We start from the raw sequence: 114263 nt of genomic DNA on the forward strand, positions 1-114263 counted from the left end.
TATCAGCAACTCGCCGATCTGCTGATCGGCATCGAAGAAACGATGTACGCCGACAGAGAGGCGGCGCCCGGCGGCTGGCGCGGTACGCGGCGGTTCCGCGTGGCCCGCAAGGTGCGCGAGAGCGACGAGATCACGTCGTTCCATCTGCGCCCCGACGACGGCGGTGAATTGCTCGCGTTCGAGCCGGGCCAGTACATCGGCGTGCGGCTCGTGATAGACGGCGTTGAAGTGCGCCGCAACTATTCGCTGTCGGCCATGGCCGATGGCCGCGAGTACCGCATCAGCGTCAAGCGCGAGCCGAATGGCAAGGTGTCGAATTACCTGCACGAGCAGATCGCCGAAAACGATACGCTGGACCTGTTCGCGCCGGCCGGCGATTTCACGCTTCAACCCGGCGACAAACCGCTCGTGCTGATCAGCGGCGGCGTTGGCATCACTCCGACGCTGGCGATGCTGCAGGCCGCGCTCGGCAGCGGACGTCCGGTGCATTTCATCCATGCCGCGCGACACGGTGGCGTGCATGCGTTCCGCGACACGATCGATCAACTCGCCGCGCGTCATCCGCAACTGAAGCGCTTCTACTGCTATGAGCAGCGCCGCGCGCAGGACGCCGACGCGCACGGGATCGGCTATCTCGACGAGGCGCGGCTCGATCGCTGGCTGCCCACAACGCGCGACATCGATGTCTATTTTCTTGGCCCGATCGCCTTCATGAAGGCCATGAAGCAGCATCTCAAGGCGGTCGGCGTGCCCGAGTCGCAAAGCCGCTACGAGTTCTTCGGTCCGGCTGCGGCGCTCGAATAATCGAATAACAAGCCTCTTCGCGAAAGACCGATTCGGGAGCGGGACCCCTCGCTCCCGAAGTGCGTTAACCCCCGCCGCCCAACCCGCGCGCGCTGCGCTGGTCACCTGAAAATCGCCGGAACCGGCTATTTGCCGCAGCCGACGCACCGCCTACTCTGTGCCCTGCCGCGTGAGGCGTACCGAACCGGGCGCCACCACGGCCAAGCAACACTGTGTTCCAGGAACCTGGGGTTGCACCCGAGGCCAAAGTCGATTACATTTCTAACTACGATATCGTGAGTCGGAGTTAAGGAAATGTCACACATCAGCACAGGTGTCGAGTATGGGTTGCATTGCCTGCTCTATCTCAGCGATCCCGCCGCTGGCGTGAGCGACGCCAGCGCGAAAGATCTCGCGGAGCTTCAGGGTGTGCCGGTGGAGTACGTCGCCAAGCTGTTCACCAAGCTCTCGCGGGCCGGCATTGTTGCCGCGACCGAGGGCGTACGGGGTGGTTTCCGGCTAGCGCGGCCGGCGGCCGAGATCAGCGTGCTCGACGTCGTGAATGCAATCGACGGCAACAAGGCGCTGTTCGATTGCCGTGAAATCCGCGCGAATTGCGCGGTGTTCGGCGATAAGCCGCCGGCATGGGCCACGCGCGGCGTGTGTTCGATCCATGCCGTGATGCTGGACGCCGAAAAGCGCATGACCGAATCCCTCGCCGCGCATTCGTTAGCCGATCTGGCAACGCGCACGGTCGAAAAAGCGCCCGCCACCTACGGGCATCAGGTCGTCAAGTGGCTCGGGCACCGCTCGTCCACACGCCGCAGCGAGAGCGGCAATCCTCATCGAAATTCCCATCAAGGAGAGAAGTCATGAAAGTCCTGCACGTCGACGCGAGCGCCAAGCGCGAACGTTCCAACTCACGCGCGTTGAGCCGCTATTTCATCGAACGCTTGCGCAGTGAAGGCGTGGAGTTCGACATCGATTATCTGGACGTCACGGTCGATACGCCCGCGCACGTCACCGAAGCGTTCGCGATTGCCACCTACACGCCGGAGCACGAGCGCACACCGGCCATGAAGGCAACGTTGGCTGCTTCGGACGCGTTGTGCCAGCGCCTGCTCGATGCCGACGCACTGATTTTCGCCATGCCGATGTACAACTGGTCGATGCCGTCCGCGTTCAAGGCCTATATCGACAACGTCACGCGCACCGGGCTCACGTACGTGAATACCGCGGACGGTCGGATCGAAGGGCAACTCCAGCGGCAGAAAACCATCTTCATCACGAGTCGCGGTGCGGATCTGCGCGCCGCCCGGTTCTCGTCGATGGACGCGCTCACACCGGCATTGAAAGCCGCGTTCGGATTTATCGGCGTAGCGAACCCCACCTTCGTCGATGCGCAGCCGCTGCAGTTCTCGGATCAGCAAGCTCGCATCGAAGCGCTCGAACGCGCGCATCGCGAGCTGGACGCCGTCGCCGCGCAATGGGCGAATGAGCTGTCGCCGGTCGAAGCTGACGAAGCGTCGCTGACCGCGTAATCGCAGTCGAATAACTTCCCTTACTGACGTATTGGGCGATTCGTCATCCGAATCGTCGGGAAGCGTGTTGCCGTTAAATCGGTTATTGAAATCATCCAGGCAGGAAATCCGTCATGAATCTCCGATCACTCATCACGGCGACGACGTTCGCCGTTCTCTCGGTCGCCACCGCTTCGCAAACCGTCTACGCCGCGGAAGCCTCGGCCCCCGCCGCTGCCACTGCTGCTTCCGCTGCGCCGCGCGAAACCATCGCGCCGGCCTTCGTCGAACCGATCGCCAACGTGCCGGGCAAGACAATGACCGCGTTGATCGTGGACTATGCGCCCGGCGGCAAGACGCCCGCGCATCGGCATGGACAGGCGTTCGTGGTCGGCTATGTGCTGTCCGGCGCGATCCGCAGCCAGGTCAACGGCGGCGAGACGCACGTTTATCACGCCGGTGAACACTGGACCGAAAAGCCGGGCGCCCATCACACCGTCAGCGAGAACGCGAGCGACACCGAACCCGCCAAGCTGCTCGCTATTTTCGTCGCGGACAGCAAGGACAAGGATCTGGTGACGGTGGACAAGAAGTAATCAGGAAGAAGCCATACGGAATATGGCTGCCGGGAGGATTGTCAGCGCGCGCGTGCGCACTGGCAATCACCGGGCGCTGCTGAACAGGCGGCGTTGTTACGCGGTTAGCCTCGCGCCCGGTCGATCGCGGCGAGCGCGACTTCCCGCGCCAGATCCGCATAGAGTTCGGCCCACTTGCCGAGCAGACTCGGATCGTTGATCAGAAACAGCGGATGCTCGGCCCATGCGCTGACCTGCGGGCCTTTCCACGCCAGCTCGAAGATCCGCATGTCTTCATCGTCGCTAACGCCGATGTCGACCAGTTCGCGAAACGAAGCGAGATTGCTGAGCGTCACCTCCGGGACCTCGAGGCGATGAATCGCGGCCAGCGCGGCGGCCGCGCGCGCTCGCGCGTCGTCGCGGCTGTCGGCGCTCAGAAACACGACGCTATCGTCGCGATCATGGCTGAACACGGCCCGATACAGGGAGGTCTTGCAGAGGTGACTGAGTTCCGTACCCATGGTGGCTCGCGCTCCTGTAAGGATTTTGTTATCTGGAGCCGCCAACTGGGCGACGCTTTTTTGCGCGGCGCGTCGCCGCTGCCGATTGCGATATCGGTCGCTGCCCCAGTACACATACACGCCGCATACGGCGAGGCAAGCCAGTGCGAGAACCCCGACTCCCCCAAGTACCGCCAGATCGGTGTACGCCATGTCAGGCTCCCTTGAGTCTCGCGGCCCCTGTACCGGCGCTGCCCTGAATCTTGCGGGCAAACCCGCATAAGAACCGGGAACGCGCGGCGTCGAATAGGTCTGCTCTCATCGTTGGCATGGCCATGATTTTTATGAGCGAGGGGACGTTAAGACGAGTATCGGACTGGCGTCGCCGATGAGCAATTGAGCACACGTCTCTATTGACCAATCGGTGCGGCTATAGGAGTCTATTGGGCTGGACGGGCTTTTTCGTGGTTCGGCTAAAACCGTGGCGATGCCCAGTGGCGCAGCCGCTGCAAACTGCGTGCACTGAACCTGCGCTGAGTTCAATAACCGGCGGCGTCACAGCCGCAGCCGCCGGTCAATCCACCGCTTACGACACCGCCCCCACCTTCCTCGGCTGCGTCAACATCGCAGGCTGCAAAATCTCATCGAGTTGCGCCTGACTCAACAGCCCTTTCTCGACCACGATCTCCGCCACGCTGCGACCGGAAGCGAGCGCTTCCTGCGCGACTTCCGTCGCATGCGTATAGCCGATGTACGGGTTGAGCGCGGTCACGATTCCGATCGAGTTCTCAACGATGGCACGCAACCGGTCGCGATTGGCGGTGATCCCGTCGACGCATCGGGACGCCAGCGTCAAGCACCCTGCCCGCAGATGCGCCACGCTTTTGAACAGACTGTGCGCGATGATCGGTTCGAACGCGTTGAGCTGAAGCTGCCCGGCCTCCGCCGCAAAACTCACGGTCACGTCGTTGCCGATCACCTCGAACGCGATCTGGTTGACCACTTCCGGAATCACCGGATTGACCTTGCCCGGCATGATGCTGGAGCCCGCCTGCACCGGCGGCAGATTGATTTCCCCCAACCCCGCGCGCGGACCGCTCGACAGAAGCCGCAGATCATTGCAGGTCTTCGACAGTTTCACGGCAACCCGCTTCAGCACGCCGGACAATTGCACGAACGAACCGACGTCCTGAGTCGCCTCCACCAGATTCGGCGACGTGGTGAGCGCAATGCCCGTCACGCTGCTCAAATGAGTACAGACGAGCCCCGCGTACTGCGGGTGGGTATTGATGCCCGTACCAATCGCCGTCGCGCCCAGGTTGATCTCGCAGATCAGTTTCGAGGCTTCCCTGAGGCGTTCCTCGTCTTCACCGAGCATCACGGCGAAGGTGCTGAACTCCTGCCCTAACGTCATCGGCACGGCGTCCTGCAATTGCGTCCGCCCCATCTTCAGATCGCTTCTGAACTCTTCCGCCTTGCGTTCGAACGACGCCCGCAGCACGCCCATCGCGTCGATCAGTTGCATGATGCCCGCATAGGTGGCGATCTTCAGCGCCGTGGGGTACACGTCGTTGGTGCTTTGACCGAGGTTGAGGTCCTCATTGGGATGAAGAACGCCGTACTCGCCTCGCTGATGCCCGAGGTGTTCGAGCGCGAGATTGGCGATGACTTCATTCGCGTTCATGTTGGTGGACGTGCCGGCGCCGCCCTGAATGACGTCCACCACAAAGTGCTCATGCGCAACCCCGGAGCGGACCTGTCTGCACGCTTGAACGATGGCCGACATCTTGAGCTCGCTGAGCAGCCCAAGATCGTAATTCGCGAGTGCAGCCGCCTCCTTGACACTCGCCAGCGCATTGATGAGATTCGGATACACCGAAATAGGAATACCGGTGATCGGGAAGTTCTCCAATGCGCGCAACGTATGCACGCCGTAATAGGCCGACGCGGGCACGGCGAGGTCGCCGAGAAGATCGTGTTCGATACGTTCGTTGGCTGTGAGCATGAATTCCTCGATAGTTGGACATGACAGGCGTAGTGCGTCGCCCGGCCCTCGTGCAGGTCACGAGGCCGGGAGAAGAGGTGAAGAGGTGTTGAGGTCGATTAGACGCAGAGTGTTTCCGCTGTAACGGCAGCGCCGGTGGCAGCGGCCGTGGCGTAAGCAACGCATTGCCGGGCCAGCACGTCGGTGGGATCCACAAGGTGGACCGACTTGCCATTCGTCGCCACGTAATCCGATTGTGGAAGCAGAAGCGGCAATTCGGTGCAACCGAGAATGACAACCTCCACGCCTTGCGCGATGAGTCCATCGATCGCGGCGGCGATATCGAGCTGGCACTGTCCACTCGTGAAGCCCGCCTTCACGCCCTCTTCGCCGTAAATGGCGTCCATCACGCGAGCCTGCAAAGCCGGGCCCGGCAGGACCTGCTGCAAGCCTTGCGACATCAGCGCCTTTTCATAGACGCCGCTTTCCACGGTCCCCGAAGTCGCCAGCACGCCGACCGAACGCAACGACGGAAAGTGCTCGCGCAGATAGCGGACCGTCACCGTCAGCATGTTCACGATCGGTATGCTGAGATAAGGCTGGATACGTTCGACGAACGCATGCGCGGTGTTACACGGAATCGCGATGAGATCCGCGTCGCCCGCTTCGAGCTTCTTGCAGGTCGCGTAAAGGGAGATGGTCGGATCGGGACCATCGCCAATCAGACTCTCCGTGCGATCCGGAATCTGCGGGTTCTGTTCGACCAGTAGTTTGATGTGATCCTGATCCCGTTTGGCGGGCGTATTGCGCACGATCTTGTGAATGAAGTCCACCGTCGCCGCCGGACCCACGCCGCCCACCACGCCCACCTTGAACAAGGTTTCCGGCGACGAGTACTGCCCCGACACCACGTACTGCGCGTACGCCAGATTCGAGTCGAGCAGCGGCACCGGCAACGGCCCGATCTCTCCGGCAACCAGTGCGATTTCCGTCAGCCCCGGAACGATGATCGTCGCGCCCTGCGCGATCAGGTCCTCGCATGCTTCGCGTAACAGCGTCGCCGGCCGGCCATTCAGGTTCCCGCTCTTCACCCCCTCCGCGCCGTACACCGCCTCGGTGACGAGATCCAGGCCGTTCCGCGGGCGCGGATAGACCACCTCGAATTCGGGCGACGCAAAATACCGCTCGAACAGCCCTTTGCGACGCGTGTAGTCCGAGGCAAGCACGCCGATGCGACGCACCGACGGAAAGCGCCGTCGAACGTGACTCCGTACGGCCTCGACCATATCGACGATCTGCAGCGGCGAGTTGGCCCGCAGTTCATCGATAAAGGTGTGACTGAGAAAGCAAGGCAGCACGACCGTCGTCACGCCCTGCTTCTCGAAACGGCTGATCAGATCGAAGATGTACAGCTTGCGCTCCGTCGTCGCCTCCGTTCCCGCACCGGAGGTTCGGAACGGGTGCTGCTCGAAGAACACGTCGAAGTGTTCGGCGTCGCTCGTGGCGGGCGTCGATTTGACGAGTTTGAAAAATACATCCGCGCTGGCGAGCGGTCCGAGTCCGCCCACCACGCCAAACTTACGCGCGCTCTTTACCGGCCCTTCGGTCATTTGGCCTCACCTTGCAATTGCACGAAAGCCGGTTCATCCGCGACAGTCACCGTCCCCCGCTTGAGCGCGCGTTTGTTTTCCCACTTCGCAATCACCGCCGTCGCGATGCTGTTGCCGATCACGTTGGTGGCGGTTCGGCCCATATCGAGGATCTGGTCGATCGCGAGGATCAGCACGACACCGGAAGGCGGCAGGTGGAACATCGGCGCCACCGCCGCAACAACCACCACGGAACCGCGCGCCACGCCCGCCATGCCCTTGCTGCTCACCATCAGCACCAGCAGCATCATGATCTGCGTGCCCAGCGGCATATCCATGCCGAAAGCCTGCGCGATGAAAATCGCCGCGAACGCCTGGTACATCATCGAACCGTCGAGATTGAACGCGTAGCCGAGCGGCAGCGTGAAGCCGACCACCTTCTTATCGACGCCGAATTCCTCCAGCTTTTCCGTCGGCCGCGGGTACGCCGCTTCGCTACTCGCGGTCGAGAACGCGAGCATGGCGGGTTCGCGAATCGCCTTCAGTAACGCCCAGATCTGCTTGCCGAGAAAGACATAGCCGACCGCCACGAGCAGCGTCCACAGCAGGACGAGGCCCACGTAGAAGCTGCCGATCAGCTTGCCGTAAGTCGTCAACACATCCAGCCCATGCACGGTGATCGCCGAGGCCAGCGCGCCGAACACGCCGATCGGCGCGAGGCGCATCACGTAGTCGGTCAGCTTCAGCATGGCGGGCACGAGCGCGTCGACGCCGGCCACCAGCGGCGCGACACGCGGGTCGCTCCTGATCACGCTCAGCACCACGCCGAACAGCACGGAGAACACGAGGATCTGCAGAATGTCGTTGCGCGCCATCGCGTCGATGATGCTGGTCGGAAACGCGTGAGTAACGAAATCCTTGAAGTTCAGACCGGCGGTATTCAGCCCGGTGCTGACGTCGGCGCTGGTCTGCACCAGATTGAGCCCCGCGCCGGGTTGAAAGACATTCGCCAGCACCAGACCGAGCGCGAGCGACAGCAGCGACGCGCACAGGAACCATCCCACCGAGCGGAAGCCGATGCGGCGCACGTCGCTGGTTCCCGCCATGCCCGCGAGTCCGGAGACGAGCGTCGCGAACACCAGCGGCGCGATGATCATCTTCACGAGCCGAAGAAAGATGTCGGTGATGATCGAGAAGTAGCCGGCAACGGCCTTTGCTTCGGCGGCATTCGCCACCGAGCGGTGACAGATGTACCCGACGACAACGCCGAGCACCATGCCGACAAAGATATAGAGAGTGAGGCGATTCTTCATGTGAATCCGTCCAGGGGTAGCGCCGGTGAGCGAGTCGCACACCACGCGCAGGAAAGGCAGAAACCGTGCTGTGTTAGCCGGTCTCTGTGTCTGAACGGATATTAGGGAACCTCAAAAAAACGTCGATGCTAGTACTGCATGCGCCTATGCTGATTTCGCATAACCCGTGAAAACCCTATCACGAAGGCTGGCTGGTCGCGCGAATATGCCCCCACAGCGTCTCCAGAAACTCGCTGCGATTCGACGCGTCGCGGTAAACGCGCAGTTCGACTTCGAGATGCCATTCGGCGCGCCCGGCGGGAACCAGCTCGCCGGATTCGAGTTCGGCCGTGATCGAACTTTTCGGCAGCCACGCGAGGCCCTCGCCTTCCATGACGAGTTTCTTCAACACTTCGGCCATGTCCGATTCGTAATGCAGTTGCAGCACCGGCGCCGCGCTTGCGCGACCGAGAAGCAGCGCGAGGCAGCGGCCGACGTAACTGGTTTCCGTGTACGAGATGAGCGGCAGCGGACGGTTCGCGGTTCCCGGCAAGCGGAATGCGGGCGCGAGGCGCTCGTTGGGCCGGCACACCGGCATGAAGGTATCGACGCCGACCGTCAGATGCTGATAACGCACCGGGTCGAGATGCAGCGGCAACTCGGGATGGTGATACGCAAACATCAGCTCGCAGTTGCCGTTGACGAGCATCAGAATGGAGTCGTGCACGTTCGTCGGAATCACCCGCGCGCGCACCTCGCCGACATGCGCGGTCAACGCCTTCAGCCAGGCGGGCAGAAAGCTCAGCGCGATGGTGTGGCCGGCTGCAATCTGCAGGCCTTTGCCGGCCATTCTCTGCTCGGTGCGGATAATCGCGCGGGTGTCGAAAAGCTTCTCGAGGATGTCTTCGGCGGCTTCGCGGAACAGACGGCCCGCCGGCGTGAGCGACGGCGGAAAACTGCTGCGGTCGATCAGATCGGCGCCCACCCATTGTTCAAGTGACTGAATGCGCCGGCTGAAGCCGGACTGCGTGACGCTCCGAAATTCCGCTGCCCGGGAGAAGCTTTGATATCGGGCAAGCGCAATGAAGTCTTCGATCCACTTGATTTCCATGTCGGTTCCGCGTGTGTTGCAGTGACAAGCCAGCAGCGCTTCGAGAGAGCCGGGATTCTACGCGCGCGGACAACTTGCCGCGCGCGCCGCGATCCACGGGTCGATCTAATTCTGCGCAGTTCAGCGCCGCTTGTCGTACTTCTTCAGGCGATGGTCGCGCTCGATGCCGCTGTCGGTGCAAACATCACGCCGCCGGTACGGCCGCTCCCACCTGCTGATAGACCGCCGTTTCGAAACCGATCAGCGTCTCGATCACCGGCATGTCGAAGAACGGCAGCAACTGTGTCATCAGCACCGCGCCGATGCCCTTCGCGCGATCGATCCAGTAGAACGAATTGAACACGCCGGCCCAGTCGCCGCTGCCGTTGCTGCGCATGCCCGGCAGATCGGTGAGCGTCAGGTGGAAGCCCAGCCCCCAACTCTGCGGCCACGGCGCGCCGGGCGTGTCGTTCGACAGTTCGGGCATCGTGGATTTCATCAACTCGGGCAACGTGATTTGCCCGATATGGTTTTGCAACGCCATCCGCACGGTCGCCGGTTCGAGGATGCCGGCGCCGTCGTTGAGCCATGCCTGCACGAAGCGGCCGTAGTCCTGCACGGTGCCATACGAGCCATGGCCGGCGGCGTCCCATTCGGAAACGGGCGGAAGATCGATCGTTGCGGGCGCAAGTGTGCCGCTGGCCTGGCGCTGCATCACGCGCAGCAGTCTGCCGCGCTGATCCGCGTTCGGTTCGAAGGTCGAGTCGTTCATACCCAGCGGCTCATACACGTGCTGCCTGATATAGCTGCCCAGACTCTGCCCCGCCAGTTTCTCGACGACGAGTCCGAGCCAGTCGGTGTTGGTGCCGTATTCCCAGACCGTGCCGGGATCGTTGACGAGCGGCGCGGAGAAACTCTGCTTCTGTCCCGACAGCGGGTGAGGCACACCCGTCACCTCGTGATAGCGCATCAGCTTTTCGCTGAGGAAGAAGTAGCCGAGACCGGCGGTGTGTGTCATCAGTTGGCGCACGGTGGCTTTGCTGGCGGGCGCGCGCAACCGCGGCGTGTCGCCGTCGAAGCCGTCCAATACCTGCAACTCGCCGAACGCCGGCAGAATCGATTCGACGGTGGCGTCGAGATTCAGCAGCCCCTTCTCCACGAACTGCAGCGCCGCCGTGGTGGCCACGGCCTTCGTCATCGACGCGTTGCGGAACATCGTATGCTCGCTTGCCTCGCCGGCCGCGTGATGAAACAGCGGGCCGTTACGGTCGACGACCACGGCCGCGATGCCGTGAATGCCGCCGGTCGAAACCGCGTTGTCAAGCAACGTCTTGATGGCCGAACCGTCGAATGTCATGGTTGTCTCCTGCGTTCGTGATGGGAAGCCCGTGGACGGAATGGTTTCCGGCACGGGGCGTCCATTTTGCGCCAGGAAGACGAAGGCTGCTGCGAGGGCTACAGAAAACACTGAATCGGCCGTTATCGCAAAGATATCCTTTCGAATAAGCCCCTCGTTTCCCGCGCCCTATGGAGAAAGCAACCACGCATAAAGTTCTGCCGCTTCTGGCATCGCTCGCGTTGCTTGCCCATTCGGGTCTCGCCAACACGGCCGGGACCACGCCCGACTCGCCCAGTGCGCCCCTCAACGAGCGCATCCTGACAGTGCCCATCGACACGTCGCCACCGGTGCGCCTAAAGGTCACCGTGTACATGCCATCGCGCGGCGGCCCTTTCCCGCTCGCGCTCATCAATCACGGTGCGTCGCACGATCCGGCGAACGCGCCGCGCATTGCCGATAACTTCATCCCCTACTACTTTCTCTCGCGCGGCTACGCGGTCGCCATGCCGATGATGCGCGGCTACGCGGGCTCCGAAGGCACCATGCGTCCGCACGGTTGCGATCTCGTGGCGACCGGCATGGACGCAGCGCGCGACATTCGCGAAGTACTCGACTCCGTGAAGCAGCAACCGGGCGTGGATGCTTCGCGGATCGTCATGGTCGGCAAAAGCATGGGCGGATGGAACACGCTGGTGTTTGGCGCGCAGAACCCGCCCGATGTAAAAGGACTCGTCAGCTTTGCGGGCGGCCTCAAGGAATCCGATTGCCACGCGCCGGACGCGAGCCTGATCAGCGGCGCCGGCCAGCTCGGCGCTCACACGAAACTGCACTCGATCTGGTTCTTCGGCGACAACGATCAACCCTTCGCCACCTCGACCTGGCGCGACATGTTTCGACAATACACGGCGGCGGGCGCGCCCGCGGAACTCGTCGACTACGGCGTGTTCCAGAAGGATGCGCATGCCATGACCGCGTCGGCGGCGGGCTTACCTCTGTGGGTGAAGAAAGCCGACGCGTTCCTCACCGGCATCGGCATGCCCGGTCGCGAGGTCAACCCGGAGTACCTGCCGAATCAGGCCTACACGACGAGCGCGTATGCCGATCTCAATGACGTCGGCGCACTGCCCTATCTGGACGCGAAACAACGGGAGACGCTGTATCGCGGTTTTCTGGCGGCGCCGCTGCCGCGTGCGATCGCAATCGGGACGACTGATGCGGTCTGGTCATCGGGCGGTTTCGATGCCGCCGCGAGCGCCATGCAGCACTGTTCTGAACGCACGCACTATTGCCAGTTGTACGCGGTCGACAATAAGGTCGTCTGGCCTCGGCTCGAATCGGAACCGCCGAGCACGCACTTTGCGGCGCTGACAGATGCATCGGCGATTCCATATCTGAATGCTCAAGGACGCAAGGCCTATGGCGCGTTTCTGACGAGTCGCCGGCCACGAGCGTTCGCGATTGCACCCGATGGCGCGTGGGGCGTGGCTTCAGGTTTGGATCCGATGAACGATGCGCTCGTTGCGTGCGCAAACGGTCATAGCGGTTGCCGGCTTTACGCGGTGGATGGGGATGTTGTGTGGGCAGCGAAGACGGCTGGCGGCGCGCTGGGGAAATAAACCCAGCGCACCGAACGCGCGTCGGCGCGTCGAATCGTGAAGCCAACTGGGTGGCACAGGTTTCTATGCCACCAGTCAGTTTCTGAACTTGATCTTGAATGCCGCGCGACCGCAACTGCGACCACAACCGCAAGCAATCACGCAGATAGCGTCTGCGTGTAGTCCGGCATATTGGGCATGTTCATCGACAGATCGAGGTTCATGTCAGGCAACTGGGACGTGCCATCGGACACCATCTGATCGAGACCGCCTTGCGCTGCCCACTGGAAGTTGCCCACGCCGGACTTGCCGTCCGCGCCGGACACGTCGTGCGTTTCGATCTGCTGGTAGACGTCCGGATTCTGCAGCATGTACGACGCCGCCGCGGACACGTCCGACGGCGTGCCGGCGGGCGGATTATTGGCCAACTGGTAGAGCTTGTTGGGATCGAGCGACTTGATCCCGTTCTGGCTCATATAGCTCGACAGCGTGCCCGCCGCGTCTTGCGCGCCCATCATTGCGCCCTGCGTCGACGTTGAATCCATCGAGTCGGTCGTGCTCGACGACGGCTCGCTGTCGAGACCGCCCTGCGCCGCCCACTCGAAATTGCCCACGCCCGAAATGCCGTCCGCGCCGGACACGTCGTGCGTTTCGATCTGCTGATAGACATCCGGATTCTGCAGCATGTACGACGCCGCCGACGACACCTCGGGCGGCGTGCCGGCCGGCGGATTATTCGCGAGCTGATACAGCTTGTTCGGATCGAGCGACGAGATGCCGTTCTGATTCATATAGCTCGCGAGCGTGCCGGCCGCGTCCTGCCCGGTCTGGTTTTGACCGAGCGACGACGAACTCTGCTGCAGCGCCTGATTGATCATCTGATCGACCTGCTGCTCGAGTTGCTTGATATTCTGATCCTCCGACGAGAACGAACTGTCGGTGCTGGGCATGGAGAAGCTGGAAACGGTGTCGTTGGCGATTGCGGTCATGGCGTCCTCTGCAAGGGAAGATCGACCGCCATCGGTGAAGCGGATGCGAAACACACACAGCGGCGGTCCGGGGTCGTCTAATGCTAGGGGGTCGCATCGAGACCATGGCGTGCCATCCGAAAAGCGCGCTGGAAATGCGAAGCGACGATCACGTCGCAACGCGCCGCGCATCTGTGCGTCACTGCACCTGGGCGGCACCGCGCGCGGCCTGGCCTTCGCAATAGGCGAGGTACTTGTCGTAGGCTTGCTGCGGCGGCGTTTTGGCGTAGCGTCCGTACAGACGTTCGACAAAGGTCGCCAGTTCCGCTTCCGCGTAGACCTGTCGTTCGATCGGCATCGCCGCCGCCACCGCTTGCGTCTTGCGCAATTCGTCCTGTTTGCTGATGCCCGCGTCACGGTCCTGCGCGATCAGCTTGGCGTTGTTCGCGCGCATCGCGCAGATCTGCGTCATCGCCGCCGGGGCTTGTGGTTGTGTTTGCACCTGTGTTTGCGCTTGCGCGGTCAGCGGATTCAGCGACGCGGCCGACGCCAGCAGCGCCGCCGCGCACGAGCGGTGGGCCCACATCAGAAAGCGCGCGCGACGCGAGCCGCTTCGGGTTGCATCGTTCATCCAGTCCCCGCAGTGTTCGTGAGTTTCGATTGGGAAACCGTATCGTCGCGCAGCATCGCAGCGACGGTGGCATCCGCGGCATCGGCGGCGAAGCGGCTGATGGACAGCACATGATCCAGCGCCCACACGCAGTGATACCAGCCGATTGGAATCACCAGCAGGTCGCCGGGTTCCAGCACGAGATCGACGCCTCGCGCCTGGGCAAAACGCGGGAAGCGCGTCAGATCAGGCGACGCCACGTCGACACGGCACGGGCGATACGTGTTGAACGAATCGAACGCGTAGAGGGCGGCTTCCTGAGCCGGCGCGTAAAGACGCACGCGTTTGCGGCCGTGAATCTGGGCCAGAAACGAGTTCGCCAGATCGCAGTGCAAACGCGTCACCAGCGCCGCCCCGCTGGCTCGGCCAAACCAGAGCTGACCCGCGCCGAATAGACGCGCCGGCAAGCGTGGCAACGCAAAGCGCGCTTCCCATGCCGCTGGCAGCAGGCAGCCTTCCGTGTAAGTCGCGGCGCCGGGTTCGGCCACGCACTGCTCGGCGATTCTGTCGATGAAGCCGGCCACGGTCTGCGCCGCGCCGCTCGATGGGTCCGGGCGCAGCACCGTCGAGCCTTCGTGGCGGCGCCAGTCGTCGAGGGTCCACGCGACTTCCGGCCAGTCGATCATGTCGCGCAGAACGAGTGGAACCGAGGCGTCGAGCGCGTCGGCAAGCGCTGTGCAGAGGTCGTTGTGATTGCAACCTTGCATGCTCATCACGCGCACCGTCGTGAGGGCGGCAGGCGCGCGTTGCCTGGCCCGCTCGAGCGCCGCGCGGCCCGCTGTTGAAGGACGCTTGAGCAATTGCAGCCAGTACGCCGCGAGCCGCGCGGAGCCGTCGATTCGCACGCCGCCGAGAGCGAGGGAGGTGGCGCTGCGCGGATCGAAACCAGTTGGGTCGTCGAGCATCGCGCTTAGTAGCGCGTGGTTTAGGGTGATGCGCGCTGCGGCGGGGTATGCGCCGCTAGAGGGGGGCGGAACAGGAACAGGAACAGGAACTGGAACTGGAGTCGCGGTCGCGGTCGGAGTCGGAGTCGGAGCCGGCATCGACGTAGGCGTCAGAGTCGGCGTCGGCATCGGCATCGACTCAATCGAAGGGCCAAGCAGAAAGCGCCGCGAAACCTCGGCGCAATCGCTGACGATCAGATCGACCGCTAACGCCTGCGGCGGCGCGACATAGTGCTCCGCGAGCCGCGCTTCCAGCAGCGCACTCAACGCCGCGTGCGCGTCACGGCTCACCATGGCTTACGCCAGTAGACCGCTTGCCCGTTGACACGCGTCAACGGCGCATCGATCCCATGCGCGGCGCGATATTCATCGACGGCACGCGCGCAACCGGTCGGCAAGCCATAGTCATCGACGATCACGAAGCCGCCCGGCGACAAACGCGAATACAGGGCGTCGAGCGCCACACGAGTCGACTCGTACCAGTCGCCGTCAAGCCGCATCAGCGCCAGCCGCTCGATCGGGGCAGCGGGCAGCGTGTCGGCGAACCACCCCGGCAGGAAGCGCACGCGGCGGTCGAGCAGTCCGGCTCGGGCGAACGACTCGCGCACGCTGGCCAGATCGCTGCGCAGTCCGCCGACCGCGCCCATCAGGTGATGCCAGATGGCCTCGCGCAGATCGACCGCGGGGTCCGGCGTCGGCAGTCCCGCGAAGGAGTCGGCCACCCACACGCTACGGCCTCGGTCGCCGAACGCGTTCAGCACGGCGCGCAACAGAATCGTCACACCGCCGCGCCACACGCCGGTTTCGATGAAGTCGCCCGGCACCTGTTCGTCGATCGTCACGCGCGCCAGCTCGACGACGTTGTCGAGCAACACGGAATCGCACATGGTCAGACGGCGCGACGCGTGATGCATGTGATTCAGCGCATCGGCCATGCGCGACGGGTCGACGCCAGCGACCTCGGCCGCCGTGCGATGCAGCGGCCCAAGCCAGTCGGCGAAGATGCGATCCGCTTCGGCTAGCCGTTCGCGACAATCGGCGGCGGTGATGGGGGCGTCGGGCGTGGCGGGCGTGGCGGGCGTGGCGGGCGTGGCGGGCGTGGCGGGCGTGTCGTGCGTGTCGGACGTGTCGTGCGTGTCGTGCGTGTCGTGCGTGGCGGCAGGTGCGGGCGTATCGGTGTGCACGTCGGTGTGCGCCTTGGTATCCGCCGCGCCGCCGATGTAGCGGCGGATCATCGCCAGATAGGGGTACGCCCGGTCTTGGTCCGCGAGCGGCACGAGAGGCATCGGCTCGGCGTCGAGCCACGAGACACGGGGCAAGCCTGGGAAGTTCGAAAGAGTCGATTCCATCGCGGGTTCGGGTGGCGCTCGGGCCGTTGGTCAGAAGAGAGGCGAAACCGTTGGTGTCACGCTACGTTGAGCGTGGCGGCAAGCCCGAGTCAGTATCGACCGCCATCCGAACGCGTTTGGCCGAAGCGCGAATCGCTGCATGCTCAGGCGAACCACTGCGCCTCGCTGCCTCGCTGTCTCGCTTTCTCGCTGTCTCGCTGTCTCGCTGTCCCGCTGTCCCGCTGTCCCGCTCCTTCGCTCCTTCGCTCCTTCGCTCCTTCGCTCCTTCGCTCCTTCGCTCCTTCGCTGTGCAGGTGACTTGCCCGATCCCGTCGCGTGCGGTTTTCGATCCAGTCTTTCGTGTCGGCGCCCACGACACCTTACAGGATCAGGTGTGATGCCAGCATCGCTCGCCTTCCCTTTCCGCCAATGACTGGTTTCCCGCCCCGCCCCGCACTATTCCCGCCATTCGCGGCTTTCGCCCGACTCGCGCCTTTGTCGCGCCCGACGCTGACCTGTCTCACGGCAGGCTGCCTGCTCGCGCTCGCCGCCTGCGCGACGACGTCCAGAACGCCGCCGACCGCCAACGAGTCCCTCCCTCTCGATCTACGCGCCGGCCAGAACGAAGTGCTCCAGGAAGTGATGACCACCCACGGCGATGAAACCTACGTCTGCCGACGCATCAAGTCCGACGTGCCCGCCGCCGGCGCCGCGTTGCAGCCCGGCATCGCCCGCGACGGCACGCAACTGCTGTGGGATCCGCTGGGATCCGAAGCCTTGCTGGTCGACGCACGCGGCCAAAGCGTGGGCACCATCGCACCGGGCCGTTACTTCCTCGCGTACGACGGCAGCTACGTGATCGGCAAAGTGGCCGGCGAAAGCCAGGTCGGCGCGAACGCGCTGACCTGGGTGCGTTACACCGCGCGCTTCGTCGCGGCGCGACGCCCCGGCGAGGGCCGGCTGGCCGACATCAGTTCGATCCAGCGCATCGACACTTCGGGTGGCCTGCCGCCTCTGCCCGCGTGCGAACTGGAAGGCGCTCATCTGCTGGTGCCTTACGGCGCGACCTATATGTTCTATCGCGCCAAAGGGCTCGCGCCGGTCGCCTTGTCGGCGAGTCAGCCACTGCATTGATACCCCGGAGTCGATCATGCAATTCGGTTTGTTCTTGACGCTGCCCGCGCCCGAACCCAGGCCCGCCGCCGAGCTCTACCAGCGCGCGCTCGACATGGCTGAAGCCGCCGATACGCTCGGCTTCAGCCATCTGTGGCTCGCCGAGCATCACTTCACGAACTATTCGCACTCGTCGCGCCCGCTGATGCTGCTCTCGCATATCGCCGCGCGCACGCGTCATCTGCGTCTCGGGCCGGCGATCGTTCCGGTGCCGCTGCATCATCCACTGGTGATCGCGGAAGAGCTCGCGACACTCGACGTGCTGAGCGGCGGCCGTGTCGAAGCCGGTCTCGGCAGCGGTTATCAGCGCTATCAATACGAGCGCTTCCAGCTCACCAAAGGCGCAAGCACGGCACGCGACGACGAAGCGATCGACGTGCTCCTGAAAGCATTGCGCGAACCCGTGTTCTCGCATCACGGCGAGCACTTCCACATTCCCCGCACCGGGCTCGTACCGCAGCCGCTGCAACGCGCGATACCGCTGTGGCTCGTGGTCAATTCGAGCCGGCGGGCGTCGGTCGAACAAGCCGTGAAGCGGCGCGCCAATCTCTTCACCGGCGTGCTCGAACCGATTTCGAAGTTGACGGATGTACGGCGTCACTATCCGGATCTCGCCGCTGCGCTGTCGATGGTGCGTATCGGCACGCAGCGGCCTGCGTTCGTCGCTGAGAACGAAGCGCAGGCGCGCGAGGCCGTCGAGCATGCGCGCTGGAACGGACGCGCGACGCTGCGTCTGCGTCACGATTGGGGCGACGTCGTGGACGGCATCGTGCCGGCGGAGCCTCTGCCCGACGAGCCCTCGGACGACGCGTTGCGCAACGATTTTCTGGTGATCGGCACGGCGGACGAATGCATTCATCAACTGCGTCGGATTCAAGCCGGGCTCGGTTGTGACTACTTCAGCGCGAGCTTCTGGTTCGGCTCGATGCCGCATGACATGGCGATGGAATCCATGCGTCGTTTTGCTCGGGACGTGATGCCGGCATTCGCGCGCGAAACGGCGGCGGATGCATGCGAGGAGGGCTCACCGCCTCCGCAGTGGGAGTCAACGCTGGCGTGGTGAATTTGGCCGTGGTGCGTGGTGCGTGCTGCGTGGTGCGTGCTGCGTGGTGCGTGCTGCGTGGTGCGTGCTGAGTGGCAAATGGCAAGCGACAAGCGACAAGCAGTGAGCAGCACTAGCTGCACCACGCCCGGCCTCAAGCGATCGAGCGCCGGCATGTCCAGCGCTCGACCTGCAACGAACGCTCAAACCGCCGGTGGGTCCTTCGGCTTGACGGCTTCGAAGTGACCGCCCTGATCCCAGATCATCACCTCGCGCACGTTTGCAGCTTGCTGATCCGCGCCGATGTGATCCAGGTGCGTTCTACCCGCCACCTGCGTGACGCCCACCACATGCAGCGGCTGCTGTGTCTGCGGGTCGCCGTTGATCATCGCCACCAGACGCTTACCCGCAGCGCCGGTGAAAGTCATCGGTTGGCCGTTCAGGATGTGTCCTTCGCCCACCAGTTTCTGCCGGTATTCGTTCACCCGCTGCGTGTGAGGCTGGCTGTAGTCGCCGGTCGCATGCTGCACCATGGAAATGAGCAGACAGTTATTCATGTCGCCGTTGTTTTTCACGACGCTGAAGCCGCTCTTCTCGAGGCTCGCTTGCGTTGGAGCGAAATCGGTGGCGGCCATGGTCGCTTGCTGTTCGTACTCCCACTGCTGATTGCTGTAGACCGCCTTTATGTCGGCGGGCAATCTGTTCCATGGCGTGATCGCGGGCGCGCTCTGCGGCAGTGCCTTGAGCGCACTCAGCGCGTCGTTGATCCGGTCGTCGTGTGCCTCGCGCGCCGGCGCTAAGGGCGCGACCAGCGCGGCAGCGGAGCTTGACGATGATGCGGCGCTTGAAGCGCTTGACGCGCTCGAAGCGGCCACGGTGTTCAACTTGGGCGTGGGCGTTTGCGGCGTGGTCAACGACGGCGACGACGGCGAATTGAGCGGCTGCGACACGCTCGCGCTGACCGACGGCTTCAGCGGCTTCGGCATCGGCGGCGTAATCGTCGACGCCGACAGCGTGTTCGGCGGCGACATGCTCGCGGTGATCGGCGGCGAAACCAGCGGCGTATTCGGCTGCAAACCGCTCGTAGTGATCGACGACGCAATAGGCGACGTGTTCGACTGCGATATGCTCGCGGTGATCGGCGGCGTAACCAGCGGCGTGTTCGGCTGCAAACCGCTCGTAGTGATCGAAGGCGCAATAGGCGACGTATTCGGCAGCGACACGCTCGCGGTAATCGGCGGCGTAGCCAGCGGTGTGTTCGGCTGCAAACCGCTCGTAGTGATCGAAGGCGCAATAGGCGACGTAACCACCGGCGTATTCGGCGGCAGCCCACTCGCCGTCACCGACGGCCTAACCTGCGGACTAGCCATCGGCATCGGCCTCGGTCCCGGCAACCGACTCGACGAACCCGAAGCCAAAGCCGCCATCGGCTGCATCTCGATCGCGCCCGTGGCGTTAAGGTCGAGACCGGAACCCCGGACATTTTGCAGCGGCCTGAAACCGGACGCCGGCGGGCTCACCGCCGGCGTCGGAGCCGGCTTCCCGCCGTGCAACGTGAATGTGCGTTTCGACTGACTGTCGTAGCAAAGCACGGCAGCAACCGGCGCGGCCGCGTTGCCATTGCCGCCAACGCGTTGATGCGGCTGCGCGCCGGTAGCATCCACGAGTTTGACCGCCGCGCCCGGCTTGCCATAGACCTGAGCCGCGACCTGTGCGATCACGTCCGCATGCTGCGCCACATCGATGGGCAGCAGCGGCGACGCGCTGGCACCCGGCGCCGTACCCGCACCCGCACCCTGACTCTGACTCTGACGCAACGTCTGAATCACTTGCGCGCGCGCCTTCATCACCTGCCTGTTCATCTCGCTCGACGACGCATCGCTCTTACCCGAGAAATTCTGATGCAACGCGTACAACATCGAATCGAGACCCGGCGTACCCGGGTTGTCGATCACATCGACGCCAGCCTCTTCGAAATGGTTGCGCCACTGCAACGGCTCGGCCGCATCCGAAGGCTGAAGCTGAACCCGTTCGACGGCGTCCGCCGCGCGATTGCGGCCCGCCTGATCGAGCGTGACCGTAGAGAAACGCCGCCGCACGTTTTCGCCGAACAGATGACCTTCGAGCCACTTGCACGCGTCCTTGCGACTCATACCCTGGAGGCCCGCAATATCCTTTTCGGTGAAGCGGAAATCGCGCAGCATGTTCCTCGCCGCGACCGCGCCCTCGCCGCCTTCGCGCCACCCCGCCACGAACTGGCGAACCGCGAACGGCGGATTGTCCTGCGCGAAACGTGTTTTCAGATGCTCCGCGACCGCTGCGGGCGTTTTGCCCTGATAGCCGGCCTTATCGAAACCGAGATCGCCCGGGGCGTGTCCCGCCGACAGTTGTTCGGACAGCGTGCCGATTCCGGCGGCCGGATCGTAAGCCGCTTCATCGAGGAAATGCGTCTTGAGCGCGGCAAACGACTCGTCCGGATTCGAGTCGTCGTCGATCGCGCGCAAGGCGTCGGAGTTATGGGTCTGCGCCTCGGCATCGATCATTTGCCGTGCCTGATTGCGATGAAAATGCGAGGCGACGCCGCCGCGCTCGTCGGCCAGCACACGCAGCGCGACCAGCACATTGTTCTCCGGGTTTTTAGACGCCAGAAACTCGCGGGCGCCCGCATGATTGCCGGACCGTTCAAGCCCGTCGAGCTTCTTGATGTCCGCGTCGCCGAGTTTCAGTTCGTTGCGCAGGAACATGTCGCGATGCTGCAGACGCTGCGTCGACCCCGCGCCTGATTCGATCCGTTCGCGCACCCGAGGCAGCGCGCGCATCAGCGCTTCCTCGCGCATCTTTGCGTCGATCGGCCGGGCGTTCTTCTGCGTGATATAGCTGACGATCCCCCGGCGGCCCGCATAGATCAGATATACCGGACTCAGCACCGCGCGCGACGCGCTCACCTGGCCTGCGGTCGCCGCGGCAACCGGATTCACTGCCAACTCGGCCACGCCCGCTGCCATGTTGACCGCGCCGTAGGCGACCTGCACCTTCGCGTGCCGCTTTTCCTCTTTCAGATTGTCGAGGTTGAGAGCCTGGTAAGCCGACAGATGCTGCTTCAGCATCTCCGGCGGCGCGACCGTCTGCGGTGTCGTGCCGCTCGGCTTCAAGGGCACGACTTTCGCGTTGTAGCGCGTCTTGAGCTCCTGCATCCGCTCGATCGTCGCACCACCGATGAAGTGCTTCGCCAGCGCCTGGCGAATATCGCCGCGCTGATATTTCGTCGTGGGCAAGGTGGCGTCGCTTTTCCAGAAACGCCATGAGCCGAAGTGCAGCGTGTCGCGCACGCGCGAGCGATCGGTCTCGGAGAGTCCTTTGTAGCGTTCGAGAAACGCATCCGGATCGCCCGAGCGGGCAATCGCCGTCAGCGCGTTCTTGTCGAACTCGCTCTTCTGCACCCCGTGCGCCGCGAAGTGCGGGTCCAGCTTGCCCAGATCGGGACCGGCCCGCTTGCCGCGCGACTCTTCACGGATCGTCGCCAGATGCGTGAACAGCGAATCGGTGCGGCCCGGCCTCACATCGGCGGCGATGAAGGTGTCGATCACGTCTTCGCGAATCGCGCGCCGCGTGCTCGCCGTATTCAGATTGGTCTTGCGGTTGAAGTTGAGGACGTTGAGCTTGATCCGCTCGCCGGGGAAATGCAGCATCTGGTTCAGCCGCGTCTGTCCGCCGCCGCCCACCGACGCGAAATTCTGCGTGAACTTCGTGACCTCGGCGTCGCTGCGTTGCCGCAGGATCGAATAGACGTTCGGGTCGATCCTGCCTCGCGCGTGCAGATCGTCGAGCGCTTGCAGGCCGGGGCTCGTCGCATCCTCACGCGCGCTCGCCGGATGATCGAGCGCGGTACTGAACGCGTGGGTGCGCTGCACCTTGCGGTCGACCGCCCGGCTTTGCAGCGCGCCGGCCGCCGTGTACATCGCGCCGGAAGCGATGGCGAGCGCGCCGTCCGCATACACCGGCCCCGGCGCCTTGCCGTACAGCGAGGTGCCCGGATGCGTGACCGATTCCATGCGGCTGGTCATGTTCAGCGCGCCCAGCCCGACATCGCGAAACGCGCCGGGCGCGGCGCGCTGGAGATTGCCTTTGTCCTGAGCCAGCACCCGCCGTGCTTCGTCGCCGTCGAGCGTGCCCTTTTCCGTCGTCTTGACCTTGTTCGCGCTGTTCGCGACCTTGAAAGCCTTGTTCGCGGTGCTGACGGTGGTAGCGACGATGTCGAGTGCCTGAGGCACGGCGCCCAGCGAGCCCGCGACTTCGGCGAGCGTTTTGGTTCCGTCGGAGGCGTGGCCGGCGGCGCTCGCCAGGCCGCCGCCGGACGACGCCGCGTTGTTCACGCCCCACCCCAGATAGCCGCCGGACGCCGTGGTGCCGAGCGGCGATTCGATGGCCGCGATGCCTTGGCCGGTCTTTTTGGTCGTCTTCGACAGCTTTGCCTTCAGCTTGCCGAGCGTCGACAACTGGGCGCTGCCTTGCTGCGTCGGCGTGGGCGTCGTCGATGCAGGGGTCGGGTGGGAGGGATCGGTGGACGGGTGCTCGCCGTTGGCCGGGTCCGGCACATGTCCAGCACGGGGCGAACTTGGAATGGACGGTGTCGACATGCTGCTCTCCGTGGCGATCGGGCTCGATTCGTCAGTACAGCGGAAATCGATGTGTCGACCCAACGCAAAACGGAACTGCCGAACGGCCAGGCGAAGTTTTTGTCAGCCTGATGACGGTTGTGGGAAGTTTTGATGCGGTACGGGTGGGTGTGGTGTGGATGGGTGTGGCGCGGATGACTGGACTGGACTGGACTGGACCGGACCGGACTGGACTGGACTGGACCGGACTGGACTGGACCGGACCGGACCGCGTCGCGTCATGGCATGGCACGTAACGGCATGTCATGTCATGGCACGGCAATGCGCGTGCATCTGTGCACTCGCGCGATCAGCGTTCAGCCTTCGAGTGCAACGCGCAGCCTGTCGCCCATCGCGTCGATACGGACGCGTTGCGACGTTGCATAGTCCGCGTAAGCCGCGATCAGCGCGGTGCGCACCTCATCGCGGCACAGCGATCCGATCGCCGTCAGTGTGGCTTGCGCGCCGTCCGCGTCGTCACAAGCCGCGCTCCATTGCGGGCATCCCACTTCGCCAAGCAAACGCTCGATGCGCGTGTCCATTGACAATCCGAACACCGGCACACCGTGCGATATCGCGAGCACGGCCGCGTGATAGCGCGTCGTCACGACGCAGGCGGCATGCGCGACCGCTGCGGCCACTTCGTCGAGCGTCCGCGGGCCACGCGTGACGAGCTCGATCTCGAACGGCAGCCGCGCGGCCAGATCGACGCAGGCGCTGTGGTCGAGTTGCTCCATGCCCACCAGCACCGGCGTATAACCCTGCTCCCGCAAGCCGATGGCGATCTGCGCGAAGCGATCGAGATACGCGTGATAAGCCTCGGCACGCGCCGCGTCCCAACTGTGGAAATGCAGCGGCCCGTAACGCAGCGGCGATGTTTCGCCGCGCGCGTCGAGCTCACGAGCACGTGCGGCATCGGCACGCACCGGCCACCAGAACGGATTGTTCGGACACAGCGCGACGCGTCGCGCGGCGGGCGATGCGGCGCTTGCTTCAGGCCGCGCCCGATAAGTCCATGCCGTATCGGCGCCGGCCTGCGCGAGCACGCCGAGCGACGCGAGTTGTTGTCGCGCCGCGTCGTTGCGGCAGATAATCTCGCCGCCATCGGCGTTACGTTCGACGAAGCGCGTCAGCGCGGCGCTCATCGTGCCGCTGTCCACGCCATAGGCAATCGCCGGCCGCCCGTGAGCGTGCGCGAGCGCGAGGCCGCCGATCAGTACGCCCGCTAGCGAATCCGAAAATTTCGACGTGTAAGTCGAGCCTTCGACATTCAGCACGAGGTCGGCTTCGCGCACGGCGGCATCGAGCGCATCGGGCAGATAAGGCAGCGCCGGGGTGAGGCGCGGCGTGTCGGCCAGCAGCGGATGATCGAAGCAGTCGCCGAGCGCGAACAGCGTGATCTGCGGCACGCGCGGCGCGAGCACGCGGCGTAGCTGCGCGATCGTTTCGATCGTGCGCAGATCGGCGCCGGTGTTGCCTGCGCCGGTATAGCCGAGCAGCAGCACGCGCGGTGCGGTGTTTGGGGCACTTGGCGAACTTGACGCGCCTGGCGCACTCGACGTACTTGCTGCGCTTGGCACACCCGGCACACCCGGCGAGCTTGACGCTCCTGACACACTCGGCGCGCCTAGTCCCTCGCCCGACGCGCGCGGGCCGCCACGTGCCGACGCACGTCGCGCCGCACCGATACGTTGCTGCAGATCGTCGAGAAAAACTTCATCCGGCGCGCTCGCGCTCGCATACCGGTTCAAGGCCGCGAGCGAACGCTCCAACGGACTGGCCACCACGTCCCAATCCATCATGCCGCCCCCAACGTTTGCGCAAGCTGATTCATCTGCATCGCGCCGGAGTACGGTTCGACGGCGATTTCCACGATCGTCACACCGGCGTGCTCTTTGGCATCGGCGAGGGCCGCGTCCAGTTCGGCGTGCGTGCCGACCCGTCGATGCGCCAGCCCGAATCCTTGCGCGAGTGCGCCGAGGTCGAGCCGATAGGGATTGCGGATCGTGCGCCGATAAGCCGGCGCTTGCGCGATGGGCAGGAAATCGAAGATCGCGCCGCCGCCGTTGTCGACCACGCAGACGCAGGCGGGCGTCTGCACACGCTGCGCGCTGGCCAACGCGGACAGATCGTGGACCAACGCCTGATCGCCGAGCAGCAGCAGTCCCGTGTCGCCACGCGAGAGCGCCTCGCCGATGAACGTCGACAGTGTGCCGTCGATACCGCTCACCCCGCGATTGACATAGATGTCCTGACGCGCGGCGCGCACGTCGTAACCGATGTCGGCATGGCGCATCGACATCGAATTGCCGAGATGGACGAACGCGAAACCCGGCGCAGCCAGCACGCGATGCACCGCCGACACTTCGCCCCATTCGAGCGACGCGACGCATGCGCGTCGCTCGCGCGCGCCGTAGCTGGCGACGCTGGCCCAGCGGTCACGCCACGAGAAGGCAACGGGCGCGGCGGGTTCGTTGGGGCGAGTGTTTGCTTCGATGTTTGCTTCCGCGCACGCATGCAAATCCATCCGGCCACGCACCGCTTCGCGCAGCGCTCGCCCCATCTCCAGCAAAGCGCTAACCGAAGGCGCCACCACCACATCGCGCGGATCGAGCGCCTGATGCAGATAGTCATACGCCACACGGCACGGCGCGATCTTGATGGTGGGCACGTCGGCCTGCGTTTCGAGGTAGGCATGCAGCACCGGCATCACCGGCGCGAGGCCGAAGCGCACGATCAATTCCGCACGCGTGTTTGCAAGTCGCGCAGCACCGCCGAATACATCGAAGGCGTTGACGATCAGCGCGCCCGGCGCGCCGCGTGCCGCCGTCTGAGGCGCCAGCGCGGACGGCCCCGAACGCAGTCCGCTGCCGGCATCGGCGAGTACCGGAAAACCGCTCGATGCCGCCAGCGCGAAAATCGCTTCGAGCGGCACACCAGGTTCGGGTCCGACGACGATCAAGCCGTCGAGACCTTCAGTGAGCGGCCGATCGCCGCGCTTCGCCAGCACGCGAGACATAACACGCGCAACGACCTGTTCAAGCTCGTGCGCGTGCTCTTTCGCGTGATCGCTCGGGCGCTCGTTCGCCTGCTCGTTCGCCTGCTCGTTGGTGCCGTGATCGTTGGTGCCGTGCTCGTACGAGCCGTGCTCGCTCCCGTGCTCAAGCACTCGTTCAACCACATGCTCATTCATGTGCTCGCCCGCACTTGCGGCGTGCGCGTCCAACGCCTGAACTTCAGCCACGCCAGCAACATCGCGCTGCGTCACCATCCCGCGTACGACACCGGCCACGTCACCGGCCCCTCGCACCGCACGAACCGTTTCGCCCGACACCGGCTGCGTCTCGACCGCATCGTAGACACCCGCCAGCGGCACATTCACATGCACCGGCCCACGCGTCGGCCGCCGGGCGGGCGGATGCGCATCGGCGCGCGACAAGCCATCGCCGATGTCATCCACACCCTCGACCATCGCCGCAAGCGCCGCCGCTACCCTGCCCCTCGCCTGCTCCACCGCGTGCGGCGAATCGACAGGATCGTCCAGATCCGCCTGGGCGCGCACGAACGCGCGCGTCGCGCCGAGATGATCGGCCATCTGCCCAAAGCCCGTCCCGCGCAAAGCCCGCGGACGATCGCAGGTCAGCACCACGAGCGGCACATCGGCGGCGTCCGCTTCGGTCAGCGCCGGCAACACATTCGCGACCGCCGAGCCGGAAGTCGTGACGATCGCCACCGGCGACCCGCTCGCCTTCGCGAGCCCAAGCGCGACGAACCCGCCGCTGCGCTCGTCGGTGCAGACCATCTCGACGGCGATATGCGGATGCGCATCGACCGCGAGACACATTGCACTGGCACGTCCACCGGGGCACAACACAGCATGACGCACGCCGGCCGCGCTCAGCATCTCGACGATGCATTCCACCCAGACCGCGTTGAGCGATTCGTCATCCGCAGCAGCATCGTCGCGAAGCGCTTCGCCGCGCAGCGTCGCCTCATCGAAAACGGCCGCCATCACGCGAGCGCTCGCGAAGCATCCGCCACCGGCGTGATCGCGATCGTGCGCGCGGGCGCTTCGCCCGCCGCCCGCTCCGCCGCGATCAGCCGCTCCATCACGCGCCGCGCGCGAATCGCGCCGGCATCGATGGGCAGCAGCGCCGGTTGCATCGCCCAGAAGTCGTTATCGCCGAGATTCTTCTGCTGCGCTTCGAGCATCGGCAGGTCTTCGCACTCGAACGGCTTCATCAACCCGTCGACGGCATAGCGCACCAGTTCGTGCGCGGCCTCGCCCATCTCGTTGGGCAAACCGAACGCGAAGAAGTAATGCGTCGTGCGCTCCGTCTCCGGCGTCAGCCAATGCGCCGACGGCGCGATCAGCCCCGCTTCGCGCGGCATGCCCGCGGCGGTCACGCCGACCACGATCGACAGCAGTCCCGGCGGCGTCCAGCGCACATCCATCCAGCGGTCCACCCGCGTCCCCGCCGGAATCCCGAAGCCTTGCGCGACGAACGGCTGCAGCGCTTCGTCGTACGCGCTACGGCGCACCCAGACAATGTCGCCGAGGTTGCCCGACTGCACGTCGCCGCGCGCGATCGCCTCGCTGCCCAGCGTATCGGGATGCAGAAACTGGAAGTGGCTCAGATCGAGCAGGTTGTCTGCGCTCAGTTGATAGTGCGCGCGCGTGTGCAGATAACCATCGTGGGTGACGTGCGTGACGGGATCGACGAACGGAAACGACGGCAACAGCGACTCGTCGGCGCGCAACGGGTCGCCGGGCCAGAACCAGATGGCGCCGTAACGTTCGAGCGTGGGATACGTGCGCACCTTCGCGCCGGCCGGCACCCGGCCGTCGCCGTGCGGATTGTGCACGCACTGCCCGCTCGCCCCGAAGCGCAGACCGTGATAGGGACATTCAAGCGCGCCGTCGACGACCCGGCCTTGCGACAGCGGCGCGAAGCGATGCGCACAGCGATCGTCGAGCGCGATCGGGCGTTGTTCGGCATCGCGATACAACACCACGGGCCGGCTCAGCAGCGTGCGCGAAAACGGCGTGCCGGGACAAACCTCGTGGGAGAACGCGGCGACATACCAGGCATTGGACAGAAAGGACATGGACGCACTCGCAATGGAATCGGCATAGAAAAAAATAGCGTGGCGCCGGTTTCCGGCCGCCTCATGCGAGTCTAAGTAGCCGGCCGTCCCACAGTTTCAAAAAAACTCATGCCAATCCGAAGCTATGGGCATAAAACGCAGTCGCGCGATTCTCAACAAAAGTAAATAGGCCTTGCAACGCTGAAAGGTGCTGCGAACCTTGCTTCGCGTGCGATTCCGGCCGATTTGAGTCTCTTTTACCGGCCTCATTCATATTGAGTGAAATTGATACCGCAAACCGGTTCAGCCTTTCATCTCCACTCAACGTGCGCGATCTCCAACCTTATTAGCCGGCATAAAGCGATTCGAAACCCTTTGTCCGAATTTCATGCACTTTCTCTACTTCTTACAGCGAAACAATTCGTTACAGCCCTGATATTTTAAGGGCCGTAATTTTCGGGGCACGCCAGATGGTTTGGGAAGCAACCTTAAGCATCAGTCCCGGGAGGGCATGTTGAAATTCGCCGTGATGACCACCAGCAGCAGTCTGTTCAATCTGATTTGCCAATGCTTTCACGACGAGGCAATCGAATGCTGCCGTTTCCTCGATGACGTCGCGCTATCCCGGGCGATCTATCGCGAGGACTATCACGCCATTCTTGTCGACGCCGCCACGGGGATCGACGCAACGCGCGCCGTGTTCGCACGTCGCGCCTGCTACGGCGACCGCCGCGCGCCGTTGATCGTGATCGGCGCGTTTGCCGATCGCGACAGCATCGAGCGGGCCTTCGAGATCGGCGCCGACGACGTCGTGCTCTCGCCGATCGACCGCGGCGAGCTCGAAGCACGCACCTACCAGGCGCTACGCCGCTTCCAGTCGCCTACACCGGTGCAATCCGAAGACTGGGTCGAACTCGGACCGTACCGGCTCGACCGGCGCACGGGCACGGTGCTGGTCGACGATCAGGAAATCCGCCTGACGGTGCGCGAATTCGCGATTGCGTGGCTGCTGTTCTCGCGGGCCGGCGAGTATGTGAGCCGCCGGCAGATTGCCGGCGCGATCTGGAGCAGCACGGAAGATATCGTCGGACGCACGCTCGAACAGCACATCTACAAGCTGCGCAAGAAGCTGGCGTTGAATGGCGCATCCGGTGTGCAGCTCCGCACGATGTATGCGCACGGTTATCGCGTCGAGTTGTGCGACGGCCGGGCCGAGAGCGACGCGATCGCGACAGATCTGACGCGGACCACAAAGGCCACGCAATCCACACGAGCCGCGCGCACCGCGGATGCGATTGTCGCGATCACCCAGGCTGTGGATAGCGCACGCGAAGAAATCGCCGACGACTGCGCAACAGAGACGACACGCCCGGTGCGGACGCTAGACATCCACGCAAAAGACAGCGAGACGGCGCGCAACGCGCAGCCGTGGGGCCAGTATGCCGCCATGTGGCACAGCGGTACGACGCACGTCGTGCATCGGCTGGCGGGCTTTACGGCGGCCGGCGCGGAGGCTTCGGACGGCGACGCATCGGTCGCGCTGACCTCGTTCTCGATTCCCGCCGCGCTGCTAGGCGGCAACGCACGCCGTCGCTAAGCAGCGGCTAAAAAGGGGCAAGCGCGGCCGTCACCGCCTTGCCCCTGTCCTGCATCAATCCAGACCAAACCCAGCCGCCTACAGATCCAGCACTCGCGGCGACAACAGGAAGACCCGCTCCATATGCGAGCGCTCGTCATTGTTGTAACGGAACAGCGCACCGATCAGCGGAATCTTCGACAAACCCGGCACACCGGTCATCCCGTTCGAGTTGTTGTCCACGCTATAACCCGCGATCAACAGACTCTCCCCCTGACCGACAAACGCCTGCGTATTGATCTCGCTGCTGGTGATCACCGGAATGTTGTCGACCTGCTGCCCCGTAAGCTGACCGTCCTCGATATGCACTTCGAGCTTGATGCGCGTCTGCCCGTCTTCCTGCACGACCATCGGCAACACGCGCAGCGACACACCCGTCGACACGCTGTACAGATCCGCCGACGTATAACCGGACACGCGCACGAAGAACTTGGTCTTGTTGTCCATGACCGCTTCGACGTTGTCGAGCGTCGCGACTTTCGGCGACGCGTCGATCTTCGCCTTCGAGCTGCTCTGCATCGCATTGACGCGCGCCATCAGATAACGCCCCGCATCGCCCAGCACGGCGGTGATCGACGCGCCCACCGGCGTGGCCGAGACGACCGTGGTGCCGTCGGCGAGCGTCGAGGTGCCGAAGTTCGGGTTGATCGAACCGTTCGCGTAGCTGTTCTGCTGATACGTGCCGCTGCCGGTCTGAAAGTCGAGATGGCTGTTATGCGCCCGCCAGTCCACGCCGATCTGCTTGAGCAGGTCGTCGTCGATTTCGATGATGTGCGCCTCGATCTCGATCAGCTTGGGCCGCGTGTCGAGCTGCTCGATCAGCGACGCGTACTGGTCGATACGCTGCGGCGTATCGCGGATCAGCACCGAGTTGGTGGTGGGATCGGGTTGCATGATCGGCAGCGTCAGATCGCCGCCGCTCGGCTGGCTCATCCCCGAGGAGCCCGGCGTATTCGCGTAGCCCACGGCGCCGCCGCTGCCGTAATTGGACGGCTGCGCATTGCCGACCAGACCGCCGAGCGCGGAGCCGTCGCCGCCTGCCATGTTGGGCGGCAACGGCGGATTGTTCACCTGACCGCCGCCGTTGTTGCCGCCGTTGACGTCCGCCATCGGCGGCACGCGCTGCAGGTTCGGCGATACCGAGGTCTGCGACTGGCCACCGCTGCCGCCCTTCTCCTGCTTCGCGTGATACATGTTCGACAGCACCGTCGCCACGCCCGGCACCGTGATCGTGTTGCCGTCGATCTGCACCTTGTGGTCGGCGGCCCACGCATGCTTCAGTTTGAACACGCGAATCACCGAGCCGGTGCGGCGGCTGGCGTTCTCGTCCAGCCGCTTCGCGATCTCGCCCACCATCTGCACATATTGCGGCGGACCGTTGACGATCGCCGTCCCCGCGCTTTCGTCATAGAGCACCGGGAAACGCGGGTCGTCGACGCTCATGGTGTGCAACGCGGCGCGCAGATCGCTGGCGGACGCGTGATCGAGTTTGATCACCTGATGCGTGACGTCGTTGGCGCTGCTGATCGACAGCACGCTGCCGTCATAGAACCAGACGAAGCCGAAGGTCGACGCAAGCGTATCGAGAAAGCGTTGCGGCGACATATCGAAACGCCCCGTCACCGCGCCCTGCACGTTGCCCGCAATCGATGCGGCCACGCCCTGGCTTGCGGTGAAATCGCGCAGCACGTCTTTCAGATCCTTGCCTTCGACGGCAATGTGTACGGTCGTGCCGCGCCAGCGCACCGGCGCAGCGCTCGCGGGTTGCAGCGCGCCCAACGTAAGGGACGCCGCGAGCCACGCGGCGCAGAACAGCGTCTTCGATTTCATGGAGTCGACTGTGTGAAGGTGAAGGAAAAAAGATGAAGGCCCGCTCGCACTGCCGCGGTCAGCCGCAGTGCGCCGTTGCAGCCGTAGCCGCGCTATCGTTCGAGCGTCTCGGACGGGGCTTCGTGAAACTGTTTGCGATAGCCGTTGACAAGTGTCGAGCGGTTTTGCACGCCCCATTTGCTGGCCGCGCCGAGCACGCCGCGCTCGCTCGAATACGACCGGTCGGTGAGTTCCGCACGGATCCGTTCCATGCGCTGACGGCGGATCAATTCGGTCGGCGACAGTCCGAGGAAATTCTTGAAGGCGCTTTGCAGCGCGCGCTCGGTCACGCCGATTTCGGCGGCCACTTCGCGCACCGACAGATCGCGTCGGTCGAGGTTGTCCAGCACGTAGACGTAGGCGCGGCGATACTTGGCCGGCAGACGCGCGCCGACGTCGTCCAGTTGCGGCGAGGCTTTCGCGCTGCGCTGCAGGAACGGCGCGCGCACCTGCGAGTCTTCGCGCAAACATTGCATTGCGACCAGCGCGTAGCGGCTGTAAAGCTGCAGCGATTCCTGCGCGCGTCCTTCGGCCTGACGCGTTTTCGCGCTGCAGTAGAGGTATTCGAGCTGACGGTGGCCGGTCGTGCCGTTACGGCCGACCTGATGCAGCGGTTCGAGAATCGAGCAGGCCAGATGCGGCGCCGCGCCGGCCAGTGTCGCCAGGGCGATTTCGAGGCGCAGCGTGCGTTGATAGTCGGCGAGTCCCTGCTCGCGCGACCATTGCAAATGCCGCTGCAATTCGCCGATCGCATCACGATCCGCGCAGGCGGCCAGCCGCAACTGCTGCAGGTAGTCGATCCGCGCACGCAGCAACGGCGAGCGCACGCCGAACACGGCGCGCGCGAGACCGTCGACGCTCGCATCCGTGCCCTGACCGGGGCGCGGCGCACGTTCGCTCGACAAACCGGAGTGCCAGTAGACATGATCGCGCAGCGCCGTTGCGCCCCGCACTTCCGCCTGCACGGCGAAGTCGAAACGCAGCGTGGTGAGCAGCGCGTGCCAATGGCCCTGCGTATCGTCGAGATCGCGCTCCACCCGTTCGATCAGATCGTCGAGCGCGTCGGCGGCTTCGCTGGTGCGGCCCAGTTCATAGAACACGCAGACCATCCCGAAGTGGGCCTCCACCGCACGCGCCGGCTCGATTTCGGGTTCGTCGGCGACACGCGAAAAACACGCGAGCGCCGTGCCCAGCCGATGACGGAAAAATGCCTGCCACGCGGCATTCCGGCAGGACGCGGTACGGATCGCATGCTTCGACGAGCGAATCAGTTTCTGTGCGCGGCGGTAGTTCTCTTCCGCCTCGACTTCGATACCCAGCATCAGCTGCAGGTCGGCGTGCAATTGCAGCGCGTGCGGCGCGAAATCGGCGTTGCCGGCTTCGTCGGTCCAGCGGCTCGCGAGCTGGCTCGCGGCGTTCAGTTTGCCATCGAGCAAGGTGTCCAGGAAACGGCTGGCCGGCGCGGTGTCAGCACACGGTGTCGGTGTCGCGAGCGCGGAGACCACAGGGAAATAAAGCATCGAAAGCATGGACGACTCCTCTGAGTGCGGGAACGCGTCGCAGGCGGCAAGCGCGTTGCGTCGGGTGGAGTCAATGTAGCCAGGCGGATCGAGCAAAATTTCAATTAATCTGACATTCCCGGCGTGTTTGAGAAGGTTTGAGTTTTGCCGCGATCTCGCTGCGATGCAGCGATTTATGCGGTACGTCATGCAACATTCTCAACGCAAGCTCAAGGATGGTTCGTCGGCGCAGCGGTATCCGGCGTGTGCGGTGTTGGCGATGCATCAGGGGTTTTCGTCGAATCAGAGAGCACGCGAAACTCCGCAGCGAGACCGCGCAAGGTGACCTGGTCGCGCACCTGATCGACGAAGACGCCCACGAACAACGCCAGCATCAGCACCGTGACCGCGCCCTTGACCGGCTGACTGAGCGTCATCAGATCGAGCTTCGAGGCGGACTTCGCGGCAAAGCCAAAAGCGAAGTCGATCAGCAGCAGAATGAACATCATCGGCGCCGCGAGTTTGGCGACGGTTTGCATCAGCGAGTCGGTCTGCGCGAGTACGAACGATTCGAGAATGTTCGACACGTTCGGCGCCGCCGAGACGATCGGCCACCAGTGATACGACTCGTACAGCGTGCCGAGCAGAAAGGTCATGCCGCCGAGCGCCCAGAACGCTACCGACGCAATCTGCCCGAGCAGCGTGGCGGTCGGCGTGGATTGTTCCTGGCGCGTGGGGTTGGTGATCTGCACGTTGTTGTAGCCCGTCAGATCGTCGATATACGTGCCCGCGCCTTCCGCGACCCAGAACACGATTGAAGCCGCAAAGCCGATCACCAGTCCGATCAGCGCCTCGCGCAAGCCGACTTCGAGCAGCATCACGCCGTGCAGCGATTGCATGAACGCGACGGGCTGACCATAGGCCACATAAGAGCTGAACAGCAGCACGACCGCATTGCGCACCACGCCTTGCAGCAGACCGTCGGCGGTCGGCGGAAAGATGAACATCACGATAAACAACCGCAGCGAGCACACGCCGATCAGCGTGATATAGCCGACCAGCAGCGCGCCGAGTTGTGGCAGCGCGGAGGCAATGTCGTTCATGCGTGCGCCCCACGTGCGTTAAAGCGTCGGGCGAGCGCGGTTTCTTCGGCCTCTTCGTCGCTCGCGTCGCTCTCGGCGTTGTCCTGCGCGCGGCGAATCTCACGAATGCGCTCGCCGCACAGATCGATGCGGCCTTGATTCAACGCGATCTCGCGTTGCGTCTGCGCAATCGCGGCAAGATTCGCCTGCACGGCGGCTTCCGCCTGCGCGAGTTCCGCGTCGAGCAGACGCAAGCGGTCGTTCACCACGCCGAGATACAAGCGGCAATTATTGAGGTCGTCGAACGAGAACGGCTCGGTGCCCGTCATCATGCCGTCCACGCGATGCTCGTAAAAGCGCAGCACGCCGGTTTCGTGCGCGAGCTGTTCCTGCTTCGCGTCGCGCGCGGCTTCGAGTGGCGCCTGGGCATGACGCTGCGCTGAGAGCGTCGCCCGCAAGGTCTCGTCGAGACGGCGACGCCGCGTGCACGATCGCTCCAGCGCGACAATGCGCCGCTGCTGCATGCCTTTCGATGCGCTCATCGGCCGAACCCGCTCAGGTCGTAGAGCTGCGCCTCGGTGTCCTGCGGCGCCGCGTAATCGCCGGTGCGCTGCGACAGGAACGCCTTGATCGCGTCGGCCTTGGCAATCGCCTCATCGGCCAGCGCGTTCATGCCCGGCTGGTATTCGCCGATCTGCAACAGCATCTCGACTTCGCGATGCTTCGCCATCAATTCGCGGATCCGCGCGGCCGCCTGCACGTAATCGTCCGGCACGACCTGGGGCATCACACGCGACAAACTGCCGAGCACGTCGATGGCCGGATACTGATTCTTCGCCGCGATCTCACGCGACAGGATCATGTGGCCGTCGAGAATCCCGCGCACTTCTTCGGCGATCGGATCGCTGCCGCTGTCGTCTTCGGCGAGCACGGTGTAGAGCGCCGTGATCGAACCGGTTTCGCCCATCCCCGCGCGTTCCAGCAGGCGCGGCAGTTCGGCGAAGATCGACGGCGGAAAGCCGCGCCGCGCGGGCGGCTCGCCGGCGGCGAGACCGATCTCGCGGCCGGCGCGCGCGAAGCGCGTCAGCGAGTCCATCATCAGCAGCACGCGCTGGCCGCGGTCGCGAAAGTATTCGGCAATCGCGGTCGCGACATAGGCCGCTTTTGCGCGCTCCATCGACGAGCGGTCCGAGGTGGCGCACACCACCACCGAACGCGCCATGCCCTCCGGCCCGAGAATCAACTCGACGAACTCGCGCACTTCGCGGCCGCGTTCGCCGATCAGCGCGATCACGTTGACATCGCACGAAGCACCGCGCGCGAACATGCCCAGCAAGGTACTTTTGCCGACGCCGGCCGGCGCGAAAATCCCCATCCGCTGCCCTTCGGCCAGCGTCATCATGGCGTCGACCACGCGCACGCCGGTGGGCAACGGCGCGTCGATCATGCGACGGCTCATCGGCTCGGGCGGCGCGGCGAAAATCGGCCGCAGCGTGTCGGACTCAATCGGCGGGCCGCCGTCCACGGGTTCGCCGAGGCTGTCGATCACGCGGCCGAGCAGCATGTCGCCCACTTTGACGGAGAGCGGGCGGCCGAGGCCGATTACCTGGGTCGAACGCGAAATGTTTTCGAGCCGCGAGAACGGCGACAACAGCGCGACGTCGCGGGTAAAACCGATCACCTCGGCAAGCTGCAGCAAGGTGCCGTTCGCCGCGCGCAACTCGCACAGTTCACCGAGCGACAGATCGAGCCCAGCGACCTTGATCAGCGTGCCGATCACTTCGAGCACTTTGCCGGTCCGCGTCACGCCCGGCTCGGCCAGAATCTCGCGCTCGATCTCGTCGGTGAGCCGGTCGAAATCGACCGTGCCCGTCAGCCACGGCGTGCTCATGCGGCGTCCTCGTCAATGCGCGCGTCGGCCACGCTGTCGGGCGGCGGCGCTTCACCTTGCGCGTCGGCCACTTCCACCGAGCGCTTCAATGCACGCGACACCGCGCTGCGCATGGCGCGCAATTGCGTGTCGAGACTGGCGTCGACGGTGCCGAAGTCGGATTCGCAAACGCAACTGCCGGGTTCGAGCCGTTTATCGGCGATCACCGACAGCGGAATCGGCTGGCCGAGATCGCGCCAGCGCGAGGCAAGCCGGTCGAAGGTCGCTTTGGCTTCGGTGTAGTCGTCGGGGTGCACGGCCACGCGAAGATAGGTCGCGCCTTCCACGATGCGATCGACCGTGGCGAGCGCCCGCTCAAACAACGCTTCGTGACGCTCCACCCGCACGATCTGCTCGACCGCCGACGCAACGATCTGCGCCAGCCGCTCGCGCATGCGAATCTGCAACTGGCTCTGCGCATCGGCCACGTCGGCGAGGCGCTGCATCCAGTCGGCCAGCGCACGATCGCAACCGTCGCGATAGCCCTGCTCGCTGGCGGTGTCGTAGTCGCGCTGTGCCTGCGCCGCGATCTCGGCGGCCTGCGCATGCCCGGCGTCAACGATGCGTGCGGCTTCGTCGTGCGCGTCGGCCAGCAAGGCCTCGCGCTCGACGGCGAGCGCGGCATAGGCTGCGTCGATCGAGACCAGTTCACCGAAGGTCGCGCGCGGAATGACATCCGTCGACGCGCCGACGCGCGCGACCCATCGCTCGGCATCGTTCTCGCCAAAAGCGGAGCGCGCGTGCTTCAACCAAATAGCCATGCAAACTCCGGTAGCAGATCGGACAGACGCGCGAAGAGGCGCGCCGAGCCGGGGCATCGAGCGCCGCGGGCACGGCGGCGAGCCAGGCCGGCGCGGGCAGCACGCGCGGCAACGCGAGCCGCAGTAACGGGAACGGCAGGCGGTTGGCTTCGCCGACCACATGCCCCGCTTGCCCGGTGTACCCCGCCTGCCCCGCGTACATTCCCTGCGTGTCATGCATGCCTTGTACTGCACTCGCGCTGCCCAGATCGCGCAATAACAACGCGCAGCCTTCGACGGCGAGCGCGTTCGCATCCAGCGCGGTCAGCGGCGGCATCGCCGCGCGCGTGGCGAGACGCGCGATATCGGGCGCGTCGGCCAGATGCGCGTCCTGCGTGAGACGGTCGACGCCGACGCCGGTCCACTCCGCCAGCAGCGAGCGTGTGCGTTTGTCGATCAGACGGCGTGCTTCCGCGCGCCGGAACGACAATGCGCGCATGCACAGCACCTGCAACGCGTGCCGCACCGGCAACACGTCGAGCAGCACGGCGTTCGGTTGAGCCGCGCCGGAGGCCGACGGCTTGAGCGCGGTGTGCGTCAGCGCGGCGAATGAAGGGGGTTTAACGCCCGCGGCATCGGCGAGCGCCAGCGAACAGGTTTCGACGGCCGCTGCACCGGCGCGCTCGAGCGCGCCGCGCCAGGCTTCCAGTTGCGTAACGTCAGCGCCGAGCAACGCGGCGCTCCACGACGGATCGGCCCAACGGGCCACGCTGGCAAGGTTACGGCGGTACGCACCGAGCGCCGCGGCCATGCGTTGAAAAGGCAGATCGGTCGGCGCATTCATCGTAGCCGCGTCGCCCGCTCAGTTCGCGGGTCGCAAGCGGCGCAGACGCGCCAGCAATCCGCCCAACCGGCCGCTCGCCGCACCCTCGCCACCGGCCGCGTCGGCACCCGGCCGCCCGGCCAGCACGCCACGACGCGCCAGCACCAGCAGCGCGGTGGCAGCCAGCACCACGGCGCCCGTCAGCACGCCCAGCAGCCATGCCGGCATGCCGTTGCTCTGCGGCTGTTGCGAGTATTCGACCGGGTCGGCCGCGACGGCGGTGACGCTGACCTGATCGTAGGTGAGGCCCTCGACGCTGTGCATCACCAGCGTCTTGATCTGCGGCACCAGGGCGCCGATATCGGAATCGCGCCGGTACTTGATGAACACCGCCGCCGACGAAGGCTTGATGGTCTGCGCGAGCGGATCGTTGTTCGGCAGCACGATCTGCACGCGCGCGACCAGCACGCCGTCAATCTTCGAGAGCGTGGACGACAACTCCTGCGACGTGCCGTAGATGAAGCGCACGCGCTCCTCGGTCGGCGTCGAGACGAGGCCGTCCTTCTTGAACAGCGCGCCGAGGTCGTCGAACTTGCTGTGCGGCAAACCGCGTGCGCGCAACGCCTCCATGGCACGCACCATCTGCGTATCGTCGACGTCGAGCGACCAGGTCTTGCCCGCGTCCGAGGTGTCCTTGGACGCATCCACGCCGCGTTCGAGCAGCGCCACCACCATCTCGTTGACGTCCTGTTCGGACAGATTGCCGTACAGCTCCTTCTTGCAGCCGCTGAGCGCGATGCACAGCGCGAGCACGCAGAGCAACGGCGCGGCGCGGCGGCTGGCTCGCGCAGTGGGCAATCGGTCGAACATGGTGGCGGCGTCCGTGGCAGCGTTACTGGTTCTTCATCAGCGTTTCGATCGCCGACTTCGACGAATCCACCACGCCCATCTTCGCTTCCAGATCGAGCTGCGTGCTGGCGAGTTCGAGCGTCATGCGAATGGTGCCGGCGCTCATCTCGTTCATCGTCATGGTCGGCGCCTGCTGCGCCAGTTGCAGCGCGTCGTTGACGGTGTGTTGCAGCTCGGCGTCCTGGCTCGCGACCAGCTTCGAGGCGACCGCGGTGCCGTCCTGCTGCGGCGTGGCGGGCGCGCTCATTGGCCCCTTCTGCATCAGCGACTGGAACTTGTCGGCCAGTTCGGGCGAAGTCTGCGCGGCGGGCGCGGCCGCGCCTTGCGACATCTGATCGAGCGACGCCTGCAAGGCGGTCGTGGTGGCATTGACGGTCATGTGCGACTCCGCGATCAGGCGCGCAGGAAGGACTGGTTCGCGTAGTCGAGCGGCGCGGGCGTGGCCGCCACCGCGGCATGCGCGACCGGCTCCGCAGTGCCGACGGCTGGCGTGGCTTCGGCGCCTTCAGCGGTCTCGGCGTCGAACTCCGCCAGCGCCTCGCACGATTTCGGCGTGACGAACTGGCCGCCCGCGCGCTTGACCTTCATCGCGTTGAGCAGATCCTCGCGGGCTTCGAGCGCGCGCACCAGCGACTGCGTATCGCGGGTCGGATTGTCGGCCATGGCTTCGGCCGCGCACTGCTTCCAGTCGGGGTCGCCCTTGGCGGACAGGCAGAACGCGAGCAGCGCCTTGGCGTAGCCGAAGCGCGGCGCGTTTTCGCCGACCTGGCGCAGCACGTGAATGGCGTCGTCCCAGTGGCCGCGCACCATATGCAGGATGCCGTCGAGCGTATCGATTTCGGCGACGCGCGGACGCAGCACGCGCAGCGCGTCGAGCACGAGTTCAATGTCGTACGGATCGGCCGACACTTTCGGGAAGTGGCTAAGCAAGGCGGTCGAGACGGTTTCGATCAGGCCGCCGACGACATCGGGGCTGCAGTTCAGGTAATCCGGCGTGCTGACGGTCATGGCGATGGGCTCCTGACGGAAGCGTTGAAATCGACCCTGCGGGTTGCAGCAGGTCGGGAAGGATGACGCAAACATAGCAACCGCCGCGCGGCCGGCAACGCCCGGATGCGAAGTCGCCGCACCGGATGCGAAGCCGCGCGGGTGCTTCGCGCTGCGTGCGGCCGCTTCGCCTCGCCCGGCGCGCGTGGCCGGCGCGAGCGCTATCGTCAGGCGGGGTCTCAAGCGCCCTCCCACGGCACGCGCAGCGTCCGCCCACTGCCCTCTCCCATCGCGACCGAGCCGACATGAGCGACGAAAAAACCGAAGAGCCAACCCAGAAAAAGCTGCGGGACGCGCGCAAGGAAGGACAGGTGTCCCGCAGCAGCGATCTGACCGATTCGATCTCGATGTCGGCGGTCGTGCTGTTGCTGATGGCGGGCGCGAGCCACTTCAGCGACGCGATGCGTGAAGCGGTGCTGATCGCCACGGGTTTCGTCGACGGCGATCATTCGCTGACCAATATGCAGACCCAGTTGTACACGCTCGGCGGCCTTGCGCTCTCGGCGATCGTGCCGTGCGTGTGTATCGCGGCGCTCGCCGCGATTGCCGGTTCGATCGGCCAGGTCGGCATGCAGATCGCCACCAAGCCGATCACGCCCGACCTGAAAGCCGTCAGTCCGATGGGGGGCCTCAAGAAGATCTTCTCGGTGCGCACGCTGATCGAGTGCGCGAAGATGATCGTCAAGGCGGCGATCGTGTTCTGCGTGATGTGGCAGACCATCAAATGGCTGTTTCCGCTGATCGTCGGCTCGCTTTATCAGCCACTGCCGGGACTGGTGCGGATGTTCTGGGCGTTGCTGATCAAGCTGTTCATGATGGCCGCGGCGGTGTTCGTGCTGGTCGGCGCCGCGGACGTCAAGCTGCAGAGCTTCATGTTCCTCAAGAAGATGAAGATGTCGAAAGACGAGGTCAAACGCGAGCACAAGAATCAGGAGGGCGATCCGCGCATCAAGGGGGAACGGCGGCGCCTTGCGCGTGAGATTCTGAACTCGCCGCCGCAGTCGAAAGTGGGCATGGCCAACATGATGGTGGTCAATCCCACGCACTACTCGGTCGCCGTGCGCTACGCCCCCGACGAGCATCCGCTGCCGCGCGTGATCGCCAAGGGCATGGACGAAAGCGCGGCCGCATTGCGCCGTGCGGCGCGCGATGCGGGCGTGCCGATCATCGGCAATCCGCCGGTGGCGCGCGCGCTGTACAAGGTCGGTCTCGATGAGCCGATTCCCGAAGAACTGTTCGAGACCGTCGCGGCGATTCTGCGCTGGGTCGAATCGATCGGCGCGCAGCGCTCGGCAGGCATGCCGGCGTTCGACGACGACACCGCGTCGTCCGCTTCCTCGCACGACGCCACCGCCCCGCCGCCCGCCCTCCACTGACGAGACCCACCATGCTGAAGACACTGAAACTTCCTGCCGGCGGCGAGATTGGCATCGTCGCCCTGATCGTCGCGATCATTTCGCTGATGATCCTGCCGCTGCCGCCGACGCTGATCGACATTCTGCTCGGCGTGAACATCGCGATCAGCGTGACCTTGCTGATGGTGACGCTGTACGTGCCCGACGTGGTGTCGCTGTCGGCGTTCCCCTCGCTGCTGCTGTTCACGACGCTCTACCGGCTGTCGCTGAACATCGCGTCGACCAAGTCGATTCTGTTGCATGCCGAAGCGGGGCACATCATTGAGAGTTTCGGCGAGCTGGTGGTGGGCGGCAATCTGGTGGTCGGGCTGGTGGTGTTCGTGATTATCACCACGGTGCAGTTCATCGTGATCGCCAAGGGTTCGGAGCGGGTCGCGGAAGTCGGCGCGCGCTTCACGCTCGACGCGCTGCCCGGCAAGCAGATGAGTATCGACGCCGACCTGCGCGCCAATCTGCTGAGCGCCGAAGAAGCCCGCCGCAAGCGCGCGACCCTCGCCGTGGAAAGTCAGTTGCACGGCGGCATGGACGGCGCGATGAAGTTCGTCAAGGGCGACGCGATCGCCGGCCTGATCATCACGATGATCAATATCGTCGCGGGGATCGCGGTGGGCGTGGCGTATCACAACATGAGCGCGGGCGAAGCGGCGAACCGCTTTTCGATTCTGTCCGTGGGCGATGCGATGGTGTCGCAGATTCCGTCGCTGTTGCTCTCGGTCGCGGCCGGCGTGATGATCACGCGCGTTGCCGACGAGCGGCAGGCGAAACCCGCTTCGCTCGGCGATGAAATCGGCCGCCAGCTCGGCTCCAGTTCGCGCGCGCTGTATTTCGCGGCGGTGCTGCTGCTCGGCTTTGCGGCGGTGCCGGGCTTCCCCGCCGCGCTGTTCCTGCTGCTGGCCGGCTCGCTGGCGTTCACCGCGTGGCGGCTGGACGCGAAGAAGCCGCAGCAAAGCAGCCACGAACGCGAGTCACTGCACGCCATGCAACGCTCGGGTTCGAAGATCGACGTGCCGGTCATTCTGGCGCGCGCGCCGCAATTCACCTGCCCGCTCGGCGTGCGGATCGCCCCCGACCTCGTGGCCCGGCTCACCATGCCGGCGCTCGACAAGTCGTTCGAAAGCGAACGCGCGCGGCTGCAGGAAGAACTCGGGCTGCCGTTTCCCGGCATCACCATGTGGACCTATGCGGCGCTGCCGGCGTCCACCTGTCAGATTCTCGTGCACGACGTGCCGCAACGGACTATCGAACTGCCCGCCGGCAAGGTGATGTTGCCCGAAGCGAGCCGACTCGCGCATTCCGCCGCCGCCGTCACGCTGACGGCCGAGGAAAGCGCGGCGCTGGACGCGCTCGTCGCGCAAGCCGAAGCCGGTCCGCCGATCGATCCGAGCGGTGCGCCGACGCGCTGGCTCGAAGAGCGCGCGGTGCCGCCGAAAACGCCGGTATGGCGCGCGGAACAGGCCATCGCGCATGCGTGCGTCGCACTCATGCGTCGCCACGCGCCGCTGTTTCTCGGCATCCAGGAAGTGCAGTGGATGCTCGACCAGCTCGCGACCGACTATCCGGGTCTGGTCGCCGAAGTGCAGAAGGTCCTGCCGCCGCAACGGATCGCCGACGTGCTGCGGCGCTTGCTCGAAGAACAGATTTCGATCCGCAACGTCCGCACGATCATGGAAAGCCTGATCACCTGGGGACCGAAAGAAAAAGACATGCTGATGCTGACCGAGTACGTACGCGGCGATCTCTCGCGCTTTCTCGCGCATCGGGCGGCGAGCGGCGAGCGGACCTTGTCGGCGGTGCTGTTCGACATGCCAGTCGAGCAGCATATTCGTCAGTCGATCAAGCAGACGCCCACCGGCAATTTCCTCGCGTTGCCGCCGGATGAAGCCACCTTGCTGATCGACAAGATCCAGTCGTTCGTGGGCGCGACGCCGCGCGAGGGCGTGGCGTTGGTGACGTCGATGGATATTCGCCGTTACGTGCGGCGCATGATCGAGGCGCGCCTGAGCTGGCTCGCGGTGTATTCGTACCAGGAACTCGGTGAACACGTCGAGCTGCGGCCGCTCGGCCGCGTGTCGATCTGAGGCCGCGGCAATGACGCATATCGTGTCGCGCCACGTGCGCGTGATTCCAGGCGAGCAGGACAACGGCCCACCCGACGACGACGCGGCTACGCGCTCAGCGTCGCGCGGTCGCGGTTTCGACTACGCGTCGCTGCTTGGGCGCCGGCGTGCCGTGCTGCGACTGAATCATCAGGCCGATTCGGGCACCGATACCGGCGCCGGCTCGCAGAACGATCACCCTGCGGACGATGCCGAAGCCGCCGGGCATGCATCGGCCCCAGCCGCGCCGCGCCCGTTCTTTTCTCACGAAGACGGTAACGGTCCGCAAGCGGCTGAAGACTCTGCGGGTTCCAGTGCGAATGGCATAGAGGGCGCTGGCAATACGCTCCAAACCGAACGCCTCGCGATCGGCTCGCGCGTCGAAGACGCCGCGCAGCCCGTGGTCTCCGCCGTCTATCGGCAGCAGCAGCGCTTCGTGCAATTGCTCGGCTCGCTGGCGCGCGAGATCGGCGCGTTCTGCGGCGATCCGTCGATTGCCGAAGCGGGCAACTGGGAAGTGCAACTGCCGCTCGATCAGAAACTGCTGCCGCAGACCACGCTATATCTGACGCTTTCGCGTTTCAGTCTGCAGCTTCGGTTCGACACGACGGATACCGTCTCGAGGCAATTACTCTTGGAACACAGCGCACTGCTCGAGCGAGAACTCGACACCTTGCTGCGCGCGTGGGGTGAAGCCCGCGACATCGAACTCACGGTCTGGTGACAGATTCTCTGCGTATGATCTATCCGCTCGACGAGCCGACGACCGAAGACGAAGCCATCTCCGATCCGCACGCGGCCGGTGAGCGTGCGCGCACGACGGAATCGGCAGGGTTGTCGGGCGCGGCGGTGCGTGGTGAGGCACGGCTAACGGCGAGTGCTACACCCGTGGTCGCGGCGACAGCCACGGCGGCGGTCTCGGCGAACGCTGCCGATTCCAATTCCGCTTCCGGCGAGACGCACGACGCGCCGATCGCGCCGCTGACCATGCCAGCTATCACACGCGCCGCTGCACGGGTTACGCGAACCGTCTGCGATACGCGTCTGGCCGGTCATCTGCGCACGACGCTCGGTATCACAGAATGGCAAGCGTCGCCGACCGACACGCGCAGCTTCGATGCCTCGTACGTGGACGCCGGTGTCGTCGACCTGACGCTCGCTTCGCCTGACGGCGGCGCACCGGTCAGCCTGCATCTGGCGCTCGATCTGCATGCCTATCCGGCGCTGTCGATCGCCGCGTGGCCGGACAGCGACGCGCTGAGCGCGAAGCCACCCGCCGATGCCGCTTTGCGCCAGGCCGTGGCGGGCGTCGTGCTGGAGCCATTGCTCGTGCGACTCAATAGCGCCGGTTTCAAGGACGCACGCGTCGCCGATGTGCGCCGCGGACGTCTCGACACTACGCGTCCGTTGCGCGAGCACATGGCCGGGACTCATGCCGCCCAGCCCGTCGCCGCACCGGTAATCGCGCTGTCGTTCGTGCTCGCCGGGCGCCACTATCAGGCCGCGCTGCGCGCGCCCACCGCGTGCTACGACCTGCTCGACCGACTACTGCATAGCAACGCTGCGGCGCAGGCTTCGAGCACCGCTAGCGTCTCCGCCGTCACCGCCAACACCGATCCGCGCACCGCCTTCGCGTCAGACGATCAGCCGCCTTATCCCGCCGTCGATCTCGACGTGCCGGGCAGCCTGATCCTCGGCGTCAAGCGCCTGCCGGTTGACACGCTGCATGCGCTCGAACCCGGCGACGTGCTGTTGCGCGCCACCTTTCCCTCGCTCGATGCGGCGCAGTCCGGCACATCGCACAACCTTTCTGCGCCCCGCGCGCGGCTGCGTGCCGTCGCCGCGTGGGGAACCCCCGGGCTCACCCGTGTGTGCGCCGCTGTGGAAATCGACGGGCAATCGCTCGTCATCGTCAAGGAGCCGAACATGTCAGAAGAGCTGGACCCGGCGAGCGCCGACGCCGGGCTCGCCATCGACGACCCCGCCGATCCGATCCGGATCGGTGAGCTCGAGCTGCCCGTGCAGTTCGAGATCGATACGGTGGCACTACCGCTCGCCCAGTTGTCGGCGCTCGGCCCAGGTTATGTGCTCGAACTGCCCGTCCCTGCGGCAGACGCCCAATTGCGGCTCGTCGCGCATGGCCAGACCATCGGCTATGGCGAGCTGGTGACGGTCGGCGAGCATCTCGGTATCCGCATCATTCGCATGGCACATAGGCATGGTCCAATTCAGTGATATCACCGGGCTGCTGCTGGTCGTCGTTGCGATCAGCCTGCTGCCTTTCGTTGCAATGGTTGTCACCTCTTACGCGAAGATCGTCGTCGTGCTGGGGCTGTTGCGCAATGCGCTCGGCGTGCAGCAGGTGCCGCCGAACATGGTGCTCAACGGCATTGCGATTCTCGTCTCCATCTACGTGATGGCGCCGATCGGCATGCTCGCCGCGAAAACGCTCGAAGGCCAGCAACTCGCGACGCAGCCGTCGCAAGCGCTGATCCAGGCGTTCGGCGCGGCGCGCGAGCCGTTCCGCGCGTTTCTCGTCAAGCACACCAACGAGCGCGAGAAGCGTTTCTTCCTGCGCTCCGCCTCCGTGGTGTGGCCGAAGGAAGAAGCCGCGCAGATCAAGGAAGACGATCTGATCGTGCTCGCGCCCGCCTTCACGCTGACGGAAATGACCGACGCGTTCAAGATCGGCTTTCTGCTGTACATCGCGTTTATCGTGATCGATCTGATCATCGCGAACGTGCTGCTCGCGATGGGCCTGAACCAGGTCACGCCGACCAACGTCGCGATTCCGTTCAAGCTGCTGCTGTTCGTGGTGATGGACGGCTGGTCGACGCTGATTCACGGCCTCGTGATGTCCTACAAATAGCGCGGACCCGTCTTCGGAGATCAAGATGGAAATCGATTCGCTGATCCGCTTCACGACCGAAGGCATGTTGCTGTGCCTGACCGTGTCGCTGCCGGCGGTGATCGTCGCGGCCGTGGTCGGCCTCGGCGTGTCGTTCCTGCAGGCGATCACGTCGATGCAGGATCAAACCTTGTCGCACGCGGTCAAGCTGATCGCGGTGACGGTGGTGATCGTGGTCGCCGCGCCGCTTTCGTGCGCGGCGATTCTGCACTTCGCCAACGAAATGATGCAGGCCGCCGTGCCGCTGTGAAGCGGTCCGCGCGGCCCACCCTGTCCATCCGAGCAGGCCAATTTGCGAGGCGATCGATATGAGCCGCATCTCTCATCAGGGTAACGACGCGGCTGCGGCGCACGCGCAGCACACTGCGGACGCGCAGCAGAAATCGGCCAATGCGCAAGGCGCGCGCAACGGCGCGCAGTTCGCGGCGCTGTATCGCGGCACCACCAATTTCACGTATGGGTCGGACGCGCAGCGCGGACCTTCGGTCAGTTCGGTGCGCGCGAAACGCATGGCCGATCAGTTGGCGCGCAAGCGTCGCGCGTCCAAAAAACAGCGCAGCAATGGCGCCGGTCTCGACGACGACGGCCCGGACGACGCCGAAGCGAATCACGCTGAAGGCCACAAGGTGAACCGCGACGGCGGTGGACGCGGCGGCGGCGGTGGCCATTCGCAAGGCGATCACGGCGACGAGCACGGCACCGGCACGGCGCCCGCGATCAAGGCGCGCGGCGATCGCGGCGCGGTGCCTCCGCCGCCGTCCGGCCGGCTCGACGCGGTCGCCGCACAGTACGCGCAGCCGGGTCAGGAAGGCGCACGCGCCGCCGCGGTGCGCGACGCTTGGCGCGGCGACATGCTGAGCCTGCGCGAGCAACTCGCCGCGAATCCGCAGATGCCGCTCGACGCGCGCGTGCTTGAACAGTCGATCGATCTGCTCGGTGTGCAGCAACGCATCGGCGGTATTTCGGCGGCGCTGCCGGGGGCGAATTCCGGCGTGGCCGCATTGCGCGAGCATGCGGGCGGAGCGGGCGCGCAGGGGGTGACGCGGCTGCCGCCGCCTGAGCGCGTGCAGCGCTTCAACCTGCTGTTTCCGTTGTTGTGGCTGCATGCGGATAAACCTGCCACGGCGACGCAACGCGGACGGTCGATCGATACGTTGTGCGGGCTGCGCGGTGGTGTGCTTGGGCGGACGATTGGCGGGGCGGCGGGTGCCGCTGGTGCTTCGGGTGCAGCCGGTGCCTCTGGTGCAGCCGGTGCCTCTGGTGCAGCCGGTGCCTCTGGTTCATCCAGCACATCCGGCGCGCCGGGCGCAGCCGACCGGTCCGCCACCGACAGCAACGCATCCAGCATTGCCCCGCCGTCCCCGCGCCGCGCCTTTCCAGGCGGCCGCCGCTAGCCGTTTGCGGCGCGGCTTCGCATCCCATGCGGCGCCTTCGCATCCTCCCGGCGGCACGCCACATCGCGCGGCTACATTAAAGACGATCGAGCCGGCCGAGCCGCGCAACCCGCGCGCTCCTCCGGCGTCCCTCCCACCCACCCTGTGCGAGCACGATGAAACTGCTGCGGATACTGACGGGCGTTCACGCGGGAGCGCAGTTGCAGCTCACGCCGGGCACGCATCGCGTCGGCGCCGACGACGATGCCGACATCCGCCTCACCGACTGGCGCGGCGCGGATGCGCTGCTGCACGTCGACGCGAGCGGCGTGGTCAGCGCGCAGCGCGTCACCGTCTCTGAAGCGCAGTTGGCAACGACTGCGGACGGCCAGGCCACCGCGCCGCTTGCGGGCGAGGAAGTAGTGCTGCTGGTGGACTTCGTGCCGATGCAATTCGACGACATGATCCTCTGCATCGGCGCGGACGACGCGGCATGGCCATCCGATCTCGACCTGCTGTCGATGTTGCTGGCGCGTCCCGCCGAAGCGCGTTTCGCGGCCGAACGCAAGAAGCGACGCCGTTACGTGGGCGCCGTGGCGGCGTGCTTCGTGCTCGGTATCGTGATCGTCGCGGGCTCGCTGCTGACCACCACGCAGATGAGCCGCGCCGCCCTGCCGCGCAATGCCGACGACCGCGCGCAACGCGTTAGCGAGGCGCTGGCCGCGGCCCATCTGAGCGGCCTGCAGGCGCACGCGGTCGGCAGCACGGTGGTGGTCACCGGCATGGTCACGAGCCCCGCCGACGACGACGCCGTGCGCACCCTGCTGGCGCGCATCGCGCCGAGCGGCATGGCGCGCAACTACGACGTCGCGCAGAACGACGCGCGCAGCATCGAGGATTCATTGGGCGTGGCGGGCGCGCATGTCCGCTATCTCGGCGACGGCAACTTCGCGATCACCGGCGCCGTCAGCAGCCGCGCCGATCTCGACGCCGCGCTCGCGCGAGTGCGCGCCGATCTGGATCCGAACGTGAAAAACATCGTGGTGCAGGTGGCGGAAAACGGCAACGTCGTCGCGGGCAGCGCGGCGCCCGCGTCGTATTCCGAAATGATTTCCTCCGACGACGTCCGCTACGCGCAGACACCGGACGGCGTCAAACATATTTACGCCGTCGACCCGCCCGCGTCGGATAGCGAGGCGAATGTGGGCGGTGCGGCGACGGCGAATGTCAATGTGAATGCGAGCGCGAATGCCAACGCCAACGCGAGCGTCAATAAAAGCGCCAATGCCAACGCGGCGCTGAACGGCAAGGCCAACCCGAACAACACCGCCAACGTCGCGAACACAACAAACACCACCAACACCGCAATCGTCGACAACGATACCGTCACCCGCAGCGCGGCCGGCGTCGTGCCGCTGCCGAACCCCGCGACATTGCCATCGGCTCAACCCCACGGTCCGGCAAGCTGACCCTGAGGTGACCCCTCAACCGCCCTTGCCCCGTTCAATCAGGAGATCGACATGTACGAGCAGCTCGAAGCCCACGCCAGCGAATTCAACGATTTGCAGAAGACCCTCGCCGATCCGGCCGGCGCGCCGACCGTGGACGCGATTCGCCAGTCGCTCGAAGCGACCGCGCAGCGGATCAGCGACACGCAGGGCGCCACCGACCTCGATCGCAACAATCTGGCCAAGCTGTATCGCGGCTTTCTCGCTGCGTCGCGCGTGATCGCGCGGCTGCAGGAAAAACAGGCCGGCGCGCACGCCTGACACGGCGGCGCAATGGCTCACCGACTCACCGACGCACCGGTACAGCAGCGGCCGGCGCGACGGGCAACGCGCTTGTCGCGGCGGCATGGCTCTCCTGAGCAGCCGACGCGACGGCAGGTCTCGATGTAGGCCACTCCCACTCTTTATCCCTAGTCACTGGAGGTTCTTATGTCCGTAGGAAGCGCAGGCGGAATGATGGCTGGTCTCACGCAGGAAATGGACCAGATGACGATGCAGTCCGCCCAACTGCAAGTTGAGCAGAGCATGTATTCATCGGTGGCGAACATTGCGAAGAGCGGTGCGAGCAACGTCAAGGATGCGTCGCGCGGCAGTTAAGCGTCGCTGACGCGGGCCGCTCGCCGACGGCGGCGGTTCGCATGCGGCCGGTCCCGTTTCTGTTTTTGCTTACGACGGGCGCCGGCTGTGTCTTTTGCGCGTTTGTGTCTTTTGCGCGTTTGTGTTTTTTCGCCTTTGCGTTTTTTCGCTTTTTTGCCGGCGCCGCGACGCGGTTTGCCGGGGCATCCGGTTGAGCCGCGCGCGCAACCGCCAAGCAGGATACGAGGATGAGCAGCGAGCGTTACACCAGCCTGATCACGGATCTGTGCGCGGTCGTCGGTCTCGGCGACGCGGACCATGTGCTGCGCTCACGCTCGATCGAAGTTGAAGGCTTCGACGTGCGGCTCGATTATTTCGAGCGCGACCTCGACGCGATGTACGCAAACTTCCATTTCGGCACGGTCACCGCCGGGCGCACGCTCGTCGTATTCCGGCTGATGCTTGAAGCTAACCTGCTGATCTATGCGCAGGACCAGGCGCAACTGGGACTCGACACGGACACCGGCGGCGTCGTGCTGGTGCTACGGCTACCGTTCTCCGACGACCTCGACGGCAACGCGCTCGCCGATCTGCTCGCGCACTACGCGGAACACGGCCGCTACTGGCGGCAAAACATCGTGGAATCGAGCGACGAGATGTTCGAGGGAATCGCGTCGGGGGAGTTTTTCTGGCTGCGGGCTTAGTGTTCTGAGTGCGGGCCTGGCGTTCTTGCTGCAGCCCGGCTGTTCCGGCTGCGGGCCTGGCGGCACGCGCAGCGGACCCTGACGCGCACGTCAGCCCTTCGACGCCTCTTCGATATTGCGTGCGCCCTGCTTCATCAACTCCGCGATCTGGTTGACCGCCGCCTGCTCCAGTTGCATCACGCCACCGAGCACGTTCAAACCCGCCTCTGCCATCCCCGTGACGCCGTTCGCCGTATTAGCCGCGCCTTGCGAAAACGCGCCCAGACGGCCGGCGCGCCCTTGCATCCCGGCCGCGAGTTTCTGCGGCATAGCGGCCGCGGCGGAGGTGGCAGCCGTCGCCGCCGAAGACACCTTGGCCGCGAACGACGCGCGCGTGCCCTTGCCCGCCGCCGCCGCCGTTGCGCTACCGCCGTTGCCGGTCAGCGCGTTCAGCTTGGCATCCGCTTGCGGACCGGCGTGCGGCGCACCGCCGGCCGCCTGTCCACTGTCTGCCGCGGGCGATGGCGAAGTATGGGATTCGGTGAGCGGCAGCGCGCCACTGGAACGTCCGATCGAGGGGGAATTCGGCATGGTGCGGGCTCCTGGTGTAAATGTGCGCCGCACGAGCGAAGCACAGGACAACGGCATCGAAGAACGGGCGTCCTGATCGACCTTACAACCCGCATGCGAAACCTGCCGGCGCGATGCGAACCCGTGTGCGCGGATGCGAAGCGCAACGCGGCATCAGCCATCGACCATCGACCCTCGCCGAGCCGACGCGGCACGCGGCGTTGGCGCTCGGTTAGCGCTCGGTTAGCGCTCGGTTAGCGCTCGGTCGGCGCTCGGTTAGCGCTCGGTCGGCGCTCAGTTGGCGCTCAGTTGGCGCGCTCCTGGCAATCCCAGCGCCTCCACCACCAACCCGTGTTCGCACGTCTTTACACCGGTTCGCGGCCGGTCGTGCGAGGGTCATACGGCAACGGCACACTGCGGGGACTCGTCGCTCAATCGGAGTCCGACTCATGCGCCTCACCCCACTCGACAGTATCGACACCCCGCTTCTGCGGCTGCGCCCATTGACCCTCGCGGACGCCCCCGCCCTGTTCGACCAGATGCTCGGCGACGCCGACACGATGCGCGACCTCCCCGTGTTACGCCAGAGCGGCGTGAGCCAGACGGAGGGTTTCATCGCCGAGGCGCTGCGCGGCTGGGACGACGGCAGCCTGATTCGCTACACACTCGAATGCAAGGAGACCGGCCGGCTGACCGCGCTGATCGAATTGAAACCGACGCTGCCGCGCGTGGAAATCGGCGTGATCATCAGCCGTCATGGCGGCGCGCGGCGACGCCGGGCCGGCGTGCTGGCGCTGCAGGAATTGATCGACTGGCTGATCGAACAGCCCGGCGTGTACCGCGTATTCGCGTGCTGCGCCGTGGACGGCGCGGCGCACAGTTCGATGGAGCGACTCGGCTTCGCCAGGGAAGCGCGGCTGACCAATCACGAACCTCGCCCGAATCGCGGCCTTGTCGCGGCCGACAGTTATCTGTTCGCGCTGACGCGGCCGGCGCCCGTGCCGCCGGAACCCGCTAGCGAAGGCGTCGCGTGGCTCCGCAACACCATGCAATGGAGTCTCGAGGATGCCTGACACGGTTGGACCGGTCGAACGATCGCCGCGAATTCGAAGAAGTGTTCGCAATACAGGCAATTGTTCACTTCTCAGGCGATAATACAAAGGTCTGACGAATGGCCGCATCGCGGTAATTCGTTACGCATGCCTTGCGAGTACCCCTCGCCGGTGGACCGAAACACTACTACGCCGGAGACCCATCATGTCGCTACCGCGGCTCACTGGTCAGGTCATCGCTTTTTCGCGATTCTGGCTCGCACGCGACGTGGGCCTGCTGATATCCGACGGCGCCGTCATCGAACTCGGCGCCCGTCCGTTCGCCATGCTGGCGGCCCTGCTTGAGGCCCGCGGCCGCGTGGTGTCAACCGTTGAGTTGCGCGAACTCGTCTGGCCGGGCAGCACGATCGACGCGAACACCGTGCAGGCGCAAATTTCCGCGATTCGCCGCGCTCTCGACGACGCCCGCGATCTGATCGTCACCGTGGCCGGTCGCGGTTATCGCTTCGCGGGTGAAATCCGCGTGCTCGACACGCCCGACGCCGGACTCGATCTCGCGGCGGCGAATGCAGGCAGCATTGCGGCGTCCCTCGCGAATTCGTTTGCGGCGAGCGAAGCGGCCGGCCCTTCGGCCACGGCAACGCTCGCGTCGAGCTCGGCTTCCACGTATGGCGCGACGTTCGGTGCGGCTGGGTCGGGCTTCTCGTCCGGCTTCTCCTATGGTGCTCAATTCGGCGCGCGATTCGGTGCGCGATTCGGTGCACCGCTCGGCACACCACTCGGCGCGCGCTCCGCATCGGCCCCCGCCGCCGCGTGGGACGCGCCTCTGGCGTCGCGCCTCGCCACCGCGTCCGCCACGCCGTCCACGCCAGCTTTCCCCGCGCTGATGCCAACCAGCGCGAGCGCTTCGCTTCGTTCGCAGAGCATCGATCCGTCGCCGTTCATCGGCCGTCATGCCGAACTGTCGGAATTGCTCGCGCTGGTGCCCACGCGCCGCATCGTGACGCTGACGGGCGCCTCCGGCGTCGGTAAAACGCGTCTGGCCATCGAAGCCGCGAGCCACCTCGGGCCGCAATTTCCCGACGGCGATTTCTGTGCGGCACTCGCTTCGCTCGCACAACCCGACCGCGTGGCCAACGCGATCGGTGCGGCCCTCGGCCTGGAGCCCGCCGGCGACCTGACCACCTCGGCCAATCTGGCCGCGCAGATCGGCGAGCGCCGCCTGCTGCTGATCGTGGATCACTGCGATCATCTGAGCGAAGCGGCGGCGGCCCTGATCGATACGCTGGTCGCCAACACCACGGGCTTGCATGTGATTGCAACCTGCGAGTCGCCGCTTTTCATCGGCGGCGAAGCGACGGTGCCGGTGGCCGCGTTGCGCGTGCCGCCCGAACAGACCGACGAGACGCCCGCCACGCTCGCCACTCTCGACTACGACGCGCTGCGGCTCCTCTTCACCCGGCTCGCGCACTGTCTGAAAGCGGCGGCATCGCACGCGCCGCTGGCCGACGTCAGCCAGCTCGCGCCGACCACCTTCGCGGCCGCCGCGCTGATTTGCCGGCGCGTCGACGGCGTGCCGTTCGCGCTCGAACTGGCGGCGGCGACCATCGCCGGCCAGGTGCGCAGCGGCATGCCGCCGGAAGATGCCATCGTGGCGTTCGCGCGCGAACTCGACACCGTCATGACCCATCGCAGCGGTGGCCGACGCATCGTGCTGCCGCGCGCGGCGATCGTCCACGTCATGCTCGATCTGTCGTACGCCGCGCTCGAAGCGCCGACTCGCACGATGCTGCGCCGGCTCGGCATTTTCGCCACGGCGTTTTCGCACGACGCCGCCTACGAAATGCTCAGCGCGTTCGGCAGCGATTACGGTCTCGAACCGCCCGAAGGACACCAGCTGGAACACCAGCTTCATACGTTGATGGACGCGGGGCTGGTCAATGCGGTCGATTGCGACGGCACGTTGCGGCTGCGCCTGCCGCCCGCCGTGCGCCGTTTCGCGCTCGACGCGCTGGAGCGCAATCGCGAAAGCGCCGAGGCCGGCCTGCATCATGCGCAGTTCGTCGCTCGCGACATGGCGCGCCGGTTCGGCGCGGGCGTCGCGATGGCCACCGCGCACAGCCGCTACGATATCGACGCGCTGCGCGCCGCGCTGGAGTGGGCCGTCTCCGTCGACAAGGTCGAGTTGTGCACCGAGTTGCTCGACAACACCGCGCCGATCTGGGCCGCGCTCGCGCTCGTCGACGAATACATCGGCTGGGTGCGTGCGGTGCTGGCGCGGGTGGACAGCGTGTCGATGCGGCGCATCCGCGACGAGATGCGGCTGCGCGCCGTGCTCGCGCGGGCGCTGACGCTCAAACGCAGCGCGTCGGCGGAGATCGTCGAGAGCTGGCAGCGCACCTACGACCTCGCCAACATCTGCGCCGATACGCCGTACCGGCTGCGCGCGCTGTTCTGCCTCGTGATGTGCGCGCTCGACGTCGGCGAGATCAAGCATTGCCGGTGGCTGTCCGGCCAGTTCAGCGAGATTGCGCCCATCGCGCACAGTCCGGTGGTGAGCATCAACGCGCGGCGCATCGAGGGCATCGTCACGGCGTATGGCGGCGACTTCGACACCGCGCTCCGCCTGCTCGCGCCGGTGGTCGGACTCAATGACGACGCCGACGGCGTCGATGAAGAGATGAGCCGCGAGGCCAATGCCGTCGCCACCAGTTATGGGCTGTCGCTGCATCTGGTGGCCCGGGCAATTCATGCCGTCACGCTGTGGCTGGTCGGCGAACCGCAGACGGCCGCCCCGCTGCGCGTCACGATCCGCGACCCCGCCGACGAGAGCGAGCCGCTCGCGTGTTGCATCGCGCTCAGCCTCGCCTGCGCGCTCGCCGCGCTCGACGACGACATCGCGCTGACCGAGTCCTGCGCCGCGGCACTCGTGACGCGGGCGCGCGCGGCGGGCGTCAAACGCTGGCTGCGCGTCGGACTCGATTTCCAGCTCTGGCTCGACGCCCGGCGCGGCGATGAAGAAGCGGCGCTGCGGCTGATCGGCGGCGCGGCGAAACGCATTGCGCGCGAACGCGTGCAGGTGCCCGACATCGCGTTCATCGCCACGCTGTTGCCGCGTATCGCGCTGCATGGCGCGCCCGAGTTCGCGGCGACGCTCGGCGCGACGTTGCGCGACGCCGTGACCCGCAGCGAGCGAACCGGCGAGCTTTGGTATGTGCCCGAGCTGTTGCGTCTGGAGGCCATGGTGCGTCTGCGTAGCGGCGACGATCCGGGCACCGTGCGGCCGCTGCTCGAACGCGCGCTGCAACGCGCGCGGCAGCACGGCGCGCAGCGGCTCGCGCTGCGTATCAGCGTCGATCTCGAAGCGCTGGAAGCCTCGGCTGGTGTGGGGCTGCTTCGCGTGCGGTGACGTTGCTTCGCTCGCTGCCTGGGGTGTCATCTGCGCTCTAGACCAGCGTTGGTCTCGAAGCGCTTGAGGCTTTGGCCGGCGTGAGGTGCTTCGCGTGCGGTGACGTCGCTTCGCCCTCTGCCTGGGGGTGTCATACGTGCTGCATACCGTGGGTTCAACTGCCGCTCGTTGAACGCCACTCGCCATGTCCGACATTCATGCCGTACCGCCGCGCGTGCCCCGCACGCCCGAAACCGAAGCAGCCGAAGCGACCGCAGCGCCGGTTCATCGGCCCGGCGAAGCGCCTGTCGCGACGCCCGCCGGCGCGCCGCAAGCGCGGCCACTGGTCGACGATACGCTGCTGGGCCGGCTCGGCAATACGCTATCGCGAACCGGTGCGCGGTTACGGGCAAGCAAGTTCGATGTCAGCACCGCCCTGTCGCAAGCGAGCCGGCACGGCAAGCCGTTCGCGCCGGCGGACTTCACGGCTAACGGCGAGCGGTATCCGGCTAAACCGGTGGCGGGGTCGAGCGCGGCGGCAACACCGTTGGCTAAGAGCGAACGGCAGAGCCGTCAGGCGCTTGGGAAGACGGCGCGTGCTTCGGGTGGCTCGGGTGGCTCGGGTGGTTCGGGTGCTTCGGCGGCGGCTTCTTCGGGTGCTTTGGCTTCTTCGTCTTCGGCTGCTTCGGCTTCATCCATCGCGGCGGCCGCGCACGGCGCTACGCCTGCCGCCGCACACGAGCAACCCGCATCGACGATCCCGCTCGACGCCATGGCCAGCGAAGCCGCGTTGCGCGAGTACGTCGGCCATCAGCTCCCCGCGCCTGCGAACGATCTGCTCGCGCAGGCCACGCTGTCGCATCGCCTGAGCGCATTAGGCGGCCCCGACGCCGCGTTGCCGGCGAGTCGCGGCGCGCTCGTCGCCCAAGCCTTGCACGGCGCGACGATCGGCGACTCGCGCAGCGCCAACGACGTGCTCGACGCGCTCGACCACCTCGACTTCGCGCAGATGCACACCGCCCGCTCGAGCACACCGGCCGAAGCCGGCGCATGGCAGGTCGCGCGCACGCTGGCGCGCACCGATGCCGGTTTCGAAGCGCTCAACCAGTTGCGTCATGGCGGCCAGCCGCCGCCCGGCACCGCGTCGACCCAGCTCGCGCAACGCATGATGCTGCAAGCCGCCGACGCGCTCGATCCGCCACTCCACGGCGCGGGGCCCGCGCAGGATCCGGCGCCCGCGGCGGTCGCCGCACGCGCCGCGCCGGCAGCGGGCACGCCCGTCAGCGATGCCCCGCTCGCCTGGCAAGCCTACGACGCGGCCGCGACACTGACCACGCAAGGGCGCGGCGCGTTGAACGCCGATCAGAAAGGCGCGTTCTTCGCATGGCGTCAGAACTTCCGCGAGGACGGACGCGGCAGCGATTTGTCGCAGGCACGCGAGCGTCTGAACAAGTTCTCGGCGAAGACGATCGACCGCGTCGGCGAAAACCGCTGGAAGAGTTTCTTCCCTCGCCTCGTCGGCAAACGCAGTTCGCCGCTGTCGGCGCTGCGCTTCGGCACGCAAGGCGTGCCGCGCAAGACCGTCGGTGCCGAACAGGCCAAACTCGAAGACGGCATGCGCCAGGCGTTGGCGCCGTTGTGCGAGCGCCCGGAAATGCGCGCCGCGGCGGCGTTGTCGCACGCGCGTCCGGAGCAGTCGATCGCCGAACTCGCCGCGCTGCATGTCTGGCTAGAAGCTGGCGGCTTTCCGAACGGCCGGCTCGACGCCGGCCAGTTGCATCAGGTCACCGAACGCGCGCAGCAGTTGTGCGCGGAACTGCAGCCGCGCGATGTCGGTTCGCCAGCCACGCTCGACCGCCTGCGCGCCGAGACCACGCGTTGGGCCAACACCGACCCGCACACGCTCGCGCGCAGCAAGCCGTTCAAATCGATCGCGAAACAGCCGTTCAATCTGGAACGGCTCGCGTCATGGGGCAAGGTCGCCAAGGTCCCCGCCGATTCGCCGTTCTGGACCCAGGTGTCGTCGCTGAAGGATCGGGCGCGGCCGCCTACCCCGACCGCCGATGCGGAGAGCGCCGGCGCGGTCCGGCAAACGCTCAAGGACGTCGCGCACGATCTGCAATCGAGTTCGCGGCTGCGTCTGACCGACGGCAACCGCATCGGCGTCAGCACGCGCGGGTTGTCGGCGAATCTCAGCAAAGTCTTGCATGCGGGCGCCGTGCCGATTGCGCCGCGCCTCGATCTGCGCGCGTCGAAAACGCGTGAAGCCGTGGTCGAATTGAGTCGCGGCACGCATGGCGTCGAGATGTTCGTCGGCACCGCCAAAACGCAGGTGCGGCATGCGGGCGTCGGCTTGCTGGTCGGCTATGACGTCGACGTCGGCCTGACCCAGATGCGCGCGGGACTGACCACCCAGGCCGTGCTGCATTCGCAGGAGTTGTCCGAGCCGAGCGGCGTGTCGCTGCGCGTGGCACGGCGCGTCAATCAGAACGGCACCGGCTATGACGACGGCGCGATGCGCGAGAAACTCGAAGGCGTTATCGATCACGTTTTCGACGAGACGACCCAGACGCACGGGGCGAATTCGGGCGGCGCGCGCGGCACCTGGAACCGACTCGCCGAGCACTATTTCGACGATCCCGACGTGTCCGTCAGTTGGACCGATACGGTGGCGCGCACGGTCAAGCGCGGGGCCTCCGCCGACGTGGGCGTGTCGGTGAGCGTGCCCAAGGTCGGCTCGCCGTTTCGCGCGGGCGCCGCGCTCGGCATCGGCTATGAAAAGACCGCGAAACAGACACTCGATTCGAACGAACAAAGCGGCCGCGTGCAAGTCGAGCAGCATCGGGTGGGCGCCGGCTCGCGGCTGATCGGACGCTTGAGCGGGACGCTCAGTGCGACGCAATCGGTTGGCGCGCACGATTCGAGCGTGGGCGTGGGCCTCGTTTCGCTCGATGCGCCGTCAGCTAGCATGACCTTCGCCGACGACAGCCATCTCGCCAAGGTGCAGCTCGTGCGCGAGAACGGCGCGCTGATGCATCGCGCGTGTCTGTTCGACACCGAGTATTCCAGCGCCGAGACCTACACGCGCGCGGTCGATGCGAGTCGTGATCAGTGGGTCGATCTTTTTGCAGAGCAGGCGCTGGCGGAGCAGGATGCCGAGCGTCAGGACGCGCGGTTGAACGGTCGGCCAGCGCCGCAGCAACCGCCGGCGCGTGCGGTTGCAGAGGAACGGCTTGATCGGCATCTCGGTGATGTGAAGGCGAATCGGCGGCCGAATCAGACTTACTTCCATCGGTATCGGCTCAAGCGGGGTGTGGCCAAACAACTCGATTTGCTGGCGGCGATGTCGAAGCAGTTGCCGCCGGCGGAGACGGCGGCGGGACATCAGCAGATCGATGCGAAGGTAGATGGGATTCTGAACGATCCCGCTTCGTGGATGCCGATTGAGTTGAAGGTTAAAGAACGGACGACGAGCACGCGGAGTCCGGGGTTTAACTTCGCATTGCAGTTGAATACGCAGACGAGTGCGACGGGGGATCGGGAGTTGTTTGCGGAGAGTATTCCGTTTGCGTTGGTGGATCGGTTGGATGGGTAGCTGGGACGGTGCGATCCACGCTAATGCCGCCGCGCTTGCTGACGGGGACCCGTGGCGGCAGAATACAGCGTAAATTGAAACCACCGACTCGGGAGGGCAGATGGCAGGAAGACGTAATCACCGCCAACGCAAAAAATTGCGAATTGGCGAATATCAGGAACTGGGCTTCGAAGTGTCAGCGCAGTTCACGCATCCGCTTGAAACCGATCAGCGTGACGCGCTTCTTGATGCATTTCTGGCGGAGTGCATCGAGGCCAACGGCATGCTATTCGGCGGAGGCATGAACGACAGCCTGGGTGGCTTCATCGTGGATAATTCCGCTCGAGGATCGGCCACCGACGACCAGCGTGAACATGTACGCCACTGGCTAGAAGGAAGAGAGGAATTTGCCAGCGTTGAGGTGGCACCGCTTAGGGACGCCTGGTACGGGTACGATTGATAGGACTCATGGCGCGTGGTTTTCCACACGCGTCTTTATGGTCTTTCGGACCGACGCCTGGGTGACGGATCGTTTGACCATGGGTAAGCGAATAATGCCGTGGCGCCAAGCGCCGACGCGCCGTCTCACTTGCGCATGTATCGCGCTCCGATCGCACCGCCCCAATACATTTTCCCGTCCTTCTCCATCGACCACGGGTTCGAATGCTCGCGGTGACTACGCGCGACGTAGCCCTCGGCCTCGGACTTAAGCCGTGCGCGCTCTTCACAACGATGGCGCCGATGCCACTGAGCCTTGCCGGCTGATTCGCTCTCTGCGGTGGTTATGCCCATGATGGGATTCTTTCTCCTGCTGCGACTCATTTTGCACCTCAGTTTTGATAGCTGAACGTGCAAAAGCCCGCACGCGGCGGGCTAAATGAGATTCGAGAGTGCTTCTGCCGGTCGCCATTGTCCGGGACTTGGAGCCTGGCACACTCAGGCAGGCTCGGGATCAGTGAGAAGCCTGCCGCGCTCTGAGGTGTCGAATCAGAGTTGACGCCACCCAGACGACAATCGCCGCGATGATAAAGCTCGCGGTAAGCAATACGCCCAACAACACGTTTTCCTCACCCTCGGTGCCGGCTGTTCGGAACAGCTGGAACAACGGCGCCAATGCCGTCCACGCCGCATCGCTACCGACCCAGCGCGCCAGAGGGCCAACCTGCGAAAGACCGATGAATACGAGCGGGGTAAGCAAGGCAGCGAGAGCCATGCGCAAGATGCTTTTCATCGCACTTCCACCGTTCCGTAGTACGGGATATCCGTACCGGGGATCATCGTAGCCGGTTGAGATAGCAGGTAGCCTCGCAGGCGATCAAACTGCGCCTGCGATGTGAGCGTGATGCATCCATCGCTGACATTCCAGCGGCCGGTAGGATGCAACCGGAAATTGCCGCGCCTCACGCCGTTGACGAACGTCCAATCGTCAATCTTGCCGTCGGCGCTGTACAGCGCGAACCAGGTGGCGCGCTCACTCTTAGACCAGATATCGAGCGAAGTCACGCAGCCGTCCAAGCCGGCCGCCGGGTTCGCGCGTGATGATGTAGTAGCGTCCCTTCGGAATTGGTCCTGCTCCGACAACTGCGGTATCAGAGGGATTGTCGATGTGTTGACTATTGCCTGAAAACGCAGCCACTCCTCCGAAACCAGAGCAGACTAGAGCGGACACTTTCTGATTGTTAAGCGTGAAATAGCAGGATGCAGGCATTACCAAGCCCTCAATTGCGATAGACGACGGTAATGTATGACGAAATAGATCGCGCAGGCAACGCAGGAAGTTGAACAGCAGTGAAGTTATGCGGACTGGCTGCGAACAGCCCAGCGCTGTCCCACCGACTGTCCTCACATAACAGAATCGTCCCAAAAGCTGCCCACCCTGACGGGTGTCAATAGGAAACGTTGAGCAACGATGGGAGTTAAACCTGGTTAAACCCTGAACGCAGAGGGTTTCTTGCCAACTACGGGAAAAGCTGGGAGAACCCATGGTACCGGGGACCGGACTTGAACCGGCAAGCCGTGAGGCGGCGGATTTTAAGTCCGCTATGTTTACCAATTTCATCACCCCGGCAGGGTGTTGAATCTTACGTGGACGCGAATTCTACCATTGCCTGGCGAGCGCACCAAACCGGCGCAATCCGGAGGTCCACCCGCCCATCCCCGCCCCCGCCGCGCTGAATTTCGAAGTCATCCGCAAGTCACAAAGCTTCCCGATAATCCGCTCACGAAAACGTTTACAACCCGACGTTTACAACCGAGCGGAACCCCATGACCCCGACGATCAAAGATGTCGCCGCGCACGCTGGCTTCTCCATCGCCACGGTCTCGCGCGCGATCAACGCGCCGCACACCGTGAACCCCGTCACGCTCGACAAAGTGCGTCAATCGATCGACGCCCTCAACTTTCGCCCCAGCCCGCTGGGCCGGCAACTGCGCGGCGAGCGCACGCGTCTGATCGGCGTGATTCTGCCGACGCTCGCCAACCCCGTGTTCGCCGAATGCCTGCAAGGCATCGACGAACTCGCGTCGGCGCAGGGCTACCGGCTCATGCTGATGACCACCCAGTACGACGCCGACCGCGAACGTCACGCGATCGAAACGCTGCGCGAACATCGCGTGGAAGGCCTGATCCTGACGGTGTCCGACGCCGACACGCACCCGCTGCTGGACGAACTCGACCGCGACGGCCTGCTTTACGTGCTGATGCATAACGACACGGTGCGTCGCCCGTCGGTGTCGGTCGACAACCGTCTCGCCGCCTACGACGGCGTACGCATGCTGATCGCGCACGGCCATCGCCGCATCCTGATGCTGGCCGGTTCGCTGGCCGCGTCCGATCGTGCCCGTCAGCGGCATCTGGGTTACTCGCAAGCCATGCAGCAGGCCGGCCTCACCCCGGCGCCCGCGCTCGAAGTCGATTTCAACGCCGACGAGCTGTCGCCGTCGGTGCTCGCGCATCTGACCAGCGGGCCGAATCGCCCGAGCGCGCTGTTCTGCAGCAACGACCTGCTCGCGATGGTGGTCATGCGCGGCCTGCGCCGCGCGCGTCTGCAAATTCCGCACGACATGTCGATTCTCGGTTTCGACGGCCTCGCCGTGGGCGATCTGCTGTCGCCGCCGCTCGCCAGCATCTGCGCGCCGAATCGCGAAATCGGCTGCGCGGCGTGGCAGCGTTTGCTGGCGCGCGTCGGCGGTACGTACGAAGCGTTGAACGAAACCTCGCTGACGCTGACCTTGCCGCACAGCTTGCGCCAGGGCGCGACCATCGCGGCGATATCGAATCGCGATGCCACGTCGCCGCCGCATGCATCGGCGGCGACCACGGAAAAACCGTTCGCCTGACCCGTCCTTCGACTCACGCACCTCGACCCCGAACCACCCGCTCTCGTCCTCTCCAGGAGACCCGCAGTGATCCGCTCGCCCGCCCGCTTCGCTTCACCGCTTAAGTCGCTTAAGTCGCTTAAGTCACCCCAGTCACTCCAGTCACGCCCGTCGCTCAAGCCGCTCTGGTCCCGCCTCGCGCGCGCCAGCGCCGCCGCGCTCGCCGCCGGCGCGGTCATCAGCACCGCCCTGGGCGCGCTCGCCCCGCAAGCAGCCTACGCCGACGAAACCGCGATCTGCTACAACTGCCCGCCCGAATGGGCCGACTGGGCCAGCCAGATCAAGGCGATCCAGCAAAAGACCGGCATCCGCGTGCCGTTCGACAACAAGAACTCCGGCCAGTCGATCGCGCAACTGATGGCCGAGCAGAAGAGCCCGGTCGCCGACGTGGTGTACCTGGGCGTGTCGTCGGCATTCCAGGCGAAGGACAAAGGCGTGATCCAGCCGTACAAGCCGGCGCACTGGGACGACATTCCCGCCAACGAGAAAGACCCGCAAGGCTACTGGTTCGCGATCCACTCGGGCACGCTGGGCTTCTTCGTCAATAAGGACGCGCTCGAAGGCAAGCCGGTGCCGCGTTCGTGGGCCGACCTGCTCAAGCCTGAATACAAAGGCATGATCGGCTACCTCGATCCGTCGAGCGCGTTCGTCGGCTATGCGGGTGCGGTGGCGGTGAACCAGGCGCTCGGCGGCACGCTCGACAACTTCGAACCGGGCCTCGACTGGTTCCGCAAGCTGAAGGCCAACGCGCCGATCGTGCCGAAGCAAACCGCCTACGCGCGCGTAATGTCCGGTGAAATTCCGATCCTGCTCGACTACGACTTCGACGCCTACCGCGCCAAGTACAAGGATCACGCGAACGTCGAATTCGTGATTCCGAAGGAAGGCACGATCTCGGTGCCGTACGTGATGAGTCTGGTGAAGGGCGCGCCGCACGAAGCGAACGGCAAGAAGGTGCTTGATTTCGTGCTCTCCGACGAAGGCCAGAAGCTGTGGGCCGAGGCTTATCTGCGTCCGGTCCGCGCCAGCGCGATGAGCCCGGAAATGGCCGCCAAATTCCTGCCGGCCGCCGACTACGCACGCGCCAAGCCGGTGGATTTCGGCAAGATGGCGGAGAAGCAATCGAGCTTCGGCGAGCGTTATCTCCAGGTGATGCATTGAACGACATTACGTTCCCACTGCGCTGGCGCATTGCGTTGATCGCGCCGGCGCTGGCGGTGTTCATCGCGTTCTGGCTGTTGCCGATGGGTGCGCTTGCACAACTGAGCGGCGACGGCCACGCCTTCGCCACCTATCGCGCGATGCTGACCAATCCGCGCTACATGTCGAGCCTCGGCGCGACCGTGCTGCTCTCGGCGGCGGTCACGGCGGCGACGCTCGTGCTGTCCGTGATCGCCGGCTTGCTGCTGGCGCGCCGCGAGTTTCCGCTCAAGCGCACGCTGCTCGCGCTGCTCACCTTTCCGCTGGCGTTTCCCGGCGTGGTGGTCGGCTTCATGGTGATCATGCTGGCGGGACGCCAGGGGCTGATCGGCGCGCTCTCGCTCAAACTCACCGGCGACCGCTGGGTGTTCGCGTATTCGATGAGCGGCCTGTTTCTCGGCTACCTGTACTTCTCGATTCCGCGCGTGATCGTCACGGTCATGGCGTCGGCCACCAAGCTCGACGCGTCGCTCGAAGAAGCCGCGCGTTCGCTCGGCGCGTCGCCGTGGCGGATTACGCGCGACATCGTGCTGCCCGCGTTGTCGCCGGGTCTGATCGCGGCGGGCGCGGTGTGTTTCGCGACCTCGATGGGCGCGTTCGGCACGGCCTTCACGCTCGCCACCGACATCGACGTGCTGCCCATGACCATCTACACCGAGTTCACACTGAACGCGAACATGGTGACGGCGGCCGGCCTCTCGATCGTGCTCGGCATCGTCACGTGGGCGGTGCTGGCTTTCGCGCGCAGCGTGAGCGGTTCGGCCGTGGCGGCAAGCGCATGAGCGGCATCGTCAAACCCGGGGCAACCCGACAACCGGACCCCGCGTCTTCGATGAACACCCTTCACGCTCCTTTTCAGCCGGCCGCGAAGCCACGCTCGCGGTTCAAGCTGCCGACGTCGAGAAGCTGGCTCGCGGCCGGCCAATGGCTCGTCACGCTGCTGCTGTGCGCGTTTCTGATCGTGCCGGTCGTCATGTCGATCATGGCCGGGCTGACGGTCAACTACTTCAAAGGCGTGTCGAGCGGACTGACGCTGCGCTGGCTCGTCGAAGTGTGGACGCAGTATCATGACTCGGTGTTCCTGTCGCTCGAAGTCGCGGCGGCGACCTTGTTCATCACGCTGCTCACCGGCGTGCCCGCGGGTTACGTGCTCGCGCGCAGCAAGACGCGGCTGTCGCGCGTCATCGAAGAATTTCTGGTGCTGCCGATCGCGCTGCCCGGGCTCGCGTCCGCGCTCGCGCTGCTGGTGGTCTACGGCGGCTTCACGATGTTCCGCATGAGCGTGGCCTTTATCGTGGTGGGGCATGTGGTGTTCACGCTGCCCTTCATGGTGCGCGCGGTCGCCGCGGTCTGTGCGAGCAGCGATCTGCGCACGCTCGAAGAAGGCGCGGCGAGTCTCGGCGCAAGCTTCTGGCAGCGCTTCGTGACGGTCGTGCTGCCGAATGCGCGGCCGGGCATCGTGGCCGGCGCGCTGGCGGTCGTGACGCTGTCGATCGGCGAATTCAATCTGACGTGGATGCTGCATACGCCCGACACCAAGACGCTGCCGGTCGGTCTCGCCGACACCTACGCGTCGTTGCGCATCGAGATCGGCAGCGCGTACACGATTCTGTTTTTCATCATGACGATGCCCCTGCTCGTCGCGATGCAATGGCTCGGCGTCGATTCGACCGGTCAGCGCAGCGCGGCGAAAAAACGCAGCGCGGCCTCGGCATCGAAGTCCATCATCAAGTCAACGCCCACGTCCACGCCATGAAACTCACCTCCGTTCCCATTACGCTCGCGCAGTGCGCGAAAACGTTTCGCGGCACGCGCGTGCTCGAACCGCTCGATCTGCAGATCGGCGCCGGCGAAACGCTGGTGTTGCTCGGCCCGTCGGGCTGCGGCAAGACCACGACGCTGCGCATGATCGCGGGTCTCGAAACACCGGACGCAGGCGGCCGCATCGCATTCGGCGACGAAGACGTCACCGCGCTGCCGATCGAAAAGCGCCAGGTCGGCATGGTGTTCCAGAGCTACGCGCTGTTTCCGAACCTGACGGTGCGCGGCAACATTGGCTATGGGCTGCAGATCCGGCGCACGGCCGCCGACACCGCGCGCCAGCGCGTCGACGAATTGCTCGCAATGATGCGTCTCACCGCGCACGCCGACAACCCGATCGACCAGTTGTCGGGCGGCCAGCGTCAGCGCGTGGCGCTGGCTCGCGCGCTCGCGGTGCAGCCGCGCGTGCTGCTGCTCGACGAACCGCTCACCGCCCTCGACGCGCGTTTGCGCGACACCTTGCGCAGCGAAATGAATACGCTGTTGCGCGAGCTGGGCATTACCACCGTCTACGTGACGCACGATCAGGCCGAAGCGATGGAACTCGGCGACCGCATCGTCGTGATGAGCGCGGGGCGCATCGAGCAGATCGGCTCGCCGCGCGACATCTACTACCGGCCCGCGAATCGCACGGTCGCGCAGTTCGTCGGCACGATTAACCGGCTGGCGGGCGAACGCCGCGATGGCATGCTGACCACCACCGGCGGCGCGGTGCCGCTGCCCGCCTTGTTAAGCGCCGCGCAAGGCAACGCCGCGCACGAGATTTTCTTCCGTCCGGAAGACGCGTATCTCGCCGATCCGGCCAACGCGCAATTGCGCGGCCACGTGGAAAGCACGGCGTTTCTCGGCGAACGCACCCGTCTGACGATAGGCGGCGCCGCACCGGACGCGTTGCTGATCGACGTCGCGGGCCGCGTCGAATTGGCGCGCGGCACGCCGGTCGGCATCTCGATCGCGCAGGACGCGCTGATTGCGCTATCTTGACGACATCGCGCTGCCCGACTGAGCGCGTTAAAAAAAGGACTACCCCATGCTGCTGGCTCAAATTAGCGACCTGCATATCAAACGGCCGGGCGCGCTCGCTTACCGCCGCGTCGACACCGGCGCGCATCTGGCGCGCTGCGTCGCCGCGCTCAACGCGCTCGAACCGCGTCCCGATGCCGTGATCATGACCGGCGACCTCGTCGACCAGGGCGACCCTGAACAGTACGAGTACCTCAAAGCGCTACTCGCGCCGCTTGAGATTGCCTACTTCCTGCTGGTCGGCAATCACGACGAACGCGCCGCCTTGCGCGCGGCGTTTCCCGATCGCGCGGAATTGCGGAGCGGCGGCGAGTTCGTGCACTACGCGGTGGATATCGGCCCGCTGCGTTTGATCGCGCTCGATTCGATGGTGCCGGGTCAAAGCGCAGGCTTGCTGTGCGACGCCCGGCTCGCGTGGCTCGCGACGCAACTCGACGCGGCGCAAGGCAAGCCGACGGTGGTCGCGTTGCATCACCCGCCGTTCGTGTGCGGCATCGGTCATATGGACGAATTGCGGCTCGACCCGGCGGCGGCCGACAAACTCGCCGCGTTGATCGCGCGTTATCCGAATGTGGAGCGGGTGATCTGCGGCCATGTGCATCGGCCGATGTTCGTCCGCTTCGGCGGCACGATCGCCTCCGCCGTGCCGGCGCCCGCGCATCAGGTCGCGCTCGATCTGCGCGACGACGCGCCGTCAGCGTTCATGATGGAGCCGCCCGCGTACGCGCTGCATCGCTACGATCCGGCGACCGGCATCGTCACGCATCACGCGTATGTCGAGGCCGCCGACGGGCCGTATCCGTTCTATGAACCGGAAGGCGCGTTGATCGACTGATCCGGGCGCTTGATCCGATCAACTGATTCGATCGCCCCTGGGCCTTTCCGGCGCGGGGCGAACGGGTCACGCGGCCGTCGGCGCCATCAGCACGATCTGCCCTGCTCCGGTATGATCGGCACGCTCAAGGACCGCGCATGGGCCGGTCCGTCGAACGTCGCCTCTCATGTCCACACCCAATCCGTCTTCTCCCGCTACCGCCGACCGGTCGTTGCGCGGTCTGCTGTTTCTGCTCGCGACCATCGCCGGTGTGTCGGTCGCGAACATCTACTACAACCAGCCGCTGCTCGACAATTTCCGCCAGTCGTTTCCGGCCGGCGCGTCGTGGGTCGGCGCGGTGCCGGCTGTCACGCAACTCGGCTACGCCGCGGGCATGCTGCTGCTGGCGCCGCTTGGTGACCGTTTCGATCGACGCCGGCTGATCCTGCTGCAAATCGTCGGCATGTGTATCGCGCTGGTCGTGGCCGCTGCGGCGCCGACGCTGACGGTGCTGATCGGCGCAAGTCTGGCGATCGGCGTACTCGCCACCATCGCGCAACAGGCCGTGCCGTTTGCCGCGGAACTCGCGCCGCCGGCCGAGCGCGGTCACGCGGTCGGCACCGTGATGAGCGGTCTGCTGCTGGGAATTTTGCTGGCACGAACGGCCGCCGGTCTCGTCGCCGAATACTTTGGATGGCGCGCGGTGTTCGCTGTGTCGGTCGTCGCGCTGCTGGCACTGGCGGTGGTGATCATTCTGCGTCTGCCGAAGAGCCAGCCGACTTCGACGCTGCCCTACGGCAAGTTGCTGGTGTCGATGTGGCATCTGATCGTCGAGCATCGCGCGCTGCGCGAAGCGTCGCTGACCGGCGCGGCCATGTTCGGCGCGTTCAGTATTTTCTGGTCGGTGCTGGCCTTGCTGCTGGCCGGTGCGCCGTTCCATCTCGGGCCGCAGGCCGCGGGGCTGTTCGGGATCGTCGGCGCGGCCGGCGCGATGGCCGCGCCGCTCGCCGGCAAGTTCGCGGACAAGCGCGGACCGCAGTCGATCATCACCGTGTCGATCGCGCTGGTGGCGATTTCATTCGTGGTATTTGGCGCCTCGGCGAAGAGTATTGCCGGGCTCGTGGTTGGCGTGATCATTCTCGACATTGGCGTGCAGGCCGCGCAGATTTCCAACCAGTCGCGCATTTACGCGCTGAAGCCCGATGCACGCTCACGCGTGAATACGGTGTACATGGTGGCGTATTTCATTGGCGGGGCGTTCGGTTCCGGCGTCGGCGCATTCGTCTGGCCGATGTTCGGATGGCTCGGCGTCAGCGTGGCCGGACTCGCGTTCGCCGGGCTCGCGGCGTGGAATCATCTGGCGCTGCCGGCTCGTGCGAAACGTCAGGGTCTGCTTTGACCGGTTGAAAATTTGAAACGTTAGCCGCTGTTTTCAGCGGCTTTTTTTAGCCGGCGTTCAAGCCGCGCGAGGCGCTCATTGACCGCCTCGCGCATACGCGTATTCATGCAGCGCGTCGATCACCCGGTCGAACTCGAACGACTTGTCGTAGAAGTGCCGCACACCGTATTGCTCGCAACGTTCCCGGTAAGCCGGCAACGCGTGATTCGTCAGCACTGCGGCGAACACCGTGTCGATCAGCCCTTCACGTTGCAAGTACGCCAGCACGGGAACGCCCGAGCCCTGCTTGAGTTGCAGGTCCACGATCACCGCGTCGAACGCTTCGTCGGTCAGCAGCGCGATCGCCTGATCGGCGGAATCGGCGTAAGCGCAGACGCGCAGCAAACCCGACGCGTCGATCGCTTCCACCAGGCTGCGGCGGATCAGCGGCGAATCCTCGATCAGCAGCACGCGCAACGGCGCGTGATTCGCTGATTCGGCAACAGGGTTAGGTTCGCTGTTCATCGGCTGGTCTCGATCGTCCATTATTCGATCAGGCCGTTCTTGATCGCGTAATAAGTCAGATCGGCATTGTTCGCCAAACGCATTTTCTCGAGCACGCGCGCCCGATAGGTGCTCACGGTCTTCACGGACAAATGCAATTCCTCCGCGATTTCAGTAGGAAGCCGGCCGGCCGCGAGCTTGCAGAAGATCTGGAACTCGCGCTCCGACAGCGCTTCATGCGGCCGCCCCGCAGCGGGTTTGTCGAGATTGTCGGCGAGCGTATCGGCAACCGCTTCCGATAAGTAACGATGCCCGCGCGCCACCGAACGAATCGCCCGCACGATCTCCTCCGGCTCGCAATCCTTGTTCAGATAACCGTTCGCGCCGGCACGCAGCAGGTTGATCGCGTACTGACTCTCCGGGTAGCCCGACAGAATCAGCACGCCCTGCTCGGGGCGCACCTGTTTGATCACGCGCAACGTGTCGATGCCGTTTTTATCCGGCATCGCGATGTCGAGCAGCACCACGTCGAACGCCTGCTCGCGCACGAGGCTGATGGTTTCGTCGCCGGTGGCGGCTTCCGCCGCGACGCACATGTCCGGCTCGTCGGCGACGAACTGCCTGAAACCCCCTCGGACGATCGCATGGTCGTCGGCTATCAACACTCGAATCATCGGCTTGGTGTCCCTGCAGTGGAAACGCTCCAGAGCAGACATTGTAATGATCTCCGGCACGCTGGCGCACCGGTCATGCGGAGCGGTACGAAAGCCGGCGGCGCTTGCCATTCATGCTGCGTGCAACGGACGCGGGACCTTGCTTCTTTCCAGACCCACCCGCGCCCGGCACGCGCCGGCATAGCGTCACCGGGCTTATTCCCGTCCTTCGAGAAGATCCGCCATGTCGTCGGCATGCTCTTCTTCGACCGCGAGAATGTCTTCGAACATACGGCGCGTCGTCACGTCCTTCTCGCCAAGATAACGAACGATCTCGCGATAGGTGTCGATGGCAATCCGCTCGGCGACCAGGTTCTCCTTGATCATGTCCGTCAGATTGTCGCCTTCCTTGTACTCCGAATGCGAGCGCGTCTTCAGGCCGTCCGGTGCAAAATCCGGCGCGCCACCGAGTTGAACGATGCGCTCGGCGATGCGGTCGGCGTGCTCCTGCTCCTCGGCCGCGTGTTCGGCGAACTCCGCCGCCACGGCCTCCGAGTTAATACCCTTGGCCATGAAGTGATGCCGTTTATAACGCAAAGTACAGACGATTTCCGTGGCCAGCGCGTCGTTGAGCAGCTTCAGCACGGTCTCGCGGTCCGCCCCGTAACTCTGCGTGACCGGACCGTCGGACATATGCTTGCGCGCGTCCTCGCGAATCTTCTTCAGGTCCATCACGAACGGCTGGTTAGGCGGAGTTTGGGTGGCGGCGCTCTGGGCACCTGGTGACTTCGACATTTAATTTCTCCTTAATCCGTTTTGGGGGGAACAACGCATCCCGCACGAATCGCGCCTGATGCGCCGGTCAAAGAGGAATCGCTGCGCGTCTACGTTCGGAACACGCCGAGCAACAACGTGACCACGAACACGACGAGGAAAATGTAGAACAGGATCTTGGCGATTTCCGCCGCGCCCGCTGCAATGCCGGTAAAACCGAACACGGCCGCGATGATCGCGATCACGAAAAAGACAATGGCGTAGTGAAGCATGGCAACTCTCCTTTCAGTGGGGTTCCGCTCGATGTGCAAGCCGCGCTAATCGACGATCTTTTTCGTCACCACGAAGCCGAGCACGAGGAACACCACGCACAGAATCACGAACACGATAAACAGGAACTTCGCGATCGCGGCCGCTCCCGCCGCAATGCCGGTAAAGCCAAGCAGGCCGGCGATTATCGCGACGACGGCGAAGAACAACGCCCATTTCAGCATGGTGGCTTTCTCCCGAAACAATGAATGAACGATCAAGGCTCATGCTATCGATCGGGGCACGAACGCGCATTCCGACGCACGCCGGTTTTCGTGTGAGAATCCGCTTACATTGGATTACGGCAGCGTTACGGCGGTGGACGTTACACTGATGCCCCATCCGAGGAGCCGAATGTGCCAAATGCACAGAACACGTCGAACCTGCAGACCCCGCGCGATCGAGCGGCCGCGACGCGACTGAGTCAGTGGATGCACAACCGCAGCTGGGCCATCGCGATGACGGTTGCGATCGTTATCACCGTAGGCGGCCTGGTGATTCTGGAAACCGCGCGCGAGCGCATTGCCGCCGAGTACGAGACCGCGCTCGACGCCCGCGACGTCACCGTGCAACTGAGCACGCTCGCCAGCCAGCTCTCCAATCTGAGCGCGCAGCAAAGCGATTTTCTTCTGACGAAGCAGGACGCCGTCGCGCAAGCCTATTGCGCGACCGCCGCACGGATTCGCCAGAGCGAACAGCAGTTGAACCGCTTCTATCGCGGCGGCAAAGCGGATAACGCCGAACTCACGAGCTTCACGCAGATTCTGGCGCTGATCGAAGCGCGCATCGGCGCGGGCGCCGCCGCGCTGCAACGTGCGGCGCCGCATCCGCTGGATCTGGCCGCGTGTGGGCCGCTGAGCGCGGCGAACCCGGCTGACGCGTCGCTGGTGGACAGCACGCTCACGTTGCTACGCGACAACGAGGAACGCCGCGCGCAGCACGCGCTGGCCGCGAGCCGCGCCGATCAGCGTATTTCCACGCTGTGCGCGGCGGGTTTGTCGGCATTGAACATCGTGCTGTTCATTCTGCTGTTTCGCAATCTCGGCATTCAGATCGATCGCCAGGCGCGCGTGCAGCGTCAGTTGATCACGCAACAGGAAGAACTCGATCAGCTCGTCGGCGAACGCACCCGTCAGCTCGAAGCGCTGGGCTGGCATTTGCAGGCGGTCAGCGAAAACGAAAAGACCCAGCTCGCGCGCGAACTGCACGACGAACTCGGCGCGATTCTGACCGCCAGCAAGATGGACGTGGCGTGGGCCAACCGCAAACTGAAAGACAGCGCGCCGGAGATCTCCGACAAACTCAAACGCGCGCTCGCCAATCTCGACCAGGGCATTGCGCTCAAGCGCCGCATCATCGAAGACATGCGGCCTACCGTGCTGGCCAATTTCGGGCTCGTCACGGCACTGCGCACGCTCGCCGACGAAGCCGCGCAACGCAACAGCTGGACGCTCGATCTGCACCTCCCCGCCGACGATATCCAGCTCGACGAGCAAACCGAGATCGCGCTGTTTCGCGTTGCCCAGGAGTCGCTGACCAATGCCGCGAAGTACGCGCGGGCGTCGAAGGTGTCGATTGCACTGGAGGTCGGCGACGGCCAGGTCGCCCTGCATATCGCCGACAACGGCGTCGGCATCATGCCGGCCGATCTGAAGCGCACTCACACGCACGGGCTGCTCGGCATGCGTCAGCGCGTCGCCGCGCACGGCGGGCGTTTCGATATCCGGCGCGGCGAACCGAACGGCACCGACATCGACGTGATGATGCCGAGCGTCAGTACCGCGACGCCGTCAGTCGATCTGCCGGCGGCGACGCCCACGCGCACGCCCGTCTAGCAAGGCGGCACGCTGCATCGTCACAACGCGTGTAGGACTGCGCCGACGCAAACACCGGAGCACGCCTACAACAAAATCGCGACGCAACTGACAGCGCCGCCCCCGCCCTTTTTTTAACATGCAATCAGACCGGATCGACTGGCGATCTGACACAAGCCCCGGTCGCACGTGCCGGACAGAGTGGGCACGTCAACCGATGCATTCTCGACAAGGAGAACTTTCATGACTCGACTGATCGCTTTGCTTCTCATTGCAGGGACCGCTGCGCTCGCAGGTTGCAACACGATGGCCGGCGCCGGACAGGACATCTCGAAGGGCGGCAACGCCATCACGAACTCGGCGGATCAGGCGAAGTAAGCCGGTCGTCGGGCGACTCGCGGCGGCGCTTTAGCGGCGCTGCCGCGAGTCGCTGCCTCACGCTGTATTTGCAGGGGTATTCTGCTTTTCGCAGGTTTTTGCAGGAACAGAAAGCCCGTCGCGAGTCATCTCGCGACGGGCTTTTTTCATGGGCGCAGGTATGTCAAAGACGTGCCAAGGTTGCGCGCACAATCCGCACCATCCGCACCACCCACACCAAACAAAACGGCGACCCACTCGCGTGGATCGCCGCTCCGTCCTCCCCAGGACTGTCCGCCACTCGCAGGCGCTGCACGCGCCTGCCAGCGCGGCGTGCTTACATGCCCGTCAGCGTGTTCGTGAACTCCTGAGCCGGCTGACCGGTATTGCCGTTCTGCGAGATCAGCAGATGGATCTGCCCCGGCAGCAACTGGCTCAGCGTGCCGCCGATCGGCACCGTCGTGATCAGCCAGTCCGCGTTGTTCGACAGCGAGAAGGCCACCGACTGGAAGATCGGCGTCTTGCTGCCGGCCACCGTTGCGATCAGTGCGTAGTCGCCGCCGGACACATAGATCGAATCCTGGCCGCTCGCCGGTATCGCGTTGTTGTATTGCACGCTCGACATGGTCGGGTTGAGGCTGGTCACGTCGGTGGTGCCGGCCGGCACGAGATACAGGTCAAGGTTGGTCGCGTTCTGCGATGCGTTGAAGCCACGCAAACGCGCGCTATTGGACAGCAGGCCCTTGTCGAACGGATCGTCGATCAGGCCGATCGCCGGCGCCGTTACGTTCGGCAAAGCTACGACCGTATAGTTATGGCCGTTCGCGACGTTCGGGAAATTGCCGCTCGCGAGTGCGGTCGTCGTGCCGGTCGCCGCGTAGGCAACCGTGGTCGAACCCGTGCCGATATTGGTGAGGTTGGTCACGCCTTTATAGGCGACGTTGGTTTGGCCCGAAGGCGCGGCACCGTTGACGAGAAAGTCGAGGGCCGGCGCGCTGGGATTCGCATTGATGAAATGGATTTCCGGATTGGTCAGCCCGAGTTCCTTGCCGACGTCGCTGGTACCGCCGCCACCGCAGGCACTCAGTAAGGACGCAACGGCAGCCATGGCCGCGATGGATCGGATCATTTTCATTGTGTTCACCTATATCGATGTTGGGCCTTTGGCCCATTGATTTATGGGTGCTTCGCTTCGAACCTCGGAACGTCCCGCACCGTATTCATCGCTGCTTCGAATGGTGTCTGGACGGCGTTCCGAAACGGAGCACTCCCTCCTTCCCTGCCGCACAACGCGCCTGTTTGGGGAGCGGCGCGGTCCGTGTCGATGGACGCTCGCTTTGAGCAATGCGCGTGCCGCGGGGGTCGAGTTGGCTCATGGCGACGGAAGAATGTCTTACGGCGCAACGATTTACGTGGATTAGAATTTTTCCTCGGCGGGTTGGCACGGCGTGCGGTGTATCGTTCGTCCGCGTCCCATACTTACACGGCCCCCCGCATGCCTTACCAACGCTTACTCGCCGAACTCGATCTCGGCTTCACCCGCTTGCGCAACCGCGTGGTGATGGGCTCGATGCACACTGGCATGGAAGACCGCTTCTGGCATTACCCGAAGCTGGCCGCCTATTTCCGCGAGCGCGCCAAAGGCGGCGTGGGTCTGATCATTACCGGCGGGATCTCGCCGAATCGCGAAGGCTGGCTGCTGCCGTTCGGCGGCACGCTGAACTCGGTGTTCGATCTGCGCAATCACCGGCAGTTGGCCGACGCCGTGCATGCCGAAGGCGGCAAGATCGCGCTGCAGATCCTGCATGCGGGCCGCTACGGCTATCAGCCGTTCGTGGTGTCGGCCTCCGCGCTCAAATCGCCGATCTCCAAGTTCAAGCCGCGCGCGCTGAGCGTGGCCGGTATCGCGAAGACCGTGCGCCACTACGCGCGCTGCGCCAGGCTCGCGCAACGCGCGGGCTACGACGGCATCGAGATCATGGGCAGCGAAGGCTATCTGCTCAACCAGTTCCTGTGTCCGCGCACCAACCAGCGCACCGACGATTACGGCGGCAGCATCGAAAATCGCATGCGGCTCGCGCGCGAGATCGTCGAGCGGGTACGCGCGGCGTGCGGCGAACGCTTTATCGTCGTGTACCGGCTCTCGCTGATCGATCTGGTGGAAGGCGGCAATACGTGGGACGAGACCGTGCAGGTCGCCCAGGCGCTCGAAGCGGCCGGCGTGACGATGTTCAATACCGGTATCGGCTGGCATGAGGCACGCGTACCGACTATCGTGACCTCGGTGCCGCGCGCGGCCTTCGCCGAACTCAGCGCGCGCCTGAAGGCCTCGGTCAAGGTGCCGGTGATCGTGTCGAACCGCATCAATACGCCCGAGGTCGCCGAAGCACTGCTCGAACAGGGCGCCGGCGATCTGGTGTCGATGGCGCGGCCGCTGCTGGCCGATCCCGAGTTCGTCGTGAAGACCGCCGAAGGCCGCGCGCACGAAATCAACACCTGTATTGCCTGCAATCAGGCCTGTCTCGATCACACGTTCAAAAACCAGCGCGCGTCGTGTCTGGTGAATCCGCGCGCGGGACGCGAGACCGAGCTGGTCTATCGTCCGGTCGCCGGTCCGCAGGCGGCGCGTTCGGTCGCGGTGGTCGGCGCGGGGCCGGCGGGGTTGTCGGCGGCGACCGTGGCGGCCGCGCGCGGGCATCGCGTGACGCTGTTCGATGCGAACGCAAGCATCGGCGGCCAGTTCAATCTGGCGATGCGCGTGCCCGGCAAGGAAGAGTTCAGCGAGACCATCCGTTACTTTCAGAGCCAGTTGCAGCGACATCGCGTCGATGTGCGGCTCGACACGCGCGTCGATGCGGCGCTGCTAGCGGCCGGCGCTTACGACGACGTGATCGTCGCCACCGGCATCGTGCCGCGGCGGCCGGCGATTAGCGGCATCGACGGGCCGAACGTGCTGTCTTACGTGGACGTGCTGCGTGGCGCACCGGTCGGGCGCCGCGTCGCGGTGATCGGCGCGGGCGGCATCGGCTTCGACGTCAGCGAGTTCCTGCTGCATCGCACCGGCGAGCCGCTGCCGACGCCGCGCGACACATGGCTCGACGAATGGGGCGTGGATCTCTCGGTGCGGGAACGCGGCGGGCTGAAAGCGCCGGTGATGCCGCAGCCGCCGCGCGACATCTGGTTGTTGCAGCGCAAGGCCGGCAAGCTGGGCATGGGACTCGGCAAGACGTCGGGCTGGGTGCATCGCGCGACGCTGGCGAAAAACGGCGTGAAGATGCTCGGCGGCGTGTCGTACCGGGAGATCAGCGCGCGCGGGTTGAAGATCGAGCGTGCCGGTGTCGAGGAATGGCTTGAGGTGGACACGATCGTGGTGTGCGCGGGGCAGGATTCGCTGCGCGATCTGCATCCGGTGGCGGCGGAGGGTGCCACCTCGCAGACTGGCGGTCCGCGCTATCACGTGATCGGCGGCGCCAAGCTGGCGGGTGAACTGGACGCGAAACGCGCGATCCGCGAAGGCGCGGAAGTGGCGGCGGCGCTTTAGTCAAGCGCGGTTTGAGAACGAGAGGCGGCGACGCGCTCGCCGCTCTGCGAACCACGCCTCCCCTCGCACGCCTCAAGCGGCGAGCCCCTTCTTCCGGTAATCGAACCAGAACGACAGCCCCACGCTCGCCAGAATCACCACGGTCGCAATCACCGTGGAACGCGTGACCGGCTCGCCGAGCAGCAGCGCGCCGAGCGCCACGGCAACCACCGGGTTCACGTACATGCAACTGCTGGCAATGATCGGACTGGTGTGCCGGATCAGAAAACCGTACGCCACATACGCGGCCATCGTGCCGACCAGCATCAGGTAGACGAACGCCAGCACCGGCAGAAAATGCACGTCGAGCATCCGCTCGCCGGAGACCCACGCGACCATGCTCGACATCGCGCCGCCCAGACCGATCTGCAGCGAGGTCGACAGAAACAGATCCGACGGCAGCTTCAGCCGCCCGGCCAGATGCGCGCCGCCGGCCCAGAACAGCGCGCCGCACAGAATGGCCAGACTGCCGCCCGCCGAGCCCGGCGAACTGTCGCCGTGACTAAGAATCGCGATGCCGACGAGCCCCAGTCCGACCGCGAACCACTCGCCCCGGCCGATCTTGCGGCCCGCCACCGCCGCGATCACCGTGGCGAACAGCGGCACGGTGGCCACCATCACCGCCGCGGTGCCGGTGCCGACGGTGCGCATCCCGAACGCCAGCATGCCGCTCGACAAGCCGACCAGCATCGTGCCGACCAGCCCGGCATTGCGGATTTCGGCCACGCTCGGCCAGGCCGGCTTGCGACGCACCGCGAAGATAAAGAGGCCAATGCCGGCAAACAGATTGCGCATGCCCGACAGCAGCAGCGGCGGAAACGAGCCGAGCGCGACGTGCACAGCGAGATACGTCGAGCCCCACACGAGATAGACGACGCCGAGCGCTAGCGCGATCTGGCCGTTGCGCGATTGCGGCAGGCGGATGGGAAAACTGCGCGGAAAGCGATTGGGGAGTTGCGGCGACATGCGTTCAACCCGCCCTGACCGCTTGAGGTCCGACGCCCCCGCTGAAGACCCGATGGCGGGATGGCGGACACCGCATCGGCGATGCGGTCGGACGGGCGAGGCTGGCGGACATGTGGTGGAACGGAAGGACGATAAATGGCCAAAGGGCCACAGCGCCGCGGCATTCGAACGGAGTCGATTCGCGGCGAACACGCGCCAAATGCTCGGCGCGCATCGCATTATGCAGTAAGCGCCCACCGCGTCAGTCGAAAGAATCGTAACTTTTTAGCGTCCTTGCAACAAAAAAAGCCGGGGATTTCTCCCCGGCTTTGGCACCGCCTCGGCGCCGCCGCGTTCACGCTATGCGGGCGGCATCGACAGCATGCTTCAGTTGGCCATGGCGCCCGACGCTTCGTGCTTCATGCCCATCGCGTCGCCGCTCTTCTTCATCTTGTCGTGCTTCATCGTGTCCTTTTTCATCGTGTCTTTCTTCATGGTGTCTTTCGACATCGTGTCTTTGGACATGGAATCCTTCGACATCGTGTCTTTCGACATGGCGTCGTTGGACATCGCGCCGCTGGCTTGCGCGAACGCGGCGCCGCCGCTGGTCAGAAGAGCGACGGCCACTGCTGCGATTGCGAACTTTTTCATGGGATAACTCCGTTGTTGTGGATGATTCAAAACCGGTCGATCCGATCGCCTGTTGCACTGATCGGCTGATCGTTTGATCGCCGGCGTATTTCCGAAGCTTCTGCCGCCCGGGGGTGCGTGAGGGGCCTGGCGACCATGCTGCTCGCCGCCCGCCGCGCGACCCGCGTGCGTCAGGAGCCTCCGAACCAGTTGTAGCCCTGGTCGACCCAGTAGCCGCCGGGGAACGTGTTGGTGACGAACATCTCGACGATGTGCTTCGGATTCTTGTAGCCGAGCTTGGTCGGCATGCGCAGCTTCATCGGGAAGCCGTATTTCGCGGGCAGACGCTCGCCGTCGTACTCGAACGTGAGCAGCGTCTGCGGATGCAGCGCCGTCGGCATGTCGATGCTTTCGTAGTAGTCGTCCGCGCATTTGAAACCGACGTACTTCGCGCTGGTGTCCGCGCCGATGCGCCGCAGAAAATCGCCGAACGGCGTGCCGCCCCAGCGGCCGATCGCGCTCCACCCTTCCACGCAGATGTGCCGCGTGATCTGCTCGGCATGCGGCAACGCGTACAACTCGGGCAAACTCCACGCGCGCTGGCCTTTGACGAGGCCGCCGATCTTCAACTCGTAATCGGCGCCGTCCACTTCGGGCACGTCGTCGATACCGTAGAACGCGTTGAACGGAAACGGCCGCGTGATCTGCGCTTCGCTGTAGGTCGGCGCGAGCTGCTTCGGATCGAACAGCGCGGCCTGCGCGCGGTCGTTCAGGCGCGACACGGCGGTCAGGAATTTGTTGACCGAGTCGTTGTCGGTCAGCGAGCAGCCGGTCAGCATCGACAGGCCGCCAAGCGTCAGCAGACGCTGGCCGAACAGACGCCGCGACGGCATGGTGAGTTCGCGGCGGGCGTCGATCAGGATCGACTCGCGGTCGAGCGAGTGGCCAACGGGTCGCGAGGGTTTTCGAATGGGCTTGTTCATGATTCGATATCCATAACTTTCGGTTTCGGCGGCTTGATGGAGACTCAGCGGCCGCGCAGCATGGCCAGCAGCGAGCGCGGTACGAGCGCCACCATCGCCAGATGCACGGAGATAAACGCGGCCATCAGCGACATCGCGCAGAAGTGAACGATGCGGGCGTTGTCGTAGCCGCCCATCAGGTCGCGCAGCAGCGGAAACTGCACCGATTTCCAGATCGCGAGGCCCGACAGCACCAGCGCGATCAGATCGCAGACCACGAACAGGTAGGCGAATTTCTGCACCGCGTTGTAGACGCGCAGATCGGCATGCGAGAGCTTGCCGGTCAGCGCGGCAAAGAAGTCGTGCAGCACCGCGCGCGGCGACACCGGCAGGAATTTGCGCACGAAGCGCCCACTCGCGAGATTCAGCGCGAGATACAGCAGACCGTTGAAGACCAGCAGCCACATCGCCGCGAAATGCCATTGCAGCGCGCCGCCGAGCCAGCCGCCGAGCGTGATGCCGGGAGGGAAGCGAAACCCGGGAAAAATCGGCGATGCGTCGTAGATGCGCCAGCCAGACAGCATCATCAGGATTGCCGCGAGCGCGTTGAGCCAATGCGTGACGCGCACCCATACCGGGTGAATCGCGCCGGGTGTCGGGACGGCGGGCGGTGCGAGGTGTTTGTCGCTCTCGCGCAGTACGTGAGGGGTTGCCATGAAAATCTCCTGTCGAACAGAGTGGGCGTGTCATTTAGAGTTAACGCTATCGCGCCGACTCGGGTCCCATAACGCTTACCCTGGTCCCCTTCAAGATCGTTGCGGTGAACGGCCGCACAGTGCTCACTGGCAGGCGGCCAGTTCGGCCACTTGCAGCACGTCGCCGGTCGCATCGTTTTCGACGAAAGCCACCACGCCGAAACGGTCGGCGTTGCCGCCGGCATCGGCGCCCGTCGCGTCGACACGCACGTCGCGGTGAATCTGCGCATTGCCCCCGACCAGCGGCACCGGCCCGATCCATTGCCGCACCACGCGCTCGTGATGCAAGGTGGCGCCGCTGTTCTCGCCGGCGCCGACGTGCGAGCTCAGCGCGTTTTCATACACGGCGACGTAGGCGTTGAGTTGCCCGGAGGTGTCCGCGGCCTTGCTGGTGAATTGCGCGGAGACATTGAAGGCGCCCGGCGTCTGTGGATTCAGTTCGAGCGCGACGTTCGCTTGCGCCGGTTCGGCGACCACCTTGCCGATGCGGCTGTCGAAACTGTCGCGTTGCGACCAGCTACGCAGTTCGCGGCCCGACACGAAGATTTCCGGCGTATAGATGGTGTGGCCGCCGGCGAGGTCGGTCAGCGTCTGCTGCCGTTCGGTGAAGCGATGTTGCGAGAACCGGTCGGTCCAGCCGAGGCTGTTCCAGTAATCCACATGCAACGCGAGCGGCACGATGCTTTGCGTCGCGCCGCTGTTTTTCCACTGGCTCAGCCAGTTGTCGGCGGGCGGGCAACTATTGCAGCCTTCGCTGCTGTACAACTCGACCAGCGCCACGCGGTGCGCCGGGCTGTGCGCGCTGCAGACGGCGGCGGCCGCGTTGGCGAGGCCGCTGGCCGCAAGCAGGCTGACTGCGGCCACGCACGCGATGGCTCGCGTGAACAGGCGGCGTGAAGGACGCGTGGTCGGCTGCATGCGCGGCCGAGTGAGCGGCTGCATGAGCGGCTGCATTGCTGACTGCGTTAATAGCCGGTAACCAGCGCGGCGGGTACGAGTGGTTTGCATGACGTGCTCCCATCAGGATCTGCACGTTTGTCGAACCGCCCGGCCGCTTATGACAGGCTTTTCCAAATTTATTTCTATCGGCCCGGCCGCCCGGCGCGAGTGGCTCAGTCGTAACTCATCACCACCGTCACGCGCGTGTCCGGCGTAACGTGTTTCGGCGACAGCGACATCACGCCGCCGTCACGGCCGACCTTGTAGTGACCGTCGCGAGTCGCCACGGCAATCCGGCCGTCGCGCTCGACGAAGCGCGTGGTCACGCCTTCGCCCGAGTTCAAGCTCGAGCCCGCGCCGCCGTTCACCTGCAACGCGACGTCGGCACCCGCCGTCACCCCCGGCGGGCCGCTGAACGTCAGCGTCACCGCGGAACCTTGCAAGCCTTGCAGCGCGCCCGCGGTTCCAGCCCGTGCGCCGGGCGCAACCGGCGCCGCCGACACTTCCAGTTGCGGCGCCACAATCGCGCCGGACAACGTGATCGTTCCGCCCTCTGACGCCGACGCCGCCAGCGGCGCCGTCGTCAGTGCCAGCGTTGCCGCCGCGCCGAGCGCCACAAACCGCCCAGTTGCCGTTTTCATCAGCCTCTCTCCTTAAGCCGCTTAGCCGCGTCGAATCGCAGCGCATCGCGTCATCGGCGGGCTGCGCAGCGCGACATCGTCACGCTGGGTACGGCCCGTCTGACAGGCGCGTTAACGGCACCGGCTCGCTCTGCCTTGAATGACGCGCGTGCGAGTGGCCGATCCCGGCGCCACGCAGACGGCTCGTCGCGGCGTCGAACGAAGCGATTCAAGACCCCGTGCTAACATTCTCCTTTCAAATGCGCCGCTTTCGATGCACCCGCGGCGCCGACCCATTCGATCCCGAACCCTGCCGGCCAACCCCATGCGCTTTCCGATTTCCCCTGCCCACACCCGCTTGCGCCCTTGCCGCGCAACCGGTTGCGCGCGCAAGGAATTCGCCCCGCAGCGCAGCGGCGAGCCGGCCCGAATGCTTCGCCGAACGCTTCTCCGAACACTCCCCCGACTTCTCCCGCTCTCCGCCGCCCGGCGCCCGATCTAACGCTGCTCGCTCCCTTGCCTGAGCCGCGTTGTCGGGCTCCGGGCCGATCTCATCCGCACGCTTTTCCCTTACCCGCAGATCGCACTGGAGTACCGTCGTGAAGAAGACGAAAACCTGTTACCTGACCGAACTCGACGTCGCCCGTCTCGAGAAGCACGCGGCCGCGCGCGGCGCCGACGCCCGGCTGCAGGACATGCTCGACCAGGTCCTCGAACGCGCCGTGATCGTCGACTCGCGCGAGATTCCCGCGAACATCGTCACGATGAATTCGCAGGCCATTCTCGTCGACGAAACCAGCGGCGAGCAGATGACGTGGACCGTCGTCTACCCGCCCGAGGCCGAGTTCGCGCGCGGCCGTCTGAACGTGTTCTCGCCGCTCGGCCTCGCGCTGCTAGGCGCCAAACGCGGCGAGAAAATCCGCTTCACGCCGCCCAGCGGCGCGGAGAAAGTGCTGAAGCTCGAGAAGATCCTGTTTCAACCCGAAGCCGCCGACGACTTCACGCTGTGAATCGGCCGCGCCGCGGCGCGAATCGTTGCGCCGCAGCATGGCTGCCGGGCTTATCTCTAGAAGAATAGGTCGCGGCCAGTGACAGTGTTAGCCGCGGTGATACCCGCGGTGATACCCGGTATCCGACTTTTCAAGACGGGTTGCCAAGCAGCGGCCGGCCGGTGTATCGTGTGCGCTGCTAACGCGGGGGTCCTGCGTCGCACGGAGGTTGGAGGTCCGTGCTGCGTGGGTGAGAAATACCCTTTGAACCTGATCTGGATAATGCCAGCGCAGGGAAGCGTACGGAATTCGCACCTGGTCTACTGTTTCATCTCTCGCGATTTCCGACTTCTTCCGTCTCGTCTCCTGCTTAGCCGCCCCACATTGCTTTGGCATGGGACCGGAATAGGCATTCAAGCGCCAACTCCGGTCAACCTAGGAGATAAACGCATGAACGCCAACCCGAAATTCCTTTCCGCCGACGCGCACGTCGACGAAGCCGCTGTCGCGCCGCTGCCGAATTCCCGCAAGATCTACGTGACCGGCTCGCGTCCCGACCTCCGCGTGCCGATGCGCGCAATCTCTCAATCGGATACGCCGGACAGCTTCGGCGGCGAAAAGAACCCGCCGGTCTATGTCTACGACACGTCGGGCCCCTACTCCGATCCGGACGCCAAAATCGACATTCGCGCCGGTCTGCCCGCGCTGCGTCAGGCGTGGATCGAAGAGCGCGGCGACACCGAAGCTCTGACGGGTCTGTCGAGTGACTTCAGCCGCGAACGCGCCGCTGATACCGCCACCGCTGAGCTGCGTTTCCAGGGCCTGCACCGCACGCCGCGCCGCGCGATCGCCGGCCAGAACGTGTCGCAGATGCACTACGCACGCAAGGGCATCATCACGCCGGAAATGGAATACATCGCGATTCGCGAGAACCAGCGCCGCGCCGAGTATCTGGAAAGCTTGAAGACAAGTGGCCCGAACGGCGAAAAGCTCGCCGCGATGATGGGCCGCCAGCATCCGGGCCAGGCGTTCGGCGCAAGCGCGTTCGGTCCGAACGGCCTCACCGCGATCACGCCGGAATTCGTGCGTGAAGAAATCGCCCGCGGCCGCGCGATCATCCCGAACAACATCAATCACCCGGAAAGCGAGCCGATGATCATCGGCCGCAACTTCCTCGTGAAGGTGAATGCGAACATCGGCAATTCGGCCGTGACGTCGTCGATCGGCGAAGAAGTCGACAAGATGACGTGGGCGATCCGCTGGGGCGGCGATACGGTGATGGATCTGTCCACCGGCAAGCACATTCACGAAACGCGCGAGTGGATCATCCGCAATTCGCCGGTGCCGATCGGCACGGTGCCGATCTATCAGGCGCTCGAAAAGGTCAACGGCAAGGCGGAAGACCTGACGTGGGAAATCTTCCGCGACACGCTGATCGAACAGGCCGAGCAAGGCGTCGACTACTTCACGATTCACGCGGGCGTGCGTCTGCAATACGTGCCGATGACGGCCAAGCGCATGACCGGCATCGTGTCGCGCGGCGGCTCGATCATGGCGAAGTGGTGCCTGGCTCACCACAAGGAAAGCTTCCTGTACGAGCATTTCGAAGACATCTGCGAAATCATGAAGGCCTATGACGTGGCCTTCTCGCTCGGCGACGGCCTGCGTCCCGGCTCGATCTACGATGCGAACGACGAAGCGCAGCTCGGCGAACTGAAGACGCTCGGCGAGCTCACGCAGATCGCGTGGAAGCACGACGTGCAGACCATGATCGAAGGCCCCGGCCATGTGCCGATGCAGCTGATCAAGGAGAACATGGACCTGCAACTGGAATGGTGCGACGAAGCGCCGTTCTACACGCTGGGACCGCTCACCACCGACATCGCACCGGGCTACGATCACATCACGTCGGGCATCGGCGCGGCGATGATCGGCTGGTTCGGCACGGCAATGCTCTGCTACGTCACGCCAAAGGAACACCTCGGCTTGCCGAACAAGGACGACGTCAAGACCGGCATCATCACGTACAAGCTCGCCGCGCACGCCGCCGATCTGGCGAAGGGCCATCCGGGCGCGCAGGTGCGTGACAATGCGCTGTCCAAGGCACGCTTCGAATTCCGCTGGGAAGACCAGTTCAATCTCGGTCTCGACCCGGACAAGGCACGCGAATTCCACGACGAAACGCTGCCGAAAGATTCGGCCAAGGTCGCGCATTTCTGTTCGATGTGCGGTCCGCACTTCTGCTCGATGAAGATCACGCAGGACGTCCGCGAATTCGCCGCGCAACAAGGCGTCACCGACGACGAAGCGTTGAAGAAAGGCATGGAAGTGAAGTCGATCGAGTTCATGAAGAAAGGCGCGGAAATTTATCAGCGTCAATAATGGTTGAAGCGTTTGGCGGGTGATGCGGTTGCATCGCCCTTGAGCGCACGACTTTGTACTGCAGCACCGAAGCCCGCCATTGCGCGGGCTTTTTTGTTGGTTTTTTCGTCGGCTTTCTGGTTGATCGCTTCGTTAAGTGACTTAACAGCAGGCACGCCGCATGCTGACAGAAGGGAAACGCTGGATTACGAACAACTCACTTTCCACGGGAGTCAGCATCATGAAATCGATCCGACAAATCAGTGCGCTTGCCACACTCATCGCCGTGGTGGCCAGCCTTTCCGCCTGTGGCGACATGAGCCGGCAAGGCCGCGATACGGCCGTCGGCGCGGGCCTGGGCGGCGCGGCGGGCGCGGCGATCGGCGGCAATGCGCTGTCGACGGTGGGCGGTGCGGCGGCGGGCGGCATCATCGGTAATCAGGTGGGCAAGTAACGGCGGCACGCGAGCGGCCGACATTGGCGACACCGGTCGGCCGCCTCGTCCATGTTTTGCAATGACCTGAAATAAGCCGTTACGGTTTTGCAATCCTGCATGCATCCTCGCGGCGTAAGCTCATGGGAACACGCCGCCGGCCGGCGTTCGATATAACCAGGAGCGCGTCATGAAGTCCCGCGTCGTCAATTCGTTCCGTGCGTTCGGCCAACGGCTGCCGCGCGGTTTTTACCTTTGCTTGTCCAGTCTTTCGCAAACCGGTATCGCCCTCGGCGGCGCCGTCTGCGTGTTGACGCTGTCCGGTTGCTATTACCCGTACGGCTACTATCCGGGCGCTTACTCGCCGTACTACGCCACCGTCCCCGCCGGCGCTACCCAGCAGGATCTGGGCGTGGCGCAAAACGATCCCGCCGCCATACAACAACAGCAGCAACTGCAGGCACAACAGGCACAACAGGCGCAGTCGCAAGCGCGGGCGGCCCAGCAGGTACCGCCGGCCACCTACGCGACCGCAGTGGTTCCGCCTCCCCCGGTCTATGTCGCGCCGGCTTATCCCGCCTACTATGCGCCGCCGGTCTATCCGGCCTACCCAGCCTATTACGGCGGCTATCCGGGCTGGTATGGGCCGTCGGTGTCGATCGGCTTCGGTTTCGGCGGCTACTGGGGCGGCCATGGCGGCTGGGGCGGCGGCGGGCACGGCCACTGGCATTGATCAGTGCTGATGGGTGCTGATGGGCGCTGATTCGCACGGGTTGGCGCCGGTCTTCTCCGCTTCTCCCTTTCTCCGCTTCTGCTCGCGTCTCGGGTCGCCGGTTCCGTTCGTGAACCCTTAACCTACGCTCGCGCGGCCGTCTGAAGCGCCGCGCGACACCCCTGTCATGCTCAACGCGTCGCCCAATCCGTCAGGCGACGCGCATCCTTGTCCCGTCTCCGCCGCGCGCCCGTAGTTTCCCTTCTTGACCTGCCCCAGCCGAGTTCTATGCTTCTGTAGAACCGCACGCAGTACCCGTTTAAATAAGCGCCCCGGCCGACCTCACCGTTGCCGCCGGCGCCATCCGTCCTAACGACGCGCCCCGTAGTGCGCAGTGCCGCGTCGAGTCCGAACAACAACGAAGGAGACCCGATGTTTCATCAACTACTCACTCCGGTCGGCAACTCATTGCTGCCCTCGTTCCTGGTCGCCGCGCTGCCGATCATCGTGGTGCTGCTCCTGCTCGGCTGGGCGCGACGGCCGGCCTGGCAGGCGTCGCTCGCGGGGCTGATTGTCGGTCTGATCGTGGCGATCTTCGTCTGGCAATTCCCGGTGGGACTCGCCTTCGACTCGGTCGCCAACGGCGTCGTGTTCGCCTGCTGGCCGGTTATGTGGATCGTGTTCACGGCGATCCTGCTGTACAACATCTCGCAGCGCTCGGGGCGTTTCGCGGCCTTCCGCATGTGGATGATCGACAATCTGCCGAACGACCGGCGCGTCGTGCTGGTGGTGATCGGCTTCTCTTTCGGCGCGCTGCTTGAGGGCATTTCCGGCTTCGGCACGCCGGTCGCGATCACCAGTTCGCTGCTGATCCTGCTCGGTTTTCCGACGCTCGAAGCGCTCACCTTCACGCTGATCTTCAACACCGCGCCGGTCGCGTTCGGCGCGCTCGGCGTGCCGATCACCGTGCTCGGCGCGGTTACGCACCTGCCGGCCGATTCGCTCGCCAAGATGGTCGGCCGCCAGTTGCCGTTCTTCGCGTTCCTGCTGCCCTTCTATGTGATCGGCGTGTACGCCGGCTTTCGCAACATGCTGCGCGTGTGGCCGGTGCTGCTGGTGTCGGGCGCGAGCTTCGCGCTGACCCAGTTCGTCGCGTCGAACTATGTGAACTACAGCCTGACCGACGTGCTGTCGTCGATGGTGTCGCTGATCCTGACCATCGCGTTCCTGCGGGTCTGGCGGCCGGCGGTGGATCCCAAGTTCGCGATCAACATCGACCGGGTCGGCGAGGTGCGCGGCAAGATCGGCGGCGGCCAGGGGTGGTATCCGTGGATCATCGTGTCGGTCGTGGTGATCATCTGGACCATCGCGAAGATCTTCCTGATCGGCGACGTCAAGGTGCCGTGGCCCGGACTCGACAAGGCCGTGTTCATCACGCTGTACAACACGCCGTATGGCGCCGTGTGGGACTTCCAGCCGCTGGCCACCGGCACCGCCATTCTGGTCGCGGCGATCATCACCGCGTTCGTGGTCGGGCTGAGCGCGAGCGAGTTCGGCAAGGCGATCGCCGACACGTGGGTGCAGACGCGGATCGCGATTCTGACCGTGGCGACCATCGTCGGGCTGGCGTATCTGATGAACTACTCGGGGCTGACCTATACGCTCGGTCTGGGCGCGGCGTCGGTCGGGCCGTTCTTTCCGCTGGTGTCGGCGTTCCTCGGCTGGGTCGCGGTGTTTCTGTCCGGCAGCGATACGTCCGGTAACGCGCTGTTCGGCAACCTGCAGGTCGTGGCGGCGCATCAGTTGAATCTCAATCCGATCCTGATGGCGGCGACCAATTCGTCGGGCGGCGTGATGGGCAAGATGATTTCGCCGCAAAACATCTCGACCGGCGTGGCGACCACCGAACTCAAAGGCAAGGAAGGCGTGGTGTTCGCGCGGACCTTCAAGCATTCGATTCTGCTGACGGTGCTGCTCGGGGTGCTGGTGTGGCTGCAACAGAATGTGTTGCAGGGGATGATTCCGCATTAGGAAAATGGGAGGAAGTCGGCCGCTGGCCATTCGCGGCCTATCCGCTGCCGACTTCCGTGATTCCGTATCTCCGTATTCCCGTACTTCCGCAATTCGGCGATACCGCAAAATAATTCACGACCTCGCGGCACGTCCCCGCCCTGACCGTGGCTCCTCTATCTGCGCAGCCAATCACATTGTAATTTTTCTCACATCAGCGTGAGAATTGCTCGTTTTGCATACGCCTCGCCAGCGCTTACGATCTCCTTATCCGACGCCCCACTCTCCTGCATCTTGCCGTTTCATTCCAGGCTGAAACGTTTCGCGCGATCGCGCTGCTACGATGCGCTGGCGTCTCGACTCAACCGCGCGCGGCGCCACTTCGATGAATGCTAAAAACCTGCTCCAGTTGCTGATTCTCGCCGCCCTGTGGGGCGCGTCCTTTCTGTTTATCCGCGTCGGCGTGGCCGATTTCGGCGTCGCGCCGCTGATGGCGCTGCGTGTCGGCATCGGCGCGGCCTTCCTGATCATCGTGCTGATCGCGCGACGGCCGTTGCGGCAATCGGCCACGATCCTGCGCACGCGCGCCCTTCCCCTGCTGGTGGTCGGGATTCTGAATTCGGCGGCGCCTTTCTGCCTGTTCGCGTACGCCGAGCTGACGCTGTCGGCCGGCGTTACCTCGGTGATCAATGCGAGCACGCCGCTGTGGGGCGCGCTGGTCGCGTTCGTCTGGTTGCGCGACCGGCTGAGCGGGTTGCGCACGCTCGGTCTCGTGGTCGGCTTTCTCGGCGTGTTGATGCTGGTGTGGGATCAGATCGCCGCGCCGGGCAGTTCGGCGGCCACGCCGCTGACCACCGCGCTGGCGGCCGGCGCGGCGCTCGGCGCCACGCTGCTGTACGGCATCGCCGCCAACTACACCAAGCGCCATCTGACCGGCGTCGATGCGCTCACCGTCGCCGCCGGCACGATGACCGGCGCCACCATCGTGCTGCTGCCGCTCGCGGTGATCTACTGGCCGGCCGCGCCGATCTCGCTGCATGCGTGGGGGGCGGTGATCGCGCTGGGCGTCGCGTGTACCGGCGTCGCGTATATGTTGTTCTTCCATCTGATCGCGGTGGCCGGACCGGCGCGCGCTATCACGGTGACTTTCGTGATTCCGATTTTCGGCATCCTGTGGGGTGCGCTGTTTCTTGGCGAAAGCGTGTCGCCCGGCATGCTGGAAGGCTGCGGCGTGATTCTGGTCGGCACCGCGCTCGCCACTGGCGTCATCAAGCGGCTGCCGTGGGTCGGGCCGCGTCGCGCTGATACCTGAAGCCGGATTTTGGGTCGGGCTCGGGCTCGAACAAGGTTCGGCGCTCGTCACGTTGTCTTGTTTTTTGTTGTTTGCGTCTTCATCGACCACGTTCAGCCACAGTCGGCCACGCTCGGCCACGTATTGCGCGTCGCCCAAAAAAATAGCCCGCACTCTTTCGGAGTGCGGGCGAAACCGTCGCCCTACGAGGATAGGCGACGGGGCCACCGAGGCCGCGCGCTGCGCGCAGGCCATCATCGGGTTCAGCACTGGTTTATCGTCCGATGCTGGAATCGTCTGGAACCCCTGCCTGGAAAAACCATGTCGGCTTAACCAGTCCGGCCCCATGAGTCTATAAAAGCAGCTTGTGTGCCAGTTGCTGGAAGTCAGCGGAGAAATCTCGCAAGCGTTTGATTTTTATTGGAATTTATTGCGAGAGGGTGAGGCGAGGAAGGCGCTGGAACAGGCTTCGGCAGTTACGTCACCGGGGTAACGTCACGTTACACGCGGCCGCACATGGCGGCCGTATACGTTCGATTCATACGCGACCGGCACGGCGGCGTTCAATGGCCGGGCCACTTCGGACGCTGCGCCGTACTGTGCCGCAGACGCAGCCCCGCCGGCGGCCGCGATTCACGCGGGTTCAACGCTGCGCCGCACACGAGCGCCAGGACGAGCAAGCTCGCCGCCCACATCCAGTAAGGAATCACGTCGAACATGGCCAACTCCGGTTGATTGCCGGGCCATCCCGGTATGTCGGAGTCAAGCAAAACACGTGCTCGGTGCCAGGAGTGCCGTGGGGTCGACGGTTAGATGCGGATTCACCCGGCGCTGGGTTAGTGCGCGGCAATACTCGCGGGCGAAAAAAAACCCGTCCAGGACGAATCCCGGACGGGTTTTTTGACTGCTGTGGCTGCCTGCCGTGCCTTACCGCGCTTGACCGCCGCTCGCGGCAGGCACAGCGGCTGAGACTCAGTGCAACTGGTCGACCATCAGACTCATGATCTGCTTGGCCTGCGGGCCCTGATCCACATCGCCCTTGTCGTTGACGACGGCAACGCGAGTCTGGTTAGGCGTCACCGCCCGCACGTTCACCAGATACTGCTTGGCCACCTTTTCCTTCTTGCCGTGGAAAATCTGGCTCCAGAAGCCCTGCTCCGCCGACGTCAGATCCTTCGGATCGACATAGCGCACGAAGTACAGGCCACGACTCGCATCGCGGTCGTCGACCGTGAAGTTGCTGCGGTCGAGCGCAAGGCCCACGCGCAACCACGCGCGGTCGTACGGCTCGCCCAGCGTGAGCTCGGTCGACGAGAACTGCGCCTGCGTGTTGGGCAAGTCCGCGTCCGGCATGGGTTGCTGCGCCGACAGCGCGACATTTTGCGCCGCAGTGGCCGCTGCCGCCGATTTGGCGCCCGCGGTAGCCGCGTTCGGCGCGGTTTGCGCGCCGGCCGGCGTCAGATCCGCGCTTTGCGTGTCGCCCGATTTGCGCGAGTCAGCCAGCGCCAGCGTCGCCATCAGGCGCTTCAGGTATTCCTGCTCGAGGCCCGGATCGTTCGGCTTGGCTTCCCACTTGGTCGAATCGTTGTTCGGACCGGTGACCGCCTCGCGCAACCCCTTCTGGCTGATGAACACATACGTGCCGCCGCTCGGCGACGTTTCGAGACGCGTGCGGTACTTGTTGCGCTCCGAACTCACGTAGCTGTTGCCCATGGCTTTGGACAGCGTGTTGCGGATCAGGCCGTCGTTGATCTGGGCGTGGGTTTCGTTCCAGTCGGTTTCCATCACGCCCTTGTCGCGCTGGTCGACCACCAGCAGGAAGCCCTGCTCCTGCCAGAAGCGGCGAATCTGCGCCCAGGCCTGCGCGGGCGACTTGTTGTCGATCACCAGCCAGCTTTCCGTGCCGTCGCGCTGGATGTGCATGCCGGTAACCGGCGGCACCACCACCGTGGCATTCTGCGACGGCGCTTGCGCCTGAACCTGCTTGAGCGTGGACAACGAGGTTTCGCCGCCTTGCGGAGGCAACGAACGCTGATCGGCCGTCTCGTCGATCATGTTCGGCGGGACGGCAAGTGACACCTGCTTCGATTTCGAGTCGCTCTTGTAGTCGATTTTGGTCGGCGACGACGTGCCGCAGCCGGCGACCAGACCGCCTGCCATCAGCATTACTGCAAACCGCTTGGTAAGACGAAGATCAGTCATGTTCGGGGAATCCTTCCGCTACGCCACGGCAAGTTTCCGTGGATCAACCCAACATTTTACCGATCCCGGCGAGTCGTGTGCAAAAAGTGGGGTTTGCCCGAGAAATGAGCAGCGCGCGCGGGCTCGTCGAGCCTCGGCCGCAGCCCGTTTGTCCTGCGTCTTCGCGACGCTCGCAAGGCGTTCTCTGTCCCGGGGAAAAACTCAGCCGCGATCGTTTTCAACCTGCTTTCGCGCGGCGTATTTAACAATCCGCCACGTTTCCTAATTCGTTGTCAGACGTATCCCCCATCTGCGTCAGATCCTTGTTTTAAAGGCTTTTTGCGTTCGGTTCGCACGTCAATTTTGAGACTACTCGATCCAGCGAATCGCCCGCCTGACGAAGATCAGGAAACCTCAGTGTTATCTTGAATTGGACGTCTCAATAAAGTTTGAGCGCTTCCCTCGCGAGATCGACTGCTATGCAAAAAACGCGTGTTTGTCAGGCCCTGAGCATTTCGACGCTGGCCATTCCTCTCCTCTGCGCGAACGTCCCCGCGCACGCCGAACTGGGCGGCGCGATGCCGCTCCAGGCCGATTCGACCGGCGCCGCGCCGCAAACCCTGCTGAACGGCGCGCTGCGCCTGCGCACGCTGACCGATGCCGGCGCGACGACCGTCAACGAGTACGCGACCAGCACCGGGCGGATCGTCGCCTATGCGTGGCAAGGCCCGACCATGCCGGATCTGCAGGCGCTGCTGGGCCCGTACGCGGAGTCGTACCGCAACGGCGCCGCGGCGTCGACGGCGAGCGGCAATCTGCACGCGTCGCGCGTGGTGCGCCCGGACGTGATCGTGGAATCCGGCGGCCCGATGCGCGGCTATGTGGGACGGGCGTGGCTGCCGTCGGCGTTGCCGGCCGGCGTCGCCGCTGACGATTTTCGGTGACGGGTCGTGGCGGACGGCGGCGGGCCATATCCGGCCGCCGTGTATCAGGCCCAAACCCCAAGCCAGCCCCCATCAAAAAATAACGCGCCGGAGACCTCTCGCACCATGACCCCGTCCTTCTCTTTGCTTACGCTGGTCCTCGTTTGCGCCGCGCTCGCGGGTTGCGGCGGCGGCGGCGGCACGTCGACCAGCGCCCCCCAACGGGCGCGGTTGCCCCGCTCGCCGCCAGCGCACCCGCCGGCGCGTCCACGCCCGCCGCCAGCACATCGGTGCCGCAATCGACCCTTGCCAACGTCCAGCCGATCGCCGTCACCACCGCGCCGGGCCTGACGCGCAACATGCTGACGACGAGCGTCACCGTCTGCCAGCCCGGCACCGACAACTGCGCGACCATCGACAATATTCAGGTCGACACCGGCTCGCACGGCTTGCGGATTCTGGCCTCGGCGCTGCCGGCGAGCCTCCCGCTCGCGGCGATCGCGTCGGGCGGCGGCATCACCGGCGAGTGCGCGGTGTTCGGCGGCGGCTACGCGTGGGGCGCGGTGCGCAGCGCGGACGTGCGCATGGCCGGCCAACTGGCCGCGTCGATCCCGATCCAGTTGATCTCCGACCCGGCGGCGCCGACCGTCCCCGCCGATTGCGCCGCCTCCGGCCCGGCCATGCTGACGGTCGCGAGCCTGCGCTCCAACGGCATTCTCGGCGTCGGCCTGTTCGCGGCCGACTGCGGCGCCGGCTGCGTCAATGCCGCCTTGCCGCGCTGGTACTACCGTTGCGATGCGAACGGCGCCTGCGTCGCGAGCGCTCAGGCCCTCGCGCAGCAGGTGACCAACCCGGTCAGCCGCTTCGCGCTCGACAACAACGGCGTCGTGATCGACCTGCCGGCCATCGCCGACAGCGGCGCGGCCAACGTCGCCGGCTCGCTGATCTTCGGCATCGACACCCAGGCGAACAACACGCTCGGCGGCGCCAGCGTCGTCAAGGCCAATTCGCAGACGGGCTACGTGGTCACCACCAGTGCCGGACAAACTTACTCGCAAAGCTATATCGACAGCGGCTCGAACGGGCTCTTCTTCAGCAGTACGCTGTTGCCGCAGTGCGGCTTCTGGTATTGCCCCAGCGCAACGCAAGCCGCCAATGCCGCGATTTCCGGCACGAACGGCACGTCGAACCCGGTGTCGTTCGAGATCGGCAATTCGAACGTGCTGTTTGCCTCGGCGAACAATGCTTTCGACAACCTGGCCGGCGTGGCCGGCAGCAGCTTCGGCTGGGGCCTGCCGTTCTTCTACGGACGACGTGTCTACACAGCCATCTCGGCACGCGTGACGTCAGCGGGACCGGGGCCTTATTACGCTTTCTGAACCTGAGGGCGGCTCTGACAGACTCGCCCTACATGCGGCATCGAGACGGCGCTTTCAGACGCGGAAACTTCTCGAATCCGCGGGACGGGTTAATTTGAACGCCATCGGCTGCGATAATCTTATGCTTCGACTAACGTCGTTTCTATTTAGTTAGTCATGCGTAACTCGAGAACATCGCCTGATGCAAGAAACCACCTTTTCGCTCGACCACTTCGAGCAACTCGTCTACACGCGTCAGCATGTCAAGGCGTCGATCCAGCTCGTCGCCGCGCTGGCGCTGTTGCAACAGAACGGCGGCAAGCTGGACCACCGCTTCGTGGCGTCGGGCATGCTCGACCTCACGCCCAGCGAGCAGCGCCAACGCTTCTGCAGCCGTCTCGCGAGCGCGTCGTCCACGCTGTTCGCCGACCCGGATTTCAGGTTGCCTGCCGAGTGCTTCAGATTGCTTCTGACGCTGCACGAATGGCTTGGCCTGGTGTTCTCGACCACACCGTTCGGCAATGCCGATCCGGTGAGCCGTCACCTGAACCCACGTGGCCCGGAGAACACGCAGTTTCTTGCCGGCGACTGTTTCGTCGAAAAACTATGCGTGCTCTATTCGACCGAGTCCGAACTGGAGATCGACTTCGCCGCACTGTGGGCGTACGACAAAACCCTCGCGGCCAGTCTCGCGCTCGTGCTGCTGGCGCCGACGTTCAAGGGCTCGCCGAGCGCGCACGTCAAACGCGAAGCGCTGATCGAATGGCTGCCCGGCAAGCTGCGGCAGATCGACGACCTCGACGACTTGCCCACCGCCCTGCTGCATAACGCCTACATGTTCTGCAGCTACGCGGACTCGCCACGACGGCATGAGATCAAGCGGGACATCAACGTGCTGGTGCGCCGCAAACTGGCGCAACTGGGACTGACCGATCTGCCGGCGAAGGTAGCGGCGGTAAAACCGGCGCCCGCTTTAGCGCCGGCGAAAAACCGCACGCGGCGCGGCAAGAAACCGCTGATGCTGGTCGTGCTGGAGTGGTTCGGCGGCGCGCATTCAATCTACCGCACGCACTCGCGCACGCTGGAGGCGGCGCGCGAACATTTCGAGGTGGTCGGCTTCGGTTTCGGTTACGCGATCGACGACATCGGGCGCGCGGTGTTCGATCGTTTCATTGAACTGGAGCAGCCAGAATACATCGGCGAATGCCTGAAGACGATTCGCGACTTTGCCGAGGCCGAAAAGGCGGAGGTGTTGTATATGCCGAGCGTGGGCATGTTCGTGCTGAGCGTGTTCATGTCGAATCTGCGCGTCGCGCCGCTGCAGATCGCCGGTCTGGGCCACCCGGCCACCACGCACTCCGACAAGATCGACTATGTGAGTGTCGAAGAAGATTACGTCGGCGACCCCGCCTGCTTTAGCGAGCGCCTGATGACGCTGCCGAAGGACGGCCAGCCGTATCGCCCTTCGGTGTCGCTGCCGGACATCGTCGCGCGGATTCCGCCGTCGCGCGAGACCCTGGAGATCGTCGTCACGGCCAGCGCGATGAAGCTGAATCCCGGCTTTCTCGACGCGTGCCGCGAGATCGGCGCGCGCGCCGCGACGCCGGTCGAGTTTCATTTCATGAGCGGCGTGCCGGCAGGTTTGCCGCTTGATCGAATCCGCGACGTGATCGGACAGGCGTTACCGCGCGCAATCGTGCATGGCTTCCACGATTACGCGGGCTATCTGACGTACGTCAATCGCGCCGATCTGTTTCTCAGCCCGTTTCCGTTCGGCAATACCAATGGCATCGTCGATGCGCTCACGCTGGGTTTGCCGGGTGTCTGCAAACGCGGTGCGGAGGTGTTCGAGCGGATCGACGGCGCGCTGTTCGAGCGGGTGGGCATGCCGTCGTGGACCACGGCTGACAGCGTCGAGGATTACATCGCCGCCGCGGTCCGGATGATCGACTCGCACGACGAGCGCAAGGTGTTGCGGCAGAATTTGATCGATACGCGGGCGGTGGAACGTTGCTTCGAGGGGCGGCCGCAGGCTTTTGGCGAGCGTGTGCGGAAACTGATGCGGGAAAAGAAAAGCCATCGCGCGGAGGCGATGGCTTGAGGGTGGTTCAGTTGTTTGGGCTTAGCAGCGTTGGTGGCGAGTTTGCGGTTTGACTGGGCCCGGAGGCTGAAGCGGCTCGGCCGACACATCGGCTGGGAAGCCGGCTGGGTAAACTGGCTGACAGGCCGACTGAGAAGCCGGCTGAGAAGCCAACTGACAAGCCGGCTAAGCGTCCACTCGCAAGCGACACGACTCGCCAACGCGCCAGAGCGATTTATTCCTCGGCGGCTTCGGCAGGCGGTGCGGCAAGCTTGGCAGGCGCCAGCCAGGTGAACACGCCCAGCGTCTCGCCGTGGAATGTGCATTCGGCGGCGGCAGCTGTTGTCGTCTTCTTCGGCTTGGCGTTTTTGGGCGCAAGCGCGTCGGCGCTCGAAGCAGCCTTAGCCACTGCTGCCGCTGCTGTTTCCGATGGCCCGGCGGCATTCGCCGCCACGACAGGCGCCGAAGCCGACGATCCGGCCGAAGCCGCCGACGCCGCTTGCACGCCCGAAGCCGCGGATGCAGTCTGTGCCATCTGCCCCGCCCGCGCTGCTGAAGCCGCGACCGGTGCAGCCGCCTTCGGCGCGACAGGCGGCCTAGCCGCCGCCACTTCCGACGCCGTCATCACGTGTTCGATCGTACCTTCGACCACCACCCGTGTACCGTCGATCGCGGCACCCGCGTGATCGATCTTCAGCGTATCCGTGGAAGTGTCAGCCAGCTTGCTTCGCATCAACTGCTCGCATGCGCTCGGGTTCTTATAGACGGCACAGCCGGCCAGCAACGTGGCGGCAGTCGTGACGCAGACGAGGGAGAGAATCCGAATCTTCATTGATGTTCCGTTTTTCAAGCCGTCGGCAATTGTAGCTTACGGGGCGGACACTCGACGTCGGCCGCTACGGTCTGTGTGACGCGCGGGCCGGCAAGCCTGGACCGCGCGCAAAACGACTCGCGACACGTCAAAACCTTGACCTCGCCAGCGCGTATCGGCATGGTGTTGAGCGGCCGCCGCTGTTGCGCCGCGCGGCTTTCTTTCCCGCCTGCGTCCCTCAAGGGACGCAGCCCGGTTTCTTCACCCCGTATCGACCGGCTTTCCCGCATGCTCAGCCTCGCCCTGCTCGCCATTGCGGCTTACGTCGCCACCAACATCGACAACCTGTTCGTGTTGCTCGCCTTTCTCGCGGAAGCGGGACGCCAGCGACGTCGTGTGATCGTGGGGCAATTCGCAGGCTCGCTGGCCTTGATCGTGGCGGCAACTCTGGTGGCGGCGCTGTTGACGCGTTTGCCCACCGGTTACGTCGGCCTGCTCGGCATTCTGCCGATCGGCGTCGGGCTCGCCAAGGCATGGGAACGGTTCGGCCCGTCCAGCGCCAACCCGGCAAGCGCATCCGGAACGGCCGCCACAGTGAGCGACGGCTCATCCTGGTGGACCGTCGCATGCGTGGCGGTCGCCAACGGCTCGGACAACATCGCCGTCTACGTGCCGTTGTATGCCAGTCATTCACATGCCGACGGCATGTTTATCTCGCTGATGTTTATCGTGATGATCGGGCTCTGGTGCGCCGGTGCGGTGTGGCTCGTCGAACATCCGTTGCTCGGCGCGCCGATCCGGCGTTACGGCACGGCACTGCTGCCGCTGATCCTGCTGGTAATCGGCGTGTCCGTGATCGTGCAGAACGACACGCTGCGGATCGTGTTCGGCCTCTGATCCGCGCAAAACTTCAATTAGTCAGCCGCAGTCGGCCGCAGTCAGAACAGTCAGCCGCAGTCAGCAACAGTCAGCAACGGCCCCGTGCGGAGATGCGCTGCACACCAGCGCGCGATGCGGCACGGCCGTTCTCCCTCTGAACCCTTAATTGGCCGGCATCGACGGCATGGCGGTCGGCTGCACATACGTGCGCACGCCCGCGAGCGGCGAACCGTAGCCGCCGGCATTCGTGTTGTTCGGCAAGCCGTTGACCAGTTGCGCACGCGGGTCGGTCGGATTCAGGTTCATCTCGCCGGCCTGCTGGTTGCCGTGCGTCGGGTATTCGCTGCCGCGCGCGGCGTTCGGCATCAGGCGTAAGCCGTTTTGCGGCGCGTTGACGTCGTCCTGCACACTCAGGCCCTGAGCGCCCGCCTGCGCAGCGATCCCGCACGCGGCGGCGCATAGCAAGATCCGTACTGCCTTCAATGTCCTCGACGTTCGTTTCATGGCTGCCTCCGGCAAAGTGAAAAGAAGTGATCCTGTCCGCGGTTTCCGATCCGGCGATCCGGCGATCCAGCGCGCGGCCAACGCTGATCCTTTTAGTTATACGCGCCGCCGTCCGGTTCGGATTCGGCAACTTCGGCCACGTCAACATCAACCTCCCGCACTGCAATCCCCGCAACCCGCGCTCCCGCTTGTCCACCGCCTCAAGACAATTCACCCACCCTCCGACGCCGCAACATCAGCACCCAATTCCGCCAGCGCCTATCTTTATTCCGATTGCCGATTTCCCCGCGGTTCGAACGCCCTGATAATGGATCTCATGAACGCCAACTTCACTCCGAAAGCCCGCGCGCTGTCTGGCACGCTCGCGGCATTCAGCGCCGCACTGCTCATGGCGGCATGCGCCGGCCCGACTGCGGCAACGTCAACGGCATCAGCATCGAACCCGGCCGCCACCCCAGCCAACGCGGCGCAACTGCAAGCCGCAGTCGCCGGCCCTCAACGCGGCGCCAAAGCTCGCCAGCGCGACCTCTACCGTCATCCGCAAGAAACCTTGCAGTTCTTTGAGCTGACGCCGTCGCAAACCGTGCTGGAAATCGCGCCCGGCGGCGGTTGGTACACGGAAATCCTCGCGCCGTACCTACGCGACCAGGGCAAGCTCTACGAGGCCGAATACGACGGCCCGCAAGCCGTGCCATCGGCGGAAACGCAAGCCAACCGGGCCGCGTACGCGCGCAAATTCGCCGCCGCGCCCGCCGTGTACGGCAATGTGGTGGTCGGCACGCTGAAGGCCGGCCAGTTCAACGGCTTCCCGGCGGACGCCCGCTTCGACCGCGTGCTGACCTTCCGCAACATCCACAACTGGATCAAGGACGGCCAGATCGACGCCAACCTGCGCGCCTTTTACGCGGCGCTCAAACCCGGCGGAATACTCGGCGTCGAAGAACATCGCGCGGCGCCCGGTACTTCGTTGCAGCAGACCATCGACAGCGGCTATGTGACCGAAGACTACGTGATCGAGCACGCGCGCGCGGCCGGCTTCCAGTTGATCGGCCGCAGCGAAGTGAACAGCAATCCGCGTGACACGAAAGACTATCCGCACGGCGTCTGGTCGCTGCCGCCCACCTACGAGGGCGGCGACGTCGACCGGGCAAAATACGCGGCCATCGGCGAATCGGACCGCATGACCTTGCGCTTCCTGAAACCCGCGCAATAAATCCGCGGCGCCAGCAAGGCGTCCGCAGCGGCGTCCACACGAGCCGCCGGCGGGATGGCGCTTGACGCCATCCCAATAATATGTTCCTATGGCGCACTATGTACCGCGCCCAGACCATCCTATCGCTACTACTAGCCCCCTCTACCGGGCTAGGTCTGCTGCTGCGCGCTTCCGTCTGAATCTGCTACACCCGAAGCACCGCTCAATTCCCCAGTAACTGACCCAGCCCCGGTTTCCGACCGGCGCGTTGTTACATCTGTTCGTCGTCCGGTCGATTCCCAGCTATCTGGTCTCACCCTCGGATGATGAAAATGTTGAAGAACCCTGCTACCAAATACCGCTCGTTCAAGCCCGTCAACTTGACGGATCGCCAATGGCCGTCGCGCACCATCACGCGCGCGCCGATCTGGATGAGCACCGACCTGCGCGACGGCAATCAGGCGCTGTTCGAGCCGATGAACGCGCAGCGCAAAATGCGCATGTTCAAGACGCTGGTGCAGATCGGCTTCAAGGAAATCGAAGTCGCGTTTCCGTCGGCATCGCAGACCGACTTCAATTTCGTGCGCGAGCTGATCGAAGGCGGCCATATTCCGGACGACGTCACCATCGAAGTGTTGACGCAAGCCCGCGACGACCTGATCGAACGCACCTTCGAATCCTTGCGTGGCGTACCGCGTGCGATCGTCCATCTGTACAACGCGACTGCGCCGGAATTCCGCAAGATCGTCTTCGGCCTCGAGAAGAGCGGCGTGAAGGAGCTCGCGCAAAAGGCCGCGCGCACGATGAAGCGTTTCGCCGACGCCTCGCCGGAAACGCACTTCACGCTGCAATACAGCCCGGAAGTGTTCAGCGGCACCGAACTCGACTTCGCGAAGGAAGTCTGCGACGCCGTGTTCGACATCTGGCAACCGACGCCGGACCACAAGGCGATCGTCAACCTCCCCGCCACCGTCGAAATGGCCACGCCGAACGTCTACGCGGACCAGATCGAATGGATGCACCGCAATCTCGCGCGCCGTGACTCGCTGATCGTTTCCGTCCACCCGCATAACGACCGCGGCACCGCGGTCGCGGCGGCGGAACTCGCAGTCATGGCCGGCGCCGATCGTGTCGAAGGCTGCCTGTTCGGCAATGGCGAACGCACCGGCAATGTCGACCTCGTTACGCTCGCGTTGAATCTGTACACGCAGGGCGTCGATCCCGAACTCGATTTCTCGAACATTAACGAAGTCGCGCGCACCGCGGAAGAATGCACGCAGTTGCCGGTGCATCCGCGTCACCCGTATGTCGGCGATCTGGTGTTCACCGCGTTCTCCGGTTCGCATCAGGACGCGATCAAGAAGGGGCTCGCGGTACAGAAGCCGGACGCGTTGTGGGAAGTGCCGTATATGCCGATCGATCCGAGCGATCTCGGCCGTACGTACGATTCGGTGATCCGCGTGAACAGCCAGTCGGGTAAAGGCGGCATTGCGTACCTGCTCGAACAGAGCTACGGCGTGGTGTTGCCGCGCCGCCTGCAGGTGGATTTCAGCTCGGCAGTGCAGCGTTTTACTGACGAAAGCGGCCATGAAGTCACGCCCGCACAGATCTGGGCGTTGTTCCAGGAAGAGTATGTCCAGAACGTCGCGCCGATTCATTACATGGGCCACAACCTGTCCGAGCGCGACGGACGTGAACACATCAAGCTCACGGTCGAGATCAACGGCGAGCGCCGCGTGTTGAGCGGCGAAGGCAATGGCCCGCTGGACGCGCTGATGCACGCCATCGGCGCACCGGTGCGGATCCAGCACTATGAAGAACGCGCGTTGACGCAGGGCGCGGATGCACGCGCGGTGGCCGTCGCCGAAATGGCGGGCGCCGAGGTGGCGGGTAGCGCGTTCGGCGTCGGTATCGATGCCAATCTGGTGACCGCATCGATTCGCGCGGTGATCAGCGGCGTCAATCGTGCTTATGCACGCGCTAATGCGGAGGCGAAGGCAAGCTTCTTCGACGCGGCATTGAGCGATGCGGCACAAGACGTAGCGGTGTGAAATAGCTAGCCTGCCATTGATGGCTAGTGTTGTTGAAGGGGCGTTCGATTCATTTCGGACGCCCCTTTTCTATTGGCCGCGATTGTGGTCCGCAAAGCACGTCGTGCTCGTTCTGCAATACCGAATTGCGCTCTACTCTCTTTCAGCGGCAAAGCGACCCTGCGATAGTTGCGCCGTCTTCTTCCCGAACTTTCGATTCGGGTTCAAAGGAGACTCAGGCAGTTTTCTATCGACATGAAAGCGAGAGTGCAAGCAATGAACGTTGAATACGCTAAAGCAAAAGGACGTGGCCTCGTCCTGTACAAAACGCTGGCAGGACTAGCGGTGTTGGTGGTTTCGGGCATCGCTCCGTCGATGCCCGTGAATGCGGCAACGCCACTCAATACCAGCGTACTCCCGCTGTCGTTAGCAATGGATGCCGCGACCGAAACGATCCACGCCTGCGAAGCCAAAGGTTTCCGGGTCGCCGTCGCGATCGTGGATGCGGACGGCGTGATCAAGCTGCAACTACGCGGCGACGGAAGCCCGATTCATTCGCAAGGGTTCTCGTTTCGCAAGGCCTACACCGTCATGAGCATGAGGCCGATGATGGGCGCCGATACGAATGGCGCGCTAATCAAACTGATATCCGGCTTCGCGCCGGGACTTCCGGCCGTCGCGACCAGTGGAACGCCGAATCTTCTATTCCTGCCGGGCTCCGTTCTGGTGAAACAGAACGGGCAGGCGATTGCCGCCATCGGTGTAAGCGGCGCACCCAAAAGTGTCGATGACGAGCTTTGCGCGCAAGCCGGTCTCGACAAGATCAGGAATCACCTCACCGACACGTCGTCCAATTGAAATGCCACTAACGCCGTCTATCTGAAACCCGCAAAGCACTCGGAGAGAAACGCGAGGCAGACACGAATCTTGGGCACACGATTTCTCGGCGCGAGCGTCACGGCTGAAATGTCGAATTCGGTCTCGTCCTCGTAATCCGCCAGCACTTGTGTCAGCTTTCGCTGCAGCACGAGTTCATCGCCGATGATCTTGTTGATGCGGCCTATGCCCAGACCCGCCTGCGCGAGCGAGACGATCGCCGAGGTATTGTCGGCAAGAATTCTTCCCGCCACCGGGAACGTGGAGAACTCATCGTCGCCGTCGAACGGCCATTGATTGTGCGAGGTCACCGCCGCGTTGGCGATCAGATCGTGACGTGCCAGGTCCCCGGGCGATCGAGGCACACCGCAAGCGGCGAGATAACCCGGCGAGGCATATAAGGCTCTGCGATGCGAACCGAGCTTGCGCGCTACATGCGTATCTCGCGGCGAGATGCCCGCCCTGATCGCGACATCGATGCCTTCCGTCGACATATCTACCGGCCGGTCGGAGATGTGCAAACTCACGCTGAGGTCCGGGTGACGATCGATCAACACTCGCAAGTTTGGAATCAGCACGTACTCGGCCAGAATGCATGGCACGCTGATTCTGACCGAGCCCAATACCTTGTCGCCGCGCGACGCGAGATCGTCGGCCAGCCTGGCCGCATTGCCGGAGATCAGTTTCGCGTGTTCGAGAAAGAGCTGGCCGTCGTCGGTCAACGATAAACCGTGCGTGCTGCGGTGAAAGAGTCGCAGACCGCATTCCGTCTCCATTCTCGACAACGCGCGCGACACCTGGCTAGGATGTTCATCGCGTTCGCGCGCCACGGCGGCGACGGATAAAGATTCGGCGAGCCGCACGAACAGAGAAAAGTCCTGTAAAGAGAACTCCGTCACGGCTTCTCGCTTTCTGAAGAGTGGGTGCCGCTTCTGGACCTTGTGCTCAACCTCGTTCAGTCCACGAGTCCGGCAGACTGTGCGTCAACGTCGACACGAAACGCGCCGCTTCCGGTTCACGCGGTTGCATGAAGATCTCACGCGACGGCCCCGCTTCTTTCACCACGCCGTTATTCAGAAACACCACGTCGCGCGCAATCGTCGCGGCGAGCCGCAGATCGTGCGTGGCCATCAGCATCGTCATGCCTTCGGTGGCGAGCTGCTTGAGCACTTCGACTACTTCGGCGGCGAGCCCGGGATCGAGCGCCGAAGTCGGTTCGTCGCACAACAGTACTTCCGGCGACGGCGCCAACGCCCGCGCAATCGCCACGCGCTGCTGCTGCCCGCCGGAGAGCGTGGCCGGCCACGCGTCCGCCTTGTGCGCAATGCCGACTTTCTCCAGCAATTCATCGGCGCGCACACGCGCTTTTTCCTTGTCCCACTTCTGCACGGTCAGCAAGCCTTCCATCACGTTCTGCCGCACGGTCAGATGCGGAAACAACTGGAAGTTCTGAAACACCATGCCGGTGCGACGGCGAATCGTCAGCACCGCATCTCGCGACGGTTTTTCATCGCGGCTGAATTCGAGCCGCTGATCGCCGAGCTGGAGTGAACCCGCTTCAGGAATTTCCAGCAGGTTCACGCAGCGCAACAGCGTGCTTTTGCCGCTGCCGGACGGACCGATCAGCGCCGTAACATTGCCCGGCTCGAGTTTCAGATCCACCGAACTGAGCACGCGCAAGCCGCCGAAATACTTGTCGATTTTTTCCAGTCGGATCATCAGTTACCTGCCTGGAAAAGTGCGTGACGGCCGAACTTGCGTTCGAGCCTGACTTGCGCCGACGACAACACCGAACTGAACACCAGATACACCAGCGCCGCTTCGGTATAGAGAATCAGCGGCTCGTAGGTGACCGAGGCGATCCGCTGCGCTGCCTGAAACACTTCGGGCACCGTCAGCACCGCCGCCAGCGAGGTGTCTTTGACCAGCGCGATAAACGAGTTCGACAGCGGCGGCAGCGCCACGCGTGCCGCTTGCGGCAGGATCGCGCGACGCAGTGCCTGGCTGCGTGTCATCCCCATCGAATAGGCGGCTTCCCACTGCCCTTTCGGAATCGATTCGATCACGCCGCGAATCACTTCGGAGTTGTACGCGCCCACGTTCAGCGAAAATCCGATGATCGCCGCCGTCAACGGATCGAGCACAATCCCCACATTCGGCAAGCCGTAGAAGATCACGAACAGTTGCACGAGCAACGGTGAGCCGCGAAACAGCCACACGTAAAAACGCACGATCGCCACCGCCCACTTCGGCCCGAACAGCCGCACCAGCGCGACGACGAACGCGAGCACAATGCCGATCGCGAACGACGCCAGCGTCAGCGGCACGGTGAACACAAGCCCCGCATACAGCAGGGGCCACAGCGAATGCGCCATCAGATGCAACCATGCCGGCATGATTCAGACTCGCGGTGGGGGCTTACTGGGAAACGTCTTTGCCGAAGTACTTCTGCGAGATCTTCTCGTAGGTGCCGTCTTTCTTCATGTCGGCCAGCGCCTTGTTGATCGCCGCCACCAGTTCCGGGCTGCCCTTGCGGATCAGCACGGCAGATTTGTCGCTGCTGTCCGACGCGGTATCGAGCGCGACGATTTTCACTTTGGCGTCCGGCTTGTGCTTCTTGAAGTCGAGGAACGACAGCGAATCGTTGACGGTCGCGTCCACGCGGCCCGAGGTCAGCAGATCGATCGACTCATTGAAGCCCTGCACGGGGATCACTTCCGCGCCATGCGCCGCCGCGATCTTGCCGAAGTTGCTGGTCAGTGTGTTGGCCGACTTCTTGCCCTTCAGGTCGTCGAAATTCTTCGCCGTGGTGTTGCTCGACTGCACGATCAGCGCCGCGTGCGACGTGATGTACGGGTCTGAGAAATCGTATTTGACCTTGCGCGCATCCGTAATCGCCACTTCATTGATCACCGCGTCGTAGCGGTTCACGTCGAGACCGGCGATCAATCCGTCCCATTTGCCTTCCACGAATTGCGGTTTGACGCCCAGACGCTGCGCGATTGCGGTGCCGATCTCCACGTCGAAGCCGGTCAGCTTGCCGGACTCGTCGTGATACGTAAACGGCGCGTAAGTGCCTTCGGTGCCGATCTTGAACACGCCGGCGGATTTGATCTGCGCGAGTTCATCGGCGGCGAAGGCCGAGGTCACGGCGACGGCTTGCAACAGCGCGATCAGCAGAATGGAACGAATCGACTTCGACTTCATCAGGTGGCTCCGTCAGGTTTGCTGCATCAGTGATGCTTGGGCAGGGCCCGCCGCGCTTGCGCCCGGCAGAGTGGGCGGACTGTAGCAAAGGGCTCACGCTTTTACAAAGGATCAGGTTTCCGATCAATATGCGCATACGTGCTAAGGCGACAGCCGTGGCCGATGACATGGCGTCGAATACGACGTTATAGCAGATAGGACGAACGGCATGCATCGCATCATGGAACGCGGGCGGGACGCCATCGGGGAAAACACGGGAGGGGCGCGACCGCGGCTAATGCAGCGGCTAAGGCGGCTAATGTGGCTAATGCGACAAACGCGCGGCGGCAAGAGAAAGGGCGGCGCCGTGGAAAACCACAGCACCGCCCCTGGCTGGTCTACAGAAAGCCTACCGCTCCACCGGATGCGGCTCCTTGCGTTTGTTGGCCACGCGGATCGCGTCGAAGTAAGCCGGATTCGGCGGACGCTTCAGATAACGCCCCGCCCCGCGCACCGCGCGCAACTCGCCATCGGTCCACGCGAGTGCGCCGCGCGTCAGCGTGTGCATCGCGACGCCTTGCACGGTCATGCCTTCGAACACGTTGAAGTCGACCTTCTGATGATGCGTCTTCACCGAAATCGTCTTGCTCGCGTTCGGGTCCCACACCACGAGATCGGCGTCCGCGCCGACCTGCACCGCGCCTTTACGCGGATAGAGGTTGAAGATCTGCGCGGCATTGGTCGACGTGATACGCACGAATTCATTCGGCGTGAGACGTCCGCTATTCACGCCGTGATGCCAGAGCACCGCCATGCGGTCTTCCACGCCGCCGCACCCGTTTGGAATCTTCGTGAAGTCTTCACGGCCCATTGCCTTCTGCGACGCGCAGAACACGCAGTGATCCGTCGCGGTAGTGTGTAACTGGCCCGCTTGCAGACCGTGCCACAACGCTTCGCGATGCTCGGCGGAACGGAACGGCGGGCTCATGACGTGCGCCGCCGCGCGCGTCCAGTCGGGATCGCGATACACCGCTTCGTCGATTACCAGATGGCCCGGCAACACTTCGCCGAATACGCGCAAGCCTTCGCTGCGCGCCCGCGCGATTGCATCGACCGCGTCTTTCGATGACACGTGCACGATATACACCGGCACGCCCAGCACTTGCGCGATACGAATCGCCCGGTTCGCCGCTTCGCCCTCCACTTCCGGCGGTCGCGACAGCGGATGCGCCTCCGGACCCGTGAAGCCCTTCGCCAGCAACTGGCGCTGCAACTGGAACACCAGCTCGCCATTCTCCGCATGCACGGTGGGCAGCGCGCCGAGTTCGAGCGAACGCGAGAAGCTGTTCACGAGCACTTCGTCGTCGGCCATGATCGCGTTCTTGTAGGCCATGAAGTGCTTGAAGCTCGATACGCCATGCTCATGCACCAGCGTGCCCATGTCGCGATAAACCGAGTCGTCCCACCAGGTGACCGCGACGTGAAATCCGTAATCCGCCGAGGCTTTCTCGGCCCAACCGCGCCACGCGTTGAACGCTTCCATGAGCGATTGCTTCGGACTCGGGATCACGAAATCGATGATGCTGGTCGTGCCACCCGATAGTCCCGCCGCCGTGCCGGTATAGAAATCATCGCTCGCCGTCGTGCCCATGAAGGGCAATTCCATATGCGTGTGCGGATCGATACCGCCGGGCATCACGTACTGGCCGCCCGCGTCGACAATCGTGGCGCCGGCCGGCGCTTCGAGGTCCACGCCGATCTGCAGGATCGTGCCGCCGTCCTGCGGATCCGCACACAATACGTCCGCACGATACGTGTTCTCCGCGTCGATAATCGTGCCGCCGCGAATCAGGGTCGTCATGTTGCGCCTCCTTATGAACTGCTGGTTTCGGTGCTACCTCTATCCATTACGCTGACGTCAGGCACTAACTAGGCGCTCGCCACTCGCGCGCTCGTTCCTTTGCTGAGCTTCATCCACGCGCTGTACACGATCGACGCCAATGCAAGTCCGACAAACCACGCATAGGTATAGAGCGTATTGAAGATCGCCGGCACGTTCGGAAACGATGCCGGAAACGCGGTATGCAAAAAGCCCGGCAGATTCGGCAGCACGCCGATCACCAGCGCGACCACCGCGCCGATATTCCAGCCGCCGGTATAGCTGTATTCGCCGTGCTCGTCGAACAGTTCGCGCGGATCCAGACGGGTGCCGCGAATCAGAAAGTAATCGACCATCAGAATGCCGGCCACCGGTCCGAGCAATGCCGAATAACCCACCAGCCACGTGAAAATATAGCCTTGGGTGGTGGCGAGAATCTTCCACGGCATCATCACGATCGCGATGGTCGCGGTAATCATGCCGCCGACGCGATACGAAATCCCCTTCGGCCACAGGCTCGAAAAGTCATACGCCGGGCCGACGAGGTTGGCGGCGAGATTGCAGCACATCGTGTCGAGCGTGAGGATGATCAGCGCGACGCCCACACCGATGCCCGTCATGCGGCTCGTCAGGTCGATCGGATCCCAGATCGCCTTCCCGTAGATCACCACCGTTGCCGACGTCACCACCACCGAGATCACCGAGAGCAATGCCATCGGCAACGGCAGCCCGATCGACTGGCCGATGATCTGATCGCGCTGCGTTTTCGCGAAGCGCGTGAAGTCGGGGATATTCAGCGCGAGCGTCGCCCAGAAACCGACCATGGCCGTGAGACCCGGCCAGAATGTGACCCAGAAAAGGCCCTCCTTCTTGCCGCCCGGCACGAATTGCGACGGCGCCGACAGCATCGACCCGAGACCGCCCGCTTTCGAGGTCGCCCACCAGACGAGCGCGATACACATCACGATCTTGATCGGCGCGGACCAGCTTTCGAGCCAGCGGATCGAATCGGTCCCGTGCACGATGAAGTAAATCTGCAACGCCCAGAACACCAGGAAACACGCGAGCTGTGCGAGCGAGATGTCGAGAAACGGCATGGCCGCGCCATGCAGCGCGTTGCCGGTGAGAATGTTCAGCAGCGTATAGATCGCACTGCCGCCGAGCCAGGTCTGAATGCCGTACCAGCCGCACGCGACGATCGCGCGCAACATGGCCGGCAATTTCGCGCCCTGCGTGCCGAACGAGGAGCGCACCAGCACCGCGTACGGAATGCCGTGTTTTGCGCCGGCGTGACCGATCAACAGCATCGGCACCAGCACGATCAGATTGCCGAGCAGCACGGTCGCGACCGCCTGCCACGGCGACATGCCCTCTTCCGTCAAACCCGCGGCGAGCATGTACGACGCGATATTCATCACCATCCCCACCCACAGCGCCGCGAAGTGATACCACCTCCACGTGCGTTGCGCGACGCCGGTCGGCGCAAGGTCGTCGTTGTAAAGACTGCTGCCCTGCGCGCCGGCCGCGAACTGCGGATCGGCGGGTTGCGCTGTCTGCTTCATCGAAAGATCTCCACTGGATCGTTGAGCCCCGCGCGGCTTCTGACGGCGCTTGAGGCCTTTGGGGAATGCTCGTCTCAGGCTGCCCTGGCCGCGTGCGCGGGTTCGGCGGTGTCGGCCGCTTCCGTCGCGGCGGGCTCCGCTGCATTCACGCGCGCCGGGTTGTTCGGATGCGTGGTCCAGTTCGCGTACTCGCCCTGATCCACGCGTTCCATCGTGATGCATTCTTCGACCGGACACACATGCATGCACAGATTGCAGCCGACACATTCGGAGTCCATCACTTCAAAATGCCGGACGCCATCTTTTTCTTTCATGATCGCCTGGTGCGCCGTGTCCTCGCAGGCGATATGACACAGGCCGCACTGGATGCACTTGTCCTGATCGATGCGCGCCTTGATGTCGTATTTGAGGTTCAGGTACTTCCAGTCGGTGACGTTCGGCACCGCACGGCCGCGAAACTCGTCGAGCGTGGCGTAGCCTTTTTCGTCCATCCAGTTCGACAGGCCGTCCGCGAGATCGGAGACGATGCGAAAGCCGTAGTGCATCGCCGCCGTGCAAACCTGCACGCTGCCCGCGCCGAGCACCATGAATTCAGCGGCATCGCGCCACGTTGAAATACCACCGATGCCGGAGATCGGCAGGTTCGGCGTTTCGACGTCGCGAGCGATTTCCGCGACCATGTTCAGCGCGATCGGCTTCACCGCTGGACCGCAGTAGCCGCCGTGCGTACCTTTGCCGTCGACCATAGGCAACGGCGACATCGCGTCGAGATCAACCGCCACGATCGAGTTGATCGTGTTGATCAGCGACACGCCATCCGCGCCGCCTTTATAAGCCGCGCGCGAACCGAGGCGGATGTCGCTGATATTCGGCGTGAGCTTGACGAGGCACGGCAGCTTGCTGCCCTCCTTCACCCAGCGCGTGACCATCTCGATGTACTCGGGCACCTGCCCGACCGCCGCGCCCATGCCGCGTTCGCTCATGCCATGCGGGCAGCCGAAATTCAGTTCGACCGCGTCGGCGCCGGTATCTTCGACGAGCGGCAGAATCCACTTCCAGTCGCGTTCGTTGCACGGCACCATCAGCGAGACGATCATCGCGCGATCCGGCCAGTCGCGTTTGACCTGCGCGATCTCACGCAGATTGACGTCGAGCGGACGGTCGGTGATCAGTTCGATATTGTTCAGCCCCGCGATACGCTGGCCGTTCCATTGCACCGCGCCGTAGCGCGAGCTGACGTTCACGACATGCGGGTCGAGGCCCAGCGTCTTCCACACCACGCCGCCCCAGCCCGCTTCGAATGCGCGGTTCACGTTATAGGCTTTGTCGGTGGGCGGCGCGGACGCGAGCCAGAAAGGATTCGGCGAGGTAATGCCGGCAATCGTACAGCGCAGATCGGCCATGTTCGGCTCCTTGGGGACGGCTATTTTTTGTCTGGGTGTTCGGCTGCATGTTTCTTGCGGCTGGCGTGGTTAGCGTCAACCGCGCGCTGTGTTACGGCTCAGGCGGCCTTCACCGCCGTGCGGGCGAACTGCGCATCGATCGCGGCGGCCGCGATCTTGCCGTCCTGCACCGCCTGCACCGTGAGGTCGATGCCGCCGGTAGCCGCGCAATCGCCGCCGGCCCATACGCCGGGCAACGAGGTCTGGCCACTTTCGTCCACCGCGATACGGTTGCCGTCGAGCGTCAGCAATTCGCGTTCGATACCGACCGGCACCAGCGTTTGGCCGATCGCTTTGAGCACCATGTCGGCTTCGATGACGAAACGCTCCTGGCTACCCTCGCTCGACGCACGCTCGAACTCGACGCTGGTCACTACACCTGCATTGCCGATCAAACGCGTGGGCGCTGCATGCGTGACGAGCGTCACGCCGCTGGTCTGCGCAAAGTCGCGCTCGGCCCATGTGGCGCTCATCGATTCGACACCGCGCCGGTACACCATCGTCACCGAGGTCGCGCCGAGCTTGCGGCTTTGCACGGCGGCATCGACCGCCGTATTGCCGCCGCCAATCACAACGACGCGCCGCCCAACCGGCACCGTGCCGACATCGCTCGCGCTGCGAATCTGCTCGATGAAATCCACCGCGTTCATTACGCCGCTCAGGTCCTCGCCTTCCATGGCGAGCGCGCGCACGCCGCTGAGGCCGATCGCGAGGAACACCGCATCGTGTTGCTGGCGCAGCGTATCGAGATCGATATCGCGCCCTAGCGTCACACCGTGTTTGATGTCGATACCGCCGACCGAACACAGCCATGCCACTTCACGCTGCGCGAAATCGTCGACGGTTTTATACGCGGCAATGCCATATTCGTTGAGGCCGCCCGCTTTTTCATGCGCGTCGTAAATCGTCACCTGGTGACCGCTCAACGCAAGCCGATGCGCACACGCGAGCCCCGCTGGCCCCGCGCCGATTACCGCGACATGCCGTCCCGAGTCAGCCGCGCGCTTGAACAGCACTTCGCCGCGCGCCATCGCCCAATCGGTCGCGTGACGTTGTAGCGCGCCAATCGCCACCGGCTTCGCGTCCTGATGGTTGCGCACACAAGCGCCTTCGCAAAGAATTTCGGTCGGACAGACGCGCGCGCACATGCCGCCCAGCGGATTGGCCGACAGAATGTCCACCGCTGCGCCCTTCAGATTGCCGTTGCCGATCTTGCGAATGAAACTGGGAATATCGATCTGCGTCGGACACGCATTCACACACGGCGCGTCGTAGCAGTAGTGGCAACGGCTCGCCGCCGCGGCAGCCGCGCTCGCGTCGAGCAAGGGCGCGATATCGGAGAACTCGCACGAAAGCTGCTCGGGCGACAGGCGCTGCGCGGCGATGTCGCCGGTTTGCTTGAAAGCCATACACGTTCCTTCTTCGATGTGAGGACGTAGCCGGTCCCGCCGGCTGCGCTGAAGCGGAGCCGGGCCGGCATGTTTTATGGGCACTAACTACGGTGAAGCGACCGCTCGAACCACGCGGACCCCAAGCGGGTCCGCCAAAGCTGATGCAGATCCTGGTGCTTGCGGTAAAGCGTTATGAAACCGGCTCGCAGGCACGCTCGAGCATGGCGTGCAGCAGTACGTTGGCGCCCGCCTCGATCCACTCGAAGGTGGCGTCCTCGATCTCGTTGTGACTGATCCCGTCGACGCACGGCACGAATACCATCGACGTCGGCGCGACTTGCGACAGATAACACGCGTCATGTCCTGCACCGGACACCATGTTGCGATGCGGATAACCAAAGCGTTCGGCGGCGGCGCGCACGGACTTCACGCAGGCTTCATCGAAGGCGACCGGTGCGTAGTAAAAGATCTGTTCGAGTTCGGTTTCCAGACCAATACCGCTCGCGATCTTCGCCACGCCCTCGCGCAACGCGGCATCCATTGTCGCGAGCACCGCATCGTCCGGATGACGGAAGTCGACGGTGAAAAACACGCGGCCCGGAATCACGTTGCGAGAGTTCGGATAGACCTGCATCATGCCGACCGTCGCGCAGCCGAACGGCGCATGGTCGAGGCCGATACGGTTCACCAGATCGACCACGCGCGCGGCGCCTAACAACGCGTCGCGGCGGCGCGGCATCGGCGTCGGACCCGCGTGCGCTTCCTGACCCGTCAGTGTGATCTCATACCAGCGCTGACCTTGCGCATCGGTCACCACGCCGATGGTTTTCTGCTCCGCTTCGAGAATCGGCCCCTGTTCGATGTGCAGTTCGAACGCCGCATGCAGAGGACGTCCGCCGCACGGCACATCGCCCGCATAGCCGATCCGTTCGAGTTCCTCGCCGAGGGTCTTGCCGTCCACGTCTTTGCGCGAGAGGCCGTAGTCCAGCGTGAACACGCCGGCGAATACACCCGAGGCCACCATCGCCGGCGCGAAGCGGGAGCCTTCTTCGTTGGTCCAGATCACCACTTCGACAGGATGTTCGGTCTCGATGCCGTGATCGTTCAGACTGCGGATCACTTCGAGACCGCCGAGCACGCCGTAGATGCCGTCGAAGCGGCCGCCGGTCGGCTGCGAGTCCGCATGCGAACCGGTCATGACCGGCAGCGCGTCCGCCACGCGTCCGGCGCGACGCATGAACACATTGCCCATCTGATCGACACTGACCGTGCAGCCCGCTTCCTTCGCCCAACTGACGATCAGATCGCGCCCTTCCTTGTCGAGGTCGGTGAGCGCGAGGCGGCACACGCCGCCTTTCGGCGTCGCGCCGATCTTCGCCATCGTCATCAGGCTGTCCCACAGGCGCTTGCCGTCGACCTTGATCGACGTCGTGGGTTCGGCGCCCCTCAGTGCTTCGGATACCGCGTTCATTCGTCTCGCTCCTTTCGGTGAACCGACATGAAACTGGTGCATTGGCGGCGGTTTTTGGGGCGTGTCCGCACGGCGGCGGTGCACACTCGATACGCTCGATCGCCTCTCGTGAGAGGGGGCAAACCCTAGGGTATCGGCCGCTCTTCCAATCCTGTCCAGTTGGACAGGTTGTAGACGATTAAGCCCGCCAAATCAATGCTTTTCGTACGGTGACAAACATAGCGAGAAGCGTGCCATTGCACTGCAGCACGGGGGAATGGGTCGTGAAGATTGGATAGGTGAGCGGCGCGCCGAACGACTAGAATGAAGCGCGACGCGGCACCCATGCCGCCGAAGGCGAACATGAGAGACGACGACGTGACAGCCGGCATCACGGAAAACGAAGAAACACGCGCACCTTTGCGGCGGCGCAAGGCGCACATTCGCGAGTCGAACGAGGCGCATCTTCTGGCGTGCGCGGAGGCGGTGTTCGCCGAGCGCGGTCTCGACGGCACCAGCACCGCGATGATCGCGGAGCGTGCCGGCTTACCAAAAGCCAACGTGCATTACTACTTCCCAACGAAGCTCGCGCTCTACCGTCGCGTGCTGGAAGATCTGTTCGAGGACTGGCATCGCGCGGCGGACACGTTCGAATGCAGCGACGATCCGGTCGAAGCGATTGGCGGGTACGTACGCGCGAAAATGGAATTGTCGCGACGTCGGCCGCTGGGTTCGAAGGTGTGGGCGAGTGAAATCATTCACGGCGCCGAGCATATGGAAGACATTCTCACCGGTCGTGTGAAACCGTGGCTCGACAGCCGCGTGAAAGTGATCGACGACTGGATCGCGCGCGGTTTGCTGGCGCCGGTGAATGCGCAGACGCTGATGTATATGATCTGGGCGACTACACAGCACTACGCCGATTTCGATGCGCAGATTCGCGCGCTCAAGGGCAAGCGCGCGTTGACGCAGAAAGCGTTCGATGCGACGACGGAAGAAGTGGTGCAGTTGGTGATTCGGGCGTGCGGGGCGGTGTCGCCGGCGCAACGAGAGGAAGGGGTGGATCCTTCGCGGTAGAAACCGGGCAGCAGAAAGAAAGCCCCGCTGCGCTTGCGAGGCAGTGGGGCCTTTTTACGGCACTCAAGAAAAGCCTCGTCAGCCCAGCGCCTCTTCAATACGTCTCCAGATGCAACCGCCCTTCCTTCTTCAACTTCGCCCACAGCGTTTCCCAATCCAGCTGGACCTGCTCGCCGATCTCCTTGAGCGCCTGCAGCACACCGTCTTCCATCCCCTTCAAACCGCACACGTAAATGTGCGTGTTGTCGTCTTTCAGCATCTGCGCGACATCCACGGCGCGTTCACGCATGACGTCCTGCACATAACGCTTGGGCTGCCCCGGCGTGCGCGAGAAAGCCAGATTTGTATCGATGAAATCCTTCGGCAGATTCGTGAGC

Annotated in this window: 100 protein-coding genes, 1 tRNA gene, 2 pseudogenes and 1 riboswitch (2 of these 104 running past the window's edge); of the genes and pseudogenes, 48 read left to right on the plus strand and 55 right to left on the minus strand. The window is 64.5% G+C overall.

Translation table 11 applies throughout. The features are described from left to right. The 4 genes from hmpA to FA94_RS03005 form a co-directional block, all read left to right on the plus strand. Positions 1-804, plus strand: the 3' portion of a protein-coding gene (hmpA, locus tag FA94_RS02990) for an NO-inducible flavohemoprotein (protein ID WP_035546586.1). Its footprint begins 378 nt before the window's first position; only the last 804 of its 1182 coding nucleotides appear in the window; its start codon lies off the left edge, out of view; the stop codon is at positions 802-804. Between the two features lie 294 nt (positions 805-1098). After that, on the plus strand, positions 1099-1659 hold the full coding sequence (locus FA94_RS02995; RefSeq protein ID WP_051980319.1) for an RrF2 family transcriptional regulator: 561 nt from the start codon (positions 1099-1101) through the stop codon (positions 1657-1659). Then, positions 1656-2324, plus strand: a complete 669-nt coding sequence (locus tag FA94_RS03000) for an FMN-dependent NADH-azoreductase (protein WP_035546588.1) — start codon at positions 1656-1658, stop codon at positions 2322-2324. Before FA94_RS02995 ends, FA94_RS03000 begins: the two co-directional genes overlap by 4 nt. A 113-nt stretch (positions 2325-2437) precedes the next feature. Beyond that, complete coding sequence (locus FA94_RS03005) at positions 2438-2899, plus strand: cupin domain-containing protein (protein WP_035546591.1); 462 nt, start codon at positions 2438-2440, stop codon at positions 2897-2899. 104 nt (positions 2900-3003) lie between these two features. On the opposite strand, the gene FA94_RS03010 is transcribed toward FA94_RS03005, so the two are convergent. The 6 genes from FA94_RS03010 to FA94_RS03035 form a co-directional block, all read right to left on the minus strand. Further along, positions 3004-3399, minus strand: a complete 396-nt coding sequence (locus tag FA94_RS03010; protein ID WP_231584839.1) for a hypothetical protein — start codon at positions 3397-3399, stop codon at positions 3004-3006. A 565-nt stretch (positions 3400-3964) separates the two neighbouring features. Continuing rightward, positions 3965-5383: an aspartate ammonia-lyase gene (gene aspA / locus FA94_RS03015; protein ID WP_035546596.1), complete on the minus strand. Its 1419-nt coding sequence runs from the start codon at positions 5381-5383 to the stop codon at positions 3965-3967. Positions 5384-5481: 98 nt separating this feature from the next. After that, on the minus strand, positions 5482-6972 hold the full coding sequence (gene cuyB, locus FA94_RS03020) for a cysteate racemase (protein WP_035546599.1): 1491 nt from the start codon (positions 6970-6972) through the stop codon (positions 5482-5484). Further along, positions 6969-8264 carry a dicarboxylate/amino acid:cation symporter gene (locus FA94_RS03025; RefSeq protein WP_035546601.1) on the minus strand — a complete coding sequence of 432 codons (1296 nt, stop codon included), beginning with the start codon at positions 8262-8264 and terminating at the stop codon, positions 6969-6971. The genes cuyB and FA94_RS03025 overlap by 4 nt, the downstream gene beginning before the upstream one ends. Before the next feature lie 178 nt (positions 8265-8442). Then, complete coding sequence (locus tag FA94_RS03030; RefSeq protein WP_035546604.1) at positions 8443-9354, minus strand: LysR substrate-binding domain-containing protein; 912 nt, start codon at positions 9352-9354, stop codon at positions 8443-8445. A 184-nt stretch (positions 9355-9538) separates the two neighbouring features. Then, complete coding sequence (locus FA94_RS03035; RefSeq protein WP_035546606.1) at positions 9539-10690, minus strand: serine hydrolase domain-containing protein; 1152 nt, start codon at positions 10688-10690, stop codon at positions 9539-9541. 170 nt (positions 10691-10860) lie between these two features. On the opposite strand from FA94_RS03035, the gene FA94_RS03040 reads away from it, so the two are divergent. Then, positions 10861-12288 carry a dienelactone hydrolase family protein gene (locus tag FA94_RS03040; RefSeq protein WP_051980321.1) on the plus strand — a complete coding sequence of 476 codons (1428 nt, stop codon included), beginning with the start codon at positions 10861-10863 and terminating at the stop codon, positions 12286-12288. Between the two features lie 137 nt (positions 12289-12425). Here the strand turns inward: FA94_RS03040 and FA94_RS03045 are convergent, their stop codons facing one another. The 4 genes from FA94_RS03045 to FA94_RS39035 all read right to left on the minus strand — a co-directional run bounded on the left by FA94_RS03045 (position 12426) and on the right by FA94_RS39035 (position 16198). After that, complete coding sequence (locus FA94_RS03045; protein ID WP_051980322.1) at positions 12426-13256, minus strand: hypothetical protein; 831 nt, start codon at positions 13254-13256, stop codon at positions 12426-12428. 178 nt (positions 13257-13434) lie between these two features. After that, complete coding sequence (locus FA94_RS03050; RefSeq protein ID WP_035546609.1) at positions 13435-13866, minus strand: hypothetical protein; 432 nt, start codon at positions 13864-13866, stop codon at positions 13435-13437. Beyond that, on the minus strand, positions 13863-15143 hold the full coding sequence (locus FA94_RS37170) for a cupin-like domain-containing protein (protein ID WP_156126501.1): 1281 nt from the start codon (positions 15141-15143) through the stop codon (positions 13863-13865). The genes FA94_RS03050 and FA94_RS37170 overlap by 4 nt, the downstream gene beginning before the upstream one ends. Beyond that, positions 15137-16198 carry a TylF/MycF/NovP-related O-methyltransferase gene (locus FA94_RS39035; RefSeq protein ID WP_197070171.1) on the minus strand — a complete coding sequence of 354 codons (1062 nt, stop codon included), beginning with the start codon at positions 16196-16198 and terminating at the stop codon, positions 15137-15139. The genes FA94_RS37170 and FA94_RS39035 overlap by 7 nt, the downstream gene beginning before the upstream one ends. Positions 16199-16672: 474 nt before the next feature. On the opposite strand from FA94_RS39035, the gene FA94_RS03065 reads away from it, so the two are divergent. Both FA94_RS03065 and FA94_RS03070 read left to right on the plus strand, forming a co-directional pair. Beyond that, positions 16673-17311 (plus strand): DUF3455 domain-containing protein, encoded by a 639-nt coding sequence (locus tag FA94_RS03065; RefSeq protein WP_051980327.1) that lies wholly within the window; start codon positions 16673-16675, stop codon positions 17309-17311. A gap of 16 nt (positions 17312-17327) precedes the next feature. After that, the gene (locus FA94_RS03070) at positions 17328-18413 is read left to right on the plus strand and encodes an LLM class flavin-dependent oxidoreductase (RefSeq protein ID WP_035546610.1); all 1086 of its coding nucleotides are present in this window, start codon (positions 17328-17330) and stop codon (positions 18411-18413) included. Positions 18414-18595: 182 nt separating this feature from the next. Here the strand turns inward: FA94_RS03070 and FA94_RS03075 are convergent, their stop codons facing one another. Continuing rightward, the gene (locus FA94_RS03075; protein WP_156126503.1) at positions 18596-23029 is read right to left on the minus strand and encodes a hypothetical protein; all 4434 of its coding nucleotides are present in this window, start codon (positions 23027-23029) and stop codon (positions 18596-18598) included. A 119-nt stretch (positions 23030-23148) separates the two neighbouring features. Here FA94_RS03075 and FA94_RS38485 point away from each other — a divergent pair, with 119 nt between their 5' ends. Beyond that, positions 23149-23304 carry a hypothetical protein gene (locus FA94_RS38485; RefSeq protein WP_156126505.1) on the plus strand — a complete coding sequence of 52 codons (156 nt, stop codon included), beginning with the start codon at positions 23149-23151 and terminating at the stop codon, positions 23302-23304. 60 nt (positions 23305-23364) lie between these two features. Here FA94_RS38485 and FA94_RS03080 read toward each other — a convergent pair whose 3' ends face one another. From FA94_RS03080 to FA94_RS03090, 3 genes are read right to left on the minus strand one after another with little or no spacing between them, the layout of a single operon-like run. Next, on the minus strand, positions 23365-24849 hold the full coding sequence (locus FA94_RS03080) for a polysaccharide pyruvyl transferase family protein (protein WP_081935653.1): 1485 nt from the start codon (positions 24847-24849) through the stop codon (positions 23365-23367). Beyond that, positions 24846-27059 (minus strand): thiamine pyrophosphate-binding protein, encoded by a 2214-nt coding sequence (locus FA94_RS03085; protein WP_035546617.1) that lies wholly within the window; start codon positions 27057-27059, stop codon positions 24846-24848. Before FA94_RS03085 ends, FA94_RS03080 begins: the two co-directional genes overlap by 4 nt. Continuing rightward, the gene (locus FA94_RS03090; protein WP_063771759.1) at positions 27059-28156 is read right to left on the minus strand and encodes an aromatic ring-hydroxylating dioxygenase subunit alpha; all 1098 of its coding nucleotides are present in this window, start codon (positions 28154-28156) and stop codon (positions 27059-27061) included. The genes FA94_RS03085 and FA94_RS03090 overlap by 1 nt, the downstream gene beginning before the upstream one ends. A 490-nt stretch (positions 28157-28646) precedes the next feature. On the opposite strand from FA94_RS03090, the gene FA94_RS03095 reads away from it, so the two are divergent. Next, entirely contained in the window at positions 28647-29732 is a 1086-nt protein-coding gene (locus FA94_RS03095) for a response regulator transcription factor (RefSeq protein ID WP_051980329.1), read from the plus strand. Between the two features lie 78 nt (positions 29733-29810). On the opposite strand, the gene sctC is transcribed toward FA94_RS03095, so the two are convergent. The 10 genes from sctC to FA94_RS03145 form a co-directional block, all read right to left on the minus strand. After that, positions 29811-31601, minus strand: coding sequence for a type III secretion system outer membrane ring subunit SctC (sctC, locus tag FA94_RS03100; protein ID WP_035546620.1), 1791 nt, complete (start codon positions 31599-31601; stop codon positions 29811-29813). A gap of 92 nt (positions 31602-31693) precedes the next feature. Beyond that, entirely contained in the window at positions 31694-33169 is a 1476-nt protein-coding gene (locus tag FA94_RS03105; protein WP_035546623.1) for a helix-turn-helix transcriptional regulator, read from the minus strand. Positions 33170-33369: 200 nt separating this feature from the next. Continuing rightward, positions 33370-34242 (minus strand): type III secretion system export apparatus subunit SctT, encoded by an 873-nt coding sequence (gene sctT, locus FA94_RS03110; RefSeq protein ID WP_051980330.1) that lies wholly within the window; start codon positions 34240-34242, stop codon positions 33370-33372. Beyond that, complete coding sequence (locus tag FA94_RS03115) at positions 34239-34763, minus strand: hypothetical protein (protein ID WP_035546627.1); 525 nt, start codon at positions 34761-34763, stop codon at positions 34239-34241. Before FA94_RS03115 ends, sctT begins: the two co-directional genes overlap by 4 nt. Further along, positions 34760-36112 (minus strand): type III secretion system ATPase SctN, encoded by a 1353-nt coding sequence (sctN, locus tag FA94_RS03120; RefSeq protein WP_035546630.1) that lies wholly within the window; start codon positions 36110-36112, stop codon positions 34760-34762. Before sctN ends, FA94_RS03115 begins: the two co-directional genes overlap by 4 nt. Further along, the gene (gene sctL / locus FA94_RS03125; protein ID WP_035546632.1) at positions 36109-36912 is read right to left on the minus strand and encodes a type III secretion system stator protein SctL; all 804 of its coding nucleotides are present in this window, start codon (positions 36910-36912) and stop codon (positions 36109-36111) included. The genes sctN and sctL overlap by 4 nt, the downstream gene beginning before the upstream one ends. Continuing rightward, positions 36800-37735, minus strand: a complete 936-nt coding sequence (locus tag FA94_RS03130) for a type III secretion protein HrpB4 (RefSeq protein ID WP_051980333.1) — start codon at positions 37733-37735, stop codon at positions 36800-36802. Before FA94_RS03130 ends, sctL begins: the two co-directional genes overlap by 113 nt. Before the next feature lie 18 nt (positions 37736-37753). Further along, on the minus strand, positions 37754-38584 hold the full coding sequence (gene sctJ / locus FA94_RS03135; RefSeq protein WP_035546633.1) for a type III secretion system inner membrane ring lipoprotein SctJ: 831 nt from the start codon (positions 38582-38584) through the stop codon (positions 37754-37756). A 22-nt stretch (positions 38585-38606) separates the two neighbouring features. Further along, positions 38607-39002 (minus strand): type III secretion protein HrpB2, encoded by a 396-nt coding sequence (locus FA94_RS03140; RefSeq protein WP_035546636.1) that lies wholly within the window; start codon positions 39000-39002, stop codon positions 38607-38609. 14 nt (positions 39003-39016) lie between these two features. Next, the gene (locus FA94_RS03145) at positions 39017-39631 is read right to left on the minus strand and encodes an HrpB1 family type III secretion system apparatus protein (RefSeq protein ID WP_081935654.1); all 615 of its coding nucleotides are present in this window, start codon (positions 39629-39631) and stop codon (positions 39017-39019) included. A 284-nt stretch (positions 39632-39915) separates the two neighbouring features. Here FA94_RS03145 and sctU point away from each other — a divergent pair, with 284 nt between their 5' ends. The 11 genes from sctU to FA94_RS03195 all read left to right on the plus strand — a co-directional run bounded on the left by sctU (position 39916) and on the right by FA94_RS03195 (position 50250). After that, entirely contained in the window at positions 39916-41046 is a 1131-nt protein-coding gene (gene sctU, locus FA94_RS03150) for a type III secretion system export apparatus subunit SctU (protein ID WP_063771760.1), read from the plus strand. 11 nt (positions 41047-41057) lie between these two features. Continuing rightward, the gene (gene sctV / locus FA94_RS03155) at positions 41058-43163 is read left to right on the plus strand and encodes a type III secretion system export apparatus subunit SctV (protein WP_035546638.1); all 2106 of its coding nucleotides are present in this window, start codon (positions 41058-41060) and stop codon (positions 43161-43163) included. A 10-nt stretch (positions 43164-43173) separates the two neighbouring features. Continuing rightward, entirely contained in the window at positions 43174-43905 is a 732-nt protein-coding gene (gene sctP, locus FA94_RS03160; protein WP_035546641.1) for a type III secretion system protein SctP, read from the plus strand. Between the two features lie 14 nt (positions 43906-43919). Further along, positions 43920-45416, plus strand: a complete 1497-nt coding sequence (gene sctQ, locus FA94_RS03165; protein ID WP_051980335.1) for a type III secretion system cytoplasmic ring protein SctQ — start codon at positions 43920-43922, stop codon at positions 45414-45416. Next, entirely contained in the window at positions 45400-46050 is a 651-nt protein-coding gene (gene sctR, locus FA94_RS03170; protein WP_035546643.1) for a type III secretion system export apparatus subunit SctR, read from the plus strand. Before sctQ ends, sctR begins: the two co-directional genes overlap by 17 nt. Before the next feature lie 25 nt (positions 46051-46075). After that, the gene (gene sctS, locus FA94_RS03175; protein ID WP_035546645.1) at positions 46076-46339 is read left to right on the plus strand and encodes a type III secretion system export apparatus subunit SctS; all 264 of its coding nucleotides are present in this window, start codon (positions 46076-46078) and stop codon (positions 46337-46339) included. A gap of 58 nt (positions 46340-46397) precedes the next feature. Then, a complete protein-coding gene (locus tag FA94_RS03180; protein ID WP_051980337.1) occupies positions 46398-47483 on the plus strand; it encodes a hypothetical protein in 1086 nt (361 codons plus the stop codon). Positions 47484-47638: 155 nt separating this feature from the next. Continuing rightward, positions 47639-48931 carry a hypothetical protein gene (locus FA94_RS03185; protein WP_035546648.1) on the plus strand — a complete coding sequence of 431 codons (1293 nt, stop codon included), beginning with the start codon at positions 47639-47641 and terminating at the stop codon, positions 48929-48931. 51 nt (positions 48932-48982) lie between these two features. Then, positions 48983-49231, plus strand: a complete 249-nt coding sequence (locus tag FA94_RS03190; RefSeq protein ID WP_035546650.1) for a hypothetical protein — start codon at positions 48983-48985, stop codon at positions 49229-49231. 168 nt (positions 49232-49399) lie between these two features. Next, positions 49400-49567, plus strand: coding sequence for a hypothetical protein (locus tag FA94_RS39040; RefSeq protein ID WP_176059727.1), 168 nt, complete (start codon positions 49400-49402; stop codon positions 49565-49567). Positions 49568-49794: 227 nt separating this feature from the next. Next, a complete protein-coding gene (locus FA94_RS03195) occupies positions 49795-50250 on the plus strand; it encodes a CesT family type III secretion system chaperone (protein WP_035546652.1) in 456 nt (151 codons plus the stop codon). Between the two features lie 90 nt (positions 50251-50340). Here FA94_RS03195 and FA94_RS03200 read toward each other — a convergent pair whose 3' ends face one another. Beyond that, on the minus strand, positions 50341-50820 hold the full coding sequence (locus FA94_RS03200; protein WP_035546654.1) for a hypothetical protein: 480 nt from the start codon (positions 50818-50820) through the stop codon (positions 50341-50343). Between the two features lie 428 nt (positions 50821-51248). Between FA94_RS03200 and FA94_RS03205 the strand changes: the two genes are divergently transcribed. The 4 genes from FA94_RS03205 to FA94_RS03220 all read left to right on the plus strand — a co-directional run bounded on the left by FA94_RS03205 (position 51249) and on the right by FA94_RS03220 (position 59273). After that, positions 51249-51872, plus strand: coding sequence for a GNAT family N-acetyltransferase (locus tag FA94_RS03205; RefSeq protein ID WP_035546656.1), 624 nt, complete (start codon positions 51249-51251; stop codon positions 51870-51872). 184 nt (positions 51873-52056) lie between these two features. Next, positions 52057-55260, plus strand: coding sequence for an ATP-binding protein (locus FA94_RS03210; protein ID WP_051980338.1), 3204 nt, complete (start codon positions 52057-52059; stop codon positions 55258-55260). Positions 55261-55444: 184 nt separating this feature from the next. Then, complete coding sequence (locus FA94_RS03215) at positions 55445-58834, plus strand: hypothetical protein (protein ID WP_051980340.1); 3390 nt, start codon at positions 55445-55447, stop codon at positions 58832-58834. 100 nt (positions 58835-58934) lie between these two features. Next, a complete protein-coding gene (locus FA94_RS03220) occupies positions 58935-59273 on the plus strand; it encodes a YggL 50S ribosome-binding family protein (protein WP_035546658.1) in 339 nt (112 codons plus the stop codon). 492 nt (positions 59274-59765) lie between these two features. Here the strand turns inward: FA94_RS03220 and FA94_RS03230 are convergent, their stop codons facing one another. From FA94_RS03230 to FA94_RS03240, 3 genes and pseudogenes are all read right to left on the minus strand, one after another. Next, the gene (locus FA94_RS03230; RefSeq protein WP_035546661.1) at positions 59766-60044 is read right to left on the minus strand and encodes a hypothetical protein; all 279 of its coding nucleotides are present in this window, start codon (positions 60042-60044) and stop codon (positions 59766-59768) included. Beyond that, positions 60041-60521 (minus strand): annotated as a pseudogene (locus FA94_RS03235) (DUF2778 domain-containing protein). Before FA94_RS03235 ends, FA94_RS03230 begins: the two are co-directional and overlap by 4 nt. A gap of 275 nt (positions 60522-60796) precedes the next feature. Next, a tRNA-Leu gene (locus FA94_RS03240) sits at positions 60797-60881 on the minus strand. A 197-nt stretch (positions 60882-61078) separates the two neighbouring features. On the opposite strand from FA94_RS03240, the gene FA94_RS03245 reads away from it, so the two are divergent. The 7 genes from FA94_RS03245 (at position 61079) to FA94_RS03275 (ending at position 68448) form a co-directional block, all read left to right on the plus strand. Continuing rightward, a complete protein-coding gene (locus tag FA94_RS03245; protein WP_035546664.1) occupies positions 61079-62152 on the plus strand; it encodes a LacI family DNA-binding transcriptional regulator in 1074 nt (357 codons plus the stop codon). A 216-nt stretch (positions 62153-62368) separates the two neighbouring features. After that, on the plus strand, positions 62369-63352 hold the full coding sequence (locus tag FA94_RS03250) for an ABC transporter substrate-binding protein (protein WP_051980460.1): 984 nt from the start codon (positions 62369-62371) through the stop codon (positions 63350-63352). After that, complete coding sequence (locus FA94_RS03255; RefSeq protein WP_035546666.1) at positions 63349-64173, plus strand: ABC transporter permease; 825 nt, start codon at positions 63349-63351, stop codon at positions 64171-64173. The genes FA94_RS03250 and FA94_RS03255 overlap by 4 nt, the downstream gene beginning before the upstream one ends. A 50-nt stretch (positions 64174-64223) precedes the next feature. After that, complete coding sequence (locus FA94_RS03260; RefSeq protein WP_035546668.1) at positions 64224-65147, plus strand: ABC transporter permease; 924 nt, start codon at positions 64224-64226, stop codon at positions 65145-65147. Beyond that, entirely contained in the window at positions 65144-66196 is a 1053-nt protein-coding gene (locus tag FA94_RS03265) for an ABC transporter ATP-binding protein (RefSeq protein WP_035546671.1), read from the plus strand. The genes FA94_RS03260 and FA94_RS03265 overlap by 4 nt, the downstream gene beginning before the upstream one ends. 46 nt (positions 66197-66242) lie before the next feature. Then, positions 66243-67070, plus strand: coding sequence for a phosphodiesterase (locus FA94_RS03270; protein ID WP_035546672.1), 828 nt, complete (start codon positions 66243-66245; stop codon positions 67068-67070). A 166-nt stretch (positions 67071-67236) separates the two neighbouring features. Next, on the plus strand, positions 67237-68448 hold the full coding sequence (locus tag FA94_RS03275) for an MFS transporter (RefSeq protein ID WP_035546676.1): 1212 nt from the start codon (positions 67237-67239) through the stop codon (positions 68446-68448). Between the two features lie 75 nt (positions 68449-68523). On the opposite strand, the gene FA94_RS03280 is transcribed toward FA94_RS03275, so the two are convergent. The 5 genes from FA94_RS03280 to FA94_RS37745 form a co-directional block, all read right to left on the minus strand. Further along, positions 68524-68952: a response regulator gene (locus FA94_RS03280; RefSeq protein ID WP_035549183.1), complete on the minus strand. Its 429-nt coding sequence runs from the start codon at positions 68950-68952 to the stop codon at positions 68524-68526. A gap of 20 nt (positions 68953-68972) precedes the next feature. Beyond that, positions 68973-69605 carry a response regulator gene (locus tag FA94_RS03285; RefSeq protein ID WP_035546679.1) on the minus strand — a complete coding sequence of 211 codons (633 nt, stop codon included), beginning with the start codon at positions 69603-69605 and terminating at the stop codon, positions 68973-68975. Between the two features lie 195 nt (positions 69606-69800). Further along, a complete protein-coding gene (locus tag FA94_RS03290; RefSeq protein WP_035546680.1) occupies positions 69801-70379 on the minus strand; it encodes a ferritin-like domain-containing protein in 579 nt (192 codons plus the stop codon). A gap of 89 nt (positions 70380-70468) precedes the next feature. Continuing rightward, entirely contained in the window at positions 70469-70630 is a 162-nt protein-coding gene (locus tag FA94_RS37740; RefSeq protein ID WP_006052455.1) for a DUF1328 domain-containing protein, read from the minus strand. A gap of 45 nt (positions 70631-70675) precedes the next feature. Continuing rightward, positions 70676-70852 (minus strand): DUF1328 domain-containing protein, encoded by a 177-nt coding sequence (locus tag FA94_RS37745; protein ID WP_035546681.1) that lies wholly within the window; start codon positions 70850-70852, stop codon positions 70676-70678. A gap of 171 nt (positions 70853-71023) precedes the next feature. Between FA94_RS37745 and FA94_RS03305 the strand changes: the two genes are divergently transcribed. Further along, positions 71024-72502, plus strand: coding sequence for a sensor histidine kinase (locus FA94_RS03305; protein WP_035546683.1), 1479 nt, complete (start codon positions 71024-71026; stop codon positions 72500-72502). Positions 72503-72724: 222 nt separating this feature from the next. Continuing rightward, positions 72725-72859: an entericidin A/B family lipoprotein gene (locus FA94_RS03310; protein WP_035546684.1), complete on the plus strand. Its 135-nt coding sequence runs from the start codon at positions 72725-72727 to the stop codon at positions 72857-72859. A 316-nt stretch (positions 72860-73175) separates the two neighbouring features. Here FA94_RS03310 and FA94_RS03315 read toward each other — a convergent pair whose 3' ends face one another. Continuing rightward, the gene (locus tag FA94_RS03315) at positions 73176-73973 is read right to left on the minus strand and encodes a DUF4397 domain-containing protein (protein ID WP_035546686.1); all 798 of its coding nucleotides are present in this window, start codon (positions 73971-73973) and stop codon (positions 73176-73178) included. Between the two features lie 360 nt (positions 73974-74333). On the opposite strand from FA94_RS03315, the gene FA94_RS03320 reads away from it, so the two are divergent. Further along, the gene (locus FA94_RS03320; protein ID WP_035546689.1) at positions 74334-76379 is read left to right on the plus strand and encodes an NADPH-dependent 2,4-dienoyl-CoA reductase; all 2046 of its coding nucleotides are present in this window, start codon (positions 74334-74336) and stop codon (positions 76377-76379) included. Between the two features lie 72 nt (positions 76380-76451). On the opposite strand, the gene FA94_RS03325 is transcribed toward FA94_RS03320, so the two are convergent. The 6 genes from FA94_RS03325 to FA94_RS03350 form a co-directional block, all read right to left on the minus strand. Beyond that, complete coding sequence (locus FA94_RS03325; RefSeq protein WP_035546692.1) at positions 76452-77384, minus strand: EamA family transporter; 933 nt, start codon at positions 77382-77384, stop codon at positions 76452-76454. A gap of 366 nt (positions 77385-77750) precedes the next feature. Then, a complete protein-coding gene (locus FA94_RS03330) occupies positions 77751-78014 on the minus strand; it encodes a pentapeptide MXKDX repeat protein (protein WP_035546695.1) in 264 nt (87 codons plus the stop codon). Positions 78015-78184: 170 nt separating this feature from the next. Beyond that, positions 78185-78976 (minus strand): molybdopterin-dependent oxidoreductase, encoded by a 792-nt coding sequence (locus tag FA94_RS03335; RefSeq protein WP_035546696.1) that lies wholly within the window; start codon positions 78974-78976, stop codon positions 78185-78187. A gap of 44 nt (positions 78977-79020) precedes the next feature. Further along, positions 79021-79671, minus strand: coding sequence for a cytochrome b/b6 domain-containing protein (locus FA94_RS03340; RefSeq protein ID WP_035546699.1), 651 nt, complete (start codon positions 79669-79671; stop codon positions 79021-79023). A gap of 123 nt (positions 79672-79794) precedes the next feature. Next, positions 79795-80628: a DUF1223 domain-containing protein gene (locus FA94_RS03345; protein WP_035549187.1), complete on the minus strand. Its 834-nt coding sequence runs from the start codon at positions 80626-80628 to the stop codon at positions 79795-79797. Between the two features lie 194 nt (positions 80629-80822). Then, positions 80823-81290, minus strand: a complete 468-nt coding sequence (locus tag FA94_RS03350; RefSeq protein WP_035546701.1) for a hypothetical protein — start codon at positions 81288-81290, stop codon at positions 80823-80825. A gap of 578 nt (positions 81291-81868) precedes the next feature. Here FA94_RS03350 and FA94_RS03355 point away from each other — a divergent pair. Together FA94_RS03355 and thiC are read left to right on the plus strand one after the other, a co-directional pair. After that, positions 81869-82279 (plus strand): GreA/GreB family elongation factor, encoded by a 411-nt coding sequence (locus FA94_RS03355; protein WP_035546704.1) that lies wholly within the window; start codon positions 81869-81871, stop codon positions 82277-82279. A gap of 175 nt (positions 82280-82454) precedes the next feature. Beyond that, positions 82455-82573, plus strand: a riboswitch (TPP riboswitch). Between the two features lie 135 nt (positions 82574-82708). After that, the gene (gene thiC, locus FA94_RS03360; RefSeq protein ID WP_035546706.1) at positions 82709-84640 is read left to right on the plus strand and encodes a phosphomethylpyrimidine synthase ThiC; all 1932 of its coding nucleotides are present in this window, start codon (positions 82709-82711) and stop codon (positions 84638-84640) included. Here the strand turns inward: thiC and FA94_RS38490 are convergent. After that, positions 84634-84795, minus strand: coding sequence for a hypothetical protein (locus FA94_RS38490; RefSeq protein WP_156126509.1), 162 nt, complete (start codon positions 84793-84795; stop codon positions 84634-84636). The genes thiC and FA94_RS38490 overlap by 7 nt on opposite strands. A 65-nt stretch (positions 84796-84860) precedes the next feature. On the opposite strand from FA94_RS38490, the gene FA94_RS03365 reads away from it, so the two are divergent. From FA94_RS03365 to FA94_RS03380, 4 genes are all read left to right on the plus strand, one after another. Beyond that, positions 84861-85073 carry a YMGG-like glycine zipper-containing protein gene (locus tag FA94_RS03365; RefSeq protein ID WP_035546709.1) on the plus strand — a complete coding sequence of 71 codons (213 nt, stop codon included), beginning with the start codon at positions 84861-84863 and terminating at the stop codon, positions 85071-85073. Positions 85074-85242: 169 nt separating this feature from the next. Continuing rightward, positions 85243-85785, plus strand: coding sequence for a hypothetical protein (locus FA94_RS03370; protein WP_035546716.1), 543 nt, complete (start codon positions 85243-85245; stop codon positions 85783-85785). A gap of 411 nt (positions 85786-86196) precedes the next feature. Further along, a complete protein-coding gene (locus tag FA94_RS03375) occupies positions 86197-87795 on the plus strand; it encodes an L-lactate permease (protein WP_035546718.1) in 1599 nt (532 codons plus the stop codon). A 364-nt stretch (positions 87796-88159) separates the two neighbouring features. Further along, a complete protein-coding gene (locus tag FA94_RS03380; RefSeq protein ID WP_035549189.1) occupies positions 88160-89086 on the plus strand; it encodes a DMT family transporter in 927 nt (308 codons plus the stop codon). Positions 89087-89628: 542 nt separating this feature from the next. Here FA94_RS03380 and FA94_RS39045 read toward each other — a convergent pair. Both FA94_RS39045 and bamC read right to left on the minus strand, forming a co-directional pair. Further along, positions 89629-89784, minus strand: coding sequence for a hypothetical protein (locus tag FA94_RS39045; protein ID WP_176059697.1), 156 nt, complete (start codon positions 89782-89784; stop codon positions 89629-89631). A 253-nt stretch (positions 89785-90037) separates the two neighbouring features. Beyond that, entirely contained in the window at positions 90038-91267 is a 1230-nt protein-coding gene (gene bamC, locus FA94_RS03385) for an NlpB/DapX family lipoprotein (RefSeq protein ID WP_035546719.1), read from the minus strand. Positions 91268-91725: 458 nt separating this feature from the next. On the opposite strand from bamC, the gene FA94_RS03390 reads away from it, so the two are divergent. The 3 genes and pseudogenes from FA94_RS03390 to FA94_RS03400 all read left to right on the plus strand — a co-directional run bounded on the left by FA94_RS03390 (position 91726) and on the right by FA94_RS03400 (position 95628). Next, on the plus strand, positions 91726-92190 hold the full coding sequence (locus FA94_RS03390; RefSeq protein WP_035546721.1) for a DUF2844 domain-containing protein: 465 nt from the start codon (positions 91726-91728) through the stop codon (positions 92188-92190). 105 nt (positions 92191-92295) lie between these two features. Beyond that, positions 92296-93548: pseudogene (locus FA94_RS03395) on the plus strand (DUF3443 domain-containing protein). Positions 93549-93729: 181 nt separating this feature from the next. After that, on the plus strand, positions 93730-95628 hold the full coding sequence (locus tag FA94_RS03400; protein WP_035546723.1) for a glycosyl transferase family 1: 1899 nt from the start codon (positions 93730-93732) through the stop codon (positions 95626-95628). A gap of 214 nt (positions 95629-95842) precedes the next feature. On the opposite strand, the gene FA94_RS03405 is transcribed toward FA94_RS03400, so the two are convergent. Further along, a complete protein-coding gene (locus tag FA94_RS03405; protein WP_035546726.1) occupies positions 95843-96439 on the minus strand; it encodes a hypothetical protein in 597 nt (198 codons plus the stop codon). 267 nt (positions 96440-96706) lie between these two features. Here FA94_RS03405 and FA94_RS03410 point away from each other — a divergent pair, with 267 nt between their 5' ends. Then, positions 96707-97315 (plus strand): cadmium resistance transporter, encoded by a 609-nt coding sequence (locus FA94_RS03410; RefSeq protein ID WP_035546728.1) that lies wholly within the window; start codon positions 96707-96709, stop codon positions 97313-97315. 144 nt (positions 97316-97459) lie between these two features. Here the strand turns inward: FA94_RS03410 and FA94_RS03415 are convergent, their stop codons facing one another. Then, positions 97460-97801, minus strand: coding sequence for a hypothetical protein (locus FA94_RS03415; protein ID WP_035546730.1), 342 nt, complete (start codon positions 97799-97801; stop codon positions 97460-97462). Between the two features lie 307 nt (positions 97802-98108). Here FA94_RS03415 and FA94_RS03420 point away from each other — a divergent pair, with 307 nt between their 5' ends. The 3 genes from FA94_RS03420 to FA94_RS03430 all read left to right on the plus strand — a co-directional run bounded on the left by FA94_RS03420 (position 98109) and on the right by FA94_RS03430 (position 101881). Beyond that, positions 98109-99014 carry a class I SAM-dependent methyltransferase gene (locus tag FA94_RS03420; RefSeq protein WP_035546732.1) on the plus strand — a complete coding sequence of 302 codons (906 nt, stop codon included), beginning with the start codon at positions 98109-98111 and terminating at the stop codon, positions 99012-99014. Between the two features lie 311 nt (positions 99015-99325). Next, positions 99326-101044, plus strand: a complete 1719-nt coding sequence (gene leuA, locus FA94_RS03425; RefSeq protein ID WP_035549190.1) for a 2-isopropylmalate synthase — start codon at positions 99326-99328, stop codon at positions 101042-101044. Between the two features lie 255 nt (positions 101045-101299). Next, positions 101300-101881 carry a GlcG/HbpS family heme-binding protein gene (locus FA94_RS03430; RefSeq protein WP_197070173.1) on the plus strand — a complete coding sequence of 194 codons (582 nt, stop codon included), beginning with the start codon at positions 101300-101302 and terminating at the stop codon, positions 101879-101881. A 17-nt stretch (positions 101882-101898) separates the two neighbouring features. Here the strand turns inward: FA94_RS03430 and FA94_RS03435 are convergent, their stop codons facing one another. The 9 genes from FA94_RS03435 to FA94_RS03475 form a co-directional block, all read right to left on the minus strand. After that, positions 101899-102798 carry a LysR family transcriptional regulator gene (locus tag FA94_RS03435; protein WP_035546734.1) on the minus strand — a complete coding sequence of 300 codons (900 nt, stop codon included), beginning with the start codon at positions 102796-102798 and terminating at the stop codon, positions 101899-101901. Positions 102799-102844: 46 nt separating this feature from the next. Next, positions 102845-103618: an amino acid ABC transporter ATP-binding protein gene (locus FA94_RS03440; RefSeq protein ID WP_035546737.1), complete on the minus strand. Its 774-nt coding sequence runs from the start codon at positions 103616-103618 to the stop codon at positions 102845-102847. Beyond that, on the minus strand, positions 103618-104295 hold the full coding sequence (locus tag FA94_RS03445; protein ID WP_035546740.1) for an amino acid ABC transporter permease: 678 nt from the start codon (positions 104293-104295) through the stop codon (positions 103618-103620). The genes FA94_RS03440 and FA94_RS03445 overlap by 1 nt, the downstream gene beginning before the upstream one ends. Positions 104296-104317: 22 nt before the next feature. Next, positions 104318-105106: an amino acid ABC transporter substrate-binding protein gene (locus FA94_RS03450; RefSeq protein ID WP_035546743.1), complete on the minus strand. Its 789-nt coding sequence runs from the start codon at positions 105104-105106 to the stop codon at positions 104318-104320. 388 nt (positions 105107-105494) lie between these two features. Beyond that, on the minus strand, positions 105495-106946 hold the full coding sequence (hydA, locus tag FA94_RS03455) for a dihydropyrimidinase (RefSeq protein ID WP_035546744.1): 1452 nt from the start codon (positions 106944-106946) through the stop codon (positions 105495-105497). 68 nt (positions 106947-107014) lie between these two features. Next, complete coding sequence (locus FA94_RS03460; protein WP_035546746.1) at positions 107015-108526, minus strand: NCS1 family nucleobase:cation symporter-1; 1512 nt, start codon at positions 108524-108526, stop codon at positions 107015-107017. Positions 108527-108600: 74 nt separating this feature from the next. Continuing rightward, a complete protein-coding gene (gene preA / locus FA94_RS03465; RefSeq protein ID WP_035546747.1) occupies positions 108601-109929 on the minus strand; it encodes an NAD-dependent dihydropyrimidine dehydrogenase subunit PreA in 1329 nt (442 codons plus the stop codon). Between the two features lie 98 nt (positions 109930-110027). Beyond that, the gene (locus tag FA94_RS03470; RefSeq protein ID WP_035546748.1) at positions 110028-111377 is read right to left on the minus strand and encodes an NAD(P)-dependent oxidoreductase; all 1350 of its coding nucleotides are present in this window, start codon (positions 111375-111377) and stop codon (positions 110028-110030) included. Positions 111378-111549: 172 nt separating this feature from the next. Continuing rightward, positions 111550-112830 carry a Zn-dependent hydrolase gene (locus FA94_RS03475; RefSeq protein WP_035546751.1) on the minus strand — a complete coding sequence of 427 codons (1281 nt, stop codon included), beginning with the start codon at positions 112828-112830 and terminating at the stop codon, positions 111550-111552. A 342-nt stretch (positions 112831-113172) separates the two neighbouring features. On the opposite strand from FA94_RS03475, the gene FA94_RS03480 reads away from it, so the two are divergent. Continuing rightward, entirely contained in the window at positions 113173-113886 is a 714-nt protein-coding gene (locus FA94_RS03480) for a TetR/AcrR family transcriptional regulator (RefSeq protein WP_035549196.1), read from the plus strand. A gap of 94 nt (positions 113887-113980) precedes the next feature. Here FA94_RS03480 and boxA read toward each other — a convergent pair whose 3' ends face one another. Then, positions 113981-114263 carry the 3' portion of a benzoyl-CoA 2,3-epoxidase subunit BoxA gene (gene boxA / locus FA94_RS03485; RefSeq protein WP_035546754.1) on the minus strand. Its footprint extends 950 nt past the window's final position, so the window shows 283 of its 1233 coding nt (coding positions 951-1233); its start codon lies off the right edge, out of view; the stop codon is at positions 113981-113983.

Source organism: Burkholderia sp. 9120, from assembly GCF_000745015.1.
Classification (GTDB): domain Bacteria; phylum Pseudomonadota; class Gammaproteobacteria; order Burkholderiales; family Burkholderiaceae; genus Paraburkholderia.

Excerpts from the sequence above, each read along its gene's own strand:
- FA94_RS02995 (WP_051980319.1), top strand. The coding sequence starts at position 1,099 with ATGTCACACATCAGCACAGGTGTCGAGTATGGGTTGCATTGCCTGCTC.
- FA94_RS03000 (WP_035546588.1), top strand. The coding sequence starts at position 1,656 with ATGAAAGTCCTGCACGTCGACGCGAGCGCCAAGCGCGAACGTTCCAAC.
- FA94_RS03005 (WP_035546591.1), top strand. The coding sequence starts at position 2,438 with ATGAATCTCCGATCACTCATCACGGCGACGACGTTCGCCGTTCTCTCG.
- FA94_RS03010 (WP_231584839.1), bottom strand. The coding sequence starts at position 3,399 with ATGGGTACGGAACTCAGTCACCTCTGCAAGACCTCCCTGTATCGGGCC.
- aspA (WP_035546596.1), bottom strand. The coding sequence starts at position 5,383 with ATGCTCACAGCCAACGAACGTATCGAACACGATCTTCTCGGCGACCTC.
- cuyB (WP_035546599.1), bottom strand. The coding sequence starts at position 6,972 with ATGACCGAAGGGCCGGTAAAGAGCGCGCGTAAGTTTGGCGTGGTGGGC.
- FA94_RS03025 (WP_035546601.1), bottom strand. The coding sequence starts at position 8,264 with ATGAAGAATCGCCTCACTCTCTATATCTTTGTCGGCATGGTGCTCGGC.
- FA94_RS03030 (WP_035546604.1), bottom strand. The coding sequence starts at position 9,354 with ATGGAAATCAAGTGGATCGAAGACTTCATTGCGCTTGCCCGATATCAA.
- FA94_RS03035 (WP_035546606.1), bottom strand. The coding sequence starts at position 10,690 with ATGACATTCGACGGTTCGGCCATCAAGACGTTGCTTGACAACGCGGTT.
- FA94_RS03040 (WP_051980321.1), top strand. The coding sequence starts at position 10,861 with ATGGAGAAAGCAACCACGCATAAAGTTCTGCCGCTTCTGGCATCGCTC.
- FA94_RS03045 (WP_051980322.1), bottom strand. The coding sequence starts at position 13,256 with ATGACCGCAATCGCCAACGACACCGTTTCCAGCTTCTCCATGCCCAGC.
- FA94_RS03050 (WP_035546609.1), bottom strand. The coding sequence starts at position 13,866 with ATGAACGATGCAACCCGAAGCGGCTCGCGTCGCGCGCGCTTTCTGATG.
- FA94_RS37170 (WP_156126501.1), bottom strand. The coding sequence starts at position 15,143 with ATGGTGAGCCGTGACGCGCACGCGGCGTTGAGTGCGCTGCTGGAAGCG.
- FA94_RS39035 (WP_197070171.1), bottom strand. The coding sequence starts at position 16,198 with ATGGAATCGACTCTTTCGAACTTCCCAGGCTTGCCCCGTGTCTCGTGG.
- FA94_RS03070 (WP_035546610.1), top strand. The coding sequence starts at position 17,328 with ATGCAATTCGGTTTGTTCTTGACGCTGCCCGCGCCCGAACCCAGGCCC.
- FA94_RS03075 (WP_156126503.1), bottom strand. The coding sequence starts at position 23,029 with ATGTCGACACCGTCCATTCCAAGTTCGCCCCGTGCTGGACATGTGCCG.
- FA94_RS03080 (WP_081935653.1), bottom strand. The coding sequence starts at position 24,849 with ATGATGGATTGGGACGTGGTGGCCAGTCCGTTGGAGCGTTCGCTCGCG.
- FA94_RS03085 (WP_035546617.1), bottom strand. The coding sequence starts at position 27,059 with ATGGCGGCCGTTTTCGATGAGGCGACGCTGCGCGGCGAAGCGCTTCGC.
- FA94_RS03090 (WP_063771759.1), bottom strand. The coding sequence starts at position 28,156 with ATGTCCTTTCTGTCCAATGCCTGGTATGTCGCCGCGTTCTCCCACGAG.
- FA94_RS03095 (WP_051980329.1), top strand. The coding sequence starts at position 28,647 with ATGTTGAAATTCGCCGTGATGACCACCAGCAGCAGTCTGTTCAATCTG.
- sctC (WP_035546620.1), bottom strand. The coding sequence starts at position 31,601 with ATGAAATCGAAGACGCTGTTCTGCGCCGCGTGGCTCGCGGCGTCCCTT.
- FA94_RS03105 (WP_035546623.1), bottom strand. The coding sequence starts at position 33,169 with ATGCTTTCGATGCTTTATTTCCCTGTGGTCTCCGCGCTCGCGACACCG.
- sctT (WP_051980330.1), bottom strand. The coding sequence starts at position 34,242 with ATGAACGACATTGCCTCCGCGCTGCCACAACTCGGCGCGCTGCTGGTC.
- FA94_RS03115 (WP_035546627.1), bottom strand. The coding sequence starts at position 34,763 with ATGAGCGCATCGAAAGGCATGCAGCAGCGGCGCATTGTCGCGCTGGAG.
- sctN (WP_035546630.1), bottom strand. The coding sequence starts at position 36,112 with ATGAGCACGCCGTGGCTGACGGGCACGGTCGATTTCGACCGGCTCACC.
- sctL (WP_035546632.1), bottom strand. The coding sequence starts at position 36,912 with ATGGCTATTTGGTTGAAGCACGCGCGCTCCGCTTTTGGCGAGAACGAT.
- FA94_RS03130 (WP_051980333.1), bottom strand. The coding sequence starts at position 37,735 with ATGAATGCGCCGACCGATCTGCCTTTTCAACGCATGGCCGCGGCGCTC.
- sctJ (WP_035546633.1), bottom strand. The coding sequence starts at position 38,584 with ATGTTCGACCGATTGCCCACTGCGCGAGCCAGCCGCCGCGCCGCGCCG.
- FA94_RS03140 (WP_035546636.1), bottom strand. The coding sequence starts at position 39,002 with ATGACCGTCAATGCCACCACGACCGCCTTGCAGGCGTCGCTCGATCAG.
- FA94_RS03145 (WP_081935654.1), bottom strand. The coding sequence starts at position 39,631 with ATGACCGTCAGCACGCCGGATTACCTGAACTGCAGCCCCGATGTCGTC.
- sctU (WP_063771760.1), top strand. The coding sequence starts at position 39,916 with ATGAGCGACGAAAAAACCGAAGAGCCAACCCAGAAAAAGCTGCGGGAC.
- sctV (WP_035546638.1), top strand. The coding sequence starts at position 41,058 with ATGCTGAAGACACTGAAACTTCCTGCCGGCGGCGAGATTGGCATCGTC.
- sctP (WP_035546641.1), top strand. The coding sequence starts at position 43,174 with ATGACGCATATCGTGTCGCGCCACGTGCGCGTGATTCCAGGCGAGCAG.
- sctQ (WP_051980335.1), top strand. The coding sequence starts at position 43,920 with ATGATCTATCCGCTCGACGAGCCGACGACCGAAGACGAAGCCATCTCC.
- sctR (WP_035546643.1), top strand. The coding sequence starts at position 45,400 with ATGGTCCAATTCAGTGATATCACCGGGCTGCTGCTGGTCGTCGTTGCG.
- sctS (WP_035546645.1), top strand. The coding sequence starts at position 46,076 with ATGGAAATCGATTCGCTGATCCGCTTCACGACCGAAGGCATGTTGCTG.
- FA94_RS03180 (WP_051980337.1), top strand. The coding sequence starts at position 46,398 with ATGAGCCGCATCTCTCATCAGGGTAACGACGCGGCTGCGGCGCACGCG.
- FA94_RS03185 (WP_035546648.1), top strand. The coding sequence starts at position 47,639 with ATGAAACTGCTGCGGATACTGACGGGCGTTCACGCGGGAGCGCAGTTG.
- FA94_RS03190 (WP_035546650.1), top strand. The coding sequence starts at position 48,983 with ATGTACGAGCAGCTCGAAGCCCACGCCAGCGAATTCAACGATTTGCAG.
- FA94_RS39040 (WP_176059727.1), top strand. The coding sequence starts at position 49,400 with ATGTCCGTAGGAAGCGCAGGCGGAATGATGGCTGGTCTCACGCAGGAA.
- FA94_RS03195 (WP_035546652.1), top strand. The coding sequence starts at position 49,795 with ATGAGCAGCGAGCGTTACACCAGCCTGATCACGGATCTGTGCGCGGTC.
- FA94_RS03200 (WP_035546654.1), bottom strand. The coding sequence starts at position 50,820 with ATGCCGAATTCCCCCTCGATCGGACGTTCCAGTGGCGCGCTGCCGCTC.
- FA94_RS03205 (WP_035546656.1), top strand. The coding sequence starts at position 51,249 with ATGCGCCTCACCCCACTCGACAGTATCGACACCCCGCTTCTGCGGCTG.
- FA94_RS03210 (WP_051980338.1), top strand. The coding sequence starts at position 52,057 with ATGTCGCTACCGCGGCTCACTGGTCAGGTCATCGCTTTTTCGCGATTC.
- FA94_RS03215 (WP_051980340.1), top strand. The coding sequence starts at position 55,445 with ATGTCCGACATTCATGCCGTACCGCCGCGCGTGCCCCGCACGCCCGAA.
- FA94_RS03220 (WP_035546658.1), top strand. The coding sequence starts at position 58,935 with ATGGCAGGAAGACGTAATCACCGCCAACGCAAAAAATTGCGAATTGGC.
- FA94_RS03230 (WP_035546661.1), bottom strand. The coding sequence starts at position 60,044 with ATGAAAAGCATCTTGCGCATGGCTCTCGCTGCCTTGCTTACCCCGCTC.
- FA94_RS03245 (WP_035546664.1), top strand. The coding sequence starts at position 61,079 with ATGACCCCGACGATCAAAGATGTCGCCGCGCACGCTGGCTTCTCCATC.
- FA94_RS03260 (WP_035546668.1), top strand. The coding sequence starts at position 64,224 with ATGAACACCCTTCACGCTCCTTTTCAGCCGGCCGCGAAGCCACGCTCG.
- FA94_RS03265 (WP_035546671.1), top strand. The coding sequence starts at position 65,144 with ATGAAACTCACCTCCGTTCCCATTACGCTCGCGCAGTGCGCGAAAACG.
- FA94_RS03270 (WP_035546672.1), top strand. The coding sequence starts at position 66,243 with ATGCTGCTGGCTCAAATTAGCGACCTGCATATCAAACGGCCGGGCGCG.
- FA94_RS03275 (WP_035546676.1), top strand. The coding sequence starts at position 67,237 with ATGTCCACACCCAATCCGTCTTCTCCCGCTACCGCCGACCGGTCGTTG.
- FA94_RS03280 (WP_035549183.1), bottom strand. The coding sequence starts at position 68,952 with ATGAACAGCGAACCTAACCCTGTTGCCGAATCAGCGAATCACGCGCCG.
- FA94_RS03285 (WP_035546679.1), bottom strand. The coding sequence starts at position 69,605 with ATGATTCGAGTGTTGATAGCCGACGACCATGCGATCGTCCGAGGGGGT.
- FA94_RS03290 (WP_035546680.1), bottom strand. The coding sequence starts at position 70,379 with ATGTCGAAGTCACCAGGTGCCCAGAGCGCCGCCACCCAAACTCCGCCT.
- FA94_RS37740 (WP_006052455.1), bottom strand. The coding sequence starts at position 70,630 with ATGCTTCACTACGCCATTGTCTTTTTCGTGATCGCGATCATCGCGGCC.
- FA94_RS37745 (WP_035546681.1), bottom strand. The coding sequence starts at position 70,852 with ATGCTGAAATGGGCGTTGTTCTTCGCCGTCGTCGCGATAATCGCCGGC.
- FA94_RS03310 (WP_035546684.1), top strand. The coding sequence starts at position 72,725 with ATGACTCGACTGATCGCTTTGCTTCTCATTGCAGGGACCGCTGCGCTC.
- FA94_RS03315 (WP_035546686.1), bottom strand. The coding sequence starts at position 73,973 with ATGAAAATGATCCGATCCATCGCGGCCATGGCTGCCGTTGCGTCCTTA.
- FA94_RS03320 (WP_035546689.1), top strand. The coding sequence starts at position 74,334 with ATGCCTTACCAACGCTTACTCGCCGAACTCGATCTCGGCTTCACCCGC.
- FA94_RS03325 (WP_035546692.1), bottom strand. The coding sequence starts at position 77,384 with ATGTCGCCGCAACTCCCCAATCGCTTTCCGCGCAGTTTTCCCATCCGC.
- FA94_RS03330 (WP_035546695.1), bottom strand. The coding sequence starts at position 78,014 with ATGAAAAAGTTCGCAATCGCAGCAGTGGCCGTCGCTCTTCTGACCAGC.
- FA94_RS03335 (WP_035546696.1), bottom strand. The coding sequence starts at position 78,976 with ATGAACAAGCCCATTCGAAAACCCTCGCGACCCGTTGGCCACTCGCTC.
- FA94_RS03340 (WP_035546699.1), bottom strand. The coding sequence starts at position 79,671 with ATGGCAACCCCTCACGTACTGCGCGAGAGCGACAAACACCTCGCACCG.
- FA94_RS03345 (WP_035549187.1), bottom strand. The coding sequence starts at position 80,628 with ATGCAGCCGACCACGCGTCCTTCACGCCGCCTGTTCACGCGAGCCATC.
- FA94_RS03350 (WP_035546701.1), bottom strand. The coding sequence starts at position 81,290 with ATGAAAACGGCAACTGGGCGGTTTGTGGCGCTCGGCGCGGCGGCAACG.
- thiC (WP_035546706.1), top strand. The coding sequence starts at position 82,709 with ATGAACGCCAACCCGAAATTCCTTTCCGCCGACGCGCACGTCGACGAA.
- FA94_RS03365 (WP_035546709.1), top strand. The coding sequence starts at position 84,861 with ATGAAATCGATCCGACAAATCAGTGCGCTTGCCACACTCATCGCCGTG.
- FA94_RS03370 (WP_035546716.1), top strand. The coding sequence starts at position 85,243 with ATGAAGTCCCGCGTCGTCAATTCGTTCCGTGCGTTCGGCCAACGGCTG.
- FA94_RS03375 (WP_035546718.1), top strand. The coding sequence starts at position 86,197 with ATGTTTCATCAACTACTCACTCCGGTCGGCAACTCATTGCTGCCCTCG.
- FA94_RS03380 (WP_035549189.1), top strand. The coding sequence starts at position 88,160 with ATGAATGCTAAAAACCTGCTCCAGTTGCTGATTCTCGCCGCCCTGTGG.
- FA94_RS39045 (WP_176059697.1), bottom strand. The coding sequence starts at position 89,784 with ATGTTCGACGTGATTCCTTACTGGATGTGGGCGGCGAGCTTGCTCGTC.
- bamC (WP_035546719.1), bottom strand. The coding sequence starts at position 91,267 with ATGACTGATCTTCGTCTTACCAAGCGGTTTGCAGTAATGCTGATGGCA.
- FA94_RS03390 (WP_035546721.1), top strand. The coding sequence starts at position 91,726 with ATGCAAAAAACGCGTGTTTGTCAGGCCCTGAGCATTTCGACGCTGGCC.
- FA94_RS03400 (WP_035546723.1), top strand. The coding sequence starts at position 93,730 with ATGCAAGAAACCACCTTTTCGCTCGACCACTTCGAGCAACTCGTCTAC.
- FA94_RS03405 (WP_035546726.1), bottom strand. The coding sequence starts at position 96,439 with ATGAAGATTCGGATTCTCTCCCTCGTCTGCGTCACGACTGCCGCCACG.
- FA94_RS03410 (WP_035546728.1), top strand. The coding sequence starts at position 96,707 with ATGCTCAGCCTCGCCCTGCTCGCCATTGCGGCTTACGTCGCCACCAAC.
- FA94_RS03415 (WP_035546730.1), bottom strand. The coding sequence starts at position 97,801 with ATGAAACGAACGTCGAGGACATTGAAGGCAGTACGGATCTTGCTATGC.
- FA94_RS03420 (WP_035546732.1), top strand. The coding sequence starts at position 98,109 with ATGGATCTCATGAACGCCAACTTCACTCCGAAAGCCCGCGCGCTGTCT.
- leuA (WP_035549190.1), top strand. The coding sequence starts at position 99,326 with ATGTTGAAGAACCCTGCTACCAAATACCGCTCGTTCAAGCCCGTCAAC.
- FA94_RS03430 (WP_197070173.1), top strand. The coding sequence starts at position 101,300 with ATGAACGTTGAATACGCTAAAGCAAAAGGACGTGGCCTCGTCCTGTAC.
- FA94_RS03440 (WP_035546737.1), bottom strand. The coding sequence starts at position 103,618 with ATGATCCGACTGGAAAAAATCGACAAGTATTTCGGCGGCTTGCGCGTG.
- FA94_RS03445 (WP_035546740.1), bottom strand. The coding sequence starts at position 104,295 with ATGCCGGCATGGTTGCATCTGATGGCGCATTCGCTGTGGCCCCTGCTG.
- FA94_RS03450 (WP_035546743.1), bottom strand. The coding sequence starts at position 105,106 with ATGAAGTCGAAGTCGATTCGTTCCATTCTGCTGATCGCGCTGTTGCAA.
- hydA (WP_035546744.1), bottom strand. The coding sequence starts at position 106,946 with ATGACGACCCTGATTCGCGGCGGCACGATTATCGACGCGGAGAACACG.
- FA94_RS03460 (WP_035546746.1), bottom strand. The coding sequence starts at position 108,526 with ATGAAGCAGACAGCGCAACCCGCCGATCCGCAGTTCGCGGCCGGCGCG.
- preA (WP_035546747.1), bottom strand. The coding sequence starts at position 109,929 with ATGGCCGATCTGCGCTGTACGATTGCCGGCATTACCTCGCCGAATCCT.
- FA94_RS03470 (WP_035546748.1), bottom strand. The coding sequence starts at position 111,377 with ATGGCTTTCAAGCAAACCGGCGACATCGCCGCGCAGCGCCTGTCGCCC.
- FA94_RS03475 (WP_035546751.1), bottom strand. The coding sequence starts at position 112,830 with ATGAACGCGGTATCCGAAGCACTGAGGGGCGCCGAACCCACGACGTCG.
- FA94_RS03480 (WP_035549196.1), top strand. The coding sequence starts at position 113,173 with ATGAGAGACGACGACGTGACAGCCGGCATCACGGAAAACGAAGAAACA.